At 69.8% G+C, this 115,343-nt stretch carries 94 protein-coding genes and 5 pseudogenes (1 of these 99 running past the window's edge); 59 read left to right on the forward strand and 40 right to left on the reverse strand.

Annotated elements, in window-relative coordinates:
• From IH68_RS0100005 to IH68_RS56165, 4 genes and pseudogenes are all read right to left on the reverse strand, one after another.
• Positions 1–506 (reverse strand): annotated as a pseudogene (locus IH68_RS0100005) (hypothetical protein); the annotation flags it as partial.
• A complete protein-coding gene (locus IH68_RS49365) occupies positions 503–1,453 on the reverse strand; it encodes a hypothetical protein (protein WP_234341118.1) in 951 nt (316 codons plus the stop codon). The pseudogene IH68_RS0100005 and the gene IH68_RS49365, both read right to left, overlap by 4 nt.
• Complete coding sequence (locus IH68_RS57610) at positions 1,366–2,067, reverse strand: site-specific integrase (protein WP_234341125.1); 702 nt, start codon at positions 2,065–2,067, stop codon at positions 1,366–1,368. The genes IH68_RS49365 and IH68_RS57610 overlap by 88 nt, the downstream gene beginning before the upstream one ends.
• A 25-nt stretch (positions 2,068–2,092) precedes the next feature.
• A complete protein-coding gene (locus tag IH68_RS56165) occupies positions 2,093–2,959 on the reverse strand; it encodes an isopenicillin N synthase family dioxygenase (RefSeq protein ID WP_051833003.1) in 867 nt (288 codons plus the stop codon).
• Here IH68_RS56165 and IH68_RS0100020 point away from each other — a divergent pair, their 5' ends adjacent.
• Positions 2,960–4,141 (forward strand): PucR family transcriptional regulator, encoded by a 1,182-nt coding sequence (locus IH68_RS0100020; protein ID WP_030926512.1) that lies wholly within the window; start codon positions 2,960–2,962, stop codon positions 4,139–4,141.
• Positions 4,142–4,997: 856 nt separating this feature from the next.
• Here IH68_RS0100020 and IH68_RS0100025 read toward each other — a convergent pair.
• From IH68_RS0100025 to IH68_RS0100035, 3 genes are all read right to left on the reverse strand, one after another.
• Complete coding sequence (locus tag IH68_RS0100025; RefSeq protein ID WP_030926517.1) at positions 4,998–6,374, reverse strand: glycoside hydrolase family 43 protein; 1,377 nt, start codon at positions 6,372–6,374, stop codon at positions 4,998–5,000.
• Positions 6,375–6,462: 88 nt separating this feature from the next.
• On the reverse strand, positions 6,463–8,001 hold the full coding sequence (locus IH68_RS0100030; protein WP_199931826.1) for an alpha-L-arabinofuranosidase B: 1,539 nt from the start codon (positions 7,999–8,001) through the stop codon (positions 6,463–6,465).
• Positions 8,002–8,206: 205 nt separating this feature from the next.
• Entirely contained in the window at positions 8,207–9,634 is a 1,428-nt protein-coding gene (locus IH68_RS0100035) for a glycoside hydrolase family 43 protein (RefSeq protein ID WP_030926523.1), read from the reverse strand.
• A gap of 1,412 nt (positions 9,635–11,046) precedes the next feature.
• Between IH68_RS0100035 and IH68_RS0100040 the strand changes: the two genes are divergently transcribed.
• Entirely contained in the window at positions 11,047–13,350 is a 2,304-nt protein-coding gene (locus IH68_RS0100040; RefSeq protein ID WP_030926524.1) for a beta-L-arabinofuranosidase domain-containing protein, read from the forward strand.
• 50 nt (positions 13,351–13,400) lie between these two features.
• Positions 13,401–13,523, forward strand: a pseudogene (locus IH68_RS57620) (IS630 family transposase); the annotation flags it as partial.
• A 185-nt stretch (positions 13,524–13,708) separates the two neighbouring features.
• Here the strand turns inward: IH68_RS57620 and IH68_RS0100045 are convergent.
• From IH68_RS0100045 to IH68_RS0100080, 8 genes are all read right to left on the reverse strand, one after another.
• Positions 13,709–14,761 carry a 2-aminoethylphosphonate ABC transporter substrate-binding protein gene (locus tag IH68_RS0100045; RefSeq protein WP_030926527.1) on the reverse strand — a complete coding sequence of 351 codons (1,053 nt, stop codon included), beginning with the start codon at positions 14,759–14,761 and terminating at the stop codon, positions 13,709–13,711.
• A 63-nt stretch (positions 14,762–14,824) separates the two neighbouring features.
• Positions 14,825–15,622 carry an ABC transporter permease gene (locus IH68_RS0100050; RefSeq protein WP_030926530.1) on the reverse strand — a complete coding sequence of 266 codons (798 nt, stop codon included), beginning with the start codon at positions 15,620–15,622 and terminating at the stop codon, positions 14,825–14,827.
• Positions 15,609–16,427 (reverse strand): 2-aminoethylphosphonate ABC transporter permease subunit, encoded by an 819-nt coding sequence (locus IH68_RS0100055; RefSeq protein WP_030926533.1) that lies wholly within the window; start codon positions 16,425–16,427, stop codon positions 15,609–15,611. The genes IH68_RS0100050 and IH68_RS0100055 overlap by 14 nt, the downstream gene beginning before the upstream one ends.
• Complete coding sequence (locus IH68_RS0100060) at positions 16,420–17,475, reverse strand: ABC transporter ATP-binding protein (RefSeq protein ID WP_030926535.1); 1,056 nt, start codon at positions 17,473–17,475, stop codon at positions 16,420–16,422. The genes IH68_RS0100055 and IH68_RS0100060 overlap by 8 nt, the downstream gene beginning before the upstream one ends.
• Position 17,476: 1 nt before the next feature.
• Positions 17,477–18,181 carry a phosphonatase-like hydrolase gene (locus IH68_RS0100065; RefSeq protein WP_030926537.1) on the reverse strand — a complete coding sequence of 235 codons (705 nt, stop codon included), beginning with the start codon at positions 18,179–18,181 and terminating at the stop codon, positions 17,477–17,479.
• A complete protein-coding gene (locus IH68_RS0100070; RefSeq protein WP_037884413.1) occupies positions 18,178–19,302 on the reverse strand; it encodes a TIGR03364 family FAD-dependent oxidoreductase in 1,125 nt (374 codons plus the stop codon). The genes IH68_RS0100065 and IH68_RS0100070 overlap by 4 nt, the downstream gene beginning before the upstream one ends.
• A gap of 155 nt (positions 19,303–19,457) precedes the next feature.
• A complete protein-coding gene (locus IH68_RS0100075; RefSeq protein ID WP_030926542.1) occupies positions 19,458–20,213 on the reverse strand; it encodes a GntR family transcriptional regulator in 756 nt (251 codons plus the stop codon).
• 709 nt (positions 20,214–20,922) lie between these two features.
• Complete coding sequence (locus tag IH68_RS0100080) at positions 20,923–22,143, reverse strand: metallophosphoesterase (protein ID WP_030926544.1); 1,221 nt, start codon at positions 22,141–22,143, stop codon at positions 20,923–20,925.
• A gap of 214 nt (positions 22,144–22,357) precedes the next feature.
• On the opposite strand from IH68_RS0100080, the gene IH68_RS56170 reads away from it, so the two are divergent.
• The 7 genes from IH68_RS56170 to IH68_RS0100115 all read left to right on the forward strand — a co-directional run bounded on the left by IH68_RS56170 (position 22,358) and on the right by IH68_RS0100115 (position 31,869).
• Positions 22,358–22,573 (forward strand): hypothetical protein, encoded by a 216-nt coding sequence (locus IH68_RS56170; protein WP_030926547.1) that lies wholly within the window; start codon positions 22,358–22,360, stop codon positions 22,571–22,573.
• Between the two features lie 244 nt (positions 22,574–22,817).
• Positions 22,818–24,161 (forward strand): alpha/beta hydrolase family protein, encoded by a 1,344-nt coding sequence (locus IH68_RS0100090; RefSeq protein ID WP_234341127.1) that lies wholly within the window; start codon positions 22,818–22,820, stop codon positions 24,159–24,161.
• Between the two features lie 317 nt (positions 24,162–24,478).
• The gene (locus tag IH68_RS0100095) at positions 24,479–26,722 is read left to right on the forward strand and encodes a HAMP domain-containing protein (protein ID WP_234341129.1); all 2,244 of its coding nucleotides are present in this window, start codon (positions 24,479–24,481) and stop codon (positions 26,720–26,722) included.
• Positions 26,723–26,738: 16 nt separating this feature from the next.
• Entirely contained in the window at positions 26,739–28,220 is a 1,482-nt protein-coding gene (pgsB, locus tag IH68_RS0100100) for a poly-gamma-glutamate synthase PgsB (protein ID WP_030926554.1), read from the forward strand.
• Positions 28,217–28,699 (forward strand): poly-gamma-glutamate biosynthesis protein PgsC/CapC, encoded by a 483-nt coding sequence (locus IH68_RS0100105; RefSeq protein ID WP_030926556.1) that lies wholly within the window; start codon positions 28,217–28,219, stop codon positions 28,697–28,699. Before pgsB ends, IH68_RS0100105 begins: the two co-directional genes overlap by 4 nt.
• Before the next feature lie 45 nt (positions 28,700–28,744).
• Positions 28,745–29,830: an NlpC/P60 family protein gene (locus IH68_RS0100110; protein WP_030926559.1), complete on the forward strand. Its 1,086-nt coding sequence runs from the start codon at positions 28,745–28,747 to the stop codon at positions 29,828–29,830.
• A 56-nt stretch (positions 29,831–29,886) separates the two neighbouring features.
• The gene (locus tag IH68_RS0100115) at positions 29,887–31,869 is read left to right on the forward strand and encodes an ArnT family glycosyltransferase (RefSeq protein ID WP_030926561.1); all 1,983 of its coding nucleotides are present in this window, start codon (positions 29,887–29,889) and stop codon (positions 31,867–31,869) included.
• Between the two features lie 479 nt (positions 31,870–32,348).
• Here IH68_RS0100115 and IH68_RS0100120 read toward each other — a convergent pair.
• Positions 32,349–33,161: pseudogene (locus tag IH68_RS0100120) on the reverse strand (oxidoreductase); the annotation flags it as partial.
• A 205-nt stretch (positions 33,162–33,366) separates the two neighbouring features.
• Between IH68_RS0100120 and IH68_RS0100130 the strand changes: the two are divergent.
• Together IH68_RS0100130 and IH68_RS0100135 are read left to right on the forward strand one after the other, a co-directional pair.
• Complete coding sequence (locus tag IH68_RS0100130) at positions 33,367–34,239, forward strand: helix-turn-helix transcriptional regulator (protein WP_037884414.1); 873 nt, start codon at positions 33,367–33,369, stop codon at positions 34,237–34,239.
• Between the two features lie 331 nt (positions 34,240–34,570).
• Positions 34,571–35,110 carry a DUF1707 SHOCT-like domain-containing protein gene (locus IH68_RS0100135; RefSeq protein WP_030926568.1) on the forward strand — a complete coding sequence of 180 codons (540 nt, stop codon included), beginning with the start codon at positions 34,571–34,573 and terminating at the stop codon, positions 35,108–35,110.
• 877 nt (positions 35,111–35,987) lie between these two features.
• Here IH68_RS0100135 and IH68_RS49370 read toward each other — a convergent pair.
• Positions 35,988–36,455: a hypothetical protein gene (locus IH68_RS49370; protein ID WP_037884415.1), complete on the reverse strand. Its 468-nt coding sequence runs from the start codon at positions 36,453–36,455 to the stop codon at positions 35,988–35,990.
• Positions 36,456–37,490: 1,035 nt separating this feature from the next.
• Here IH68_RS49370 and IH68_RS0100145 point away from each other — a divergent pair.
• The 21 genes from IH68_RS0100145 to IH68_RS0100245 all read left to right on the forward strand — a co-directional run bounded on the left by IH68_RS0100145 (position 37,491) and on the right by IH68_RS0100245 (position 65,044).
• On the forward strand, positions 37,491–38,969 hold the full coding sequence (locus IH68_RS0100145) for a sugar transferase (RefSeq protein WP_078912249.1): 1,479 nt from the start codon (positions 37,491–37,493) through the stop codon (positions 38,967–38,969).
• Between the two features lie 103 nt (positions 38,970–39,072).
• Entirely contained in the window at positions 39,073–40,389 is a 1,317-nt protein-coding gene (locus IH68_RS0100150) for a nucleotide sugar dehydrogenase (RefSeq protein ID WP_030926576.1), read from the forward strand.
• Complete coding sequence (locus IH68_RS0100155) at positions 40,346–41,644, forward strand: glycosyltransferase family 4 protein (protein ID WP_078912250.1); 1,299 nt, start codon at positions 40,346–40,348, stop codon at positions 41,642–41,644. The genes IH68_RS0100150 and IH68_RS0100155 overlap by 44 nt, the downstream gene beginning before the upstream one ends.
• A complete protein-coding gene (locus tag IH68_RS0100160) occupies positions 41,641–43,011 on the forward strand; it encodes a membrane-bound polysaccharide biosynthesis protein (RefSeq protein ID WP_030926580.1) in 1,371 nt (456 codons plus the stop codon). The genes IH68_RS0100155 and IH68_RS0100160 overlap by 4 nt, the downstream gene beginning before the upstream one ends.
• The gene (locus IH68_RS0100165; protein WP_030926581.1) at positions 43,008–44,522 is read left to right on the forward strand and encodes a Wzz/FepE/Etk N-terminal domain-containing protein; all 1,515 of its coding nucleotides are present in this window, start codon (positions 43,008–43,010) and stop codon (positions 44,520–44,522) included. Before IH68_RS0100160 ends, IH68_RS0100165 begins: the two co-directional genes overlap by 4 nt.
• Positions 44,523–44,525: 3 nt before the next feature.
• Positions 44,526–46,460, forward strand: a complete 1,935-nt coding sequence (gene asnB / locus IH68_RS0100170; RefSeq protein WP_030926582.1) for an asparagine synthase (glutamine-hydrolyzing) — start codon at positions 44,526–44,528, stop codon at positions 46,458–46,460.
• A gap of 19 nt (positions 46,461–46,479) precedes the next feature.
• Complete coding sequence (locus tag IH68_RS0100175; RefSeq protein ID WP_030926584.1) at positions 46,480–48,660, forward strand: bi-domain-containing oxidoreductase; 2,181 nt, start codon at positions 46,480–46,482, stop codon at positions 48,658–48,660.
• Positions 48,657–50,615, forward strand: coding sequence for an alginate lyase family protein (locus IH68_RS0100180; RefSeq protein WP_030926585.1), 1,959 nt, complete (start codon positions 48,657–48,659; stop codon positions 50,613–50,615). The genes IH68_RS0100175 and IH68_RS0100180 overlap by 4 nt, the downstream gene beginning before the upstream one ends.
• Before the next feature lie 8 nt (positions 50,616–50,623).
• Positions 50,624–52,162: a right-handed parallel beta-helix repeat-containing protein gene (locus IH68_RS0100185; RefSeq protein ID WP_030926586.1), complete on the forward strand. Its 1,539-nt coding sequence runs from the start codon at positions 50,624–50,626 to the stop codon at positions 52,160–52,162.
• 1 nt (position 52,163) lies between these two features.
• Positions 52,164–53,444 carry a membrane protein gene (locus tag IH68_RS0100190; protein ID WP_030926587.1) on the forward strand — a complete coding sequence of 427 codons (1,281 nt, stop codon included), beginning with the start codon at positions 52,164–52,166 and terminating at the stop codon, positions 53,442–53,444.
• Positions 53,445–53,446: 2 nt separating this feature from the next.
• Positions 53,447–54,691, forward strand: a complete 1,245-nt coding sequence (locus IH68_RS0100195; RefSeq protein WP_030926588.1) for a glycosyltransferase — start codon at positions 53,447–53,449, stop codon at positions 54,689–54,691.
• Positions 54,688–55,938: a class I SAM-dependent methyltransferase gene (locus IH68_RS0100200; protein WP_030926590.1), complete on the forward strand. Its 1,251-nt coding sequence runs from the start codon at positions 54,688–54,690 to the stop codon at positions 55,936–55,938. The genes IH68_RS0100195 and IH68_RS0100200 overlap by 4 nt, the downstream gene beginning before the upstream one ends.
• Positions 55,935–56,729 (forward strand): glucose-1-phosphate cytidylyltransferase, encoded by a 795-nt coding sequence (locus tag IH68_RS0100205; RefSeq protein ID WP_030926591.1) that lies wholly within the window; start codon positions 55,935–55,937, stop codon positions 56,727–56,729. The genes IH68_RS0100200 and IH68_RS0100205 overlap by 4 nt, the downstream gene beginning before the upstream one ends.
• Positions 56,726–57,373 carry a PIG-L deacetylase family protein gene (locus tag IH68_RS0100210; RefSeq protein WP_030926593.1) on the forward strand — a complete coding sequence of 216 codons (648 nt, stop codon included), beginning with the start codon at positions 56,726–56,728 and terminating at the stop codon, positions 57,371–57,373. Before IH68_RS0100205 ends, IH68_RS0100210 begins: the two co-directional genes overlap by 4 nt.
• 3 nt (positions 57,374–57,376) lie before the next feature.
• Positions 57,377–58,402, forward strand: a complete 1,026-nt coding sequence (locus IH68_RS0100215) for an NAD-dependent epimerase/dehydratase family protein (RefSeq protein WP_030926596.1) — start codon at positions 57,377–57,379, stop codon at positions 58,400–58,402.
• Positions 58,390–59,673 (forward strand): DUF4910 domain-containing protein, encoded by a 1,284-nt coding sequence (locus IH68_RS0100220; RefSeq protein WP_030926598.1) that lies wholly within the window; start codon positions 58,390–58,392, stop codon positions 59,671–59,673. The genes IH68_RS0100215 and IH68_RS0100220 overlap by 13 nt, the downstream gene beginning before the upstream one ends.
• Complete coding sequence (locus IH68_RS0100225; RefSeq protein ID WP_030926600.1) at positions 59,670–60,977, forward strand: membrane protein; 1,308 nt, start codon at positions 59,670–59,672, stop codon at positions 60,975–60,977. The genes IH68_RS0100220 and IH68_RS0100225 overlap by 4 nt, the downstream gene beginning before the upstream one ends.
• Complete coding sequence (locus IH68_RS0100230) at positions 60,974–61,921, forward strand: glycosyltransferase family 2 protein (RefSeq protein ID WP_030926603.1); 948 nt, start codon at positions 60,974–60,976, stop codon at positions 61,919–61,921. The genes IH68_RS0100225 and IH68_RS0100230 overlap by 4 nt, the downstream gene beginning before the upstream one ends.
• Complete coding sequence (locus IH68_RS0100235) at positions 61,918–63,138, forward strand: polysaccharide pyruvyl transferase family protein (protein ID WP_030926605.1); 1,221 nt, start codon at positions 61,918–61,920, stop codon at positions 63,136–63,138. Before IH68_RS0100230 ends, IH68_RS0100235 begins: the two co-directional genes overlap by 4 nt.
• Positions 63,135–63,695: a dTDP-4-dehydrorhamnose 3,5-epimerase gene (gene rfbC / locus IH68_RS0100240; protein ID WP_030926607.1), complete on the forward strand. Its 561-nt coding sequence runs from the start codon at positions 63,135–63,137 to the stop codon at positions 63,693–63,695. The genes IH68_RS0100235 and rfbC overlap by 4 nt, the downstream gene beginning before the upstream one ends.
• Entirely contained in the window at positions 63,692–65,044 is a 1,353-nt protein-coding gene (locus IH68_RS0100245) for a glutamate-1-semialdehyde 2,1-aminomutase (RefSeq protein ID WP_030926609.1), read from the forward strand. Before rfbC ends, IH68_RS0100245 begins: the two co-directional genes overlap by 4 nt.
• 2 nt (positions 65,045–65,046) lie before the next feature.
• Here IH68_RS0100245 and IH68_RS0100250 read toward each other — a convergent pair whose 3' ends face one another.
• The 4 genes from IH68_RS0100250 to IH68_RS49375 all read right to left on the reverse strand — a co-directional run bounded on the left by IH68_RS0100250 (position 65,047) and on the right by IH68_RS49375 (position 70,772).
• Entirely contained in the window at positions 65,047–65,733 is a 687-nt protein-coding gene (locus tag IH68_RS0100250; RefSeq protein WP_030926611.1) for a phosphatase PAP2 family protein, read from the reverse strand.
• Positions 65,734–65,928: 195 nt separating this feature from the next.
• The gene (locus IH68_RS0100255) at positions 65,929–68,109 is read right to left on the reverse strand and encodes an RICIN domain-containing protein (protein WP_030926613.1); all 2,181 of its coding nucleotides are present in this window, start codon (positions 68,107–68,109) and stop codon (positions 65,929–65,931) included.
• A gap of 30 nt (positions 68,110–68,139) precedes the next feature.
• On the reverse strand, positions 68,140–69,513 hold the full coding sequence (locus tag IH68_RS0100260; protein WP_030926616.1) for a chitinase: 1,374 nt from the start codon (positions 69,511–69,513) through the stop codon (positions 68,140–68,142).
• A 296-nt stretch (positions 69,514–69,809) separates the two neighbouring features.
• On the reverse strand, positions 69,810–70,772 hold the full coding sequence (locus tag IH68_RS49375; protein ID WP_234341132.1) for an SGNH/GDSL hydrolase family protein: 963 nt from the start codon (positions 70,770–70,772) through the stop codon (positions 69,810–69,812).
• Positions 70,773–70,823: 51 nt separating this feature from the next.
• Here IH68_RS49375 and IH68_RS57625 point away from each other — a divergent pair, with 51 nt between their 5' ends.
• A complete protein-coding gene (locus tag IH68_RS57625) occupies positions 70,824–71,126 on the forward strand; it encodes a hypothetical protein (RefSeq protein WP_234341134.1) in 303 nt (100 codons plus the stop codon).
• A gap of 49 nt (positions 71,127–71,175) precedes the next feature.
• On the opposite strand, the gene IH68_RS0100270 is transcribed toward IH68_RS57625, so the two are convergent.
• From IH68_RS0100270 to IH68_RS0100280, 3 genes are all read right to left on the reverse strand, one after another.
• On the reverse strand, positions 71,176–73,593 hold the full coding sequence (locus IH68_RS0100270) for a glycosyl hydrolase family 95 catalytic domain-containing protein (protein WP_030926619.1): 2,418 nt from the start codon (positions 73,591–73,593) through the stop codon (positions 71,176–71,178).
• A gap of 97 nt (positions 73,594–73,690) precedes the next feature.
• The gene (locus IH68_RS0100275; RefSeq protein ID WP_030926622.1) at positions 73,691–75,559 is read right to left on the reverse strand and encodes an alpha-galactosidase D; all 1,869 of its coding nucleotides are present in this window, start codon (positions 75,557–75,559) and stop codon (positions 73,691–73,693) included.
• 123 nt (positions 75,560–75,682) lie between these two features.
• The gene (locus tag IH68_RS0100280; protein ID WP_030926625.1) at positions 75,683–76,870 is read right to left on the reverse strand and encodes an ROK family transcriptional regulator; all 1,188 of its coding nucleotides are present in this window, start codon (positions 76,868–76,870) and stop codon (positions 75,683–75,685) included.
• Positions 76,871–77,071: 201 nt separating this feature from the next.
• Here IH68_RS0100280 and IH68_RS0100290 point away from each other — a divergent pair, with 201 nt between their 5' ends.
• On the forward strand, positions 77,072–77,620 hold the full coding sequence (locus tag IH68_RS0100290; protein WP_030926626.1) for a CGNR zinc finger domain-containing protein: 549 nt from the start codon (positions 77,072–77,074) through the stop codon (positions 77,618–77,620).
• A gap of 20 nt (positions 77,621–77,640) precedes the next feature.
• A complete protein-coding gene (locus tag IH68_RS0100295) occupies positions 77,641–78,051 on the forward strand; it encodes a hypothetical protein (protein ID WP_030926630.1) in 411 nt (136 codons plus the stop codon).
• A gap of 9 nt (positions 78,052–78,060) precedes the next feature.
• Here the strand turns inward: IH68_RS0100295 and IH68_RS0100300 are convergent, their stop codons facing one another.
• Complete coding sequence (locus IH68_RS0100300) at positions 78,061–79,092, reverse strand: alpha/beta hydrolase (protein ID WP_030926632.1); 1,032 nt, start codon at positions 79,090–79,092, stop codon at positions 78,061–78,063.
• A 214-nt stretch (positions 79,093–79,306) separates the two neighbouring features.
• On the opposite strand from IH68_RS0100300, the gene IH68_RS0100305 reads away from it, so the two are divergent.
• The 4 genes from IH68_RS0100305 (at position 79,307) to IH68_RS0100320 (ending at position 82,476) form a co-directional block, all read left to right on the forward strand.
• On the forward strand, positions 79,307–79,501 hold the full coding sequence (locus IH68_RS0100305; protein WP_030926634.1) for a hypothetical protein: 195 nt from the start codon (positions 79,307–79,309) through the stop codon (positions 79,499–79,501).
• Positions 79,502–79,529: 28 nt separating this feature from the next.
• Positions 79,530–81,107 (forward strand): tannase/feruloyl esterase family alpha/beta hydrolase, encoded by a 1,578-nt coding sequence (locus IH68_RS0100310; RefSeq protein WP_030926636.1) that lies wholly within the window; start codon positions 79,530–79,532, stop codon positions 81,105–81,107.
• A gap of 71 nt (positions 81,108–81,178) precedes the next feature.
• Positions 81,179–81,625 (forward strand): Ohr family peroxiredoxin, encoded by a 447-nt coding sequence (locus tag IH68_RS0100315; RefSeq protein WP_030926638.1) that lies wholly within the window; start codon positions 81,179–81,181, stop codon positions 81,623–81,625.
• Positions 81,622–82,476, forward strand: coding sequence for an alpha/beta fold hydrolase (locus tag IH68_RS0100320; protein ID WP_420718964.1), 855 nt, complete (start codon positions 81,622–81,624; stop codon positions 82,474–82,476). Before IH68_RS0100315 ends, IH68_RS0100320 begins: the two co-directional genes overlap by 4 nt.
• 99 nt (positions 82,477–82,575) lie before the next feature.
• On the opposite strand, the gene IH68_RS0100325 is transcribed toward IH68_RS0100320, so the two are convergent.
• Together IH68_RS0100325 and IH68_RS49380 are read right to left on the reverse strand one after the other, a co-directional pair.
• A complete protein-coding gene (locus IH68_RS0100325; RefSeq protein ID WP_030926642.1) occupies positions 82,576–83,643 on the reverse strand; it encodes a glucose-1-phosphate thymidylyltransferase in 1,068 nt (355 codons plus the stop codon).
• Positions 83,644–83,657: 14 nt separating this feature from the next.
• Positions 83,658–84,497: an alpha/beta hydrolase gene (locus tag IH68_RS49380; RefSeq protein ID WP_051833005.1), complete on the reverse strand. Its 840-nt coding sequence runs from the start codon at positions 84,495–84,497 to the stop codon at positions 83,658–83,660.
• Positions 84,498–84,824: 327 nt separating this feature from the next.
• Here IH68_RS49380 and IH68_RS0100335 point away from each other — a divergent pair, with 327 nt between their 5' ends.
• Together IH68_RS0100335 and IH68_RS0100340 are read left to right on the forward strand one after the other, a co-directional pair.
• A complete protein-coding gene (locus tag IH68_RS0100335; RefSeq protein ID WP_030926645.1) occupies positions 84,825–86,345 on the forward strand; it encodes a carboxylesterase/lipase family protein in 1,521 nt (506 codons plus the stop codon).
• A 136-nt stretch (positions 86,346–86,481) separates the two neighbouring features.
• Positions 86,482–88,152 (forward strand): hypothetical protein, encoded by a 1,671-nt coding sequence (locus IH68_RS0100340; RefSeq protein WP_159403624.1) that lies wholly within the window; start codon positions 86,482–86,484, stop codon positions 88,150–88,152.
• 15 nt (positions 88,153–88,167) lie between these two features.
• Here the strand turns inward: IH68_RS0100340 and IH68_RS0100345 are convergent, their stop codons facing one another.
• The 3 genes from IH68_RS0100345 to IH68_RS0100355 are packed head-to-tail and all read right to left on the reverse strand — an operon-like array spanning position 88,168 to position 90,521.
• Complete coding sequence (locus IH68_RS0100345) at positions 88,168–88,746, reverse strand: DUF6817 domain-containing protein (RefSeq protein ID WP_051833009.1); 579 nt, start codon at positions 88,744–88,746, stop codon at positions 88,168–88,170.
• Between the two features lie 60 nt (positions 88,747–88,806).
• Complete coding sequence (locus tag IH68_RS0100350) at positions 88,807–89,886, reverse strand: endonuclease/exonuclease/phosphatase family protein (RefSeq protein ID WP_030926652.1); 1,080 nt, start codon at positions 89,884–89,886, stop codon at positions 88,807–88,809.
• Between the two features lie 23 nt (positions 89,887–89,909).
• On the reverse strand, positions 89,910–90,521 hold the full coding sequence (locus IH68_RS0100355) for a M15 family metallopeptidase (protein ID WP_051833011.1): 612 nt from the start codon (positions 90,519–90,521) through the stop codon (positions 89,910–89,912).
• 225 nt (positions 90,522–90,746) lie between these two features.
• Between IH68_RS0100355 and IH68_RS0100360 the strand changes: the two genes are divergently transcribed.
• Positions 90,747–92,039: an MFS transporter gene (locus IH68_RS0100360; protein ID WP_030926656.1), complete on the forward strand. Its 1,293-nt coding sequence runs from the start codon at positions 90,747–90,749 to the stop codon at positions 92,037–92,039.
• Between the two features lie 94 nt (positions 92,040–92,133).
• On the opposite strand, the gene IH68_RS0100365 is transcribed toward IH68_RS0100360, so the two are convergent.
• Positions 92,134–92,541: a hypothetical protein gene (locus IH68_RS0100365; RefSeq protein ID WP_030926659.1), complete on the reverse strand. Its 408-nt coding sequence runs from the start codon at positions 92,539–92,541 to the stop codon at positions 92,134–92,136.
• A 269-nt stretch (positions 92,542–92,810) separates the two neighbouring features.
• Here IH68_RS0100365 and IH68_RS0100370 point away from each other — a divergent pair, with 269 nt between their 5' ends.
• Complete coding sequence (locus tag IH68_RS0100370) at positions 92,811–94,466, forward strand: sigma-70 family RNA polymerase sigma factor (protein ID WP_030926661.1); 1,656 nt, start codon at positions 92,811–92,813, stop codon at positions 94,464–94,466.
• A gap of 29 nt (positions 94,467–94,495) precedes the next feature.
• Here IH68_RS0100370 and IH68_RS0100375 read toward each other — a convergent pair whose 3' ends face one another.
• Positions 94,496–95,278 carry a polysaccharide deacetylase family protein gene (locus tag IH68_RS0100375; protein ID WP_030926664.1) on the reverse strand — a complete coding sequence of 261 codons (783 nt, stop codon included), beginning with the start codon at positions 95,276–95,278 and terminating at the stop codon, positions 94,496–94,498.
• Between the two features lie 364 nt (positions 95,279–95,642).
• Here IH68_RS0100375 and IH68_RS0100380 point away from each other — a divergent pair.
• Positions 95,643–95,849: pseudogene (locus tag IH68_RS0100380) on the forward strand (hypothetical protein); the annotation flags it as partial.
• A 34-nt stretch (positions 95,850–95,883) separates the two neighbouring features.
• On the opposite strand, the gene IH68_RS0100385 reads toward IH68_RS0100380, so the two are convergent.
• The 3 genes from IH68_RS0100385 to IH68_RS0100395 all read right to left on the reverse strand — a co-directional run bounded on the left by IH68_RS0100385 (position 95,884) and on the right by IH68_RS0100395 (position 99,738).
• Positions 95,884–96,591 carry a LuxR C-terminal-related transcriptional regulator gene (locus IH68_RS0100385; RefSeq protein WP_030926668.1) on the reverse strand — a complete coding sequence of 236 codons (708 nt, stop codon included), beginning with the start codon at positions 96,589–96,591 and terminating at the stop codon, positions 95,884–95,886.
• A 147-nt stretch (positions 96,592–96,738) separates the two neighbouring features.
• Positions 96,739–98,190 (reverse strand): purine-cytosine permease family protein, encoded by a 1,452-nt coding sequence (locus IH68_RS0100390; RefSeq protein WP_030926670.1) that lies wholly within the window; start codon positions 98,188–98,190, stop codon positions 96,739–96,741.
• 102 nt (positions 98,191–98,292) lie between these two features.
• Positions 98,293–99,738 (reverse strand): glyceraldehyde-3-phosphate dehydrogenase, encoded by a 1,446-nt coding sequence (locus tag IH68_RS0100395; RefSeq protein WP_030926674.1) that lies wholly within the window; start codon positions 99,736–99,738, stop codon positions 98,293–98,295.
• A gap of 196 nt (positions 99,739–99,934) precedes the next feature.
• Between IH68_RS0100395 and gndA the strand changes: the two genes are divergently transcribed.
• The gene (gene gndA, locus IH68_RS0100400; RefSeq protein ID WP_030926676.1) at positions 99,935–101,374 is read left to right on the forward strand and encodes an NADP-dependent phosphogluconate dehydrogenase; all 1,440 of its coding nucleotides are present in this window, start codon (positions 99,935–99,937) and stop codon (positions 101,372–101,374) included.
• A gap of 12 nt (positions 101,375–101,386) precedes the next feature.
• Here gndA and IH68_RS0100405 read toward each other — a convergent pair whose 3' ends face one another.
• Positions 101,387–101,641, reverse strand: coding sequence for a PLDc N-terminal domain-containing protein (locus tag IH68_RS0100405; RefSeq protein ID WP_051833014.1), 255 nt, complete (start codon positions 101,639–101,641; stop codon positions 101,387–101,389).
• Positions 101,642–101,852: 211 nt separating this feature from the next.
• Between IH68_RS0100405 and IH68_RS0100410 the strand changes: the two genes are divergently transcribed.
• From IH68_RS0100410 to IH68_RS56175, 10 genes and pseudogenes are all read left to right on the forward strand, one after another.
• A complete protein-coding gene (locus tag IH68_RS0100410) occupies positions 101,853–103,358 on the forward strand; it encodes a purine-cytosine permease family protein (protein WP_030926681.1) in 1,506 nt (501 codons plus the stop codon).
• The gene (locus IH68_RS0100415; protein WP_030926683.1) at positions 103,355–103,912 is read left to right on the forward strand and encodes a cysteine hydrolase family protein; all 558 of its coding nucleotides are present in this window, start codon (positions 103,355–103,357) and stop codon (positions 103,910–103,912) included. The genes IH68_RS0100410 and IH68_RS0100415 overlap by 4 nt, the downstream gene beginning before the upstream one ends.
• A complete protein-coding gene (locus IH68_RS0100420) occupies positions 103,909–104,631 on the forward strand; it encodes a peptidase E (RefSeq protein ID WP_051833017.1) in 723 nt (240 codons plus the stop codon). The genes IH68_RS0100415 and IH68_RS0100420 overlap by 4 nt, the downstream gene beginning before the upstream one ends.
• Before the next feature lie 108 nt (positions 104,632–104,739).
• Positions 104,740–105,981: an acyl-CoA dehydrogenase family protein gene (locus IH68_RS0100425; RefSeq protein WP_030926688.1), complete on the forward strand. Its 1,242-nt coding sequence runs from the start codon at positions 104,740–104,742 to the stop codon at positions 105,979–105,981.
• 133 nt (positions 105,982–106,114) lie between these two features.
• Positions 106,115–106,516, forward strand: a complete 402-nt coding sequence (locus IH68_RS0100430) for an SseB family protein (RefSeq protein ID WP_030926690.1) — start codon at positions 106,115–106,117, stop codon at positions 106,514–106,516.
• Between the two features lie 303 nt (positions 106,517–106,819).
• Entirely contained in the window at positions 106,820–106,993 is a 174-nt protein-coding gene (locus IH68_RS57630) for a hypothetical protein (RefSeq protein ID WP_234341136.1), read from the forward strand.
• The gene (locus IH68_RS0100435) at positions 106,972–107,406 is read left to right on the forward strand and encodes a VOC family protein (protein ID WP_030926692.1); all 435 of its coding nucleotides are present in this window, start codon (positions 106,972–106,974) and stop codon (positions 107,404–107,406) included. Before IH68_RS57630 ends, IH68_RS0100435 begins: the two co-directional genes overlap by 22 nt.
• Before the next feature lie 49 nt (positions 107,407–107,455).
• Positions 107,456–107,698: pseudogene (locus IH68_RS59635) on the forward strand (nitroreductase/quinone reductase family protein); the annotation flags it as partial.
• Between the two features lie 90 nt (positions 107,699–107,788).
• Positions 107,789–108,913 (forward strand): hypothetical protein, encoded by a 1,125-nt coding sequence (locus IH68_RS0100440; RefSeq protein ID WP_030926695.1) that lies wholly within the window; start codon positions 107,789–107,791, stop codon positions 108,911–108,913.
• Between the two features lie 36 nt (positions 108,914–108,949).
• On the forward strand, positions 108,950–109,807 hold the full coding sequence (locus IH68_RS56175) for a hypothetical protein (protein WP_159403625.1): 858 nt from the start codon (positions 108,950–108,952) through the stop codon (positions 109,805–109,807).
• Here IH68_RS56175 and IH68_RS0100450 read toward each other — a convergent pair.
• Positions 109,804–110,718 (reverse strand): oxidoreductase, encoded by a 915-nt coding sequence (locus tag IH68_RS0100450; protein ID WP_030926699.1) that lies wholly within the window; start codon positions 110,716–110,718, stop codon positions 109,804–109,806. The genes IH68_RS56175 and IH68_RS0100450 overlap by 4 nt on opposite strands.
• Positions 110,719–110,818: 100 nt before the next feature.
• On the opposite strand from IH68_RS0100450, the gene IH68_RS0100455 reads away from it, so the two are divergent.
• Complete coding sequence (locus tag IH68_RS0100455) at positions 110,819–111,418, forward strand: TetR/AcrR family transcriptional regulator (protein WP_030926701.1); 600 nt, start codon at positions 110,819–110,821, stop codon at positions 111,416–111,418.
• Positions 111,419–111,575: 157 nt separating this feature from the next.
• Positions 111,576–112,514 carry a L,D-transpeptidase gene (locus IH68_RS0100460; protein ID WP_051833088.1) on the forward strand — a complete coding sequence of 313 codons (939 nt, stop codon included), beginning with the start codon at positions 111,576–111,578 and terminating at the stop codon, positions 112,512–112,514.
• A 31-nt stretch (positions 112,515–112,545) separates the two neighbouring features.
• Here the strand turns inward: IH68_RS0100460 and IH68_RS0100465 are convergent, their stop codons facing one another.
• Positions 112,546–112,959, reverse strand: coding sequence for a MarR family winged helix-turn-helix transcriptional regulator (locus tag IH68_RS0100465; protein WP_030926705.1), 414 nt, complete (start codon positions 112,957–112,959; stop codon positions 112,546–112,548).
• A 74-nt stretch (positions 112,960–113,033) separates the two neighbouring features.
• Positions 113,034–113,384, reverse strand: coding sequence for a VOC family protein (locus tag IH68_RS0100470; protein WP_030926708.1), 351 nt, complete (start codon positions 113,382–113,384; stop codon positions 113,034–113,036).
• Positions 113,385–113,559: 175 nt separating this feature from the next.
• On the opposite strand from IH68_RS0100470, the gene IH68_RS0100475 reads away from it, so the two are divergent.
• Entirely contained in the window at positions 113,560–113,874 is a 315-nt protein-coding gene (locus IH68_RS0100475) for a hypothetical protein (RefSeq protein WP_030926710.1), read from the forward strand.
• Positions 113,875–114,505: 631 nt separating this feature from the next.
• Here the strand turns inward: IH68_RS0100475 and IH68_RS0100480 are convergent.
• Positions 114,506–115,343 carry the 3' portion of a LacI family DNA-binding transcriptional regulator gene (locus IH68_RS0100480; RefSeq protein ID WP_030926712.1) on the reverse strand. It continues 194 nt past the right edge of the window, so the window shows 838 of its 1,032 coding nt (coding positions 195–1,032); the start codon falls outside the window, past its right edge — the gene reads right to left on this strand; it ends in the stop codon at positions 114,506–114,508.

The following is a 115,343-nucleotide window of genomic DNA, read 5'->3' on the forward strand; positions in this document are numbered from 1 at the left end:
CAGCTCAACATGCCCATGCCCGCCGACCGGCCGGGATGCCGCACCGCCACACATTCAGGTGAAGACAAAACACCTATGCACTCACGTACCGCCCTCTGAAGACGCGGATCATGCTTCAGCAGCAGAGCGACCATGGTGATGAGCTTGTAACCGCCGGCCGTCTTGGGCTGGCTCGTCCGCCAGCGCTTGACCATCGCCCCCGTCAGCTCGTCCAGGTCCCGAGGCGGGTGGTCCAGGTCAGACAGGAAGTCCGTGAACCTCTGGAGCTGGCCCCAGTTCTTCTGAGAGGTGACGTGGGCGCCCCACTGCTGCGGAGTGCACCGGGCCGCGAACAGCCTGGCCAGCGACCGCTGCATCGGTTCGGCGACCGGCAGCGTCGAGAAGTCGTAGTCGGCTGCCCGGCCGTGCCGGTTGATGTGACGGACCACCAGGCCGTCGTCGACCAGCGTCTCCGGGCGAGCGTGTGTGGCCGGAGGCAACGACGCCCGGCGTCCCTGGCCACTCATGCTGCATTGCCCGCGGCCGGCACCAGACGGGAATCGATGTCCTGGATGCCCTCCGACTCCCGGGCGATTCGGGCGAAGACCGCGTCCAGTTCCGGCATCGGTGCCTCGGCCGGGTCGTCGTCGGTCGAGGCGAGCATCGCCCGCAGCTGAAGATCCGCGACCGGGGCGAGGTAGTGCTTGACCGTCGTCTCCCGCGACGAGTGCCCCAACAGGTTCTGGACCATGAACCACGGGTCGCCGTAGAGGAGACGGAAATCCCGGCGTTCCTCCGGGGTGAGGCCGAACCGCTGGTCCATCAGGTAGTTCAGGACGACCAGCATGTAGAGGGCGAAGCTGTGGCGCCCGGAGTGAACGGTCGCGTAGGGCGCGAACACCTGGTGCGGGTCCCGCCGCAGATGCTCGGGCGGGGTGAGTATTCGCTCGCAGCGCTTGTTCGCGGTGCGGAACACGTTCTCCCATGACGACGGCAGGAACGGCAGCCCCCGCTCGTTCAGCCAGAGCCACAAAGGCTCCGGTCCGTGCGGACCCTCCTCGAACAGCAGAATCCGTTCCTGCCAGGTCAGCAGGCTCAGTTCCTGTTCGCCGATCACACCGTCCTGGTCACACCAGCGGACCTTCGGCTTCAGCCCCCGCGTCACCTCGATCAGCATCCGCATCTCGGGCAGCCGGTCGTAGCGGCCTGCCTTCTGCGCCCGGCGGATCACCCAGGCCCGTGACGACGCGGCATACGACTCAACGTCCCCAACGGCGTCCGAGCTGACGTAATACGTGCGCTGCTTCTTCGACCGCGTCACCGCTGCGGCGATCTTCCCGCGGTAGTAACGGCCGCCGCCCAGGCGCCGCTTGGGAACCTCGAATGTCAGCAGTGAAGCCGCCTCCTGGAGCCGCAGGCCCGAGGAGACGACCGTCCGAACGAAGGCGACATTGCGGTCCTCCAGCCGGCCCACCCAGCTCGGCTCCACAATCCCCTCGCGGGTGTGGCCCGCAGACCGACGTCGATCCACCGACGCCAGGCCCGCGGCGTCAGCCAGTGCACATTGCTCGGCCGGGCGTCCTTCGCCCGCTGGGCGGGAGCCGTCACCACCTCACCGTTCCGCCCGAGCACCTGCTTCATGACGACCGGATTCAGCTTGAGATACCCGGCCTTCTTCGCCCACGAATACAGGCTCGCGATCGCGGCTAGTTCCCGATCCCACTTGGACCCGCCGATCCGCTGCGGATTCGACATGGCGAACCGGCGCCAGTCCTCGTAGTCCTCCAAGTCCTTCGGCGTCGCCTCCAGCCACGACTTCCCGCGGGCCCACAACGCGGTCAACAGCAGAGCGACATCCGTCGCGTAATTCCGCCTCGTCTCCTTGGTATATCCGCTGAAAGGACGCGACTGCACGTACAGCGACAACAGCGGGTCCACGCGGTAATCCGGCGACAGGAAGATCGGATCTCCCGCCCGTACTTCGACCGCGGCCTCGCGTACGGGCAGGTCTCCCCACCCCTCCAGTACGGCCGTACGTACACCGCCACGTACCGCATCCTGCGGCACCCAGAACACTCGCCAGCTCACTCTGTTCCGCCCCTGTTGATCCGCTTCAACACGCTAGATCATCAGGGAATTCGGTGACCCTGCGGCGAAAGCGAGTCGTGATGTCGAGTGCCTGTGCCCTCGTAGGGTTCACCACGCGGTGCAGGGTGGAGGGCCACCTGTCGCCGGTCCACTCGGCGAAGAGGTCGCCTGTCATGACGGCGAGCCGGCCCGGCGTCAACGGCACGGGCTCCCAGGAGCCCGCCCGCAGGACTTCGAGACCACCGGGTCGGTCCTCTGCGGTGACGACGGTGAAGGCGCCGTAGTCGGTGTGGGCGCCCGCTCGCATCTGACCGGAAAGGGGAGGCTCGGGCTGGTTCGGGTAGTGCAGGGCACGGAGCATGCTGATCGACTGATCGAACTTGTCGTCGAAGAAGTCGTCGTCCAGGGCGAACGCGTGCGCGCACAGTCTCAGCAGCGCGTTCCGGACCCGGATGAGATGCCGGTAGTACTCCTCCCAGACCACGGACATCCGGGCCGGCCAGACGTTGCGCGCGAAGTGCGGTCCCGAGCCCGGGTGCCGCTCCGGGCCTCCGCCCAGTGACTCGGGGGGACCCATGTCCATCTTCTCCTTCAGATCCCCGGGCGACTCCTCGTCCAGGGAGTACGCGATGCCCTCCCTGCCCAACCCGGACCAGCCGCGTACCTGGTCCGGTTGCGGCTGTGCGACCAGTGCCTTCTGCTCGGGGGGCAAGGCGAAGAACTCGCGGGTGACGGCGAAGAGAGATTCGATCACCGCGGCGGGGACACCGTGCCCGACGACCTCGAAGACACCGGCGTCCCGGCAGGCCCGATCGAGACGCTGCGCTTCGGTCTCGAATCTCGTGGAGTCCGCCGCTGCCGCCTCAAGGTCGATGACTGGCAGGATCTGCATATGACCAAGTATGGCGCCGGCCCCGGAGCGCCTTCGGCGGAACAGCGCGTACCGCACGTGTCCGTCACGGACATCGCCGAAGCCACCGGCATGTCGGTGGTTGTGGGGCATCCGGAGCAGACCGTGTCGCCGAGGGCGCGGGACGACCCGATCGGTGCCGTGGCCGTCCTCCCTCACGAACCGGCAGCCCGCTCGGCGGCGGTCCGGGCCTGGCGCGCCTACGAGGGGCCCGGCCTCATGGTCGTGTACGAATGGCGGCCGGTGCGCGTCGATGGTCCGCTGCCGCCGCTCATCGGCGAACTGCGACCCGTCTTCGGTCTGGTCGGCGCAGTGGCCGTCACGGTGGCCGGTACCGGGCGACGGGTGAATCCGCCGGCCGATGTGGTCGCGGTCGCGAAGGAGAGCGGGTGCCCGTTGTTGTGGGCCGATGCCGACTGCCGGACCGCGGTGATCGTGCAACGGGTCGAGTCCCTCCTGCGGCGACCGGCCGCCGAAACGATCGGACCCTCGCTCGACACCGCCCTCAGTGAGTTGATCCGCCATGGCACCGAACTGGAAGCACTCATCGCCGGTGCGGCAGGCCGCATCGGTGCGCACATCACCGTGTCTGCGGGAACGGACGTCCTGGCGGAGGAGCCCGTCGGCAGCGGGGATTCCGCGCGAGTGGTGGCGGCCCTCCACCTCGAACGCCATGGCCGCGTCGTCGCCGAACTCACGGTCCGCAGAGAGACCCCGCTCAGCAGCCGCGAGCAGGAGTACGTCGAGGACGTCGCGCGGGTTGCGGCGCTGGCGTCGTACGTCCGGTTGTCGGAGGCAGCCACCCGGGAACCCACGGAGGAACTGCTGCGGGAGATTCTGGGGGAGGATCTCACTGCCCGGGAGCGGGCGCTGCGTCGGGCCAAGCGGCCCCAGATCTTCCCGCAGCGCCGTGCGGTCATCTTGGTGCTCGAGCCGTTCGGCGTCCCCGTCTCGCGGACGGGCACCGATCTGCAGGCACTCAAGGCCTCGCACGGGAACATCACGGTGGCGGCCCGAAGGCTCTTCCTCCATCCCAACACCCTGCGCCTGCGGATCGCACGGATCGAGACCCTGATCGGCCCCTTTCTCGCGGACCCTGATCGACGCCAGACGGTCTTCGTCTCACTCGACCTCTTCCTGTTGGACCAGCCGGAGAACGAGTGACGACGGCTCCGGAGAGTCAGGCCGATGCGCGTCTTCACTGTGCGTGACGGGCATGTGGTGTGCGGTCTGCGACTGAAGAGCCCCCGCCAGACAGCCAACACCCGCCGGCGCACCTCCGACCGCCCACGACTCGGAGGGCGCCTCGCACTTCTACTACAGGCTCGGCATGGCCCACGCGCCGGCAGCCGCCTGCAGCGAACGCCCTGTTGACTTCGTGCACGTCGTCCGCGATCTCGGCAGCCTGCCACACCGGGACGAACTCCAGCAGGCCGTCTGCCGGTTGCGCCGATGCCGCCTGCACCTGTACGTGACGCGGACGAGGCCGCAGGACAGCCTGTCCGAACATCACCGCGGACGTCCGGACAGCACTCTCATCACCGGCCTCCTCACGGATCCTGCGTCCACCGACGCCCACCTGTGCGGACCACCTGGTTCATGACCGACGTGAGGGCGGCCGTAGTGGCGGCAGGCGTGCCTGCGAGCTCCATCCGGTACGACGCCTTCTACGCGCCGAGGACCGTAAACATCTCTCCTCGGCCCGCACCGCACGTGGGGCCGTTCCAGGTCACCTACCGAGTCTCAGGGGGCAGTCCTTCATCACCGGAACTGCCGCACCCCGTGACGGAGACGGCAAAGATGCCCAGCGCGGCGACCAGCAGCGAAATACGCGGCCGCTGCACGCTCCGGCAGGCCACAGCGCTGGGCCTGCCTGGTCTGCAAGTTTGCAAGCCCGGACTCTCTCGTGATCATGATTCGGGCCGGATCATCCCAGGTCACAGCAGGGATGGGCAACGGTCCAAGACCGACGTGAACCCTCTCGATGCGAACTACGGGCGGGGCAGGACAAACGCCACGCTCAGTACCAGACGGAGAACGTGGCGTCGGCTCTGCCGGTGGTGGTGGAGATCGGGTCGATGCGCAGCGCGTAGTCGTAGTGCCGGATGTAGCGGTCCGGGTAGTTGTGGGAGCGGAACGACGACCAGGACGGGTCGGCGAGCCCGGACGTCTTGTGGAAGGTGGCGTCCTCGGCGAATTTCGCGGTGCCGTCGTTGGCGTCCAGTCGCAGCTGGAAGTAGGAGTGCCGCAGGTAGCGGGTCGGGTCGGTGACGCACTGGAAGGAGACGCCGGAGGGGTCGGCCAGCCCCGGCACCAGCTTCCATTGCGAGTCGGTGTACGGATCGAACGGGTACGGGTCGATGCGGCCGAGGGAGTCGACCTGCCGCCAGTATCTGTCCGGGAAGTTGTAGGACTTCAGCCGGTTCCAGGCCGGCGTTCCCCACTTGGCGACCATGTTGTCGTACACCGTCTGGGGAATCGGCTTGATGTCGGCGTGCTTGGAGTTCAGCGGCTGGGTGTAGACGCGCCGGTCGGTGGCGGTCCAGGTGCCGGTGGAGAGGTCGCTGGTCTGCCAGGTGTAGAACAGCGCGTTGGCGTCGCCCCACAGGTACCAGGTGCCGGCGGCCTCGGCGAGGATCGGGCCCTCGATGCCTCCCTGGGGCGCCAGGCCTGAAGTGAACTGGGTGAAGCTGCCCGGATTGAGCGAGGTGGACTTCGCACCCGTGAGGCTGTTGTGGCCTTTGTAGTACAGGTAGTTGACGCCGTTCACACCCTTGGCCAGGGTGCCGTCGATGATGTCGTAGCCGGGGTCGAAGAAGACCTGCGGCGACGTCACGGTCTGGAAGTCCGTGGTGTAGTTGACCATGATCACGTTGTGGCCGCTGCTGTTCACGGCCGAGTAGATGATGGCGTACTGGCCGCGGGAGGCGTCCCAGAAGGCGTCGGGCGCCCAGGTGTGGGTGGCCATGTCGTGCAGTTTCAGCAGGCGGTAGTTGTCGAAGGAGCGCAGGTCGGCGGAGTCCCAGACGTGGATGTACGGGGTCTTCTTGGTCCAGTCGGTGCCCTTCAGGTTGGTCGCCATGACGACGTAGGTGCCGTCCTGCTTGGGCAGGATGACGGGGTCGCGCAGACCGCCGTCGCCGGCGGTCGGGGTGACGACGGGGTTGTTCTGGTTCAGCGGCATCCATTGCAGCGCGTCGGTGCTGACGGCAAGGTGCAGGCCGTAGTCCGTACCGAGGTTCCTCGGTGACTGGGTGAAGTAGGCCATGACGAACGGGGAGGTCGTCGCGGCGCTCGCGGACCGGCTGCCGAGGGTCAGCGCGCCGGTCATGGACAGCGGCACGGCCGCGGCCATGCCGAGGAACAGCCGGCGCGACGGGAGGGGGGTTGCGCTCATCTGGTGCCTCCGGGACGTAGGAAGGTGCGGGCGGATGAAGAACCCGTGGGCGGCCCCGGCCCGGAGCCGCCCACGGGTTGGTCCCTCGTCAGTTCCAGGGAGCCGCGGTGAGCCAGCTGGTGTCCTGGGCCCATGACGTCGTGGAGTCCCAGGCGTTGGAGCCGCCGTTGCCGGCGATGTAGACCGTGTAGTTGTAGTGGCGGAGGTACTTCGTCGGGAAGTTGACGGACTGGAAGGAGGTGCCGACGCCGCTGTTGCCCGCGGTGGGGCAGAAGGTGGCGTCCTTGGCGAATGCGCTGCCGCCGTCGTCGAAGTTCAGGTTGAGCTGGTAGTTGAAGTGGCGCAGGAACTGGCCGGGCTTGTCGACGGACTCGAAGGACAGACACGAGGTGTTGGCCAGTCCGGCCCGGACGATCCAGGTGGCGTCGGCCTTGTCGGTGGCCGAGCTGGCGGCGGTGATGTTGGAGATGACGACCTTGGTGTCGGCGTCGTTGTGGCGCAGGTAGTGCGAGGTGCAGCAGGGCGAGGTGGTGGCCTTGAGAGAGATCCGGGAGCCGGGGGTGAGGGTTCCGGTGCTGGTCGAGCCGCTGCTGTAGCCGGCGGCGGTGATGTTGGCTTGAACGGCGTTCTCGGTGGCGTCCGAGGGGTAGCCCGCGGTCATGACGCCCTCGTAGAAGGTGCCCTGGGCCCACTTGCTGTTGTCACCGCCGATGCCGAGGATGATCGCGCCTTCCTTGTGCATCGGGTTGTAGCCGGAGGCGGTGGGGCGTATTCCGTTGTAGAAGGTGGACAGGCCGCCAGACTGGGCGTCCCCGCCGCGCAGGGCCCACTGGTTCGCGCCGCCCTTGAGCATGGCGGTCAGGAACCGGTGGTCGACGCTGGGGTCATTGGCGTTGAATCCGCGGTTGACCCCGGAGAACAGGCCGTTCTCCAGGTCGGCCATGACCCAGGGGCCGTTGTCGCTGCCCCAGCCCCATGCCTTGCTGTTGCCGAAGTAGAGGGCCTCCATGTGGCCGTTGCCGGTGTCCAGGTTGTTGGTCTCGGCGTTGCCGTAGTCGAAGCAGCAGCCACTGTTGAAGTGCTTGCCGTTGAAGATCGCGTACATGCCCTCGGGCTGGTCACCGGTGGCGATGCCGTTGGTGTTGTCGTTGCGGTAGCCGGTGCCGGGGGCGATGTAGACGCCGTACGCCTTGTGTCCGCCGACGGTGACCGGCGCCTCGACGGCGTTGGCGAGGTTGTCCGGACCGCCGGCGGCTCCGCCTCCGGGGGCCTGGGTGAGGTTGTTGCCCTTGGGGGACTGGTCGTAGATGACGGTGTTGACGCAGGTGGTGTTGGCGCAGAAGGAGTCCTGCTGCGCGGCGTCGGCGACACCGCCGGCGCTCAGCGGGCCGATGTCCTTGGTCGTGTTGTCGGAGGCGCGCCTGACCTGGTACAGCGGGCCGTTGTACGCCCCGTACAGGGCGCGGGTGGTGCTGTGCGCGGCCACACAGGGGGTGCCGCCCGCGGCGTAGATGTCGCACGGTCCCTGGGTGGCGGCCTGCGAGGTGGTGGCCGTGGCGGTGAGCAGTCCGGCGGCGAGCGCGGCGGTGGCACCGGCCGCGAGCAGCGCGCGTCTGACGCCGCGCATCCAGAGTGGCTTGATCACGAAGAACTCCTTTTCGAGGTGGAGTGTGAGGTGAGTGTCGACGAACTCCCGGGTGCCGCCGTCACGGCGGCAGCCCGGCCCGGCCGGTGGCTCCGTGGGCCGGCTGAGGCGGCGGGCGTGGGGTCCGCCGCCGGAGCGGTGGACCCTCAGAGCGCTCAGGGTGGGGCTTGACCGTGAGACGGTGGGGTCAGCTCGTCACGCGGAAGGTGGCGTCGCCGCGCCCCGTCTCGGTCGTGATCGGGTCGAGCTTCAAGTAGTAGGCGTAGTGGCGGATGTAGCGGTCGGGGAAGTTGTACGACTGGAACGACGACCAGGTGGCGTCGGCGAGGCCGGCGACCTTCCGGAAGGTGGCGTCCGCGGCGAACTGGCTGCTGCCGTCGTTGAGGGCGAGCTGGAAGTCGAAGTTGGCGTGGCGCAGGAAGTAGCCGGGGTAGTTCACCGACTCGAAGGAGACGGTGCCGGTGCCCGCCAGGCCGGGCCTGATCCGGAACTGGGAGTCCTCGACGGGGCTGACGTTCGGGTCGATGCGCACGTCGAAGCCGATCTGGCGCACGTACCGGTCCTGGAAGTTGTACGACTGGAGCCGCTGCGCCGGGGTGTTGGGCCAGCGGGCGAGCACGCGGCTCTCCTCGGCGGCCGTGAGGGTCATGATCGCGCCGTGGCGCTTCGGGGTGCCGCCCATGTCGTAGCTGGTCGCATCCTGAAGCCGGTAGGTGCTGACGTCGAAGGGGTTGGTCGTCAGGATCGGCCGGTACTCGCGGACGCCCTGCGGGTTGTTGTAGTCGATGTAGAGGGCCCACTCATTGCGGTCCCTGAACTTCATCCAGACCGGGCCTTCGACCACATTGCCGGTGAGGCCGATGCTGGAGAGGTTGCCGAGGTTGGTCCACGTCCCCAGGATCGAGTTGCTGCCCTCGACGTTGTTCTGGCCGTCGCCGGAGACCCTCAGGTAGCGGTAGGGGCCGGTGCCGGCGGGCACCTCGGTCATCTGGGTGTCGACGACCGGGGTGCTGCCGGGCGGGTCGATCCAGATCTGCGGGGTGGTGATGGTGCGGAAGTCCTTGGTGCGGGCGGCGTAGATGCGGTACTTGAAGATGCCGTTCACCGTGGCGTTCGTCGCCCAGTACAGGACGTAGTCGTTGGTCTCGGGGTTCCAGATCGCCTCCGGTGCCCACGCGTTCTTTCCGCCGGGGATCAGTCCGGCGGCGCCGAGCAGCCACGGCTTCGACCAGGTCACCAGGTCGGTCGACTCCCACACCACGAAGTTCGGGCTGCCGTTGGTGTACGTCGAGCCGCAGTTGATGCACAGATCGGTCGCGATGATCCAGTACTTGCTGCCGTCGGGGGAGCGCACCAGTGCGGGGTCGCGCACCCCCTTCGTGCCGATCTTGGAGTTGAGGACCGGCGCTCCGCCGTTGAGGTCGTTCCAGTGCAGGCCGTCCGTGCTGTGCGCGAGGTACAGCATCTGACCGGTCGCGGAGTCGCCGGTGAAGTGCACCATCAGGTAGCCGGGGTCGGCGGCGGCCGCCCGCTGGGGTGTGATGAGGGCTTGGCCCGTGAAGAGGAGGCAGACGGCGAGCAACATCACTGTCAGCCGGGCGCGGAGCGCAGACATCGGATCTCCTGTCGGGTGCGGGTGCCACCGCCGGGCGAAGGGGGAGCGGGGTGGCGGGGGGAACTTGGTCTCGGAATGGGCGGGACAGGACACGGACACCGCGCGGGCCGGAAGGGGGGATCCGAACGACGGTGTTTCACCGCTTCGCCCAGGGCGCCGTGGTGACGGCGGGTCAGGGTGCGTGGGCAGGCGCGTCCGCCCAGGTGGGGCGGTTGCGGAGCGGGCCGGGTGTCTGTGCTTCTCGGCGCCTGTGAAGGCGCGTCAGGTGGGGGCGCTTCGGTCGGAGGCCTTCATTTTCAACTCACTGTCAGATCAGGCAGGTTGGACGATATATCGAACGCTGTTCGTGAAATCGGGCAGAGGCTAAATCCGAAAAGAGAGCGCGTCAATACATCCGACACATCCGATTAACCGAACGTACAAATGAGCGATCCGGCACTCACCCGGTCCCCTGGCCCGGCTCATACGAGACATGCCCCGTCCGCCTCGGGGAGGAGGACGGGGTCCAGTCCCGCTGACCGACCATGGCCGGCGGCGCGAACAAGGTCTCCCTGGTCGACGCCCGGCGCACCTACCGGGAACGCCGGCCGAGGGCAGGGCCGGGCAGGCCGCGGTGGCTCAAGGAGGCCACGGGCGCCCGCCTTCGCTCCCACGCATCCAGCGACATCCCCCGCCCGCACAACCCCCAGCACACCGCACCGGCAGCCGGCCCCACCCTCGATCACCAGCCACACCGCAGCGCTCAACCCCGTCGGGCAATCACCCGCACAACGTCCAACCCAGTTTCTGTTATTGCCCCGCCGTCCCCCCGTCTCCTGTACATGCATGCGACACGACAGATCCGTCGGCGCACCGTGCCCAGAGCCACGGGCGCCGCAGCCGTCGGTCTCGCCGGTGTCGCCCCCTCGGTGGCCGCGGGCGGAGCCTTCGCGCACCCCGGCCTCCTCCACGCCGGCGCCGACCTCGCCCGCATGGCCGCCAAGGTGAAGGCCGGCGCCGCGCCCTACACCGCCGGGTGCGCGAAGCCGACCGCCAACCCGCATTCGCAGAGCGGCTGCACGGCCCGCCCGCAGGCCCTCGTGTACCGGGGTGTGGAACTGCGCCTCCGCAGCACGTGGCCGCAGAGCTACGGGAGGACCCGACAGCCGGTAAGAATTTTGTGTTCACACGGCTGGACACAAGCAAGGTCCATGTCCGTTAATCCATCCCATGTGTCAGCGAAGATCCGCGTTCCATATTTCGGACGACGTTTGAAAAGTCGAACCACGTGAGGAAGGTGTCGTCGGCCTGTCGGCCGTAGGGCGCCGCGTCGGCAGCACACAGGCCCGTGACGCGCCACGCCCGGCCGTCGGACGTGTGAGCCGGCACATCAAAAGTCCAAGCAGTCGCTCTGCCGTATCGAAAGGCTCAAGATGTCTTCCTCCGTCAGCAGACGTCGTCTCCTCCAACTGGCCGGGGCCACCGTGGCTGCCTCTGCCACCGGAACCTTCCTTGGCGCGTCTCCCGCCCAAGCGGCCATCGCCCCCGCGAGGACCGACATCGGGGTCCTGGCGCACCCTTTCGAACTCGGCCAGGTCCGGCTCACCGCAAGCCGGTGGCTGGACAACCAGAACCGCACCCAGAACTACCTGCGGTTCGTGGATGTCGACCGGCTGCTGTACAACTTCCGCGCCAACCACAAGCTGTCCACCAACGGTGCGACCGCCAACGGCGGTTGGGACGCGCCGAACTTCGGCTTCCGCACCCACATCCAGGGGCACTTCCTCACGGCATGGGCACAGTCGTACGCCGTGACCGGGGACACCACCTGCCGGGACAAGGCCACCTACATGGTCGCGGAACTGGCCAAGTGCCAGGCCAACAACAGCGCTGCCGGCTTCAACCCCGGGTACCTCTCCGGCTACCCCGAGTCCAACTTCACTGCTCTCGAGCAGGGAACCAGTGGCGAGGTGCTGTACTACACGATCCACAAGACCCTCACCGGCCTGCTGGACGTATGGCGCCACATCGGCAGCACACAGGCCAGGGACGTGCTCCTCGCCCTGGCCGGATGGGTCGACTGGCGCACCGGCCGGTTGACCACCCAGCAGATGCAGACCATGCTGCGCGTCGAGTTCGGCGGCATGAACACCGTGCTGACCGATCTCTACCAACAGACAGGCGACGCACGGTGGCTCACCGTCGCCCAGCGGTTCGACCATGCCGCGGTGTTCGACCCCCTGGCGGCCAACCAGGACCAGCTGAACGGAATTCACGCCAACACCCAGGTCCCCAAGTGGATCGGGGCTGCCCGAGAGTACAAGGCCACCGGCACCACCCGCTACCGGGACATCGCCACCAACGCCTGGAACATCACCGTCAACGCGCACACGTACGCCATCGGCGGCAACAGCCAGGCGGAGCACTTCCGCGCCCCGAACGCCATCGCCGGCTACCTGACCAACGACACGTGCGAAAGCTGCAACACCATCAACATGCTCACCCTCACCCGGGAGCTGTTCACGCTCGACCCGAACCGCGTCGCACTGTTCGACTACTACGAGCGGGCGTGGCTGAACCAGATCATCGGTCAGCAGAACCCGGCCGACGACCACGGCCACGTCACCTACTTCACCCCCCTCAAGCCGGGAGGTCGACGCGGTGTCGGCCCGGCGTTGGGCGGCGGCACCTGGAGCACCGACTACGGCACCTTCTGGTGCTGCCAGGGCACCGGCCTGGAGATGCACACCAGGCTGATGGACTCCATCTACTTCCACAGTGACGACACACTGATCGTGAACATGTTCGTGCCGTCGGTGCTCACCTGGACGGAGCGCGGTATCACCGTCACCCAGACGACGACCTACCCTGTCAGCGACACGACGACCCTTCAGCTCACCGGCAGCGTCAGCGGAACGTGGGCGATGCGCATCCGTATACCCAGCTGGACCACCGGTGCCACCATCAGCGTCAACGGCGTCGCGCAGAACATCACCGCCACGCCCGGCAGTTACGCCACCCTGAACCGCTCGTGGACCTCCGGCGACACCGTCACCGTCCGCCTGCCCATGCGGATCGGCATCCGACCGGCCAACGACAACGCGAACGCCGCCGCGATCACCTACGGCCCGGTGGTCCTTGCCGGCAACTACGGTGACACCACGCTCAGTTCCCTCCCGTCGCTGAACACGTCCTCGATCAAACGGACCAGCAGCAGTTCACTCGCCTTCACCGCCACCTCCAGCGGCGCCACCGTCAACCTGGGCCCGTTCTACGACGCGCACGGCTTCAACTACACCGTCTACTGGAACACCACCGGCAACACCGTCCGTCTCGCCAACGCGAGCAGCGGTCTCCTGCTGGGCATTCAGAACATGTCCACGGCCAACGGCGGCCGCGCTCTGCAATGGACGGACAACGGAACCGCCGACCACAACTGGGAAATGATCACCGATGGAAGCGCGGTCCGCTTCCGCAACGCCAACAGCGGCAAGGTGCTCGGCGTCCTGAACATGGACACGGCAGACAGTGCCACCGTTCTGCAGTGGTCGGACAACGGCACCGCCGACCACAAGTGGACGCTGCTCGACCAGGGAGACGGGACCTACAAGATCCGCAACGTGAACAGCGGCAGGCTGCTCGCCATCGCGGGCAACTCCACCGCCGTCGGCGCGTTCGCGGTCCAGGACTCGGACGACGGCACCGCCGACAACCGCTGGCGCATCGTGCTGAACTAGCGTCCGGGCGTGGCTTCGTCGGGCAGCGACGGACGAGGAGCGGGGCCGTCGACCACCTGATGCGCACCCTTCGGCAGGGCCTCCGCCAAATCCACTACCGCAGCAACCTCATCGACGGATGTCTCGCCGAAACCGGCCTCACCTTGACGACATCACGCCGGCAAGGTCAGTAAGACCGCTGTGCGGCCGACGGCACTGCAGTTCCCCAGGGCGCGGGGAACCGCGCGACCAGCCACGACCGACCGGCAGCCCGACGACGGACCGCAGTGCACCGGCGAACGCCCTGGAGGGGAACGCGGGCATGGCAACGCCCCCGGTGGTGCCAGGGGCGTTGCTCGGTTCGGCCGGAGTCGGCCGGTCAGCTGCCGGTGGCCGACCTCCAGGCCTCGACGTACGACGTGAGGTTCTTGTTGATGTCGTTCCAGTCGGGCTCGAAGAAGTCGACGCCGTCCATCAGCTTGGTGAGGGCGATGGCGTTGGCGTCGGTGGCCTTGACGTCCTGGCGGGCCGCGAAACCGCCGCCGATCTCGCTGACCTCCTGCTGCTGCTTCTGCGCGAGCATGAAGTCGAGGAGCTTCTTGCCGTTCTCGCTGTGCGGGGCCTTGGTGACGAGGCCGGCCGCGTACGGCAGGGCGAAGGTGGTGCGCTTGCCGTTCTTGTCGGCCGGGAACCAGATGCCGAGGCCCGGCATGGTCTTGGACTGGGCGTAGTTCATCTGCACATCGCCGTTGGCGACGAGCAGTTCGCCCTTGTCCACCTTGGGGGCGAGCTTGCCCGTGGAGGCGGATGGGCCGACGTTGTTGGCCTGCAGCTTCTTCAGGTAGGCGAGGGCCTGGTCCTTGCCGCCGAAGTCGTGCATAGCCTTGATCAGAACGGCGGTGCCGTCACCGGCGACACCCGGGGTGGAGTACTGCAGTTTGTTCTTGTACTGGGCGTCGAGCAACTCGTCCCAGGCCTTGGGGGTCTGCTTCAGCTCCTTCTTGTTGTAGACGAAGCCGAAGTAGTTGTTGACGACGGAGGTCCAGGTGCCGTCCGTGGCCTTGTCGGCCCCGCTGACCTGGTCGGAGTCCTTGGGCTCGTACTTCTCCAGCAGGCCCTTGTCGCCGGCCTCCTGGATGAAGGGCGGGAGGGTGACCAGCACATCGGCCTGCGGGTTGCTCTTCTCGCGGACGGCGCGCTGCACGATCTCGCCGGAGCCTCCCTCGACGTACTTCACCTTGATGCCGGTCTGCTTGGTGAAGTCCGCGAAGACCTTGTCGTACCAGCCGTCGCCGTTCTCGCCCTTGAGACCGTCGGCGCTGTAGACGGTGACTTCCTTGGCGTCGGAGGCGGAGGAGGAGCCGCAGGCGGACAGCACGGGGGTGGCGAGGAGAGCGAGGGCTACGGCGAGCGTGATGCGGGTTCTGGGCATGGCGAGGCCAACTCCTGGTTTTTTCAAGGGGATTACAGGGGTTGCGGGGGTGCGGGGGGTGGGTCAGCGGTACGACGCCCGGGTGCGGACCCGGGAGACGGCGAACAGGACGAGCAGGGTCGCGGCCATCAGCACCACGGCGACGGCGGAGCCGGTGAACAGGGCGCCGCGGTCGGTGGCCGCGTAGATCAGGACGGGCAGCGGGGTCCAGTCGGGCGGATACAGCATCATCGTGGCGCTCAGCTCGCCCATGGACAGGGCGAAGCAGAGGCCGGCGGCGGCGGTCAGTGAGGGCAGGAGGAGGGGGAGACGGACCCGCCACAGGACGTGGGCGGGGCCGGCGCCGAGGGAGGCGGCGGCCTGTTCGTAGGCCGGGTCGAGGCGGGTGATCGCCGCCGACACGGACTGGTGGGCGAAGGCGGTGACCAGCACGGTGTGCGCGAGGATCACGATCCACCGGGTGCCGTTGAGCACCATCGGCGGCTTGGAGAACGCCACCAGGATCGACAGCCCGACCACGACCGACGGTACGGCCACCGGCAGCACGAACAGCGCGTCCATGAACCTGCGGTACCGCTTCTTCAGGGCCGCCCCGGCCAGCGCGGCCCAGGTGCCGACGGCCAGCGCGAGCAGGCTGGCCGCGGTGGCCGTGAGCAGGCTGGTGGTGAGCGCCTGCAGGGCCTCGCCGCGGGTGGTGGCGCGGTAGTTGGCCGTGGTCGGACCCGAGGGCAGGACGCTGGACCAGTGCGTGGCGAAGGAGGCGCCGAGCACGACGAGGAGGGGAAGGGCGAACAGCGGCACGAAGAGCAGCAGGAACACTCCCCATACGGCCCACTTGGCCTTGCGACTATGCACCAGCACGACGGCTCACCACCCGGTAGAGGCCGTACAGCCCCACGGAGATAAGGACGTTGACGACGGCGACCACACACGCGCCCGGATAGTCGGACTCCAGGATCGCCTTGCTGTAGACGAGCATCGGGAGGGTCGTGACCCCTTTCGCGCCGGTGAAGAGCACGATCCCGAACTCGTTGAGACAGAGGACCAGGACGAGACTTCCGCCGGCCGCGAGCGCGGGCAGCGCCTCGGGCAGGATCACCTGCCGCACGATCCGCGGCGCCCGCGCCCCGAGCGAACTGGCCGCCTCCAGCTGCGCGGTGTCCAGCTGCGAGAACGCGGCGAGCAGCGGCCGCATCACGAACGGCGTGAAGTAGGTAACCTCCGCCAGCAGCACGCCCCAGGGCGTGGTCAGGAACTGGAACGGCCCGCTCGCCGCGCCGGTCGCATCCGTCCACGCCCCGTTCGCCATGCCCACGCTGCCGTAGATGAACAGCAGCGCCAGTGTGATCAGGAAGGACGGGAAGGACAGGAACACGTCGATGAACCGCGCCACCGCCTTCGCCCCGGGAAACGGCACGAACGCGATGACCAGCGCCAGCAGAAAGCCGACGACCAGACAGCCGATGGTGGAGGCCACGGCCAGCCAGACGGTGGTCCACAGCGCGTTCCGGAAGGCTTCGGAGCCGAAGACGTCGGTGTACGGCTGGACGGAGGTCCCTCCGCTGTCGGGCTGGAAGGACTGCTGGACGACGAGGGCGAGGGGGTAGAGGAAGAAGAGGGCGAGGAGGGCCACCGGGGGCAGGGCCCACAACAGACGCCTACTCATGGGTGACTCCGGCGGGCAGCAGCACCGCGTCCTCGGGGGCGAAGTGCAGAGCCACCGGGTCCCCGAGCGAGGGCGGATCCTTGAGCTCGCGCACGTCCGCCATCACCGTGTGCCCGTCGACCTCGACGTACAGCCGGTGCGTGGCTCCCCGCCACTGGATCTCCCGTACGGCACCGACGAGTTGGTTGGGGCCCTGCCCCAGCCCGACCAGATGCGGCCGTACGCACAGGATGGCCCGTGCTCCGGCGATCACCCCGTTCGTGTCGACCTTCAGCTCCGCGCCGGCGAAGGAGACACCTGCGGAACCCACGGTCACCGGCACCAGGTTCGCGCCGCCCACGAAGGACGCGGTGAACTCGTCGGCCGGGGAACGGTACAGCTCCTTCGGCGTGCCGCAGGCCTGCAGCCGCGCCTTGTCCATGACCGCGATCCGGTCGGCCAGGGTCAGCGCCTCGACCTGGTCGTGGGTGACGTACAGCATCGAGACGTCCGGCAACTCCCGGTGCAGCCGGGCGAGTTCAGCGAGCATCCCGGACCGCAGCTGGGCGTCGAGCGCGGACAGCGGCTCGTCGAGGAGCAGGACGTCCGGCCGGATGGCGAGGGCGCGGGCGATGGCGACCCGCTGCTGCTGTCCGCCGGACAGCTCGCGCGGGTGGCGGCGGGCGTAGCCGGCCATGCCGGTCATCTCCAGCGCCTCGGCGACCCGCTGCCGTATCTCGCTCCTGGAGATCCTGGGATGCTTGCGCGCCTTGAGCCCGAAGGCCACGTTCTCGTCGACCCGCATATGCGGGAAGAGCGCGTACTGCTGTACGACCATGCCGATGCCCCGCCGGTACGGCGGCAGGTCCGTCACGTCCCGGCCGCCGAGAAGCACCCGCCCGGACTCGGGCCGGACGAACCCGGCAACCGCCCGCAGCGCGGTGGTCTTGCCGGATCCGGACGGCCCGAGCAGCGCCATGACCTCGCCGGGCTCGACGGTCAGGTCGAGGGAGGCGAGGACGACGTTGCCGTCGTAGGCGACGGTGACGGAATCGAAGCGGATGCCCATTTCAGCGCGCTCCCGAGAGCAGGGCGGGCAGGTCGGCGACGGAGTCGAGGACGTGTGTGGCACCGGCGGCGCGGAACGCGTCGTCGCCATGGGCGCCGGTACGCACCCCGGCGACCAGCCCGGCCCCGGCCCGAACGCCGCTGAGCACGTCGTACGAGGTGTCCCCGACGACGGCGACCTGGCGTACGGCGTCGGCGGCCTTGGTACGGACGAAGGCCTCCAGGACCATGTCCGGGTACGGCCGCCCGCGCCCGCCGGCGTCCGCCGGGCACAGGGTGAGCGGGACGAGGCCCTGCCAGCCGAGGGCGTCGAGGATGGCGTCCTGGGTGATACGGGCGAAGCCGGTGGTCAGCACGACGGTACGGCCGCCGGCGGCGAGTTCTTCGACGGCCTCGCGGGCGCCGGGAATCGGGGCGATCAACCCCGCGTCGACCAGGTCGCCGTACGCCTTCTCGAAGGCGGTGTTGGCGCGCTGGGCGCGGTCCTCGGCGCCGAACAGGTGCCGAAAGACGGAGATCTTGGACTCGCCCATGGTGGCGCGGACGTAGGCGAGGTGTTCGGCGTGCTCGGCCGAACCGGGTGCGACGCCCAGCTCGGCGGCGGCCGCCTCGAAGGCGCGCTCGACCAGTCCGCCGTCGGCGACGGTCGTGCCGGCCATGTCGAGGACGACGAGACGGATATCGGTCAGGGGGGTCAACGTGCTCACCAGCCCAGTTCGTTCGCGGTGGTCTCGGCTATCGCGGGGGCGCAGGTCATGCCGCGCCCGCCGGGCCCGGTGACCAGCCACACGCCGTCGCTCACCTGCCGGCGGTGGACGACCCGGCTCTTGTCGGTGCACTGCGCGTACACGCCCGCCCAGCGGCGGCGGATGCGCGGCAGCGGTCGGGCGAGCAGGGCCTCGACGACGCCGGCCAGATGCTCGTACGGCTCCTCGACGGTGTCGAAGGCGAAGGGGTGCTCGTACTCATGGGTGTCGCCGATGGTCAGGCCGCCGTCGGCGCGCTGCACCATGAGCAGCTGCATCTTGTGCTCGGCCGCAGTCTGCGGCTGCGGCCGGCCGGTGTTGAACGCGTCCAGCGCCGGGGACGCGTAGGCCGGGTAGTAGCGGAAGCTGTCGGCATCCGCGACGGAGGTCGTGAGCGTTTCACCCAGCGGGTCGGTCTGCATCATCTGCAGGCGCACGCGGCGCACGGGCAGGTCGGGCCCGGCCAGCTCGCGGACGAGTCCGCCGAGCCAGGCGCCGGTGCACAGGACGACGGCATCGGCCTCGTGCACGTCCCCGTGATCGTCTCGCACGCTTCCCGCGCCGGTCACCTCGCGCACCTCCCGTCCCGGCAGGAAGGTGTAGTTCGGCGACTTCAACAGTTCGGCGCGCAGGGCGAGTTGGGCGGTGCGCGGCTCGACGGCCGCGTCCCGCTCGCAGTACAGGGCGGCGCTGAAGTCGCCCCGCAGGGCCGGGTTGAGGGCGCGGGCCTCACCCGGGGTGAGGAGCTTGTAGCCACGGGCGGCGGCGTCCGGGCGGGCCACGGCGGCCTCGGCGACGGCCAGTTCCAGGGCGCCGCGGACGGGAGTCAGGGACCCGTTCGCCCTGAAGCCCAGCGCCGGCACACGCGCGCCGACACCCTCCCACAGCTCCCGCGCCCGCAGCGCGGTCTCCAGCTCTTCTCCACCGGCGCGGCCGCTGACCCAGATCTGCCCGAAGTTGCGCAGCGAGGCGCCGCGCGCCTCGGCCTCACGCTCGATCTGGACGACCTGGTGGCCACGTTCCACTGCATGCCAGGCGTGCATGGTGCCCACCACGCCTGCTCCGACGACTGTCACTTTCACGACGTCAACGCTCCTCGGGATCGGGTAACCGGAAGGGTCCGGCCGACAACGAGAGCGTGAACGACCCATCACGTTTGGGCTAGACCCGTTATCTTTTCGTGATGCTCACGATGGCGTACGAGAGGTTGTTTTTCAGCCGCGCGGCTGGGTGGCGGTCAGCCTTCGAGGTGGGCGGTGAAGGAGAACCGGTCGCCGCGGTACAGGGTGCGCACGCGCTCCAGCGGCCGCCCCTGCGTGTCCCGGGACACCCGGTGGATCAGCAGCATCGGCAGGGCGGGCGGGGTGCCGATGAGCAGGGCCTCCCGGGGGGTGGCCAGCACGGTCTCGATCCGCTCATCGGCGTCGCCGAAGTCGATGCCCTGGGCCTTCAGATAGGCGTAGAAGGAGGAGTCCGGGTCGAAATCGCTCTGCAGACCCGGGACGCGGTCGACGGAGACGTAGGTGCTCTCCAGCCCGATCCGCTCGTCGTCGGCGAGCAGCACCCGCTCCAGGTGCCAGACGGGTTCGCCGCGGGTGAGTCCGGTCTCGGCGGCGAGGGCCTCCGGGCAGGGGAAGCGGTCGAGGGTGACGAGTGTACGACCGGGCGTACGCCCCTGCCGCCGCACACCCTCGGTGTAGCTGGCGAGGGACAGCGGCTGGGCGAGCTTGGGCCCGGCAACGACGGTCCCGCGCCCCTTTCGCCTCAGCCGCCCCTCCAGTACCAGCTCCCGTACGGCCTGCCGCACGGTCTCGCGGGCGACGTCGTACCGCTCTGCGAGGTCCCGCTCGGTGGGGATGACGCCGTCCTCCCCCAGTTCGTCCAGCAGCGCGGCGATCCGTGCCTTCACCGCGTAGTACTTGGGGATACGCCCGTGCTCGGGAATGCCGGATCGGACGGGGGCGCCGGGGGCCTGGTCGTTCGGGTAGTCCACGCAGGGATCGTCGCAGACGGAGCGGGTGTCGGTCGTACGGCCCCTGTTCAGCGGCTTCTGCGGGCCAGCAGCGCCGTGCTGGCCCCGACCAGCGCTGCGGTGGCCGCGAGCAGCGTGGGGGGCGGGGCCGGGTCCGGTCCGAGCCGGCTCACCGGCCCGCCGCGGCGCTCCAGGACTGCTCGCCGGCCGTCAGCAGCTCGCCATCCGCGACCTGACCAACACCCTCACCTGGCGCTGGCGGCGCACACCCACGACCCCATCGAGCAGATCATCCACTTCCAGGAGATCCGCTTCGACCAGAACGGCACCCGACTCCTCCCGGTCACCCTGCGCCTGCTCCCTATCGGTTGCTGGTGTGGTTGAGGGCCGGGTGTGGGTTGCAGATCGGTGAGGCGAGCGCGGTGTGCCTGCAGCAGTTCGTCTTTGCGGCCGACATGCTGCTCGTGGACCGGAAGGTCACGCAGGATGGGGGAGCGTCGTCGGCTGGGCGGCGTAGGCGTCCCGCGCCGACCGTGTCGCGGGTGCTGGGCGGGGTGTATCCGGCCTGGGCCTTTTCTCCTATTGAAGAAGCATGGCTGGTTGGAGTTGGAGCCGTCGGCCCGGTAATGGTCCGGATCTTGGCCTCAGCGAGGCGGTCCTGGTCATCTGTGGCCGCCGCACCCCTCGGTTGTGACAGCGCCAGGCGGATGCCCTGGCCGCCTGCCCTGTGCTACGGCGCGGTGGGCAGGTGTGGGGAGCGGAGTACGAGCAGGGTGATCTCGCTGGGGGCGAAGACGCGGAACGGCGGGCCCCAGAAGCCGGTGCCGCGGCTGGTGTAGAGGAGGGTGCGGGTGCCGTGGTGGCTGAGGCCGGCGAGGGCGGGCTGGTCGATGCGGACCAGGTGGTGGAAGGGCCAGATCTGGCCGCCATGAGTGTGGCCGGAGAGTTGGAGGTCGATGCCGGCGGCTGCTGCCCGGTCGACGAATTTGGGCTGGTGTGCCAGGAGTAGGACGGGTAGGTCGGGGTCGGCGCCGTGGAGGGCTCCGGCGAGGTGGGCGCGGTGGCCTGCCAGGCCGGAGGACTCGGCGGTGACGTCGTCCACGCCGGCGACCACGAGGGTGTCGCCTCCGCGTTCGAGCAGCAGATGGCGGTTGCGCAGCGGCTCCCAGCCCAGTTCGTCCATCAGGTCGACCCAGCCCTGGGCCTCGCTGTAGTACTCGTGGTTGCCGGTGACGTAGACCCTGGCGTGGGTGGCCCGCACGGTTCCGAGTGGGACGGCCTGGGCGCGGCGGCGTTCGGCCGTGCCGTCCGCGATGTCTCCGGTGTGGCAGACCAGGTCGGCTTCCAGGGTGTTCACCGTCTCGCACACCCGTGCCGACCAGCGGGCGCGATCGAGGGGACCGTAGTGGGTGTCGGTGATGAGGGCGACGCGGGTGCCGTCCAACCCGGCGCCCAGCCGCGGGAGTTGCACGTCGAGTCGGCGCACCCGTGGCACGCGGCGGGCCTCGGCATACCCCCAGGCCAGTAGGAGGGCGGTTACGCCGAGGACGGCCCAGGTGACGATCCGGGCCCGGTCCTGGCTCTCGCCGACGTCGGCCACGGCCAGTGCGAGCCGCAAGAGGACGCCGAGCAGGACGGACCAGGTGAAGAGAACCCAGCTCGTGCCCAGCAGGGTGTCACCGACGATCGCCGCCCCGTCCTGCTGGCGTCGGCCGTGGCCGCGCATCATCGTAAGCGGCATACCGACGAGGCCGAGGACGAACAGGGCGGTGCCGACCAGCGTGACGGGCAGCGGCCAGCGCTGGCCGCTGTACAGGAGCACCCAGCAGGGCACGGTCCACAGCAGGACGGGGGCGACCAGGGGGAGGTAGCGCATCAGGCGGTGCACTCGGCTGGGCCGCGGAGCTTGCGCGTCGCTGTCGGCGGGCCGGGCGTTGCTGGTGTCGGTCACGCTTCCCCTCTTCGGCCAGGCTGCTGTCTCGCGCACTGTATCCGGTCGTCCTCGCGCTCGCGTACGCACTGCTGCGCGACTCAGGCTTGTGAACTGACGGTCGACGCAGGGCACTTGAGCGTACCCATGGTGGCCAGGGCACCACGGTCCACGAAGCGGTGCTGCGCCTCACGCCCGGGCTGTGCGCTTCAGATGTGTGTGGAAGAACGCCTCGATGCGTCGCCACGCGTCCGCGGAGGACTCCGGGGTCGGGTCCGACCCCGGCGATACGCAGCAGCGGATGCACCGGACGCGGGCCGAACTGTTCGTCGTTGAGGAAGGCGTGTCCCGCCCGCGGGTACTCCTTCAAGTCCTGGACGACGCCCAGTCGGTCGAGGGCGGACTCGAGCTTGGCCGCCGCTCCCTTGAGCCCTCGGGCGCGGCCCCGTAGCTGGCGACGACGGGACACGAAGGTGCTGAGCGGCTCGTTGAAGCCCCGCTGGATCGCGAGCGCGGACCGGACCAAGGCAGGAGCTTCCTGCGCGACGGACGACGACGCGGACGCGATCGGTTGGACATTGAACAAAGGCAGGCTGAGGCAGAGACAGTGCGCGTGAGTCCGTCCCGCGCCGTAGCGGTACGGTGTGCGGCAGTCGATCGCGCGTTCTGCGGTCGCTGACCGATCAGGGGGTTTCATGAAGCACCGCCGCCCGCGTCCACGTAGTAGAGCGATCGCCAGAGCGGTCGGTTCGGCGGGTGCGCTGGCCGTCGCGCTGGGTGTGGGGATGACACCGGCGATGGCCGCCGGGAAGACGTCCGACACGCCTACGGCCACCGGGTTCTCGCCCGACGAGCCCGAGCCGGACACGAACTGGGCGCCCGAGAACGACGAGGGCCCGCAGTCCCAGAGGCCAGTACACCCTGAGGCGTTCGCCTCCAGCCGCACGGCCGCGTCCGCTCTGCAGCTCAAGATGCCGGCGCCGACCGGGCCCAACAGCGTGGGCATGGTCGGCCTGCACCTCGTCGACTCGTCCCGTACGGATCCGTATGTGGGCGGCAAGCGCGAGCTGATGGTCACGCTCTGGTATCCGGCTACCTCCACGTCCGGGCACTATCTGGCGCCGTGGATGCCCTCGCTCTCCGGCAACCACTTCCTCGCCACGCGCGGGCTGTCGCCGCAGCAGGTGACCCTGCCGAAGACCGCGGGCCATGTCCTCGCCCCGGTGAAGACCTCGCTCGGCAAACTGCCCGTGCTGCTGTACTCGACCGGGCTGCACTCGGACCGCGCGATGGGCACCGCCCTCGCCCAGGACATGGCCAGCCGCGGCTACCTCGTCGTCACCGTCGACCACACCCACGACGCCAACGAGGTGCAGTTCCCCGGCAACCGTGTCGAGTACAACAGGATGCCGGCGGGCACCCACTCCTCCGACACGCTCAAGGTGCGCGCGGCCGACATCAAGTTCGTCATCAACGCGCTCGGCAAGATCAGCACCGGCGGCAACCCGGACTACGGCCACGCGACGCTGCCCTCCGGGCTGTCGAAGAACGTGGACATGTCCCGGATCGGGATGTTCGGCTGGTCGCTGGGCGGTGGGGCGGTCCCCACCGCTATGCAACTCGACAAGCGCATCGCCGCCGGTGCCGACCTGGACGGCCAGTTCTTCGGGACGGCGCCGAGCAAGGACCTGGACCGCCCCTTCATGCTCTTCAGTTCAGGCACCCACAACCGCAACAACGACGCGTCCTGGCGCACGATGTGGTCGCATCTGAAGGGGTACCGGGTCGACATCAAGCTCCATGGCGCCGCGCACCTGTCGTTCAGCGACCAGGAGTGGATGGTGCCGCAGGAGGCGGGCCTGCTCGGGCTCTCCCAGGCTCAGCTCCAGCAGCAGTACGGCACGATCGACCCGAACCGGGCGGTGCAGGTCCAGCGCGTCTATCTCGCCGCGTTCTTCGATCAGGCGCTGCGCCACAAGCACAGCACCCTGCTCGACGGGCCTGCCGACAAGTACCCGGAAATCTCTTTCGTCCCCTGACCGGAGAGTCGACCAATAGGTCGATCACGTGTTCGAAGGGTCGGACCTGCTCGCGGGTCCGCCCTTCGGTGTGCCCGGGTGGCGGTCCGGCAGGTGTCGCCGCCTCCCGGTGGTCCCGTGAATTCGAATTAACGCGTACGTCACATGCGGCGAACGTGTGATGGTTATGTGACAGGCGGGGGCTAGGATGTTCGTTCACTCGAACGTTTGGGCGCTCGGCGCCAGTTGAGGAAGGATCCGTTCCCCTGCCCTCCGCACCCCGGGCGCCGCGCCGCCACCGCATCCGCCGCCGCGCCGATATGCCGATGCTCGGCGGGGTGCGCCCGCCGATTGCCTCACTTGTCGTACTCCTCCTGGTGGTCGCCGCCCTGACCGTGATCGGTCTCGAAGGCATCCACACCGTGCGCATCCCGCAGGCCGTGTTGAACGGGGAGCAGCAGATCGCCGCGGACACCGCGCAGTCGCTGCGCACCGCGATCGACGCCGAGGCGAGCACCGTACGCCGTACGGCGGGCGCGTACCCGGCGACGAGCACATCGACCCCCGTGACCACGCTCAAGGCGCTGACCTCTGCCAGGAAGACGGTCCTCGGCAGTGCGCTGCTCGACCGGCACAACGGCAGACTGCTGGCGGCCGGCGGCAAGACGGTGCCGCTGGCCGGCGTGGACGCTGCCAGGACGGCCTCCGGGACGGTCCCGCCCCGGCTGGTGACGTCGGGCGGCAGTCCGCAACTGCTGTACTTCGCCAAGGTCACGCTGCCCGCACAGCAGGACGACCCCGACCAGGACTACCAGGCCCCGAACCGGCCCGAGCGGCAGTGGCTGCTGGTCGTCACCGAGGCACTCCCCGCCCTTGCGGCGTACGGCGAGGGCGGCACGGCCGAAGTGCTGGACTCGAGCGGCACGGCGCTCGCCACCGCGGTCCACGGCAAGGCGTCGCCGGGCGCCGCCGGCAGCGGCCTGTCAGCGGCGGCGGCCCGCGCGGCCAAGGGCTCGGGGGGCGACTCCGACGCCTCCGGAAGCCTGCTGGGCGCCACCACCGGCAGCCGGCGCACCGTGGCCGGCTGGGCCCAGGTCGCCTCGGCGACCGGTCCGGGCACCACCGACGACCTGGGACTGGTGGTGCTCACCTCCCGCGCGGTGCCCGCCACGACCACCACCGCCGACTACTCGCGCTTCGCGCTCCAGGCCGCCGGGGCGCTGGCCGGAGTCGCGCTGCTGCTCGGGCTGGCGCTGTACTTCTCCGTGCAGCGGCCACTGCTGCGGCTGTATCTGTCCGCGGGCCGCCTCGCGCGGGGCGCGACCGGGGACGGGCCGACCGCGTGGGCGGAGCTGTCCCGGCCGGTTCCGGTGCACGGCTTCGGGGAACTGGCCAGGATCGGGCAGGCACTGGACTCACTGCGCCGGCAACTGCTCGGCGAGAGCGGCCCGCAGGAGTTCCCGGCCCGGCGCGGACCGGGCTACCGGGCGCTGGCCGTGCTCGGCGTGGTGGTGGTGGCCTGCTGGGCGGTGCCGATGGTCTTCCTGCTGAACCGGGCGGATTCCGCGACCGCGGTTCCGGCTCCGGTCCTCGCCGACCAGCAGACGCGCACCGAGATCGTGGCGACCCGGATCCGGCAGTCCCTCGACCAGTCGTACACCGACCTGAGCGCCGCGGCCGCAAGCCTGCCGGGCCGGAGCCGGGCCGCTCAGACCGAGATTCTGCGGCACTCCCTCGCCGACCACAGGCAGTACCGCTCGCTGTATCTCCTGGACGGCTCGGGCGGCATCACGCTGAGGGTGGGCGGCACACCGCTGCGCACCCGCGTCCATGTGCCCTCCGGCGGCGGGATCACCACCGTCAACACCTCGGGCCGGATCCCGGCGATCGCCGCCTACGCCCAGGTCCGGGCCGTCAAGGGCAAGGCCAAGGCGGCCGGGGTGGTCCTGTTCGGCGAGATCGACGTGAAGGTGCTCAACTCCATCCTGCCCAGGCCGAAGCTGGGCAGCGTCTGGGTGACGGACGGCGAGGAGAAGGTGCTGGCGTCGAGCGTGGGCTACCGCGCCTTCCAGTCGCTGCCCGACCCCGGCCTGACCCGGCTCGCCCGCTCCACCCAGAGCGCCCCGGGGACCGCGGGCACCGCGACCTCGGCGGTGCACCTCACCTCCTCCGGCCCCTCGGTCGACGCCGCCGCGCCGCTGGCCCAGAGCGGCCCGACGGCCCGCCTCGGCTGGCACGTGGTGACCGCGGAGCCCGCGGCAGCGCTCCAGATCCCCGCGGTGCAGGCCGAGCAGCGCACCATGCTGGCCGGCATCCTGGGCCTCGCCATCGGCGCGGCCTGCCTGGGCTGGCTGCATGTCGTGGTGATCCGGCCGCTGCGCGCGGTCGCCGTGCTCGTCGAGCGGCTCGCCGGCGGAGACCGCCGTACCGTGCTGCATCCGGTCAACCACGACGAGATCGGCTCGGTCACCCGCAGCCTGGAGCTGATCCGCCAGGCCCTGGCGGAACGCGACCGGACGGCCAGATCCGGCCACGTCCCCGGGCCCTCCCGGTCCCTGCGTGAGAACACCCTCCAGCGGTAGTAAGGACGGAATCGGCGTGCTCTTCCTCTATGTCATCGTCCTGCTGTGCTGCGCCGTGCTGTGGATCGCCGGAATCCTGGAACAGCGGCGGCACTTCGCCTCGCTGGAGCAGATACCGACGCGGGTGCTGGTCAACGGCATCCGCGGCAAGAGTTCGATCACCCGGCTGTGCGCGGGCGCGCTGCGCGGCGGCGGCCTGGTCACGGTGGCCAAGACAACCGGCACCGCGGCCCGGTTCATCCATCCGGATGCCACCGAGGAACCGATCTACCGCAAGTTCGGCATCTCCAACATCGTCGAGCAGATCGGCATCGTACGGCGGGCGGCGACCTACCGGCCGGACGCGCTGGTCATCGAGTGCATGGCGGTGATGCCCGCGCTGCAGGAGACCAATCAGGAGAAGCTGATCCGTTCCACGATCGGCGTGCTGTGCAACGTCCGCGAGGACCATCTGGAGGAGATGGGGCCGACGCTGGACGACGTCGCCCGCTCGCTCTCCCGCTCGATGCCGGTGGGCGGGGTGTGCGTGACGGCGGAGAAGGACCGCCTGCACATCCTCCAGGAGGAGGCCGACAAGCGGAACTGCCGGCTGATCGCGGTCGATCCGGAGTCGGTGACCGACGCCGAACTGCGCGGCTTCAGCTGGTTCACCTTCAAGGAGAACGTGGCGATCGCGCTCGCCGTCGCCGGACTGCTCGGCGTGGAGCGGCAGACCGCGATGCAGGGCATGTGGGACGCGCCGCCCGACCCGGGCGTGCTGTCGGTGGAGCGCTACGTCACCCCCGAGGGCAAGAAGCTGCGGTTCGCCAATGTCTTCGCGGCCAACGATCCCGAGTCGACGCTGATGAACGTGAAACAGTTGGAGGATCTGGGCGCGATCAGGCGGCCGATCAACGTGGTCATCAACTGCCGCCCGGACCGGGTGGAGCGCAACGGCCAGATGGGCGCCATCGTCCCCGACCTCGGCGCCGAGACGGTGTTCCTGATCGGCCACCCGACTCGGAGCGCCCGCGATGCGATTCCCGCGGGCTTCACCGGGCGGGTGGTGGATCTCGGCGGTGATCGCCGAGACCCCGATGAGCTGACCGCGGCCATGCTCGCGGAACTCGGCCCGGCTTCCTCGCTGGTGGCGATCGGCAACATCCACGGTCAGGGCGAGCTGTTCCTGGAATGCCTCGCCGAGCTGCCCCTGGACGAATCCGAGGACCTGTTCGACGCCGTTCCCGACGGTGACGGCCTGGACCAGGAGACCATGCAGATCGCCCTGCCCCGGCCGCGGGTCTCGGTGGCCCGGCCGCCCGAGCCGGAGCCGTACAGCTGGGTGGCCCCGCTGGAGACGCCGACGTACGCCCTCCGCATCCCCGAACAACGTGAACTCGCCCGCCGGTTCGCCGCTCGCCACGGGCGGTCCGAGGACCAGAACACCGCAGACGACCCGCACCACTCCCACGACCGGTACCACGCCTACGATCCAACCCAGTCCCCGAGGAAACCGTGATCCCCGCCAACCTCACCGCACAGACCGCCGCACTCGGGATCGCCCTCGGGCTGGTCTTCTCGCTCGTCTGCTATCTGACCACCAACCTTTCCCCCGGGGGGATGATCACCCCGGGCTGGATCGCCCTCACGCTCGTCACCGATGTGCGGATGGCCGGGCTGATGGTCTGCGTGGCCGCGGCCACGTACTTCATGACGAAGCTGCTGCAGCGCACGGTGATTCTCTACGGCAAGCGGCTCTTCGCTGCCGTGGTGCTGTGCGCGGTGGTGATGCAGACCACCGTGATGCTCGCCCTCAGCCACGAGTTCCCGTTGCTGTACACGTCACAGACCCTTGGCTTCATCGTCCCCGGCCTGGTCTCCTACCAGATGGTCCGGCAGCCCATGGCGGCCACGGTCATCTCGACCACGGCGGTGACGCTGGCCACGTACGTGGTGCTGGTCTCCGGCCTGTTGATGGGCGCACTGCCCACGGGCTGACCTGCCCAACCCCGCTCTCACCTCACACTTCCAGGAGGATCGGCCATGCACTCCAACCCCGTCGGCAGACGCAGCAACCCGACTCGCCGCGCCGTGCTCGGAACGATCGCGGGCGTCGCGGCCGCCGGGGTGGCGGGCGGGTTCGCCTGGGACCACCTCAGGCAGGGCGGCGACGACCACGGGGGTACGGTCGCCGACGGAACGGGCACCGGCTCGAGCGCCCGGTCCACCGGGTCCCACACCTTCGAGCGGCTGTCCGCCCCCGCCCGTACCGTGGTCCGTGCCGCCGACGGCGCCACACTCGCCACTTTCACCGACGGAGCCCGTACGGCCGTACTCACCGGTCCCACCCGCACCTTCAGCGAGCCGCGGACCACCGAGGCCAAGGTGACCACGGACGCCTGGGTGCGGGTGCTGCCGCACGAGTGGCAGCGGGGCATGGAGAAGTCCGCCTCGTTCAAGAGCTGGTTCCGCAAGGCACTCGGCGACAGCAGCCCGGACGTCTTCGCGGTGGCGTTCCAGTACAGCAGCGCCGGGGCGCCCGACAAGCACAACGCCGCCGGCGTGCGTTACGCGGGCACCGCACATTTCGGCCCGCGCAATGCAGCGGTCAACAATCCGCTGGACTTCGCCTTCCACGACGAACAGTCCGACTTCTACGACTATCTGGGCCTGCCCTGGACCTTCCCGGACGGCACGCGCGTGCAGCCGGAGCAGGCCCGCTACGGCGACGCCGACTGCTCCGGCTTCCAACGGCTGGTGTGGGGCTACCGGATGGGCCTCCCCCTGCACAACACCAACACCAAGGGAGCAGGCCTGCCGCGCCGCGCGTACGCCATCGCCGCCGACGGTCCCGGCCGCCTGGTGATCCCCCACACGGGCAAGCAGCAGGCCACCGACCTGAGTGCCCTGCAACCCGGTGATCTGGTCTTCTTCGCCATCATCAAGGACCGGCCGGACTTCATCGACCACTGCGGCATGTACATGGGCCTCGACGACCGGGGCCGGCACCGCTTCTACTCCAGCCGTTCCGCCGCCAACGGCCCGACCATGGGCGACATGTCGGGTCACGCGCTGCTGGACGGCACCGACTTCTACGCCCGCGGCTTCCGCGCGGCCCGCCGCCTGTGACCACACCGCCCGTGCACCGCCGCCTCACCTGACCTGCTGATCCGAGGACCACTGCCATGACCGCCATCCCCGCCGTCCAGCCCACCGGCGCGCACCGAGGCCGCCGGTCGGCGAACCGCCGCTCCGGTCCGCCGGAAGACGCCCCGCGCTGGGAGCGCCCGGCGCTTACCGCGGTGCTGGTCGTCGCCGCGGTGCTGTACTCGTGGGGCATCGGGCACGCCGCGCTCCACCCCTTCTACGGCGCGGCTGTCCGGTCGATGGCCGAGAGCTGGCGTGCCTTCTTCTTCGGCGGGCTCGACGCGAGCGGTTCGATCACCATCGACAAGCTGCCGGGCGCCTTCTGGCCCGACGCCGTCTCCGTGTGGCTCTTCGGCCCGCACACCTGGGCGGCCGCGCTTCCGCAGGTCGTCGAGGGCGTGCTCACCGTATGGCTGCTGCACCGGATCGTACGGGCCTGGGCCGGTCCGTTCGCCGCGTTGATCGCTGCGCTGACGCTCACCCTCACCCCGGTCACCGTGGCGCTCAACCGTGCCACCATCCCGGACACCGCGCTCACGCTGCTCCTGGTGGCGGCCGCCGGCGCGCTGCAGAAGGCGGTGCGCACCGAGCGGCTGCTGCCGCTGATCACGTGCGGGATCTGGGTCGGGCTCGCCTTCCAGGCGAAGATGCTGCAGGCGTGGCTGGTGCTGCCGGTCTTCGCCGCGGTCTACCAACTCGCCGCGCCCGGAACCCGGTTGAACCGGGCGCTGCGCGTTCTGCTGGCCGGTGCGGTCGCCCTGGTGGTCTCCTGCTCCTGGGTGCTGATCGCCTGGGTGACTCCGGTCGCGAGCCGCCCGTACCTCGACGGCACGTCCGACAACAATCCCTTCGCCCTGGTCTTCGGCTACAACGGCCTGAGCCGCTTCAGCAGCGACTCCACCGCGTTCGGCGCCGTCGCGGGCACCGCCGCCAGCCGCACCACCGGCAACACCGGCTGGGACATGCTGATCAACCACACGGTGGGCCCGCAGGTCGCCTGGTTCCTGCCGCTCGCCGTGCTCGCCGCGGTCCTGGGCGTCGTGTGGCGCGCCGGGCAACCGCGAACCGACCTGCTGCGCACGGGATTTGTGATGTGGGGCGGCTGGCTGGCCGTGCACGCCCTGGTCTTCAGCGCCTCCAACGGCAACCACGCCTACTACACGGCCGTCATCGCCCCGGCGCTCGCCGCGCTGGCCGGCGGAGGGCTCGCGCTCTTCCGATCGGAGTACGAGGCGAAGTACGAGCCGAAGCTGGAGGCGCGGTACGAGCCGGAGTTGGAGGCGCGGTACGAACCGGCGCCGGAGGCGGAGCACGAGGCAGGCGACCGGCGGCACTTGGTGCTGCCGGCGGCGATCGTGCTGACGGCGGCGTGGGCGCTGGTGCTCGACTGGCCGACCCGGTTCGTCTCCTGGCTGCTGCCGGTCGCCGTGATGTTGGCACTGTGCGGCGTGGTGGGTCTGTGGAGCCGCGGGCCGCGCACCTCCCCGCGGATGGTCCACGCAGCCCTCGCTTCCGGAATCGCGGCCACCCTGGTCGTGCCGGCCGGCTGGGCCGTCTCCGGCCTCAACCCGCTCTACGCGGGCGCCGCCACCTCGCCGATGGCCGGTCCGGTCGGCAAGTCGTACTACGAGCATCCCCGCCACGCTCCGCGGAGGAGAGGGCTCGGCCGGCCCAACGCCCGCGACACCGCCCTGCTCGACTACCTCACCACGCACCGCCACGGCGAGAAGTACCTGCTCGCCACCCAGGCCGCCTACACCGCCGAGCCCCTGCTGCGCGCGAAGTCCGAGCCCATCCTCGTCATGGGCGGCTTCACCGGCAGCACACCCTTCCCCACCGCCCAGCAGCTCGGCAGCCTCGTCGCCACCCACCAACTGCGCTATGCGCTGCTCACCACCCAGCGCCCCACCACTCCCGCCACCACCTGGGTGAAGTCCCACTGCACGCGCATCCGGCCCACCGCCTACGCCCGCCACGCCGACGGCAGCTTCGGCCTCTACGACTGCAATCCTCAGCGGTGAGGCGACGCCCCGGAGCCAGGGATCGCGGTCAACGGAAGTTCTGCAACTCCACGACTTGACGGGTGCTTTCGACGGGCGACGGCTTGGTAGGGCGCACGCCAACCACCCCCCCCGGTCGCCGATCGGGAGATCGACGCCCACCCGGCGCGTCCGGTGCCGGTGCTCGTGGTGTTCACCTTTCACGAAGACGTGCCGGTCGGCCGGCCTGGTCGACGTGGACGGCAGAACGAAGGTGGCGTCCGTGGTGTTCGCTCCCGTGTCGGAGATGCGCACGTAGACCTTGCCCTGGCCCCCTTGATCGCGCTGCCGAACCTCCAGTCGCCGAGGACTGCGATGCGTCCGCCGTCGCCGCCCAGGGGGTCGGTGTCGCGGTGGAGGCGCTGGGTGGCGTGAACGGCTACGAGCAGGTCCGGCTGTGGTGGACCAAGAGGGGGCCGACCTGGTGATGACGGCCGCCTCGAGGCCCCGCGCTGGGGGCCCGACAGCTGGGCCCATGTCACCATCTCGCGCTCGAAGGCGTCGCGTCCGGCCTGGACGAGCCGAAGCGCGTCGGTGCCGAGCAGCAGGCGCGTCGGCGGCTGGTCGGCCGCCACGATCCGCAGCACCGCGGCCGCGGCCTTGTCCGGGTCGCCCGGCTGGTGCCCGCTGCCGTGGATGCGCCGGGCGCGCAGCGGCTCGAACAGTTCGTCGTAGTCTGCGATCACACGGGGTGCGCGGATCATCGAGCGGCCGGCCCAGTCGGTCCGGAAACTGCCCGGCTCGACGGCGGTGACATGGATGCCGAAACCGGCGACTTCCTTGCCGAGGGTTTCGAGGATGCCCTCCACCGCGAACTTGCTGCCGTGGTAAAAGCTGAGACCCGGCATGGTGATCAGCCCGCCCATCGAGGTGACGGCAATGATGTGGCCCGAACGGCGCTTGCGCATGTGTGGCAGCACGGCCTTGATCACCGCCACGGTTCCGTAGACGTTCACCTCGAACTGACGGCGAAGGTCATCCATCGACGACTCCTCGAAGAGGCCGTCATGGCCGTACCCGGCGTTGGCGACGAGTACGTCGACCGGGCCCAGATCGCGCTCGGTCTCGTCAACGACCGTGTCCACCGCGTCATGGTCGGTCACGTCCAGGATGCGGGCGTGCGCATCGCCGGCGAGCGCCTCGAAGGCATGTACGTCGGCGGGCGTGCGGACCGTGCCGACCACCCGGTGGCCCGCGGCCAACGCCGCACGCGCGAGTGCGCGGCCCAGACCGGTGCTGACGCCGGTGATCAGGAATGTCTTGGTGTCCGACACAGGAGTTCCCTTCGTGCGATGCGAACGGAGGCCGACCGGGGCAGTTGGGCCCGGGCCGGTCTCGACACGTTCCACTTCAGCACCGGAATCGGCCGCTGATCGGCTTCCAGGGGGTCGGCTTCGGCCCGGGGACAGCCGGACCGGGGGACTGCCAGTCCCCCTTTCGCGGGCCGTCGGGGCGAACTTGGGCCCTATCGTGAACGGCATGGACCGCAACACAGCTCTCGGTGAGTTCCTCCGCTCCCGGCGGGCACGGATCACCCCGCACCAGGCGGGCCTGTCCGACGACGGCGGCTCTCGGCGAGTGCCAGGACTGCGCCGCGAGGAGGTCGCGCAACTGGCGGGCGTGAGCGTCGACTACTACGTACGTCTGGAACGCGGACGTCGGCTGAACGTCTCCGAGACCGTGCTGGACGCCATATCCCGCGCGCTGCGCCTCGATCCCGTCGAACGCACCCATCTGTTCCAGCTCGCCAAGCCCGCCACAGGCAGGCCCCGCCGCACGGCAACGCGACCGCAGCCGGTCCGCCCGGGGCTGCGCGACCTGCTCCGTATCCTCGAGCACACCCCCGCCCTTGTACTGGGGCGGCGACTGGACGTACTTGCGTCCAACCAGATGGCACGCGCGTTGCTCACCGACTTCGACGCGCTGCCGCACCGCGAGCGGAACCTGGTGCGGTTCATGTTCTGCGACGAGACCGCCCGCTCGCTGTACAGCCACTGGGACACTCACGCCCAGGACATTGTCGCCTCGCTCCGGCGCGACGCCGGACGCCATCCCCACGATCCACTGCTGGCCGAACTCGTCGGCGAACTCTCGATCATGGACGAGGACTTCCGCCGCTGGTGGGCCGACCAGAACGTGTATCGGCACACGCATGGCAGCAAACACTTCCACCACCCGATCGTCGGCCCGCTCACCCTCAACTACGAGTCCCTCACTCTGCCCGCCGACCCGGACCAGCGGCTGAGTGTCTACACCGCCGAGGCAGGCTCCAGCTCCGAAGAGGCGCTTCGGCTCCTGGCCGCGTGGATACGGCAGCCCGAGACCTCGCACGGGCAGCACGCAGATCATTAGTCGCCCGCAGGTCCGCGAGAGCGGTCGGTCATAGTGGCCGCGTCGTATGAGCAGGGATGAGCGTTATGGAACACCGGCAGGCCTTGCGCCCCACCGCCGGTGTCCCGAAACCCTCGTCGACGGGGGAGAACCGGGATTGAGAGCAATGCGACCTGCCCATTCGTGGCACGCAGTAACTCTCAACACCTGGCCAGAGGTTGAAACTCAAGTCAGGGCGTGCCTCAAAGCGGCGTCCTCGCCTGGTGGTTCGCATTCGACCCGTCATGGCGGCCCGATTCCGCTGCGGTCACCCGCAGACCCAGCTCCACCCGGCGCTGCTGACGTGGCTGTCATGTCCAACGAGCCGCCCGGCCTGCGGGCATCGCATGAGGATCGCGACCGCGTCGTGGATGTGCTGCGGGTCGCCGCCGGTGATGGTCGGCTCAGCGCCGAGGAACTCGACAGCCGGCTGGAAAGCGCGCTGTCGGCACGGACGCTCGGCGAGTTGGCCGAACTCACCACCGACCTGCCGGTCCCGCCCGCGATGAAGGGCAAGGACCTCCTCGTGGTCGAGCAACACGGCGGCAAGTACGTACGGGAGGGACGCTGGTCGGCGCCCCCGCGCATCGACGTGCGCACGCAACTGTGCCGTGTCACCTTCGACTTCACTCACGCGGTGACCACCTCGGGCGTCCTGCGGATCGAGGCGGACATGATGCACGGCAAGCTGATTCTCGTCGCCTCACCGGACATCGTGATCGAAACCGACCGGCTCAACCTCACCTACTCCAAGGTGAAGCTCCGCTCCAAGAAATCCGCTGCCGATCCGCGCCTGCGCATCGAACTCGCCGGAACGCTCCTGCATGCGAAGGTCATCGAGAAGCGGCGGTGACGTCCTCGATGCCCTGAGCCGTTCGGCCGGCCCCGAGCCGCGTGCCCGCGTCACCTCCGGGGGCCCGACCGGTCGGGGTGACCTCGACGGCGTACGGCCCCGTGGCGAGTTGCCGACCAGATACTGACCGGCGCTGTCGCCCTGCTCGCCCCGGCCGCGGGTGTTTGACCAGGCGCTTTCACCTTTACCACCTGCCGGTCCGCCTCACGAAACACGCCCGCCATCGCCAGCTCTGCATCGAGGCCACCTGGGCCTGGGCCAACGCGTTCACCACCTGCGCGCAGCGACTCTGTGAACTTCCCGCCGTCGCCTGACAGTCCGGCGCCTCCGGGCGAAGACCGCAACGGGGATCCATCCCCGAATACTGGCACCGACAAGGGGAGCCGTCGCACCCAGGAGGCAGCAACACACGGCACCGGCCCCGAAGCCCGTTCTCCCACCGTCATCTTGAACCTGTGTCAGGGTGCGGGCATCAGTCTGCTGAACGGGAGCGCACACCTGGGCAGAGATCCGCTCTCGGCCTCGGTGCGACAACGTCGGCCGGCCGGAGCCCGCCTCCCGCAGCGGAAGCCGCCTGCGGGCCCCGGACCCGTCCTTGTGGCCGGTTCGAGTCGGGGCGTAATCCCGAGCGCCCCAAAGGTCGCAAGGACTTCCCGAGCGAGGGCCCCGCGGAGGGGGGAGAGCGCAGGCCCTCGCGCATGCGGCCGCGATTGTCGCCGGTCCAAGGTGGCGGCCGTCCTTCCCGCTCTCCCAGCCGGCACTCCGCTCGTGCCCTGTCGACCGAGCCTGGTTTTCCTCAGCCTTCTGTCATCCCCGCCAGACGCGGATGCCGGTCGTGGCACCCGACCACCGGACCGGCGAATTCTGGCCCAGGCACTCAGGAACGGGCACTGACGTCGGAACGCATTGCTGTGCGAAGGGCGTTGAGTGCCCCGTCGAGGGCTTCCATCGCTGACGGCCACCCTGGGTCTGCGCCTATGTCGGGCTCGTCGAAGCGGTCTCGTAAGTCCCGGAGGCGCATGAACGCCTGGTCGGCCGTATCGCCGAGATGCTCCGGAGCGATGATCAGCATCTGATAGCGGAGGTGGTAAGCGTTGGTGGATCCGAGGATCTCGCCTGCCTGCTCCATGCGCTCTTCCCTGGTCAGGCCATTGCTGCGCTTCAGGTCTCGCAGGCGGTGGGTGGTGAGCGAGAGCGCCCCGAGGTATTCGGCGTACAGCTGCTGCCTGACCGCGCGTTCGCGGGCTGAATGCTCCCGTTGCCAGCGCGACCGTTCGGCCAGGAGAGTAGTGCTGACGCCCAGGATGGCGCCGAGCGCAGTGCCTGCGAGAGTCCCCCAGTCCACAACTCTGATCGTAGGGGTGGGTGGCGCCATGGCCCAAGGGGTGTGCGACGGGGCAGTACAGCGATGGCAGAACGCGTGCCGCTCCGCAGTTCCGGCGCGCCGACGCAGGAAGTGGGGAACGTCTCCACGCCGCAGGGATTGCCGGCACAGATGGTCGGTCAGCTCCAAAGCCCGCAGCGTCACCGACCCCAGCCCGCTGACCGGCCCGTTCTCCGGTGCGCGGGGGAGTCGCGCGAGCTCGCGCAAGTGTCCGGATCGGCGCCCACCCCCAGGGCGCACTCATCTGCCCCGACACCGTCCCCGTCCAGACTGAAAGTGACTCTTGACTTCCCCGTGGTCCAGGGCGGCGCCGTTTGCGAGCCTCGGCGAAACTGGCTGCGTGAACAGGGCGGTGAGGTTCCGTTTTCCACGTGCCGTCTGTTGCCCCCACCTGTAGCCACTGCCCCTTGCCCACCGAGCAAGATCGGCCGGGCAGACCCTGAGTGCGCGCGGCAGCACAGGTCACAAGGCACGTCCTCCGTCGCCACGCACCCGCAGGCGGCCACCGACTCATTGGAGCCATCTTCAAATCTTGAGCACAAATTCCACACGTTCCTCTCTCCAGATGGGTTCCGATGGTCTAGATTGACCTTGCTTCGCATGCTGGGACACGAGGCGACAAATGGTGATCCATGGGTCGGCGATGCAGAGGGCCAGTAGCCGCGTTTCTGGCGCCGACGTGGGGGTGATCAATTCTTGGGGCCCGAGAGGGCCTTCGGGTGCGGGGAGCATCCGAGGTTTCGACGGGTTTCCGTGCAGCTCGAGAGTCCGGCCGGGCATGTGAGTCCGCTGCGGCCAGGACACGTTGTTCAGGTTGGGCTGCAGTAGCCGTGATGTCGTGCGCGGGAGGCGGGGGCCTGTCGCGGGAAGGGACAGCGCTGTGCGGGGGGCGGGGGCCTCCCGAGGGGAGGAAGCGTGCGGGAGGCGGGGGCCTCCCGTGGGGGGAGGGGCTGTGTTGGGCGAACACGTCGTATCACTGGGGACCGGGGGGTTTCTGTGCGGCAGGGGGGAATAGTCGATCCTTTTTCGTCGGCGCGCGGGCGTCTGGCGAAAGAGGCGATCAGCCAGCCCGCGAACGACTGGGAGCAGCGGTACCGCCGTACCGTGATCACCAGCGACACCGTGGCCACCGCCCTGGTGGTGGCGGCCATAGGCAACTTCTTCGGGGCCCGGGACGCGGCCAACTGGCATGAGAAGTGGGGGATTCTGGCATTCGGCACCGAGCTGCTGGTGCTGGGAGCGCTTGCGGTGGGCCGGGCGTGGGCTCCGGCCGTGCTCGGGCAGGGTGCCGAGGAATTCCGCCGGCTCGGACGCTCACTGTTCGCGGCGACCGTCGTACTGGCGCTCGGCGGGATAGCCCTCACCTCACGCAACATCAAGCTCTGGATCTTCGTCGCGATCCCCGCGATCGCGCTGGTCACCATGACGGCGCGGTATCTGCTCCGCCTCTGGCTGCACAAACAGCGCAAGGAAGGGCAGTGCCTGAGACCGGTGCTCGCTGCCGGAAGCCCGGCCACCGTGCGCGACCTGATCACCCGAACCCGCAAGTTCCCGCACATAGGCTGGCGGGTGGAGGCGGTGTGCACGACGGACGGTCGCGGGATCGACGGCGACCAACTGGACGGCGTGCCGGTCGTGGGCCTGTTGACGGACGTCGCCAAGCACGTCCGCCACGACGGCTACCGCGTCGTCGCGGTCACACCGGACCCGCACTGGACACCGGACCGGCTGCAGCGCCTGGCCTGGAACCTCGAAGGCAGTGATGCCGAGATGGTCGTGGCCCCGGTGCTGATGGAGGTGGCCGGCCCGCGGCTGCACGTCGACGCGGTGCTCGGGATACCGCTGCTGCGGGTCAGCATGCCGACCTTCACCGGGGGCCGCCGGGCCATCAAGGCCGTCGTCGACCGGGTGGGCGCCGCGGTCCTGCTGATGTTCTTCGCGCCGCTGATGGTGTCCGTCGCGCTGCTCGTGCTGATCGACAGCCGGGGCGGGGCCTTCTACCGCCAGCGCAGGGTCGGCAAGGACGGCCGCGAGTTCACCATCCTCAAGTTCCGCACCATGGTCTCCGGGGCTCATGGAGCACGGGCCGAGCTCGCCGAGCGCAACGAGGGCGCGGGTCTCCTGTTCAAGGTCCGCCGGGACCCGAGGGTGACCCGGGTGGGAGCAGTGCTGCGCCGGTACTCGATCGACGAACTCCCGCAGCTTTTCAACGTACTTACCGGATCGATGTCGCTCGTCGGTCCGCGGCCGCCCCTGCCGGAGGAGTGCGCCGCGTACGACCCGGACATCCGGCGGCGGCTGCTGGTCAAGCCCGGGCTCACGGGTTTGTGGCAGATCAGCGGACGCAGCGATCTGCCGTGGGAGGAGGCGGTCCGCCTCGACCTGCGGTACGTGGAGGACTGGTCGCTCGCCCTCGACACGGTGATCTTGTGGAAGACGATGCGTGCGGTGCTTCACGGGCAGGGGGCCTACTGATGCGCGGGGGGCGTCGTCCAGCCGACATGTGGACGGCAGGCCGCAAGGGCCTGACTGGGGGAACCGCAGGCCACAAGGGCCTGTGTGGGGGGAGGAACGGGTCATGAGAGTCAGCGTTTTCGGGCTCGGCTACGTGGGCTGCGTGTCGGCCGCGTGCCTGGCCAGCATGGGGCACGAGGTCGTCGGCGTGGACGTCAACCAGGTGAAGGTCGACCTGGTCAACGACGGCAAGGCCCCGGTGGTCGAGGAGCGGATCGGCGAGCTCATCGCCGACGTCGTGCGGACCGGAGCCCTGCGCGCCACCGGTGACGTCCGCGAGGCGATCATGGACAGCGAGATCTCGCTGATCTGCGTCGGCACACCGTCGGAGCCCAACGGCAGCCTGTGCACCACGTACTTGGAGCGGGTCACCGAGGAGATCGGCGCCGCGCTGGCCGAGCGGGGCGGGCGGCACACCGTCGTGTTCCGCAGCACCATGCTCCCGGGCACCTGTCTGAACCTGCTGGTGCCGATCCTGGAGAAGAACCTCGGCGGCACGGTCGGGGTGGACGTCGGGGTCGCGGTCAACCCGGAGTTCCTGCGCGAGGGCACCAGCGTGCGGGACTTCTTCGACCCGCCCAAAACCGTCGTGGGCGAGCTCGACCCGGCAAGCGGCGACGCGGTGATGGCGCTGTACGACGGCCTGCCCGGCGAGGTGTTCCGGGTGCCGGTCCCGACGGCCGAGGCGATCAAGTACGCGGACAACGCGTTCCACGGACTGAAGATCGGCTTCGCGAACGAGTTGGGTGCGGTGTGCCAGGCGCTCGGGGTGGACTCGCACCAGGTCATGGACGTGTTCCTGGCCGACCGCAAGCTGAACATCAGCCCCGCCTATCTGCGGCCCGGCTTCGCCTTCGGCGGCTCCTGCCTGCCCAAGGACCTGCGCAGCCTGGTGCACGCGGCACAGCGGGCCGACGTCTCGGTGCCCATCCTTTCCCACGTGCTGCCCTCCAACGCCGACCATCTGCAGCGCGCGGTGGACCTGGTCGAGCGCACCGGCAAGCGCCGCGTGGGAATGTTCGGGCTGTCCTTCAAACCCGGCACCGACGACCTCCGCGAGAGCCCGCTCGTCGAGCTGGCCGAGCGGCTCTTCGGCAAGGGATACGACCTCAAGATCTACGACGCCAATGTGAGCCTGTCCCGGCTGCTCGGCGCGAACCGCGAGTACATCGAGAACCGGCTGCCGCACCTCGCGCAGTTGCTCGCGGAGTCCGTCGAGGAGGTGCTCGACCATGCCGAGGTCTGCCTGGTCGGGACCAGGGATCCGGCCGTGCTGTCGGTGCTGCCCCACGGGAACGCCCCGGTGATCGTCGACCTCATCCACCTTCCCGACGCCGATGCGCGCCGGACCGAACCGGGGTACGTGGGCCTTGCTTGGTAATGCAATCAGCGGTGAGGGGTCGGGGCGACGCGCCCTGATCCTGGTGGAGAACCTGTCGGTGCCCTTCGACCGGCGGGTGTGGCAGGAGTGCACGACGCTGCGCGACGCGGGCTGGACGGTCCACGTCATCTGTCCGCAGGGCACCAAGCGCGACACGGAGCCGGAGGCCGAGATCGACGGGGTGCGGATCCACCGCTACCCGCTGCGCGCGGCCACCGGCGGACCGGCCGGTTACCTGAAGGAGTACGGAACGGCGTTGTGGCACACGGCCCGGCTGGCCCGCAAGGTCGGCCCGGTCGACGTGGTCCACGCCTGCAACCCGCCCGACCTGCTGTTCCTGCCGGCCCTGTGGCTCAAGCGGCGCGGTGCGCGGTTCGTCTTCGACCAGCACGACCTGGTGCCCGAGCTGTACCTGTCCCGGTTCGACCGCGGCAAGGACCTGCTCTACCGCGGCGTGTGCGCGCTGGAACGGCGGACCTACCGGGCCGCGGACATCGTCCTCGCCACGAACGAGAGCTACCGGGACGTCGCGATGCGCCGTGGCGGTAAGCGCCCTGAGGACGTTTTCGTGGTGCGCAGCGCGCCCGCGATCGAGCGGTTCCAGCCGGTGCCGCCCGAGCCGGAGTTGAAGCGCGGCAAGCCTCATCTGCTGTGCTATCTCGGCGTCATGGGTCCTCAGGACGGCGTCGACTACGCCCTGCGGTCCCTGGCGAAGCTGCGCGACGAGCTCGGGCGGACCGACTGGCATGCCGTGTTCGTCGGCTCCGGCGACGCCTTCGACGCCATGGTGGAGCTGTCCGAGAAGCTCGGGCTCACCGAGCAGGTGCAGTTCACCGGCCGCATCCCGGACGCCGACCTGGTGCGCTACCTGTCCACCGCTGACGTGTGCCTTTCCCCCGACCCGCGCAATCCGCTCAACGACGTGTCGACCATGAACAAGGTCCTCGAGTACATGGCGATGGGCCGGCCGATCGTCTCCTTCGACCTGAAGGAGGCGCGCGTCTCCGCCGGTGACGCCGCCGTCTACGCACCCGCCAACGACGAGGCCCGATTCGCCGACCTCATCGCGGAGTTGATGGACGATCCGGACAAGCGGGCCCGGATGGGCAAGATCGGCCAGGAGCGGATCAGCGGGCCGCTCTCCTGGCAGAACTCACAAGCGTCGCTGCTCGCCGCCTACGCGGCCGCCTGCCGTGACCACACCCCGGTGTCGGCGATCGGCCGGGTCCGGACAGGGAAGAGGCAGCGCAGTTGAGCGAGGACACGATACGCCTGGTCACCATCGGGCGGATATTCCATCGGCGCTGGCGGCTTCTCGCCGTCCTCGCCGTCGTGGGCGCGCTGGTCGGCTTCGGCGCCTCGGTCGTGGTGTTCCCACCGCGTTACACGGCCTCCGCACCGGTACTGCTGCCGGGACTGTGGGAGGAGCGCGAGCTGCTCACCCAGGTGGACCTCGCGACCAGTTCGGCGGTGGTCGACCGCGCGGCCGACACCCTGCACTGGTCCGGCGTCAGCGGCACCGATCTGCGGGACGAGGTGAGCGCCAAGGCCGCGGACGGGAACATCATCACGATCTCGGGTACGGCCGACACCCCGAAGCGCGCGCAGCAGCTCGCCGACCAGGTGGCCCAGCAATTCGTGCAGTACACCGCGCAGATCGCGGGCAGCGGTACGGACTCCGCAGCAACCACGGCAAACGACGCGTTGCGCAAGAAGGTCGAGGAGACCAACCGCCGCATCAGCGACCTGGCCAAGGCGGCCGACCCCGGTCAGACCGTGGAGAGCGTGCAGGCCCGCACCGCGCTCGAGAACCTGCGCACCTCGCTGGAGGGGGCCATGAAGAAGGTGGCCGAGGCCAACCCGGCGACGAACAAGGCAGGGATGGTCGTCATGGGGCCCGCCGCCCCGCCGACCGGCGAGGCGGCGCCGACGAGGGTGCAGCTCATCGTCGGCGGAGCGCTCCTGTTCTTCCTGCTCGCGGTCATCGGCCATCTCGTGGCCGCACGGATGAACCGCCGGCTGCGCACCGAACCGGAGATCGCCGCGGCCCTGGGTTCGACGCTCCTGGGCACCGTCGACGTAGCCGGTGAACGGCGCGCGCACCGGCCGGAAGGCGGCGGCACACGAGCCCGGATCCGCCGACTCCTCGGCGTCGACACCCCATGGGACGTCCCGGCCCTGCAGAAGTCCGGCGACGAGGCCGGCAGACGGCTCCGCTACCGGCGGGTGTGTGCTCGCCTGAGAGAGCGAGTGCCCTCTGCCCAGCGGCTGCTGGTCGTCGTACCCGACGGCGACGAGATCGCCCGCCGGGCCGCAGGACAGCTCGTCGCCGAGGCCAGGAGCGGTCCGGCGCTGCGGATGGTGGAGGTCTCGGTGGAGCGCCCGGTGGTGCCGGACCGCGACAACGAGTCCGGCGCCGTGGTGGTCCTCAGCGCGGACAGCTGGACCGCGGAGGAGCTCGCCGGTATCGCGGAGGCATGCGCGGACGGCAGGCACGAGGTCGTCGGCATCGTCGTCGCCGACCTGGTCCAGTCCCGCCCCACGCGGTCCGCCGGCCCGCTTCCTGACGACGCCACGCTGGCTCTCGCGGTGCGCGGCCACGCAACGGGAGGTTCAGCGTGACGACAAGCACGACTTCGGAGTCGTCGGCCACCCCGCTCATCGACCTGCAGGCACTGGTGGTGGCGGTGCGCAGGCGCCGCCGCCTGTGGACGGCCACGGCGCTCCTCGGCCTGCTGGCCGGCGCCGCGCTGGCGGTCCTGATGCCGCCGCCGCCCACCGCGGTCACCAAAGTGCTGGTCGCGCACGCGGAGGACCAGCCGAACGACACCGGAACGCTGATCCGCACCGACGTCCAGCTGCTGCAGACCACGCAGATCGCCGACAAGGCCCTGCAGTCCCTGAAGTCCCCGGAAAAACCTGAGGACTTCATGAAGGACTACACGGGTGCCGGTCTGACCAACAACCTGCTGCAGATCACAGTGACAGGCGACAGCGACGCACAAGCGGTGGCCCGCGCCAAGGCGCTGGCCGACTCGTTCATCGCGGACCATGTGCGGCGGATGCGGGACACCGCGCAGGCCGAGGCCAAGGCCCTGCTCGACCAGCGTGACCGCATGCGGGTCGAGCTCGCCCAGGTCAACAAGGAGATAGGAAACCGATCGCCGGACAGCGACCCGAAGGCGTCGGCGGGCATCGAGTCGCTCTTCGCCCGCCGGGCCGAACTCAACTCGCGCATCTCCGACTTCGACCAGCGTGCCGCGGACGCGCGCACCGGCACGCCCCAGGTCATCGCCGGCACGCAGATCGTGGACACACCGCGAGCGGTGCGCCACTCCCTGCCCAAGGCCCTGGTCACCGAAGCCGCGGTCGGGTTCGTCCTCGGCCTCGTCCTCGGGCTCGCGCTGGCCGCCGTCGGCACGGTGGTGGCGGACCGCCCCGTGCTGCGCCGGGACATCGCCGCAAACCTGGGCGCCTCGGTCATCGCGGAGCTGCCCCGCCGCTCGGGCAAGCTGTGGCAGCGCCGACGCACCCGGGTGACCCGCGAACGGCTCACCGCGACCCTGGCCCGCACCGCCGGTGACTTCGCAGAACCGGTGTCGCTGCTGGAACTGGGCTGCGCGCGCAGCACCGGCGCGATCGCCCTGGATCTCGCCAGGGCCATGGCGGCACAGGGGCCGGTGACCGTCGTCGACGGTCTGCCCGGCACGCAGCTCGAAGGCCGCAAAAAGCCAGGAGATCCGACCGTGGTCAGCGGCGAGCGTGCCGCGACCCTGTCGCCTCAGGAGCGCCGGATCGGCGTCGGCTCGGTGGCGCCCGGCACGGCATGGACCGACCTGCGCCACCTCGGCACCCAGACCGTGCTCGTCGTGCGGGCCGGACACGGCAGCGCCGCCTGGCTGCACACCGTGGCGCGGCAGCTCGCGGACCAGCGCATCCCGGTGATCGGTGTGGTGCTGATCGACCCCGATCCCCGCGACCGGACCGACGGCACCCTGTGGGACGGGCTGCACACCGCGCTGCGCGGCCGTGCCGAGCGGCCGCCCCGGCAGAACGGCACCAACCAGCCGCGGACGGAGCGGCAGCCGATCTGGGCCGCACGCGTCCCGGGCAACGACCAGGACGGGCGGTAGGACATGTGTGGCATCGCAGGCACTTACCGCTGGCCGGACGGAAAGGTCGTGACCGACCGGCTCACCGAGACCCTCGCCCACCGCGGTCCGGACGGGGCGGGCCGGTACGGCCACCCCGTCGGTGACGGCGAGGTGCACCTCGGGCACCGCCGCCTTTCCATCATCGACCTGACCGAGACCGGCGCCCAGCCGATGGTCTCCGACGGCCTCGCCCTGACGTACAACGGCGAGCTGTACAACGCGCCCGAGTTGCGCGCCGAGCTGGAAGCCTCCGGGGTGCGCTTCCGCGGCACCTCCGACACCGAGGTGCTCCTTGAGGCCTGGCGGCGCTGGGGCACGGACTGCCTGCCCCGGCTGCGCGGCATGTTCGCGTTCGGGATCTTCGACGAGCGCACCGGTGAACTGGTCCTGGCACGCGACCAGTTGGGCATCAAGCCACTGTTCCTGCTCCGGCGCGGCGAGGGCCTGGTGTTCGCCTCCGAGCTGAAGGCACTCGCCGCCGCGACCGGCGGCAAGCTGGAGGTGGACCACGCGGCGCTGGTGGCCTCGCTGCTGTACTACTGGGTGCCGGACTCACGGTGCGCGTTCCGCGAGGCGGAGAAGCTGCAGCCGGGCAGCTGGCTGCGGTGCCGGCCCGACGGCCGGGTGGAGCGAGGCCGGTTCTGGGACCTGAAGGACATCGCCGCCGAGGGCCGGGACCGGGCCCGTGCCGGCGAGCAGCCCGACCTGGCCGCCGTCGTCGAGGAGTCCACCCGGCGCCACCTGCTCTCCGACGTACCCGTGGCGACCTTCCTCTCCGGCGGCCTCGACTCCAGCTACCTGACCGCCCTGGCGGCCCGCCACCAGCCCGGGATCTCCGCCTACACGATCGGATTCCGCGCTGAGGACGCCAAGTTCGAGGCGATGCCCGACGACCTGCGCTATGCCCGGCAGGTGGCCCAGCGGTTCGGCGTCGACCTGCACGAGATCGAGATCGCCCCGAACGTGCTCGATCTGCTGCCGCAGATGACGTACAGCCTGGACGAGCCGATCGGCGACCCTGCCGCGATCAACACGTTCCTGATCTGTACGGCCGCCCGGGAGGCCGGGGTCAAGGTGATGCTCTCGGGGATGGGTGCCGACGAGCTGTTTGCCGGGTACCGCAAGCACCTGGCCAACCTGATCGCGCTGCGCTACCAGCGCGTCCCGCGGCCCCTGCGGCGCGGGGTGTCCGCGGCCGTGGGCCGGCTGCCGGTCGCCACGTCCCGCCGGGGGTACCGGTCGGTGCGCTTCGCGAAGCGGTTCCTCTCCTTCGCCGACCTTCCGGAGGAGACCGCCTTCCGGCGCAGCTACACCATGTACGACCAGGACGAGCTGCTCGCCCTGCTCGATCCGGACCTGGCCGGGACGGTCGACGACGTACTGACCGAACATCAGGACGTCTACCAGGACAACGACCTCGACGACTTCGTCAACCGCATGTGCCTGACCGACGCCCGGATGTTCCTGCCGGGCCTCAACCTCACGTACACCGACCGCTCCAGCATGGCCGCGTCGACCGAGGTACGGACGCCGTACGTGGACGTCGAGGTGGTCAAGGCGGCGTTCGCCTTCCCCGGCGACCGCAAGATCGCCGGACGGCAGGGCAAGGCGGTCCTGAAGGAGGCGGCCACCTCGATCCTGCCCCGGGAGATCGTGTACCGGCCCAAGGGCCTGTTCAGCGCCCCGCTGCGGGCCTGGATGAGCCGGGACCTGGCACCACTGGTGCGCGAGGTGGTCAACGACGGCGAGCTCGTCCGTTCCGGGATCCTGCGCCGCGACGCACTGAAGCGGATGGTCGCCGAGGACGCCGCCGGGCAGCAGGACTTCTCCAAGCATCTGTGGCACGTACTGACGCTCGAGTACTGGTATCGCGACGCGACCTCTGGGTCCGGCCAGAGCACTCGTTTGACGGCTTAGGAATTTCAGAGGAGTTCGGGTGAAGCAGGTAGTACAGAACTACAAGAGCGGCGAGCTGGCAGTGCTCGACGTTCCAGTGCCGGGGTGCAAGCCGGGCGGTGTGCTGGTCCGCAGCGCCTACTCGCTGATCTCCACCGGCACCGAGATGATGAAGGTGTCCGAGGCCGGCATGTCGATGCTGGGCAAGGCCCGCTCCCGCCCGGACCAGGTGGCCAAGGTCATGCAGAGCGTGGCCACCAACGGGGTGCCCGCCACCTACCGCAAGGTGATGGGCAAGCTGGACTCCTACACGCCGCTGGGCTACTCGCTGTGCGGGGTGGTCGAGCAGGTCGGCGCCGGGATCGACGACGTGAAGGTCGGCGACCTCGTGGCCTGCGCCGGCAACGAGCACGCGCTGCACGCCGAGCTCAACTGGGTGCCGAAGAACCTCTACACCCCGGTGCCGGACGGCCTCGCGCCCAGGCACGCGGCCTTCGGCACCGTCGGGTCGATCGCGATGCAGGGCGTCCGCCAGGGCGAGCCGCAGCTCGGCGAAGTGGCCCTCGTCATCGGCCTCGGGCTGATCGGGCAGCTGGTCGTGCAGCTCCTGGCCGCCGCGGGAGTCCGCGTCGTCGGCGCCGACCCCGACCCGGCGCGCTGCGAGCTCGCCGAGCGCCTGGGCGCCGCGGCATGCGGCGATCCCGCCTCCGCCGCCGTGGAGAACGCCGTCGCCGAACTCACCGACGGACACGGCGTGGACCAGGTGTACCTGGCCGCCGGCGGCGGCAGCAACCAGCCCGTCGAGCTGGCCGCCAAGTTGGCCCGGGACCGCGGCCGGGTCGTCGACATCGGCAAGTGCCGCCTCGACCTGCCGTGGAACGCGTACTACGAGAAGGAACTCGACGTCCGCTTCTCCCGGTCGTACGGCCCCGGACGCTACGACCCGGAGTACGAGCTGGAGGGCCGCGACTACCCGATCGGCCACGTCCGCTGGACCGAGCGCCGCAACCTGGCCTGCTTCCTCGACCTCGCCGCCCGCGGCAAGGTCGACGTGGAGCCCCTGATCTCCCATGTCGCCGACTTCGACGACGCCGTCGAGACCTATCAGCGCCTGAAGGACGGCGAACTGAAGGCCATCACCGCACTGTTCCGGTACCCCGAACAGGCGGGGGACGCGGAGGAAGCGAAGGCCCCGGTGGTGGCCGTGCCCACCGTGCAGGTGAAGCCGAACCCGGCCCGCGCCACCAGGACTCCGGTGAAGCTGGCCTTCGTCGGCGCCGGGAACTACGCGACGTCGATGCTGCTGCCGCACCTGGCACAGCGCGAGGGCATCGAGTTGTCGACCGTCGTCACCACGACCGCGCTGTCCGCGGCCAACGCGCAGCGGAAGTTCGGCTTCACCGAGGCGACCACCGACCTCGACGCCGTACTCGGCGACGAGTCCATCGACGCGGTGTTCGTGGTCACCCGGCACAGCTCGCACGCCGAACTGACCCGGCAGGCACTGCTGGCCGGCAAGACGGTGTTCGTGGAAAAGCCGCTGGCGCTCACCGAGGACGAACTGTCCGGCGTGCTCGCGGCGGTGGAGGAGTCCGGCAACGACCGGCTGCAGGTCGGCTTCAACCGCCGCTTCGCACCGCTGCTGCAGGAGGCCAGGAAGCAGTTCGGTGCCCGGACCGGACCGGCGAGCCTGCGCTACCTGGTCAACGCGGGCCAACTGCAGCACGGCAGCTGGTACCTCCAGCAGGGCACCGAGGGCTCGCGGTTCGCCGGCGAGGGCGGACACTTCATCGACACGGCGAGCTGGCTGCTCGACGCCGACCCGGTCTCCGTCTACGCCGTCGCCCCGTCCGGCAACGAGGACCTGCAGGTCGTCCTGCGCTACCCCGACGGGTCCACCGCCACCATCAGCTACGTCACCACCGGCGCGGCCGGCTTCCCCAAGGAGACGCTGGATCTGGTCGCCGACGGCAAGGTGCTGCGGCTCGACGACTTCGTCCGCGCCTCGGTCTACGGCCGCAAGAAGTGGGTCAGTTCACGCCTGCCCAAGGCCCGCGACAAGGGCCAGAATGCCGAACTGGCGTCGTTCATCAAGGCCGTGCGGACCGGCGGACCGATGCCGGTGTCGCTGCAGTCGCTGGTCGCCACCACGGCGGCCACCCTCGCCGTGCAGGCCGGCCTGGCCGGCGGCGCGCCGGTGACGTTGGAGAACGCACGATGACCATGAGCGCGGGCTGGTACCTGCGGCGGCTGTCCCGAATGGGACCGCAGGAGGTCGCGGGCCGGGTGGGCGACACGGTGCGCAGACGGCGGTGGCGGTCCGCGCCGCCGGCCTGCCCGAGCGTGGCCGGCGCCCGGTTCACCGCGGTACTGCCCGCCGAGGCGATCGCCGCAGTGCCGCCGGACGCCGCGAAACGCCTGACGGCCGAGGCGGACCGGCTGATGGACGGGCACGTCGAGTACTTCGGGGTGGTCCGCGACGACCTCGTCGACCCGGACTGGTGGTACGACCCGAAGACCGGGCGCCGGGCCCCGTCCGGCTACGCCTTCGACGTGCCGTACCGCAGTGAGGAAGCGGTCGGGGACATCAAGCAGATCTGGGAGCTGTCCCGGCACCACTACCTCACCCAGCTCGCCGCCGCCTATGCGATCACCGGGGACGAGCGGTACGCCGAGCGCGTGGCCGAGCACCTGCGGTCGTGGTGGGCGGCCAACCCGCCGCTGCGCGGCGTCCATTGGGTCAGCGGCATCGAGCTGGGTATCAGGCTGCTGTCCTGGGTGTGGGTGCGCCGGCTGCTCGACGGCTGGCAGGGCGCGGCCGCGCTGTTCGAGGACAACCCGGTGGCGCTGAACCAGATCTGGCACCACCAGCGCTGGCTGGCCGCCTTCCCCAGCCGGGGGTCGTCGGCGAACAACCACGTCATCGCCGAGGCCGCCGGGCAGTTCGCCGCGGCCTGCGCGTTCGGCTGGTTCCCCGCCTCGGAGCGCTGGCGGGCCGACGCCCTGCGGTCGCTGGAGCGCCATCTGCGCAGCAACACCTTCCTCTCCGGCCTCAACCGTGAGCTGGCCTCCGAGTACCACGGCCTGGTGCTGGAACTCGGCCTGGCCGCGCTGGCCGAGGCGGACGCCGCAGGCGTGCCGGTCCCCGGGACCGTGCGTCTGGTGCTGCTGCGGATGACCGACGCGCTCGCGGCCGTCGTGGACAACCGGCTGCGGCCGCCGCGCCAGGGCGACGCGGACGACGGGCACGGTCTGATCCTGGACGGCGCCGGCACCGACCGCTGGGGCTCGTTGCTTTCCACCGGGGAGGCGGTGTTCGGCCGGCTCGACTGGTGGCCGTCGGTGACCGGCACCGACGTGCGCACCCCGTTGCTGGCCGCGCTCATCCGGCCGTATCAGAAAAACGGAACCGGACCGGCCGTGTCCCGCCCGGCAGGCCGGCCGGGTCACTTCGCCGATGCGGGCATGACCATCCTGCGCGGCCCGGAGGAGATCTGGTGCCGCTGCGACGGTGGCCCGCACGGCTTCCTGTCCATCGCCGCGCACGCCCACGCGGACGCGCTGTCCGTGGAGGTCCGGCACGACGGGGTCGACGTGCTCGCCGACCCGGGGACGTACTGCTACCACGGGCAGCCGGAGTGGCGGCAGTACTTCCGCTCGACCCTCGGCCACAACACCCTCGAGCTGGACGGCGACGACCAGTCCGTCTCCGGCGGCCCGTTCCTGTGGACCCGGCATGCCGAGAGCCGCGTCCTGGTAGCGGACGCGTCCGGCGAGGGGGCGGCCCGCTGGATCGCGGAGCACGACGGTTACCAGGGCTCGGTGCACCGCCGCCAGGTGGAACTCACGGCCGAGAGCCAGGAGTTGAAGGTGGTCGACGAGGTGCGCGGCCCGGGCGGGGCCGTGCGTCTGGCCTTCCACCTCGGCCCGGCGATCACCGCGGACCTGGTGGACAACCGGGCCGAGCTCACCTGGACCCTGGACGGCGAGGACCGCCGCGCGGTGCTCGACCTGCCCGGACAGCTGTCCTGGCAGGCGCATCGCGGCGAGACCGATCCACCACTGGGCTGGTACTCCGCGGGATTCGGGCGCAAGGAACCCGCCACCACTCTGGTCGGCACCGGCTTCACCAACGGCACGGAGGGCTTCACCACCGTGCTCAGGTTCCGCGGCTAGGGGGGCACGTGGCGATCAAGAGGCGGCACTGGGCGTGGGCGGTGGCACCGTTGACACTGGCCCTGCTGGCGTTGACCGGTTGCGACGGCACACAGCCCGCCGAGGCAAAGGCGACCGCTGCGCCCACCACGTCCGGGGCGCGGTCCACGTCCGTGGCCCGGGTGTGTGCCAAGCCCGAGGCCGGTCCGGACAAGGCGCCGGCGGGCGCGGTGACGGTCGACCCCGCGAAGGTCGGTGACCTGGCGGCGAAGACCAAGAGCAGCCCCCCGAACACCACGTTCTGGCTGCGACCGGGCAAGCACAGGCTCGACGCCGACCGCTACGCCCAGGTCATCCCGAAGAAGGGCGACCGCTACCTCGGCGCGCCCGGCGCGGTGCTCGACGGGAGGAAGATCAACCAGTACGCGTTCGCCGGCACCGCTCAGGGCGTCACCATCGGCTACCTGACCGTGCAGGGTTTCGTCCCGCCGCAGAACGAGGGCGTGGTCAACCACGACTCGGCCGACGGGTGGGTGATCGAGCACGCGACGATCCAGAACAACTCCGGTGCCGGGCTGATGGCCGGTGCCCGCCAGCAGGTCCGCGGCAACTGCCTGCGCGCCAACGGCCAGTACGGCATGAACGCCTACAAGGGCAGCGGCCGCATCAGCGGCCTGGTGGTCGAGGGCAACGAGATCGTGGGCAACAACACCGGCGACTGGGAGCGGCGGCAGCAGGGCTGCGGCTGCACCGGAGGCATCAAGTTCTGGGCCGTCGACGGAGCCGACGTACGCGGCAACTGGGTGCACGACAACCGCGGAACCGGGTTGTGGGCGGACACCAACAACAATGACTTCCGCATCGAGGACAACGTGCTGGAAGCCAACGACGGCGCCGCGCTGATCTACGAGACCAGCTACAACGCGGTCATCCGCAACAACACGATCCGGAAGAACAACTGGGTCGAGGGCCGCAAGGCAGCCGGCCGCGGCGACACCTTCCCGTTCGCGACCATTTATCTGTCGGAGTCCGGCGGCGAACCACGGATCAAGGCCCGCACGAACAAGATCGAGATCTACGGCAACCTGCTGGAGAACAACTGGTCCGGGATCACCCTGTGGGAGAACGCCGACCGGTTCTGCAACAGCCCGGCCAACACCTCCTCCGGCGACTGCACGTTGCTGGTGAAGAAGACCAGCCGCTGCGGCAAGTCGGCGATCGCCAAGGCACCGCTCTACGCCGACTGCCGGTGGAAGACCCAGCGGGTGGACATCCACGACAACCGCTTCGTGCTGGACAAGGCCGTCATGAAGTGCACGACGAAGTGCGACCGCATGGCGGTGCTCTCCAACTACGGCACCTATCCGGACTGGTCGCCGTACAAGGGCGAGAAGGTGGCCGAGGCGATCACCCTCAAGCAGCACAACCGCTGGCACGACAACGTGTACGTCGGGCCGTGGGCCTTCGTCGTCCACGACCCGAGCAAGGTGCTCGACTTCCAGGGCTGGCAGGGCGCGCCGTACCGGCAGGACGCGGGCAGCACCTCCAGCGGACAGGCCGGTGGTTGAGATGAGCACACTGCCCGGCGCCGAACCGCGCCCTGCCGGCACACCCAGGGTCATCGGGATCGTGTGGGGGCTGCTGGTCCTCAACACGCTCGGCTCCGCCGGGGCGAAGACCATCGTGCCGCTGCCCCGATCCCTCATCCAGATGGTCACGATGGGCGCCTTGGTCGCCGCGTTCACCCTGGCGCTGGCGGTCAATCTCCGGCTGCGCATCCGATCCAGCGCGTACGTCTTCATGCTCACCCTGCTGCTGGTGTCGAGCGTGATCTCCAGCGCGAATCTGGAGTCCGGGTTCGGCGCGCTGTTCCGCTGCTTCCGGCTGGCTCTCTTCGTGGGCACCCTGTGGCTGCTCACCCGCTGGTGGGACGGCGGCCTCACGTTCGTCCGGCACCACATCCGGATGTACTTCGCGGTGCTCGGATCGGTGGCCGCAGGACTTGCCGTCTCACCGGGCGCGGCCCTGCCCGACCTCTACGGCGGGCGCCTGGTCGGCGCGTTGTGGCCGCTCACCCCGCCGCAGATCGGACAGTACGCCGCGGTGATCATCGGGCTCACCGTGCTGCTCCTCCTGGGCCGCCGGACCGACAAGAAGGGCGCGGCGGTGGTCATCGTGCCGTCCCTCGTCCTGCTCGCCCTGACCCATACCCGCACGGCCACGCTCGGCCTGCTCGTCGGGCTGGTGCTGGCGATCGGCTCGCTCCTGCTGACCAGCGCCGCCGCCCGCCGCTTCTTCACCTGGGCGGTGCTGTTGGCCACGGTGGCCGCGGTGGGGTTCGCCTCCATGCTCCAGTCGTGGTTCCTGCGCGGACAGAGCAAGGAGAACTTCTCCAGCCTCACCGGCCGCGCCAAGGTCTGGGACGCACTCCTGTCCGCGCCCCGGTCGACCTCGGAGCAGCTGTTCGGCGTGGGCCTGGGCGACAAGTCCTTCGGCGGGCTGCCGATCGACAACAGCTGGCTGGCCGTCTACAACGAGCAGGGGCTGATCGGCGTGACCCTGGTCGCGGTGATCATCATCGTGCTGGGCGGCGTCGCGTTGCTGCGACCGCCGTCGCTGCAGAGGGCCTGCGCGATCTTCCTCATCAGCTACTGCGCGATGGCCTCGTACACCGAGGCCGGCCTCGGCGACGCCTCGCCGTATCTGCTGCATCTGGCGCTGGCCGCCTCGCTGCTGGCGGCACCTGCCGAGGCCGCCGTCCTCTCGACGCCCGAAGTACCTCGGCTTTCGACACGCGAAGTCCCTCGACAACGCGTCCCGCGCTGGGCCCGTGGATCGGAGGTGACCTGAGCATGCACATCCTCGTGGTGCACAACCGCTACGCCTCGGCGCAGCCGAGCGGCGAGAACAAGGTCGTCGACCAGGAGGTGGAGCTGCTGCGCGCGGCCGGCCACCGGGTCGAGATGTTCGAGCGGCGCAGCGACGACATCGGCGCCATGTCCCTCCTCGCCAAGGTCGCGGTGCCGCTGCGGGTGCCGTGGAACCCGGCCGTCCGCACGGAGCTCGCCGCCAAGCTGCGCACCGAGCGGCCCGACGTGGTGCACGTCCACAACGTCTTCCCGCTCCTGTCGCCCGCGGTCCTTGCCGCGTGCGCCGACGCCGGCGTGCCCGCCGTCGCCACGCTGCACAACTACACCCAGGTCTGCCCGCCCGGCACGCTGCAGCGGGACGGCCGGCCGTGCACCGAGTGCGTCGGATCGGCGGTACCGCTGCCCGCCGTCCGGCACGGCTGCTACCGGGGCTCCCGCCTCGCCACGGTGCCGCTCGCGGTCAGCCTGTCGGCCAACCGGCGGCGCTGGTGGTCCGGCGTGGAGCGGTTCTTCTGCATCTCCGCGGCCCAGCGCGACACCCTGGTGCGGGCCGGCATGCCGGCCGAGCGGCTGGCGGTGAAGCACAACTTCGTACCCGACCCGGAGGACCGCCGAGCAGGCGACGGAGAGCATCTGCTCTACCTCGGCCGGCTCGCGGAGGCCAAGGGCGTACGACTGCTCATGGCCGCGTGGGACGAGATCGCGGCGAGCGGCGGTGTGGGCGTGCCGCTCGTCATCGCCGGCACGGGGCCACTGGAGCCGGAGGTGACCGCCTGGGCGGCCGGCCGGGACGACGTGCGCTACGTCGGGCTGTACGACACGGCGGAGTGCCGGAAGGCCATCGCGCGCTCTGTCGCCGTGGTGGCTCCGTCCACGTGGCTGGAGGCGTTCGGCCTGGTGGTCGTGGAGGCGATGGCGGCCGGGGTCCCGGTCGTCGCCGCCGGTCACGGCGCTTTCGTCGAACTCGTCGACGACGGCGTGACCGGGCTGCTGCACAAGCCGGGGGAGTCCGCCTCCCTCGCGTCCTGCATACGCCGCGTCGCGGCCGAGCCGGACCACAACCGGGAGATGGGCCGAGCGGCCCGGCTCCGGTACGAACAGGGTTTCAGCCCGGCGGTCGGCCTCGACCGCCTGGTTGATGAGTACCGCACCGCGATCGCGGAGCGGTCAGCACAGACTCGCGGCGGGGACACCCCCGCGAGCAGGGGGGATGGGGACAACAGATGACACGATGCCGACTGTGCGGCTCGGAGGCGACGGCGAGCGTCGTCGACCTCGGGGCGACGCCACCATGCGAGAGCTTTCTCGCCGCGGACCAACTCGACCAGCCGGAACCGGCGTACCCGCTGCACCTGCGGGTTTGCACCGACTGCTGGCTGGCGCAGATCCCGCCGCTGATCAAGCCGGAGGAGACGTTCACGGAGTACGCGTACTTCTCCTCGTACTCGACCTCCTGGGTGGAGCACGCGCGGACGTTCGTCGCCGACGCCGTAGAGCGCGCGGGTCTCGGTCCCGACGCCTTCGTCGTCGAGGTCGCGAGCAACGACGGGTACCTGCTGAAGCACGTGGTGGACCGGGGGATCCGCTGCCTGGGCATCGAGCCGTCGGTGAACGTCGGCGCCGCGGCACGGGACAAGGGCGTGCCCACGCTCACGGAGTTCCTGAGCCCGGACACCGGCTCGGCCGTCCGTGCAGAGCACGGCCCGGCGGACCTGGTCGTCGCCAACAACGTGTACGCGCACATCCCCGACGTGGTCGGGTTCACCCAGGGGCTGCGCGCCCTGGTCGCCGACGACGGCTGGGTCTCCATCGAGGTGCAGCACCTGCTGACCCTGATCGAGGAGAACCAGTACGACACGATCTACCACGAGCACTTCCAGTACTACACGGTCGCCTCCGCGATCCAGGCGCTGGCGAGCGGCGGACTCACGCTCGTGGACGTCGAGTTGCTGCCCACGCACGGCGGCTCCATCCGGCTGTGGGCCCGCCCGACCGAGGTGGCCGGCGAGCCGACGGAGCGGGTGGCCGACGTACTGGCCCGGGAGAAGGCCGCCGGTCTGCAGGAGCTGTCCGGGTACACCGAGTTCTCTGCCCGCGTGGCCAAGGTGCGCCGGGACCTGCTCAAGTTCCTCATCGAGGCGGCCGAGCGCGGCCAGACGGTCGTCGGCTACGGCGCCCCGGGCAAGGGCAACACCCTGCTCAACCACTGCGGCATCCGACCCGACCTGCTCGCGTACACGGTCGACCGCAACCCGTACAAGCACGGCAGGTTCACCCCGGGCACCCGCATCCCGATCCTGCCGCCCGAGCAGATCGCCGCCGACAGACCGGACTACGTCCTCGTCCTCCCGTGGAACCTGCGGGCAGAGCTGGTCGAGCAGCTGTCCTTCGTACACGACTGGGGCGGCCGGCTGGTCTTTCCCATCCCGGAACTGAGCATCGTCGACGGCGCGTCCCGAAAGGTCACAGCATGAAGGTCGTTCTGTTCTGCGGCGGTTACGGGATGCGGATGCGCAACGGAACCTCCGACGACGTGCCCAAGCCGATGGCGATGGTCGGACCGAGGCCGCTGATCTGGCACGTCATGCGCTACTACGCGCACTTCGGGCACAAGGAGTTCATCCTGTGCCTCGGCTACGGGGCCCACCACATCAAGGACTTCTTCCTCAACTACGAGGAGACGACGTCCAACGACTTCGTGCTGCGGGGCGGGAAGACCGAGCTGCTGTCCACCGACATAGCCGACTGGACGATCACGTTCGCGCAGACCGGCATCGAGTCGCCCATCGGGGAGCGGCTGCGCCGGGTGCGCCACCACCTGGACGGCGACGAGATGTTCCTCGCCAACTACGCCGACGTGCTCACCGACGCCCCGCTGCCCGAGATGATCGACAACTTCGCCCGGCGCGACGCCGGTGCGTCGATGATGGTGGTGCCGCCCCAGTCCTCGTTCCACTGCGTGGACCTGGGCGAGGACGGCCTGGTGGGGGGCATCACCGCGGTGAGCGACATGCCGCTGTGGGAGAACGGCGGCTACTTCGTGCTCCGCCAGGAGGTCTTCGACCACATCCCGGAGAACGGGGACCTGGTCGCCGACGGATGCGCCCAACTGGCCAAGGAGGGCCGCCTGGTGGCGCACCAGCACCGCGGCTTCTGGAAGCCGACCGACACCGTGAAGGAGCGGGCCGCGCTCGACGAGGCCTATGCCCGGGGCGACCGACCGTGGGCCGTGTGGGAACGGGACAACGCCGGGGTGAGCGCGTGATCCGCCTCGGCGCCGGGCGCCCGGACCGGATCGTCGCCGTGGGCGCGCACTGCGACGACATCGCCATCGGCGCCGGCGGCACACTGCTGACGCTGTGTCACGCGCGGCCGGGCCTCCGCGTCGACGTCCTGGTGCTCTCCGGCGGTGGCAGCGAGCGCGAGCAGGAGGAGCAGGCCGCGCTCGCCGCCTTCTGCCCGGGCGCCGACCTGCGGCTGACCGTGCACAAGCTGCCCGACGGCCGGCTGCCCGTGCACTGGGACGAGGCCAAGGCCGCGGTCGAGGAACTGCGCGCGCAGACCGACCCGGATCTGATCCTGGCCCCGCGCACCGACGACGCCCACCAGGACCACCGCGGCCTGGCGCAGCTGATACCCACCGCATTTCGCGACCACCTGGTCCTCGGCTACGAGATCGTCAAATGGGACGGCGACCTCGGCCGGATGGCCGCCTACCAGCCGCTGTCGCCGGAGGTCGCCGAAGAAAAGGTACGGCTGCTGCAGGAGCACTACCCCTCGCAGCGGCACCGGCCCTGGTACGACCGCGAAGCCTTCCTCGGGCTGGCACGGATCCGCGGCATCGAATGCCACGAGCGATACGCCGAGGCGTTCGCCGTCACCAAACTCACGCTCAACCTGGGGGGTTGAACCATGCGCGTACTACTGACTGGACACCAGGGATACCTGGGCACCGTGATGGCCCCGGTCCTCGCCGCCGCCGGACACGAGGTCGTCGGCCTCGACTCCGGCCTGTTCGCCGACTCCGTCCTCGGCGAGACACCCGCGGACCCGCAGGGGCACCGGGTGGACCTGCGCGACGTCACGGCCGAACACGTGGCCGGGGTGGACGCCGTGATCCATCTGGCCGCCCTGTCCAACGATCCGCTGGGCTCGCTGGCGCCGGAACTCACCTACGACATCAACCACCACGCGTCCGTACGGCTGGCCCGGCTGGCCCGCGAGGCCGGAGTGCGGCGCTTCCTGTACGCGTCGACGTGCTCGGTCTACGGCGCCGCCGGCGGCGACGACCTGGTGGGCGAGGACGCTCCGCTGCGCCCGGTGACCCCGTACGCGGAGTCCAAGGTGCGGGTGGAGGACGACCTGCACGAGCTGGCCGACGACGACTTCACCCCCGTGTACATGCGCAACGCCACCGCCTTCGGCTACTCGCCCCGGCTGCGCGCCGACATCGTGCTGAACAACCTGGTCGGTCACGCACTGCTGTCCGGCGAGGTGCTGGTGCTCTCCGACGGGACCCCCTGGCGCCCGCTGGTGCACGCCGGTGACATCGCCCGGGCCTTCACGGCCGCGCTGACCGCGCCGCGCGAAGCGGTCCACGACCGGGCGTTCAACATCGGCAGCGAGACCAACAACGTCACGGTCGCCGAGATCGCCGAGCAGGTCGCCGAGGCGGTGCCCGGCGCGAAGGTGAGGATCACCGGGGAGAACGGGGCCGACCCGCGCTCCTACCGGGTGGACTTCTCCCGGTTCCGCGCCGCGATCCCCGGCTTCGACATCGAATGGTCGGTCAAGCGCGGCGCGCTCGAACTCGCCGACGCCTACCGGAAGTTCGGACTGACCAAGGAGGACTTCGACCAGCGCTTCACCCGGCTCGCCGTGCTGCGCGCGGCGTCCGAGGCCGGCACCGTCGACGACACCCTGCGGTGGCGCCGATGACCCATTCCGGCGAAGAGATGCACGCCCTGGTGGAGCGGATGTACCCGCTGTGCCGGAGCATCACCGGCGACGGTGTCCGCGCCACCCTGGACATCGTCGGCGAGTACCTGCCGCTGCAGGTGCACGAGGTGCCGACCGGGACGCAGGTGCTCGACTGGACGGTGCCGCAGGAGTGGAACATCCGCGACGCGTACATCGCCGACAGCGCCGGGAACCGGGTCGTCGACTTCGCCGCGTCCAGCCTGCACGTGCTCGGCTACAGCGTGCCGGTGTCGGCGACCATGCCGCTGTCCGAGCTGCGCCCGCACCTGCACACCCTGCCCGAACAGCCCTCCTGGGTGCCGTACCGCACCAGCTACTACAAGCCGGAGTGGGGCTTCTGCCTGGCCCAGGACACCCTGGACGCGATGCCGGACGGCGAGTACGAGGTGGTCATCGACTCGACCCTCGCCGACGGCCACCTCACCTACGCCGAGTACGTGGTGCCCGGCCAGGTCGCCGACGAGGTGATCGTCTCCTGTCACATCTGCCACCCGGCGCTGGCCAACGACAACATGGCCGGCGTCGCGGTGGCGACGTACCTGGCCCGGGAGCTTGCGCAGCAAACGCCGTACTACACCTACCGGTTCATCTTCGCGCCCGGCACCATCGGGGCGATCACCTGGCTGGCCCGCAACGCGGAGCGGGTGGAACGGGTCAAGCACGGCGTCGTGCTGGCCTGCGCCGGCGACCGGGGCCAGTTGACGTACAAGCAGAGCAGGCGCGGTGACGCGGAGATCGACCGGGTGATGCGGCACGTGCTGACCGCATCCGAACGGCCGCACCGCGTCAACGAGTTCACTCCGTACGGCTACGACGAACGGCAGTACTGCTCGCCCGGGTTCAACCTCGGTGTCGGCTCGCTCACCCGGACCCCGTACGCGGGCTATCCCGAGTACCACACCTCGGCGGACAACCTGGACTTCGTCTCCCCGGAGGCGATGGCGGACACCCTCGCGGTCTGCCGCGAGGCGTTCGCCGTCCTGGACCGCAACCGTCAGTACGTCAACCTCAGCCCGTACGGCGAACCGCAGTTGGGACGGCGCGGGTTGTACGACGCGCTCGGCGGCCGCAGCGACACAAAGCAGGCCCAGATGGCCATGCTCTGGGTGCTCAATCTCTCCGACGGCGAGCACGACCTGCTGGACGTCGCCGAGCGGTCCGGGCTGCCGTTCGACACCGTCGCCGGGGCGGCCGGTGCCCTGCACGAGGCAGGGTTGATCAAGACATGACGTCGATGCCCGTCGAGGGGGAGAGCGCGCAGACCACTGCGCGACCGGCCGGATCCGCCAAGCGGGCCCTGGTCGGCCGGCTGTCGTGGGGACTGGCCGACCAGGCGGCCTCCAGCATCAGCAACTTCGCGGTGGGCATCTACGTGGCCCGCTCGCTCGGGGTGACCGCGTTCGGCGTGTTCAGCCTGGCCTGGGTGACCTACGGCGTGGTGCTGAACGTCTCGCGGGGCCTGTCCACCGACCCGCTCGTGGTGCGCTTCAGCGGCGTTCCGGAAGCGAACTGGCGCGGGGCGGTGGCCCGTTCGACGGGTACGGCACTCGGCGTCGGTACCGCCATAGGTGCGCTGTCCCTGGCGGCCGGACTGGTGCTCGGCGGCCGGCTGGGGCCCGCGTTCGTCTGCCTGGGCGTCATGCTGCCGGGGCTGCTGCTGCAGGATGCCTGGCGGTTCTCGTTCTTCGCCGCGGGCAACGGGCGCAAGGCCTTCCTCAACGACGTCGTGTGGTGCGTGGCACTCGTCCCGGCCATGGTGGTGGCGGCCCACGTGAGCAGCGTGGCCGCCTTCGTGCTGGCCTGGGGGGCGTCCGCCGCGGTGGCCGCCGCGTACGGCTGCTTCCAGTCCGGAATCCGGCCCCGGATGACCGAGGCGCGCGGGTGGCTTCGCGAGCAACGCGATCTCGGCTACCGGTACCTGGTCGAGAACGTCAGCCTCAGCGGCGCCAGCCAGCTGCGGGCCTACGGGCTCGGCGCGATCGTCGGGCTGGGGGCGGTGGGCGCGGTGCGGGGTGCCGAGCTGCTGATGGGCCCCTTCCTCGCCGTACTGATGGGCCTTTCGCTGGTCACCGTCCCGGAGGCGGCACGGGTGCTGCGGCAGTCCCCGCACCGCCTCGGCAAGTTCTGTCTCCTGCTGGGCGGCGGGCAGGCCACCGCCGCGCTCCTGTGGGGCGGGGCCCTGCTGCTGATGCCCAACCGGCTCGGCGCTCTCGCGCTCGGCGACGTCTGGCACTCCGCCTCTCAGCTCCTCGTGCCGATCACCTTCAGCGTTGCGGGCGCGGGCCTCGGCACCGGCGCGGCGGCCGGGCTGCGCGCGCTCGGCGCGGCCCGGCGCAGTCTGCGCTGCCAGCTGTTCGCCTCCGCCTGCTACGTCGGCGGCGGGCTCGGCGGTGCTGCCGTGGCCGGCACGGTCGGCTCGGCCTGGGGCGTCGCCGCCGCGACCGTCAGCGGCTCGGCCGTGTGGTGGCTGCAACTGCGGTCGGCCCTGCGCGAGCACCACCACGACCCTGTTCCTGAAGTGAGGACCTCATGACCGACCGACCCAGGCTGAGCATCGGCCTGCCCGTGTACAACGGTGAGGAGTACCTCGCCGAGTCGCTCGACGCCCTGCTCGGCCAGACCTATGAGGATTTCGAGCTGGTCATCTCCGACAACGCCTCGACCGACGGGACCGAGGACATCTGCCGCAAGTACGCCGCGCAGGACTCCCGCATCCGATACATCCGGCTGCTCCGGAACGTCGGCGCCACGCCGAACCACAACTACGTGTTCACCCAGTGCCGCGGCGAACTGTTCAAGTGGGCCTCGCACGACGACCTCTACGCCCGCGACCTGCTGCGGCGCTGCATCGAGGCGCTGGACGAACAGCCCGACGTCATCCTCGCGCACGCCGACCAGGCGGTCATCGACGGCGACGGCCAGGTGACGGTCCCCTACGAGTACACGCTCGCCACCGACTCCCCGCACGCGCCGGAGCGCTTCCGCAGCCTGCTGTTCGAGCCGGGCGGCGACGACTTCTACGGGGTGATGCGGGCCGACATGCTGCGCCGGGTGAAGCCGCTCGACAGCTACCACCACGCGGACCGCACGTTCGTCGCCGAGATCACCCTGCACGGGCGCTTCCACCAGGTGCCGGAACTGCTGTACTTCCGCCGTGACCACCCCAACCGCGCCGAGCGGGCGAACCCGTCCAAGCGCTCCCGGTGCGTCAACCTGGACCCGCGCCGGGCAGGCCCGCTGCACCCGACGCCCCGGCTGCTCGCCGAGTACATCTGGGGCTTCGCCGCGGCGATCCGGCGGGCGCCGTTGTCCCCGGCCGACCGACGCGCCTGCTACCGCCACATGGCCGCCTGGATGACCAGCCGGGTCCGGCCGGGCGCCGGCGAGCGGGTCGAGGACCGCGCCCCCGTCGACCCGGACCTGCTCACCGTCTCCGTCGACGCCCTCGTCGCGGGCCGCGAGGGGCGGCGGGCATGAAGACGGCAACACGTGTGGGGGTGTTCGGCCTCCTCGGCTCCGGCAACCTCGGCAACGACGGCTCGCTGGAGGCCGTCCTGGGATTTCTGCGCACCGAGCACCCGGACGCGGCCGTGGACGCCCTGTGCGGCGGACCCGAGGCCGTGACGACCCGGTTCGGGATCCCCGCCACGCGGCTGCACTGGAACCGCGCGGAGTACCGGACGGCGTCACGTGCGGGCGCGATCGCGTCGAAGGGGCTCGGCAAACTCGTCGACGTCTTCCGCACCGCCGCCTGGGTGCGCCGGCACGACGTGGTGATCGTGCCCGGCATGGGCGTCCTGGAGGCCACCCTGCCGCTGCGGCCGTGGGGCTTCCCGTACTCGCTGTTCCTGCTCTGCGCGAGCGGCCGGCTGCTCGGCACCCGGGTCGCGCTGGTCAGCGTCGGCGCCGCCGAGATCCGCAACCGGCCCACCCGGGCACTGGTGCGCTGGTCGGCGCGGCTGGCCACGTACCGGTCCTACCGGGACGCCCAGAGCCGTGACGCGATGCGGGCGATGGGCGTGGACACCGCGCGCGACGAGGTCTACCCCGACCTCGCGTTCTCCCTGCCGACGCCGCAGACGAGCGCGCCCTCGGGCTCGCCGGGCACGGTCTGCGTCGGCGTCATGGACTTCCACGGCGGAAACGACGACCGCGCCCGGGCCGACGAGATATACCGGCGCTACCTCGACGGGACGATCCGTTTCGTCCGCACGCTGGTCGAGGACGGCAGACCCGTCCGGCTGCTCACCGGCGACCAGTGCGATGTGGCGGTGGTCGACGCGATCCTCGACGCGGTCGACTCGCCGCTGGTCACCGCCGCCGAGCCGGCCTCACTGGCCGATCTGATGAAGGAGATGGCGGCTGCCGACACCGTGGTCGCGGTCCGCTACCACAACCTGATCTGCGCGCTGAAGACCGGCACCCCGGTGCTCGCCCTCAGCTATGCGGCCAAGAGCGACGCGCTCATGGAGCGGATGGGTCTCGGCGCCTTCTGCCACCCGGCGCGCGAGGTCGACGTCGACCGGCTGCTCGAACAGTTCCGGACGCTGGAGAAGCGATCGGCCGAGCTGCGCCAGACCCTCACCGAGCGGAACCAGGCGGCCGCACAACAACTCGCCGACCAGTTCACTGCGTTGACCGCAGCCGTGTTCCCGAAGACCGACCACACTCACACCCTGCGGAAGGCTCGATGAAAGCGACCGAAGTCCCGGAGATCGCCGACGCGTACCTGTTCGAACCCACACCGTACGCCGACGAACGCGGCTTCTTCTGCCGCACCTTCGACGCCGACGTGGTCCGCTCCGTGGGCCTCGACCCCAACGCCTTCGTCCAGGACAGCGTCTCCCGCTCGGTCCGGGGCGTGCTGCGCGGCCTGCACCTGCGCTCCGGCGCCGGCGAGGCCAAACTGGTGCGCTGCTCGTACGGGAAGATCTTCGACGTCGTCGTGGACCTGCGCCCGGACTCGCCGACCTACCGCAACCGGGCCTTCTTCGAGCTGTCCGGCGAGACGCAGAAGACCGTGTACATCCCGGCGGGATGCGCGCACGGCTTCCAGGCTCTTACCGAAATCGCAGATACCTCTTACCGTATCGATCGTCAGCACGATCCGTCCGAGGACGTGACGATCGCCTTCGACGACCCGGAACTCGCCATTCCCTGGCCACTGCCGGTCACGTCGATGTCCCAGCGGGACCGGGAGGCGCCGAGCCTCGCCGAGGTCCTGAAGCACAAGGAGGGTGAAGTCGGTTGACCACCGGACACACCGAACACACCGAAGAGACCGCGGAGTTCCGTCTGCCCCGGTCACGGACGGCGAACGAGCGGCTGCACGCCCTGATACCCGGGGGAGCGCACACCTACGCCAAGGGCGACGACCAGTACCCCGAGAACCTGGCCCCGGTCATCAGCCACGGCCGAGGGGCCCACGTGTGGGACATCGACGGCAACCGCTACATCGAGTACGGATCCGGCCTGCGCTCGGTCAGCCTCGGCCACGCCCACCCAGGCGTGACCGAGGCGGTACGGCGGGAGATCGACCGCGGCAGCAACTTCGTCCGGCCCTCCATCGTGGAGGTGGAAGCCGCGGAACGCTTTCTCGCCACGGTGCCGACCGCCGACATGGTGAAGTTCGCGAAGAACGGCTCCGACGCCACCACCGCCGCGGTGCGCCTCGCCCGCGCCGCCACCGGCCGCCCGAGGGTGGCCATCTGCGCCGACCATCCGTTCTTCTCCGTCGACGACTGGTTCATCGGCACCACCCCGATGTCCGCCGGCATTCCGACGGCCACCAACGAGCTCACCGTGTCCTTCCCCTACGGGAACCTGGCCGCCACGGAGGAACTGCTCACCCGGTACGAGGGCGAGGTCGCCTGCCTGATCCTCGAACCCGCCACCCACACCGAGCCGCCGCCCGGATACCTGGAGGGCCTGCGCGAACTGGCCCACCGGCACGGCTGCGTCCTGATCTTCGACGAGATGATCACCGGCTTCCGCTGGTCAGAGGCGGGAGCCCAGGGCCTGTACGGCGTGGTCCCCGACCTCTCCACCTTCGGCAAGGCGCTGGGCAACGGGTTCGCGGTCTCCGCGCTGGCCGGGCGGCGCGAGCTGATGGAGCGGGGCGGGCTGCGGCACTCCGGCGAGCGGGTCTTCCTGCTGTCCACCACGCACGGTGCGGAAACGCACTCGCTGGCCGCGGCGATGGCCGTACAGACCATCTACACCGAGGAGGGCGTCACCGCGCGGCTGCACGCGCTCGGCGAGCGGTTGGCCGCCGGTGTCCGCGAGGCCGCGGCCGGCATGGGCGTCGGCGAGCACATCGTCGTCCGGGGCCGGGCCAGCAACCTGGTCTTCGCCACCCTCGACGCGAACGGGCAGCCGTCGCAGGAGTACCGCACCCTGTTCCTGCGCCGGCTCCTCGAGGGCGGGGTGCTGGCCCCGTCGTTCGTGGTGAGCAGTGCGCTCAGCGACGCCGACATCGATCACACCGTCGATGTGGTGGCCCAGGCATGTGCGGTGTACCGGAAGGCACTGGACGCCGGTGACCCCACCCCCTGGCTGGCAGGACGACCGGTGAAGCCGGTGTTCCGCCGCTTGGCGTGACGTCAGCGATGCTCCAGCCGACCGGCGTCGGCCGTGCGAACGGCCCGCCGGTCGGCCGTACGGTCGACCAGCCATGCGGTCGCCGGTACCACCGCCAGTGCGGTGCACCAGCCGCCGAGGACATCGGTCGGGTAGTGCGCGCCCAGGGCGACCTGCGCCCACCCCATCGCGGCGCCGGCAACCAGCGCCGCGGCGAGCACGAGTGACATGCCGGCCGCCTTGCCGAGGCCGAGCCGGCCGGTCGCCGGCAGTGCCGCTGCGAGGGCGAGCGCGGTGAAGAAGGCGGTGTGCCCGCTCGGGTAGGACAGATTGTCGGCGCCGTGAATGGTGCGTCCCACCACGTGCTTGAGCAGCGTCGCCGTCCCCACGGTCACGCCGACCCCGGCCACGACGAGCACCGCCGCGCGAGGACGCCGAAGCAGCAGGCAGCCCACCACGACGGTCACGATCACCATCGCCGATCCGGCGGGCTCTCCCAAGAAGTCCAGGGTCAGAGCGACATACCGCCACGGCGGCTGCACACTGTCCGCCGTCGGTGAGATGAACCAACGGTCCACCCTGCCGGGCTCGCTGTGACCGGCGTACAGGACCCCGATCGCGGCAACCACCAGCGCGGCGAGAACCGCGATCAGCCCGAACAACGGGCGCAGCGACGAAGGCAGCACCCCGGGCGCCGGCCGGCCGGTCACACGCCCACCGCGTCCGGCCGGCCTGCGCCGACTTCCAGGCCCGCTCCTGCCAGGCGATCCAACGCGAGCCCCCCGTCGTGTCCGACTCCCCCTCCAGCGATCATAACCGCCGCGCGGACAACCGTTCTTGGCCTTTCCGACTCCGTGGGGGCTGTCAGTCCCTGCGCCGGGACAGGGGGGTGCGTACGTCCACTCCTACGGATAGCTGGTCAGGTTCGCCACGTTGGGGCTGGAGTTGGACGGGCCTCCCGTGTTGTTGATGACGTGGCTGATGGTGCCGGTGCCGCCGAGCGAGACCGTCACCATGCTGGTGAAGCGGACGTTGGGGTTGTTCGGCGCTTCGATGGCGTGCGCGGCCACGACAGCGGGGTTGACGTTGAAGTAGCAGTAGCTGCCGAGGCCGTACGCCTGGTGGCTGGTGACCGAGTCGGCGACCTTGTAGGCCGCGTAGCCCTGGGTGGAGCCGTTCATCCATGCCGCCTGGTTCGGCGGGTCGTAGGGCATCTCGTTCTGGAAGAAGTACGTGCGGCCGCCGTTGCCGTTCCAGACGGTCTGGTACTTCTGGAAGTGCTCGACGAACAGGCCGTACATCGTCACGTTGTCACCGTTGACGATCATGCCGGTGTCCGCGGTGTTGCTGGTCCAGCCGACGCCGCTGCCGTGGTCGGCGCGCCAGATCCACATGTGGTCGCCGATGACGTTGTCGCTGTTGACGACGAGGCCGGTGGTCACCTTGCCGACGCCCGCACCGCCGACGCGGAAGTAGACGTCGTGCAGGGAGGTCGGGTCGGCCGTGTGGGAGGCGGAGGAGCCGCTCGGCCCGACCTCCAGCAGGGAGGGCGAGTCTGTCGTGCCGGCGTCGAACAGCAGGCCCGCGATCTTCACCCCGTCGACGTCGGCGACCTTCATGGCCGTGATGCCGTTGTCGGGGACGAAGGTGGCCAGGCCCAGGCCGAGGACGACCGTGTCGGCGCGGTTGATCTGCAGGGTCTGGTCGAGGTGGTAGAGGCCAGGGGTGACCAACAGGTTCTTGCCCGCCGCGAGGGCGGAGTTGATCTGCGAGGCGGTGGCGCCCGGCTTGACGATGTAGAAGGAGTCCAGCGAGAGCGAGGAGCCCGAGGTGCCGCTCGACCAGCTGGTGCCCGAGGAGTTGGACCGCAGGGACGGCACGAACACCTGGTAGGTGCCGGATCCGTCGACGTACAGGAACGGCTTCTCGCGGGAGACCGGGCTCTGTGCGACGGTGGTGTCCGGCGGGCTGGGGAAACTGGTGGCGGGGACTCCCGTGCTGCCGGTGAAGACCATGTTCCAGTTGGAGCCGGTCCAGCTGCCCAGCTGGGAGTTGCGGGTCAGCCACTGCTGCTGGCTGCCCGAGTCGACCTGGCCGTCGATCTTGCTGTCGGCGATGAGACCGCCGCTGGACCAGCCGCCGTCGTCGAGGGCGAGGTTGCCGCGCAGGTGCATCCGACGGTACGGCGCCGCCTGTGAGACCGCCCAGCGATCGCTGCCGCCGACCGGGTTGACCGACAGGTTCTCCGCGCCGCGCCAGAAGTTCTGGGTGGCGTTGCCCTGAAACCAGTCGGCCTCGGCGTGCACCGCACCGTTGATCGTCACCGCGTCGGGCGACAGGCCGAGGCCCAGCACCTGAGTGTAGAAGCCGACGTTGACGTCGGCGCTGTAGGCGCCCGGCTTGAACAGCACGGCGTAGCGCTGGGAGCCGAACTGGTTGGTCTCCTGCTGCTGGAAGATCGTGTCCAGCTTGCTCTGGATCGTCGAGGACGACATCGTCGGGTCGAAGACGACGACGTTCGGGCCCAGGTCCGGGTTGGCGGCCGACTGGGTCACGGGTACGACCTGGAAGCGCTGGGCCGCGGTGCCGTTGCAGGTGTACTGCACGAACTGCACACTGTCGGCGGTCGAGGCCGCGGGGTCGTCGAGGCACTTGCCGCTGTTGCGGTTGACGAAGTGGTACGCGCCTCCGCCCTCGTCCACCGGCAGCCACTGCTGGTTGGCACCGCCGCCGTACGTCCACAGGTGGACCAGGGCGTTGTCGGCCGTGGAGACGTCGGCGACGTCCGCGACCTGGTTGGTGTCGTTGGCATTGTTGATCCGGACATATCCGTCGCTCGTGGCGGTGAAGCTCCACCGCTGCGCCGTGGTGCCGTTGCACGAGTACTGCTGCACGACGGTGCCGTTCGCGGTGGCGGCCGCCCTGGCGTCGAGGCACCGGCCGCTCGCGGCGTTCATGACGGTCGCGAAGCCTGTGGGCAGGGCGGTGGCCGCGGCGTGCGCGGGCGCTCCGGTGAGCAGGGACGCGGCGGCCGTGGCCACCACTGCGGCCGCGGCGGATCTGCCGCGCCATGGGAGGGAAAGCATCGGTTGTTCTCCTGGTCTCGTGCGGGGAAGTCAGCCGGTGTATCCGGCGAAGACGCGGGTGTAGTCCCAGGCGGACTGGCTCACGCCGGAGCAGCTGTCGGCCGAGCCGCCGGTGCAGGGCCGGTCGCGGTTGGCGGACCAGAACGTGAGCCGGGCCAGATGGTGCTGCTGGGCGTAGCCGAGGATGGTCCGGAAGTCGGCCACCGTGACGGTCTCGTTGTTGTCGGTGATGCCGTTCATCGACGAGATGCCCATGTCCCGGTAGGCGGTGTCGTCGCTGTAGCCGTACGCGTTCTTCAGCGCGTTCTTGAGCCCCTCGGCGGCCTGGGTGGTGAGGTTGCCCATGTTCTGCCCGGCCCCGCCGAAGTCGAACGGCATGATGGCCCAGGCGTCGACGGTCAGCCCTGAGGACGCGGCCCGGTTGATGAGGCTCGTGTCCGGACCGCTCTGGCCGGTGCCGATGGTGATGTACACCTTCAGGCCGGGGTTGTCGGCCTTCACGGTCTTCAGGGCGTCCACGGTCCGCTGCTGCACGGTTCCGTTGCTGTAGGCGTCGGCCTCCAGGTCGATGTCGATGGCCTTGAGGCCGCCGTAGGCGCCTATGACCTTCTGGTACGCCGCCGCCAGCTCGCTCGCGCTGGAGCAGGAGCTCTCCAGCTTGTTGCCGCTGTAGCCGCCGAAGGACGGGATGACGTCGCCGCCGTTGCCGCGCACGGTGTTGATCGTCTGCTGGTCGACACCGCCGGTCAGGGCCCGGCTGCCGTCCCACTGCGGGTTGCAGTAGCCGTTGCTGAGGACGAAGGCGAGCGTGTAGTTCTTCACGCCGGTCGCGTTGGTGATCGTGGTCGGGCTCGGCGGGTCGCCCCAGCCGTTGTAGAGGTACGGCGCCACGGCCATCGGCGCGGACGGGGTGGTGCCGTCACCGGCCGCGGGCGCGGTCCACTTCTGGTTGGCGGCGCCCGTGCAGGACCAGATCTGGGCGCGGGCACCGTTGGCCGAGGAGTTGTCGGTGACGTCCAGGCACTTGTTCGCCTGCGGGTTGACGATGTCGTGGGCGGCGGTGACGGTCCACTGCTGGTTGGCGCCGCCGGAACAGGTCCACAGCTGGACCTTGGCGCCGTCGGCGGTCGAATTGCCGGTCACGTCAAGGCACTTGCCTAGGGCGCGGACGGTGCCGTCGGAGCCCACGGTCCACTGCTGGGCGGCGGTGCCGTTGCAGTCGTAGAGCTGGACGGCCGTACCGTCCGCGGAGTTGGCGCCGGCGACGTCGAGGCACTTGCCGGCCGTCCCGGTGATCGTGCCGGTGGCGGCCTGGGCGGGGGACGCGGCGAGCAGGCCGGTGGACAGGGTGAGAGCGATGACCGACAGGGCGGCGGATGCGGGGAGTGGCCTGGGTCTGGGCATGGCGGGGCGCCCTTTCGTGGGGGGTGGGGCACTCGGGCCGCGTTCACCTTGTGAACGGGCCATTGCACGCACGGGGTTGGGGCTGCCGGTGAACCTAAAGGTACGGACCACTTTCGTCAAGGTATGAAGTAAGAGTTGATGGAAGGGGGTTCGCCGACGGGGACACCTCGTGCCTCCCCGAAAGATCGAGGCGAGCAACAACTGGTGCGCGGTCGTCCACCCCGGCACCGTCGATCCACCGACGACCCCCCTTCGACCGCAACCAGGACATGCCCGTCGTGTCGAGTGGCGGGGCGTCAGCTGCGCAGGAGCCGAAGGTCGACCGCGTCCGCCATGGCCTTCATTCCCTCGTCGTTGGGGTGTATGTGATCGCCCGAGTCGTACGCCGGGTTGAGGGCGGCCGGGTTCGCGGGGTCACGCATGGTCCGGTCGAAGTCGATGACGCCGCCGAAGGCGCCGCTGGTGCGGATCCACCGGTTGACGCTCTGGCGAATGGCCTCGGCGGCGGGCGTGTAGTAGCCGTTGCCCTCGTCGGGCATCAGGGTCGCGCCGATCACGTCGACGTGGGCGGCGTGCGCCTGGCCGATCAGGGCGCGGTAGCCGTCGATGAGGTCCTGGGAGGTGAGCGGCCGGCCCTCGGGGCCGGCGTTGTTGCCGATGTCGTTGATGCCCTCGAAGAGGATGACGTCCTTGACGCCCGGCCGGCCGAGGGCGTCGTGGCCGAAGCGCTTGAGGGCGCTGACACCCTGCCACAGGTTCGGGACGTCGGTGAGGACGCGGTTGCCGCCGATGCCGGCGTCGACGACGCTCAGCCGCTGCGGGCCCGGTCCGGCGCCGAGCCGGCGTCCGAGGAAGTCGGGCCACCGGGTGTAGGCACCGGTCGAGGAGTGGTAGCCGTCCGTGATGGAGTCGCCGAAGGCAACGACGGTGCCTCTGGCGGTCGATGACAGAACGTCAAGGCCCGCCAGGTAGTACCACGAGGTCGTGGTCGTGCCGAACGCGGCGGCGCTGTCGTCACCCGTGTGGTTGCCGGAGGCGATGTAGGTGGTGTCGAAGGCGTCGGAATGCCACGTCGACATGCCTGTCGCACCGGGGACGTAGAGGCTGACGAGCAGGTTCTCGCCGGCACCGACCGGAATCGGGACGACATCGCTGACCGCCTCTTCGCCCGCCGAGATCGTGAGGTGGCGGGAGCCGGCGAAGGTGACGTTGCGGATGGTCCCGCGTGTCGCTTCGCCGCCGCTCGCCTGGACGGCCACGTCCACCTCGCCGACATCGAGCGGGGCGCTGCTGTACCGGTTGGACGAGTGATGCGGGCACCCGAGCCCGCCACGCTGCTGTGCGCCACCATCCGGATGGTCTGGTTCTCGAAGGACGGGCCGCCGGTCGTCATGCTGGGCGACCAGGCACTGACCCTGGTGGCCTTGCCCTGCGCCGAGGACGTGGCGGTGCTCGCCGCGTTCGCCGTGCTCAGCGGAACCACCGTGAGAGCCATCCCGGTCAGCGCTGCACACATGCTCAGCAAGGATCTGCGACGCGGCCGGCGAACTGCCGCCGTTCTTCCCTTCTTTGGAGACATCGTCGTTCCCTCCACCCTTCTCGTCGGCTCATAGGGGGGTGGGGCCGGACCGACCGCCCGGCCCCATGTGCGCCGGACCGGACTCAGCCGAGGTTGCTCAGCGTGACGGACGCCCCGGGCTTGAGGCTGATCTTCCGAGCGGTGCTGCCCGCAAAGACGGTCGTGTCGCGGCCGCCGACACTCTTCAGCGTCAGCTGTGTGACCTTGCCGCCTCGCCACTTGAGGTCGGCGACGAAGCCGCCGCGGACACCGACACCGGACACCGAGCCGGATGCCGCCCACGCGGCGGGCAGGGCGGGCAGCAACTCGACGTGACCCGGCCGCGAGTAGACCAGCATCTCGATCATCGCGGAGGGAGTGCCGAAGTTCGCGTCGATCTGGAAGATGCCGCGGCCCTGCCCCATGTCCATGATGTCGAAGAGATTGGACGCGCTGCCGTTGCTGCCGTTCACCGACGGCTTCAGGTTGTTGACGACCAGCTGGTAGGCCTTCTCCGCGTTCTTCAGCCGCGCCCAGCACAGGCTGCGCCAGGCGTTGGACCAGCCGTAGCTGTTCATGCCGCGGGCGGTCAGCAGGGCCGTCGCCCCGGCGAGGATGTCCTTCGGCGTGGAGTCGTCCGGGCGGATCCGGTCTCCGGGGAAGAGGCCGAACAGCGGGGAGAGATGACGGTGCGTGGTCTCGCCGAGGTTGTCGGGCGACATCCACTCCTCCAGCCAGCCGGTCGTCGGGCTGACCACGGGGAGGTACAGGCGCTCACGCAGGCCGTCGACGGTCGCTCCGTAGGAGAGGTCCTTGCCGAGTACGCGGGTTGCGGTGAGGTAGTTGCCGAAGAGGTTCCACACCGCTTCCTGGGCGTAGGTGATGCCCTTGGCGTCCTGCGGGCCCTGCTCGGGCGACCAGTCGCTGTCGTCGATGAGGACTTCGCGTGAGGCTCCCGAGGCGTCGGTGACGGTCGTCGTGATGAGGCGGGCCTCCCAGAACTCCACTGCGCCCCTGAGGAGGGGATAGATCCTTTCGAGGTAGGCGCGGTTCTGGGTGAACTCGTAGTGCTCGAACAGGTTCTGGCAGAGCCAGGCGTTGCCCGCAGGGTGCCACCACCAACCGCTGCCGCCGTAGGGGTTGGTGGAGAAGGCCACGGCCCAACCGGCGACCCTTCCGCTGGAGTTGCGGTATCTGTTGGTCGAGGTGTTGAACAGCCGCTGTGTGACGTCCGTCCATGAGGGCAGTTGTGTGAGGCAGTAGTCCGCGAAGGCGTTGAAGCAATCGGACAGGCCCGTCCGGTCGGCCATCCAGTAGTTCATCTGGACGTTGATGTCGGTGTGGTAGTCGCCCATCCAGTCCGGGTCGTTGCCGTCCAGCCACGGGCCCTGCAGGCCCATCGGCAGGCTGCCCCGCGACCCGGAGATCATCAGATAGCGGCCGAACTGCAGGTACGCCGCCTCGAGTTCGGGGTCGGGGACGTCGTCCCGGTAGCGCGCCTGTATCCGCTGCCAGGTGTCCAGCTTGCGCTGTGCGGTGGACGACGTGCCCAGGTTGATGTCCTGCTGCTCGAACACCGGGCGGAAGTCGGCGACATGGGTGGACAGCAGTGTGCTCGCGGAGTGGCCGGCGGCGGCCAGGACCTTGGTCCGCGCCAGGAGCTCAGGGTCCACGGACGGGTCGCGGAACCCGGCCGCCGCGTCAGGGGCGTAGTTGGTGCCCCCGCTGACCACGACGGTCAGGTCCTTGCAGTTGCGGAACGAGATCGCCGTACCGTCGACAGCGACCGTGCCGGCGGTGCTGCAGGCCGTGACGGCGGCGCCGTACTTCAACCCGTTGGCGAAGGAAGCACCGAACGATGCATGGCGCCCCGTGCGGTTCGCGGTGGTGGTCTCGCCGTGGGTGCCAATGAGGGAGACGGTACCGGTGTAACTGCCGCCGCCCTGCTGGGAGAAGTACAGGACGATGACGTCGTCCGGGCGGCTGGCGAAGACCTGCCGCTGGTAGGTGACGCCGGACAGGTCGTACGAGGCGCTGACGAAGCCCTGGGCCAGGTCGAGGGTACGACGGTAGTTGTCGACCGAGCCCAGGTCGTGTGCGGGGATGTCGACCGTGAGCTCGGCCAGCAGGGTCAGGGAGCCGAAGTCGTCACGGCCGTAGGGGAACTGGCCGTCGCTCTGCAGGGTGTCGTTGAGGCCGCCGGTCCACAGGGTGGCGTCGGTGATCGTCAGCAGTTCGGCTGCGGGGTCGTTGCTCGTGAGCGCTCCGAGGCGCCCGTTTCCGACCGGCAGGCCCTGCTGGATCATCGAGGTGGGGGAACCGGGAGCCCGCCACCACAACCGGTTCTTCGCGGCGGCGGTCGCGGACAGCAAGGGGGAGGAAGCCGGCCGGCGGGGGGCCGCCGAGGCGGTGAAGGTGGGCAGACCGCCGAGGGCGGCGACCGCGCCGGCCGTGGCGGCGAGGGTCAGAAAGCGTCTGCGGCTCGGGTGGTCGTCGGGTGATTCGGTGTGCTGGGTGTCCACGGTGTGCACTCCAGATCCGGGGGAACGGCGCATGCGGGAACGACGGATACGGGCCGTCGGAGGCGGCCTGATCAGGCAGGCTGATCAGCCGGATTGATCAGGCGGACTTGGGTACGTCGATCCGGTCGATGTCGGGTGAGTAGTCCCAGCCACTGTCGAAGGTGATCGTGTTGGAGCCCGCCTTGAGGGCCAACTGGACGCTGACGGTCTCGGCCGTGCTCCAGTCGCCGGTGGAGGGGAACTTCAGGCTGGAGCCGTGGCCGCTGTTGGAGTAGACGGTCACCGAGCGGGGATCGCCGCTGACGTAACCGACATTGACGGTGTAGATGCCGTCCTTCTTCACCGTGATGTCGTTGAACTGCAGCTTGCTGTCGAGGTAGAGGTTGCCGACCTTCTTCCCGCCGGAACAGGCATTACAGGAGGCGACGGAGGCGTTCCCGGTCAGCGTGTTGTTCGCGGACTCGGCCTCGTAGCGGGTGGTGGCCGGCGGGGTGCCGCCGGGCTTGACGGTGAACAGCCGTGAGCCGTGTGCGGGCAGCGTCGAGGTGATCCGGTTCTTGTACGTGCCGAGGTTCTGGTGGTTCCACAGGTCGCGCACGGTGGCCGCGCCGGTGAAGCCGAAGGATGCCCAGTCCGCCGTGACGGAGGCCGACGAGGCGCCGAGGTTGAACAGGGCGACTGTGTAACTGCCGTCGGGGTTCTTGGTTCCCCAGACCTGCTGGTCGCCCATCGGGGTGACCGGACGTGCGACGGGCGAGGTGTTCTGGTCGACCGCTATGACTTCCTGGTCGGTGAGCAGGGAGAGGCCGTAGCTGTCGAGCTGGGTGATGTCGTCACCGGTGAACAAGGGCGACTTGTTGATGGCCCACAGCGTCATGTAGCTCTGCCGTTCGGCCTTGGTGAGGCCGTCCATCGCGCCGTTGCCGACGTCGATCGCGTCGAGGTCGTTCCAGCCGCCGGGTCCTGCCTTGCCGCTCCACGCGGGGGCGTCGTTCCACCGGTCGTTGACCGAGTTCTCCCAGGTGACCAGGGTGTTGCAGTAGCACTCCACGTCGGTGTCGATGCGCCAGCCGTTGGAGTACTTCTTCCAGTCCGCGGCGTGGGAGATGTCGAGCGACCAGGACAGCTCGAGGTGGATCGGCCGCCCGGCGTCGGCGATGGACTGGTGCCAGGCGGCCACGTCCGCGACGTTGTTGTAGTTGTCACCGGACTTGGACGAACCGGGGCCCACACCGTCGAGCTTGAGGAAGTCGTAGCCCCAACCCGCGAGCAGCTGCGCCTGCGAGTCGATGTACTTCTGCGCGCAGGGGTTGTCGAAGTTCAGCTTGTAGGCGCTGTCCCAGCCGTTGGTGGTCCGCAGGTCCGGGTAGACGACGTCCGCGGTGGTGCAGCTCGGGGCGTCGTGGATCGGCACCTTGCCGTCGCCGTACGCGCCCTTCTCCAGGCCCACGGGCAGGTAGATGCCGGCCTTGAGGCCCTTGGCGTGGATGTGGTCGGCGACCGACTTCATGCCGTGCGGGAAGCGCACCGGGTCGGGTGTCTGCCGGCCGTACTGGTCGAACTCGGAAGTCCAGTTCTTGTCCATCCACCAGCCGGCGTCGATGTTGACGTGGTCGTAGCCGTACTTCTTCAGGGTGGTGGCCAGCGCGTCGGTCTGCTTCAGTACGTTGGCCTCGGTGAGGTAGCTGTAGTTGCCGTCCGGGTTGAGGCCCGGGTACTGGGAGGACTGCATGCTCCAGCTGGACCAGCCCATGTACGGCTTGGCCGCCGGGCCGGAGGCGGTGGCGTCCGCCGCGGCCGCAGCCGAACTGGCCGCTGCGGTCGCGGACTTGGAGGCGACGGGCCCGGCCTGAGTGGCGGAGGCCGGGACCGCTGTGCCGAGTCCGGCCGTGACGGCCAGGACCAGCACGGTTCTGAGGGGACGGCGCACGAATCCGGGGAGGGCTCTGGAGGGGGATGAGGGCATGGGTCGCCTCCTGGTGGGTGAATGGGGTTGTGCGAACGGCACCCGGTGGGGGCGGGTATCGGTGAGGTCCGGGCTAGAACAGGACGGCGACTGCGGCGGACCGCGGGCTGCGGCTCTGCAGCGTCATGGCTGCTCCTCGTACGTGTCTGACCCCATGAAGGACTGGATCGCGGTGGCCGCGGCCCCACGAGCCCACTCCTCGAAGGGCAGCGGACGTGTCATCACGTCGCACTGCGAAGCGGTACCGAAGGCGGACGCGGCGAACGCATCCCGGATGCCCTCGGCGAAAAGGTCGTATGCGGCCAGGCCCTCCCCGGAGATGACCACCCGCTCGGGGCCGAGGAGGTTCACCAGGGAGGCAATGGCTCTGCCGATGGCTTCGCCGGCCCGCGCATAGACCGCCCGGACACCGGGGTCTCCGCCGTGGGCCAGGTCCAACGCCTCGGCCGCATCGGTCAGTTGTCTGCCCGTGGCCGCGCTCACCGCGCGGAGGATCGCGGGGTCCGCCGCGATCGCCTCCACGCAGCCGCGGTTGCCGCAGTGGCAGAGCGGGCCCCTCGGGTCGAGGGACAGATGCCCGATCTCGCCCGCCACGCCGTGCGCGCCCGACACCACCCGGCCGTGCACCACCAGGCCACAGCCGATGCCGGCGCCCACGGTCACCAGGGCGAAGTCCGAGAGCCCGACTCCGGCCCCGAACCAGTGCTCGGCGACCGTGAGCGCCCGCACATCGTTGTCGACCGTGACCGGCAGCCCGGTCGCGGTAGCGGCGAGCTCGGCGAGCGGTACGTCGCGCCACTCCAGAAAGGGGGAGTAGCGGACCAGACCCTCCGCGCGGTCCACGTCCCCCGAGATCGCGATGCCCAGCCCCCGTACCTGCACACCGAATCCGACGGCCTCCGTGAGCAACTCCTGTACCAGCGCGGTGATGGCGGTGAGCACGGCCTGCGGTTCGCGGCCCGTGAGGGCTACGTGCCGGGACACCCGGATTCGGCAACACAGGTCGGCCAGCACGGCGATGATCTCGTCGCCTGTCACCTTGACGCCGATGAACAGGGCCCTTCCCGCGTCCACCGACACCAGGGTGGCCGGACGTCCCACCGCGGGCCGCGCCTCTTCGTCCGCGCCCTCGACGAGATAGCCGAGCTCCATCAGCGGACGGACCGCCTTGGTGACCGCGGCCGGAGAGAGCTTGGTGCGGCGCCCCACCTCGGCCCGGGTCAGCGGGCCGTGAGAGAGGAGCGTGGTGAAGACCAGGGAAGCGGCCGGAGTCATCGTGGGAACCGAGTCGCGAGCGAAGGTCGGGCGCATGGCCGGAAACCTAAGGTCGGATCTTTTCCGCTGTCAATGAAAAAACCATTCTTGTTCCGATGCCAGGTGAGGGCAGCGCTGTGCTGACGGAAGCATGGCTGACATCGCGCAACGGCACGGGATCGAAGGTCTGGATCGCGGGCGCACCGCGCCGATGAGCCGGATGTTGCACATCCGTATGTCACCCGTCAGTATGGTTACGTGAATCATGCATTTCCCTGCGGGACGCTTCCTCTGGACTTCGTCGGTACGTTGCGCGCGCGACGCAACGGCGAGCCGCTGGAGAAGCTCGCCTCCCCCGAACTGCTCGACGACTGGTTCCTGGAATCAGGGATGCTCGATCTGGCACCCGGGGCGAGCGAGGCCGACCTCTCCCTCGCGGTGGACCTGCGTGAGGCGGTCTACTCCCTGGTGGCGGCCCGGATCGAACGGCGGCCGCTGCCTGCCGAAGCGGTCGCCGAGGTGAACCTGCAGGCGTCGGGTCTCCCCGTGACCGTGCGGCTCGGTCCCGACGGTGCGACCCGTACCGGCACGGTCGTCCAAGGACTCGCCGCCCTCGCCCGTGAGGCCGTCGAGATCATCGGCGGTGAAGAGGCCGCGCTGTTGCGTGAGTGTTCCCGTCCCGAGTGCACCCAGGTCTATCTCGACCGCTCGCGCGGCCACCGACGGGAGTGGTGCGCCATGCGAACCTGCGGCAACCGGGTCAAGGCCGCCGCCTACCGGGCACGCCAGCACAGCGCGAAGAGCTGACGCCGGGGGAGTGAACGGTTGTGACCGGTCCATCAGCCGACTCTCTCCGGGCGCGGTACGTCGAACAAGCCGAGTCCGATCTGACGGAGAACCGCCGCCGACAGCGCGAACTGGCCGAGAAGCTCAAGATGTTGAAGCAGGAGGAAGCCCTCCTGACGGACATCCTCAGGCTCGCCGCACGGAACGAGCAGGCGAACCCTTCTCCCACGCGGCTGCTCAGAGACGTCCTGGTCGAACTCCTCGGCACCCACGACCAGCCGCGGTCGGCGAAGGCTCTGTGTGACGAGCTGAAGGAGCGGCACCCGGACCGTTCGCCCACCCCGCAGGTCGTGCGCAGCGCCCTCGAATCACTCGTCGCGAAGGGGCGGGTCCGCCGCCACAAGCGGGAGCGGGCGGTGTCGTACTCCCTCGCGGAGCGTGCCACGGACTGACCTCCCCTGTCAGAGCCGGTCCGCGTCGACGACGGCCTGGGCGAAGGCCGTCGGTGCCTCCTGCGGCAGGTTGTGTCCGATGCCGGTCAGCGTCCGGTGTTCGTACTTGCCGGTGAACTTGTCGCGGTACATGGAACCGTTGCCGGGCAGGGTGAAGGGGTCCTTCTCGGGGTCGAGGGTGATGGCCGGCACCACGATGGGCGGTGCCGTGGCCAGCTTCTCCTCGTAGCGGTCGTAGCGGGGTTCGCCCTCGGCGACGCTGAGCCGCCAGCGGTAGTTGTGGATGACGACCGCGGCGTAGTCGGGGTTGTCGAAGGCGGCCGCGGTGCGCGCGAAGGTGGCGTCGCCGAAGTTCCAGGTCGGGGAGACGAGGTCCCAGACGAGCCGGGTCAACTGGAGGCGGTGGTCATGGTCCTCCATGGCCTTCTTGCCCCGCTCGGTGGCGAAGTAGAACTGGTACCACCACGTGTGCTCCGCTGCCGCCGGGAGCGGTTCGAGCTGGCCCTTGCGGTCGGTGACGAGGTAACCGCTCACCGAGACCAGGGCCTTGACGCGCTCGGGCCACAGCGCCGCGAGGATGTCGCCGGTGCGTGAGCCCCAGTCGAAGCCGGCGATCACCGCCTTGTGGATCTTGAGGGCGTCCATCAGCGCGATGATGTCCAGGGCGATCGCCGACTGCTGCCCGTTGCGGAAGGTGCGGGAGGACAGGAACCGAGTGGTGCCGTGTCCGCGGAGGTAGGGCACGATCACGCGATAGCCCTCGGCCGCCAGTAGGGGAGCGACGTCGACATAGCTGTGGATGTCGTACGGCCAGCCGTGCAGACAGATGACCACCGGGCCATGGGCGGGGCCCAGTTCGGCGTAACCGACCTCCAGCAGACCGGCCTTGACCTGTTTCAGCGAGGGGAACGAGGTGTGGGCGCCCGGAGCGGTCGAGAGGGCCGGCGCGGCGCTCGAAACCCCCTGCAGGCCGGCCAGTGAGGCGGCGGCCGCTCCCGTGCTCAGACCCATGGCTGCGTTGAAGGTACGCCTGCTGATCATCTGAAGCCTCCCGTGTATTGGAACAAGTTCCGTACGGCTGCCGCGAGTTCGACGGCAGGGCGACTCTGGCACAGCGTGTGTCACCTGTCAAAGCGGTTACGTAGTGAACTTGCTAACCGATTAGAGAGGTGATGTCTCTTGTGATCCCCTGCGTCACCTGTCAGAGTGGTTACGTGATCGAGGGCATCGACCGACGAAGAAGTGGAGTTCGGCCATGAACAAGGAACTGATGACGGACCCGGCCGCGTCGGCACGGCACGCGCGGTACGGCACGCTTCCCGAGCGCATCCGCTTCGAGGACATGACCGAAGAGGTGGAAGCCGGCCACGGCGGTGGGGCGGCTGCCTCGTACAACCTCGAGGGCTCCTGGAAGTACTACTCGTGCCTCGCCCTGGACCTCGGGCTGTAGGGGTCCGTTCGCCATGACAGGAAAACCAATGAGACGACTTCTGATCCTTCTCGCGGCCGGAGTACCGCTGGCGGCGGCTTTGTGCCTGCCGGCCGGCGCTTCCGCGGACCCCCGAGGCTCCGCCGCCGCCCCCTTCAACTGCTCGACTGCCTCCGTGCAGGCCCCGGCGGGCACCGAGGTGGAGTCCGTGACGGTGACCCGCCAGGCCGGCGGCACCGTGAACGGGACCGGGATTCTGGGCGGTTCGGTCTCCGGCGTACCGGCCTACTGCGAGGTGACCGTCACCCTCACCCATCCCGGCGACGGCGACCACGCCAAGGTGCGCACGTGGCTGCCCGTGCAGGGCTGGAACGGCCGTTTCCAGGCGCTCGGCGGGAGTGCCTACGCCGCCGGGGACAACGGCGTGGGCCTGGGAACGGCGGTCAAGAACGGCTATGCCGCCGCCACCACCGACGCGGGCGTGGGCGACGTCCTGGACACCGGCTGGGCGCTGACCAGCAAGGGACAGGTCGACACCGCGCTGCTGAAGAACTTCGCCGACCGCTCCCAGCACGAGATGGCGCTCGTCGGCAAGCAGGTCGTCGACGAGGTCTACGGCAAGGCCGCCTCCTACTCCTACTGGAACGGCTGCTCCACCGGCGGACGCCAGGGCTACATGGAGGCCCAGCGCCACCCGGACGACTTCGACGGCATTCTCGCCGACGCACCTGCTGTCAACTGGGACGAGTTCGAGGTCGCCACACTGTGGCCGCAGGTGGTGATGAACGAGGCGAAGACCCGCCCGGGCCTCTGTAAGCTCAACGCCTTCAACCAGGCAGCCCTCAAGGCCTGCGACAAGCTCGACGGCATCAACGACGGTCTGGTCTCCGACGCGGAGCGCTGCACCTACGATCCCCGCAGCCTGATCGGCACCAAGGTCGTGTGCGCAGGCAAGGAGGAGACCGTCACGGCAGCCGACGCAGCCGTGGTGCGCAAGATCTGGGACGGCCCGCGGACCACGTCGGGCAAGAGGCTGTGGTACGGACTCCCCATCGGCGCCGACTTCACGTATCTCGCGGGCGACGCCCCGTTCTCCGTCCCGGCCGCCTGGGTCGCGTCGTGGGTGAAGAAGCAGCCCTCCTTCGACACCTCGAAGCTGACGTACGACCAGTTCACCCAGGTGTTCAGGCAGTCCCAGGACGAGTACGGCAAGGTCATCGGCACGGACGACCCGGACCTGTCCGCGTTCCGTGACGCCGGAGGAAAGCTCCTCACCTACCACGGTCAGGCGGACCAGCTGATCCCCACTCAGGGCACCGTCGACTACCGCGAGCGCGCCGAACGGAAGCTGGGCGGCTCACACCGGGTCGACGACTTCTACCGGCTCTTCCTCGCTCCGGGCACCGCACACTGTGCACTCAAGGGTTCGGTGGACGACCTGGCGGCTCTGACCAAGTGGGTCGAGCAGGGCAAGGCACCCGCAACACTCACCGCCTCCCTCACCAACGCCTCCGGCCAGACGCTCACCCGCGACCTGTGCCGCTACCCCCTGATCTCCCACTACAAGGGTCAGGGCGACCCTGCCGACGCCGACAGCTTCCGCTGCGTCCCGCCGCACCGGCGCTGACCGGCGTAAGGCGTCTCGACCACTTTCCCAGCACATCCCGACACATCCCGACCCAAGATGAGGGACCCGTCATGGCAGTCAGCTACACAGCCGTCGTCAACGTCACCGGGGAGGGCCGCAACGGCGGCACCGTCCGCTCGGAGGACGGCCTCCTGGACCACAACCTGGCCATACCCAAGGAACTCGGCGGCGCGGGCAACGCCACCAACCCGGAACAACTCTTCGCCGCCGGCTGGGCGGCCTGCTTCCTCGGCGCCCTGCGCCGCGCGGCCGCCACTCGCAGGATCAAGCTCACCAGCACCGCCATCACCTCCGAGATCACGCTTACGCACGGCGACGACGGCGAGTTCACCCTCTCCGCCACGCTCAACCCCGTCCTCGGCGGCGTCGACGACTACACCGCCCGCGAACTCGCCGAGGCCGCCCACCAGATCTGCCCGTACTCCAAGGCCACCCGCGACAACATCCCCGTGACGATCAACGTGGCCACGACCTCCGAGAAGGGTGACGTGCAGTGAAGACCGACAAGGGTAAGAAGCGGGTGCCCGGACGGCGGTTCGCGACGGTTGCCGCCGCGACGGTCCTGGCGGGTGCCGTGGTCGGTCCCCTCGCCGTCACCGCGAACGGCGCATCCCGGCCTGCTGCGGAGGGCCGGCACGCCAGGCCGACCATCGTCCTGGAACACGGCGCCTTCGCCGACGGCTCCAGCTGGAACGGCGTGATGGAAAGGCTACAGGCCGACGGTTACCCGGTCGTCGCGGCAGCCAACCCGCTGCGCGGTCCGCACAGCGACGCGGCCGCCCTGCGCACCGTCCTCGACCACATCAAGGGCCCCAAGGTCCTCGTCGGCCACTCCTACGGCGGCTCGGTGACCAGCGAGGCCGCCGCCGGCGATCCCCAGGTGAAGGCACTGGTCTACGTCGCGGCCTTCCTCCCGGCGCCTGGCGAGAATGCCCTCGGTCTCACGAACAAGTACCCGGGCTCCACTCTCCCCGACGCCCTCGACCCCGTTCCCTCCACGAACGCCGACGGCACCACCGGAACCGACCTGTACATCAAGCAGGACAAGTTCCGACACCAGTTCGCCGCCGACGTCCCCGCGGACCAGGCCGCCCTGATGGCCGCCGCCCAACGGCCCATCGCCCAGGCCGCGCTGGAGGAGAAGGCCACCGTCGCCGCCTGGAAGGACAGGCCCGCCTGGGACATCGTCACCACCCAGGACCTCAACATCCCTGTCGCCGTGCAGCGCTTCATGGCCCGGCGCGCCCACGCCCACACCATCGAAGTCGCCGCTTCGCACTCGGTGGCCGTCTCACATCCCCGTCTCGTCGCCGATGTCATCGAAAAGGCGGCACGGGTCACGCGCTGAGGCCTTCGCTGCCGACGCGAGCACGCGGTTGCTCCGCCGGCCCTCTCGGCGGGCGGAGCAACCGGCAGGTCCCGTAGGCCCGTCCCCACATAGTGGTTGTCACGGCGCAATCTGCACCTTGCTGTGGTCGCCGAGGACGAATCGGTGGGAGGCGGGCTTGCGCGGCGCGGGAGTGACCTCGACGTTGCGGCCGATGAGGGAGGCTTCCACTCGCCGGACGCCGCTCACCGAGGAGTTGCGCAGCAGGATGGAGTACTCGATCTCACTGTCCTCGATCCGGCAGTCGCCGGCGATGGAGGTGAAGGGACCGACGTACGAGTCGGTGATCACGGTGTTCGCGCCGACGACGGCCGGGCCCACGATCCGGCTGCCGGTCACCTTCGCCCCCGGCTCGATCCGCACCCGGCCGATGATCTCGCTGTCGGCGTCGACCGTGCCGTCGATCCGGCGCTCCAGGGTCTCCAGCACGGAGCGGTTGACCTCAAGCATGTCGGTGACGTTCCCGGTGTCCTTCCAGTACCCGGAGATCGTCGTGGAGCGCACCTCACGTCCGGCGTCGATCAGCCACTGGACGGCATCCGTGATCTCCAGCTCGCCGCGAGGGGACGGCTTGATCGACCGTACGGCCTCATGGATCGCCGGGGTGAACAGATAGACGCCCACCAGGGCCAGCTCGCTCTTGGGATGCGCGGGCTTCTCCTCAAGGCCGGTCACCTGGCCCGACGCGTCCAGCTCGGCCACCCCGAACGCGGTCGGGTTCGGCACCTTCGTCAACAGGATCTGCGCCTCCGGCCGGTCCGCGCGGAAGGCGTCCACCAGATCTGTGATGCCACCGACGACGAAGTTGTCGCCGAGGTACATCACGAAGTCGTCCTCGCCGAGGAACTCACGGGCGATCAGCACCGCATGGGCCAGTCCCAGCGGCGCCGCCTGCGGGATGTAGGTGACGTCGATGCCGAACGCGGAACCGTCGCCGACCGCCTCCCGGATCTCCTCCGCGGTGTCCCCGACGACGATCCCGACCTGGGTGATGCCCGCCTCGGCGATCGCCTCCAGGCCGTAGAACAGCACCGGCTTGTTGGCGACCGGTACGAGTTGCTTTGCCGACGTATAGGTTATGGGGCGCAAACGGGTACCTGAACCACCGGATAACAAAAGTGCCTTCATAGGGGTGACCCTACTTACGCCGAACTCCCTGACGGGCGGTTTCGGTTGAGGACAGGCGCTGTTCGAGGAAGGAGACCACGGTCTGCCATGCGGGGGCCGGGGGGGTGTCCGGCGTGTGCGGTCTCCTCGTAGGCGCCCTCACGGGTTGCGTCGTCGCTGAGCATCGCGAAGTCCGTGCCGTGTCCGGCCTTCGGGAAGGACATCAGGCGGGCGTCGTCGCCCGCGGCCGCCAACTTGTCGTGGAGCAGGCGGCTTTGGTGGTGCGGCACGATGACGTCCTGCTCGCCGTGCAGGATCAGGAAGGGCGGGGTGCGCCCGATGCCGGTGTAGGTGAGCGGGTTGGCGGCGGCGACCTTGTCCGGACAGGCCGTGATGGGGCAGCCGAGCAGCCCGGACTCGGGGGACTGGGCGTCGGAGTGGCAGCCCGTCAGCCCGAAGCCCTCGTTGAACGCCTTGCCGTGGTCCGGCACGTGCGCGTCCATCTGCAGGAAGTCGGTCGGCGGGTAGAACGCCACGGCCGCCTGGACGGCGCTCGACGGGCCGCGCACACCGACGTCGCCCTCCAGTGCCGGAATGTCCCCGGTGACGGCGGCCATCGCCGTGGTCCAGCCGCCTGAGGAGTCACCCATGATCGCGACCCGGTCCGGGTCCAGGTGGTACGTCTTCGCGTTCGCGCGCAGCCGGCGGATGGCGCCCTTGATGTCGTACGGCTGGGCCGGGAACCGCGCCTGGCCGCTGGATCGGACGGCCACTCCCGCGACCGCGAAGTCGTGCGGGTTGAGCTGTGCGGCCACCTTGTCGGCGCCTCTGCGTCCGCTGTCCGCGAGCCAGCCCGAGCCGCGGGTGAAGATCACCAGCGGTGCCGGGTGCTCGGACCGGGGACGTAGAGGTCCAGCAGGTGGCCCTGGGTGCCGGGTGGTCGGGCGGGTGCGTAGGCGAGGTTCGTGGTGATCTGCACGGGCGTGTCCGTCCGGGCGGGGGAGGCCCGGTTCTTCCTTCTGTTCGTCTGGTGAATTGTGGTTCACTTGAGGCTGGCATGAGTCTCGGGTCGCACCCAGCGGGTGTCAATGGCGCGGAGCAGGGAATCCCCGGGCCCTTGATCTTGCGGCGACTAATTGATACTTCAAGTACATCTGGGTACGGAACGGAGACCGCCGAGCGGCGGCGCCTGAGGAGCCATCATGAGCAGTGCGGAGTTTCCAGAGGCCGACACCACGGCGGGCTCGGTGCGCGGCCGTCGCGAGGAGGGCCTTGCGGTCTTCCGCGGCATCCCGTATGCGCAGCCGCCGGTGGGCGAGGCCCGCTTCGCGGCGCCGCGACCGGCGGAGCGCTGGGACGGCGTCCGGGAGGCGTTCGCGTTCGGGCCGCCGCCTCCGCAGGAGCCGCTCGGACCCGACGCCGAGCCCGTCCGCGCCGTCCCTGCCGGTGACGACTGGCTGACGGTCAACGTCTGGACGCCGGAAGCGGACCCGGCGGCGCGACGGCCGGTGATGGTGTGGATCTACGGCGGCGCCTACAAGTTCGGCTCCGCCGACGACCCCGCCTACGACGCCGGTCGGCTCTCCCGGGACGGCGAGCTGGTCGTGGTGACCTTCAACTACCGCGTCGGCATGGAGGGGTTCGCACGGATCGAGGGGGCCCCGGCCAACCGGGGACTGCTCGACCAGGTGGCCGCACTGGAGTGGGTGCGCGACAACATCACCGCCTTCGGCGGCGACCCCGACCAGGTCACCGTCTTCGGCGAATCGGCCGGCGCTGGATCCATCGCCTCGCTGATGGCCATGCCACGCGCCCGGGGCCTGTTCCGGCGGGCCATCGCGCAGAGCGTGCCCGGCACGTTCTTCTCGGAGGCGCTGGCCGCGGACATCGCCCAGGCCGTCGCGGGTGAGCTGGGGCTGCGCCCGACGGTGGCCGACCTGTCCGGTGTGGAACCGCACAAACTGACCGAGGCGGGGGCCGCGTTGAGCGCCCGGATGCGCGAGTACCTGCACCGCTGGGGACCGGTCGCCCTCACCCCGACCCCGTATTCGCCCGTCGTCGACGGCGAGGTCCTCCCCACCACCCCATGGGAGGCGCTCGCGGGCGGATCCGCACGGGACATCGAGCTGATCACCGGGCACAACCGGGACGAGTTCCGGCTCTTTCTGCTGCTCGGCGGGCTGCTCGGCAGGGTGGACGACAACCTCGCATCGATGGCGCTGGGGCTGTTCGGTCCGACGCCGGACGCCGGGCAGGCCTACCGGGCCGCCTTCCCGGAGGCCTCCGCGGAGTCCCTGTTCGAACTCGTCCAGTCCGACTGGCTGTTCCGCATGCCCACGCTGCACCTCGCTCAGGCACAGGTGACGGGCGGCGGCCGGGCGCACCTGTACGAACTCACCTGGCCCGCCCCGGCGAACGGCGGCGCCCTGGGTGCCTGCCACGGCCTGGACGTGCCCCTGACCTTCGGCGTGTACGGCGGCCTGGGAGCCATGCTGATCGGACCCACCCCCGCACCCGGGACCGAGGAACTCTCCGCCCGTTTCCGCTCGGCCTGGACCACCTTCGCCACCACCGGCGACCCGGGCTGGCCCGCCTACGACAGCGAACGGCGCCTCGTCCAACTCCTCGATGCCGAACCCACGGTGGCCGCCTATCCCGAGGAAGCCTCCCGTCGGCTCTGGGAGCAGCACACGTTTGCTCCGCTGGGCCTGGCAACGCCGTGACGACGCCTTGAACTGACCGGGCTCGGACGAACCACCTCAACTCTCCTACTGAGGAGCGGAGTTCATGCACACTTATGGGTGCGTCTGAGCTTGGTTGTCGTCAGCGGGATCAGCGGCCGGAGGTTGTCCAGTGGCCATGGAAGACCCGAGCGATGCCTCATGGGCGCAGGTCCATGAGGGCATCGAGGCCGTGATCGCGCGCTGGGACGAGGCGCTGGCCCGCATCTCCGACGAGACGGCGGCACAGCGCACCGTCCGCGACCATCTCGTGGACTACGTGTTTCCGCAGGCCGGTGGCTCCCTCCAGGACGCCGCAGAGTTCCTGTTCCTGATCGTGCAGCGGTTGGCAGAACTGGAGCGGGCCGGTGACGCCCTCACCGTCCTCGAGTGGATCGCGGAGTTGTACGCCGGTCATGGCGATGCCGATGTGGCCGTGCCCGCGCTCATGGCTCTGACCGACGCGGCTGTGGCACTGGCAGAGCACGACAAGGGCCCAGGGCATGCCGTCGCGGTCCTGAACCGGGCGGCTGACCAGGTTGCCCCACAGGCGCACCTGGCGATTCAGCGAGCAGCGTGCCGAGCGCTCGCCCATGGAGCCCTCCTCATCGGCACGGCCCACGCTGCCGACGGGGACCGGGGTATCAGGGAGCAAGCCGAGCCGTGGCGCACGATCCTCGACCGCTGGTCGGGCAGCGGGGACGTGATTCTGCGCTGGCGGCTTGCCCAGGCCCACTTCCATATCGGTCTGTTCCACCTGCTGTTGGGAGAGGACACGTCGGCCGACGCCGGCTTCGCCGGCGCGGCAGCACAGGCGAACGGCCTCGCCGTCGACCCCGCCGTCGCCGGGGAGCTCGACACGGAGTACTTCGCCCGCGGCGAGTACGCCCGCCGTGTCCTTCGCGCCGTCGAACTCCCGGGCCATGCGGCGAACCTGACCGCAGAGCGGCTGATGAGGCCTGCCGCAAACCGGTGGGAGAGGGGACGCGAGCGGCATCAGGCGAAGGAACTCGTCCGCGCCGCGCAGCACAGGCACAGAAGGTCGGTCGGCGAAGTCAAGGCCTGGTGCTGTTGCGGACAGCCCTTTGCGCTGCTTCTGCGCAATTTCGGCCTGCTGGAGTGGACGGTCCGGCAGCCCGGGGCGGACTACGCGGGTGGACAAGGCTTCCACCAGGTTCAGACGTTCACCTATCAGCGTCGTGGCGATCACGTGGTGCGAGAGCTGGGGCACGAGGTCCCCATCGTGCAGGTGGCCGCCTCGAAATCGGCAGGACTCGAACTCGACTCCTGGCGATTCCACGGCGAGCCTCTGACCCAGGCCCAGCTGTACCTCTCGAACGACAGCTGGTTCGAGACGGTGACTCACCTGATCACCCTTGCGGAAACCATCATCATCTGGGCCGAGGGCATGACACCCGCACTCGCACAGGAGATGGCTGCCGTACGAGCCCAAGGACGCACCCAGGACGCGGTCGTCCTCATCGAGAAGCTGGACGACGACCCCGCCCAGCGGGCCCCGATCGCCTTCGCCCTGGCGCAGCAGATCGTCGGGGAGGACAGTGACAACTATGACGCGGTCCGGTCCTTGGCGGACGATCTGATGACACAGGTCAGAACGTCACGGGAGCAACTCACTCCTGAGTCCCCGGCCCTTGCCGCATTCCCGCATGTGGTGGACCTCCGCCAGGCCCCTGAGCCGGACAGCGCACAACACCCCGCCGTCCTGGCCAGGCGGCGGCATCACCAGGGGCTCGCGGAGCTTCCTTGGGACGAACGGAAGGCGCGTCTGTCGAGGCGACTCGGCATCTGACGGCGACTGTGGAGCCTACGGCAGTTGGGCGAGTTGCCGGTCGACGGCGTCCTGCGCGGCCGGGGACAGCAACGAGCCGGCCCGTTTGAGGAAGCCGTACAGCCCGGGGCCGTGCTGCGCGGCCAGTTCCGCGTTGTGTGCCAGTACGTCGAGTTCGTTGGCGGCCGTGATCTCGAGGAACGCTCTCAGGCGGGCAGGGGAGGGGTGGTGCTCGCGGCCGGTGAAGCGGTCGCGGAAGGCGACTGCCGCGGTGCCGTCGATCCGTGGGTAGACGGTGGCGCGGTCGCAGCCGGCGTACAGGTACACCAGCGCCTCCGCCGACTCACCGATCAGGGCGACGAGCGTCGCCCGTTCGGTGAGGGGGAGCAGTGTCGTGGCGAAGCCGTCGGTTCCGTACGTCGCGTGACAGAGTCCCGCCGTCTGCAGGGCGGGACCTGCTCCCCATTCGGCCAGCAACCGCTGAACCCGCAGCAGATGCTCCAGCAGCGTGCCGCCCGGATGAGGCAATTGGTCGGCTCCGTGGGCGCGCAGGAATTCCTCGATCGCTGCCTGAGTATTTCCCCCACTCGGGGGCTGTTGCCGGGCCCGTGGCATGGTCGGACGTCCTCTCACCAGTGGTGATCTCGCAACGAGGACCAGCCTATGGCCCGGTGTTCACCAGCTGATTCCGGCCGCCACCGGCAGGTGGTCGCTGCCGGTGGCCGGCAGCACCCACGAGCTCTGCGGCTTCACGCCGCGGACCAGGATCTGGTCGATCCGCGCCACCGGGAACTCCGCCGGCCAGCTGAAGCCGAAACCGTCCCCGGCCACCTCCTGCACTGAGCGCAACTGCGAGGTGAGGCCGGCGAACGCACGGTCGTCCGTGGTGCCGTTGAGATCGCCGAGCAGCACCACCCGCTTGCTCTTCTCCGCGGCGACGGCCTTGCCGAGAGCCTGCGCATTCCTGTCCCGCGAATCCGTCGCGAAGCCCGCTCGGGGATTCACCCGCGCGGATCCCAGGTGGGCCACATACACCGCCAGCGGACCGTGATGCGTGGCCACCGTGGTGCGCAGCGCCCGGTTGTAAGTCAGCTTCACGGCGGCCGGCTTGGTGGCCGCCAGCGGCCCGTAGTCCATCCCGATGTCGACCGGCCGGGTTTCCGAGATCGGCAGTTTGCTCCACAGCCCGACCGTGCCCAGCACCGTGTGGTACGGGTAGGCCTTCGCCAGCCCCTTCTCGTAGGCGCCCTGGGCCTGCGGGGTGATCTCCTCCAGCGCCAGCACGTCCGCGCCGGATGCGACGAGGTCGCGGGCCGTGCCGGCCGGGTCCGGGTTGTCGGCGCCGACGTTGTGGCCGGCCACGGTGAGGTAGCCGCCCGCGTGGGACTTGTCGCTGAGCATCCCGCCGAAGAGGTACAGCCACACGGTCCCCGGCAGCAGCAGCGCGGCCACCGCGGAGGCGGAGCGGCGCCAGAACGCCCCGACCAGCAGCGCCGGGATGAACACGCCGAACCACGGCAGGAAGGTCTCCACCAGGCTGCCGAGGTTCCCGACCCGGTTCGGGATCTCGGCGTGCAGCAGCATGAGCAGGCCGAGCAGCAGCGCCGACGCCGCGAGGACCGGGCCGCGCTTCCAGGGCTCGGGCCGGGACGCTCTACGGATCGCCTGCCGGATGGGCGGGCGCCAGGTGCCGGAGCCGGTGGTCCGGCGGCCGGCGCCGTCCTGCCCGGTCTCCGCCGCGTCCACCTGCGTCATCGTCTGTCCTCGCTCACTGCCGGTCACTGCTGCATCCTCGGGTCCTCGGTGGGGTCGGCATACATCCGCGGGCAGCCACGTTCGATCGCACTGGTCCGCAGCTCGTAATGCCAGGTTTCGTTCCGGTAGATCTGGCACAGCCCGTACTCGGCGCCGTGCCGGGCCAGCCACGCCGTCGCATCCGAACGCCCGAGGTCGACGGCGTCTCCCGTAACGTGCGGAGAGGACGCCGCGGTGGCCACCCATCGGGCGGCCTCGTTCTCGGATCCGTACTTGGCGACCGCCTGGCGAAGCAGCTGATTCTGGTACGCCGTTGAACGCCAGCCGCTGTTGACGTAGAACTCGACTCCGTCGTGCGCGGCAGCCGACGCCGCCCGGCGCAGTGCCTTGAGCAGATCCGGATCGAGCCTGGCCACAGCCGGAATCGTGTCGTTGAAGACCGTCACACCGTCGGGCACGATCCCGTCGGCCTCGCCCAGCGCACCACTGTGCTCACCGCGATGAGCATCCGAAGGTAATGCGGCCGACGGAGGCGAAAGCGACGAGGAGGACGAGGTCTTCGGCACCTGGTAGCCGAGAACTGTGGTGATCACCGCTATGACGACGATCAGGCCGACGACAAGCAGGCCGCGCATCCGGCGGTTCGTTGCGGGTGCCGATGGTGGGATCCGAGTCATACCACCAGTCAAGGCAGCAGGGTGTTGCCGGCACGTATGCGGTTTTCGATATACCGGCGATATGCGCCGACCCGAAGCGTAAATGACGTGCGGGTGCGGGCTGTTGAGGACGAACCTTGTCCGGCAGAAGCCATCGGGCAGGCACAGCGAACCTTCCCGCCTTCGGCCGTACGAGAGGTCCCTGTGCCGTTCTCTTCCGCCGCCGCATCCGATTCCGGTCGACGTGCTCCGTCAAGCCTGTGGCGGGACGGCGACTTCCGCCGGCTCTGGGTGGGTCAGACGGCCTCCCAACTGGGCGAGCAGGCAAGCCTGGTGGTCCTGCCGCTCTTCGCCGTGCTGACGCTCAACGCCGGCGCCGGCCAGTTGGGCGCGTTGCGCGCGGCGGGGCAGGCGCCGATCCTGCTGCTGTCGCTGTTCGTCGGGGCGTGGGTGGACAGGTGGCGGATCCGCACGGTGATGGTGCTGACGGACGCCGGTCGGGCCCTGGCACTGGGCGCCGCCGCCGTGGCGGCTCTCCTGGGATGGCTAGGCCTGTCGGCGCTGCTTGTGGTGGCCTTCGCCGTCGGAGCTCTGTCCGTTTTCTTCGACATGGCATACCAGGCGTCTTTGGTACGGCTGGTGGAACGCGATCAGTTGGTGCGGGGCAACAGCGCACTCGAAGGCAGCCGGTCCGCGGCGCAGATCGGCGGCCCCGCCCTCGGCGGCGCGCTGGTGTCCGCGCTGTCGGCGCCGGTCGCCGCCGCCTCCAGCGCAGTGTTCTTCGCCCTGTCGTTCCTGTCGATCCGACGGATGGGGCGCCGCGAATCGGTCCCGGAACGCTCGGAAGGCCCTCCTCGGCTCTGGCGGCGCATCCAGGAGGGTCTGCGCTTTGTCGCCGGAGAGGCCTTGCTGCGAACCGTGTGCCTCGCATCAGCCGCCTTCCAGTTCTTCTTCGCGGCGGCGATGACCGTCTATCTGCTGTTCCTGCCACGGGACCTGCACCTGTCGGGCGCCGCCGTCGGGCTCGTCCTCGCGGCGACCGGGCCGGGCGCGCTCCTGGGCTCGCTGCTGGCCGCCCGTCTACCGGGCCGCTTCGGATACGGCGCCGTGCTCGTGTCCGCGGCAGCGCTCGGCGACGGCGTGTTCCTGTTCGTGCCCGCGCTGCACGGGTCCTCGGTGGTGACGGTTGCCGCGCTCGTCGCGGTCAACCTCGTCTTCGGGACCTTCAGTCAGCTGGTGAATGTCACGGTCATGGCCGTCCGGCAGAGCGTCACTCCGGACGGGATGCAGGGCCGGGCGGCCGCGACGATCAACTTTGTCGGCATGGGGATGACCCCGCTCGGCTCACTGCTCGGCGGCTTTCTCGCGGAAGTGTGGGGCACGCACACCAGCCTTCTGGTGACCGCCGCAGGCATGCTGCTCTCGCCGGCCCTGATGGCCCTGTCGCCACTGGCCCGCCTGGGAGCGCCGGGCGCTCATGTCGTGGATGACGCTTGAGGACGACGTGGAGGGCGGAGAGGGATCAGCCGTCTCCGCCCTTCCGCCCGGCGGTGCGAGGCCTGCACGTCATGCCCACATGGCCGGTCGCGGACTACGCATGCCCGAACCAACTGCCGCCCCACACCGCCCGGGTTCCCGCAGGGCAGGTCAGACGGAAGTCCCACCGGCCGGAGTAGGAGCGCCGGAACTCATGGCGGCCGTCGGTGCAGTCCACATACACCGGGTACGTGTGGCTGTCGCAGGTCAGGTAGATGTTTCGGTTGCCGTCGGTGCGCCCATTGAAGCAAGCCACCCCGAGCTCGCTCTCCTCCGGAGACGAGGCGCGCTGCACGAAGTCGAGCAGCGAGTGCTCCAGTGGGGCGCTCTCCTGGATGGTTCGCCCGTCGACGTTGGTGGCCCGGGCCTGGGCATCGCCGGACGTGCCTGCAGCGCCGGCCGGCACGGACGCGCCGGCCAGCGCAGTGACAGCGATCGCCACGGTGGCTGCAACGTTCCTCATGGACGTCAAGTTCTCCTCCACAGAAGGGACAATGGGCTACAGATGCAACGGAAGGTAGCGAATTACTCCCGGCACCTCCAGCGAGACATCCACTGGAACGTCACTGGTTGACGCGCCCACACGCATCGTGTGGTTGACAGCGTGGTTCTTGTCCCGGTGATGTGGACGCTTTGTGGAGCGTGTGTCCGAAGAACTGTTATCCGAGACCCATCGACCGGTCTCCCAGATATCGGGCAGGAACGTTCGGCGTCGAGGACGGGACAGTTTTCATGGGTACACAGCGCACGGTGGAGCCGGCGGCACTGGTGGCCGCCGCCCGAGGGGGCGACCCGGAAGCTCAGGATGCCCTGGTCAGTGCGTACCTCCCGCTGGTCTACAACATCGTGGGGCGGGCGCTGAACGGCTCGGTCGACGTCGACGACGTGGTGCAGGAGACCATGCTGCGTGCCCTGGACGGGCTGGGCGGTCTGCGCACCCCCGAGAGTTTCCGTTCCTGGCTCGTGGCGATCACGATGAACGAGATCCGCAAGCACTGGCAGGACCGGCAGGTCGCCCCGGGGACCGTGGAGGAAGCCGAGGAACTCGCAGATCCGGGCGCCGACTTCGTGGACCTGACCCTCGTCCAGCTTCAGCTCTCCGGCCAGCGTCAGGAGACCGCGCGCGCCACTCGCTGGCTGGAGCCGGACGACCGGGGACTGCTGTCGCTGTGGTGGCTGGAGTGCGCCGGGGAGCTGACCCGGGCCGAGGTGGCTGCCGCCCTTGAGCTGTCACCGCAGCACACCGCGGTACGGGTGCAGCGGATGAAGGCGCAGCTGGAGGCGGCCCGCGTGGTGGTGCGGGCGCTCGACGCGCAGCCGCCGTGCCTGGAACTGGGCGGCATGCTGGGCACCTGGGACGGGCGGCCCTCGGCACTGTGGCGCAAACGAATAGCCCGGCACGCCCGTGGCTGCGGGCGGTGCTCCGGCCTGTGGAGCGGGCTGATGCCCGTGGAGGGTCTGCTGGCAGGGCTGGCACTGGTTGCCGCGGCGCCCTCGCTGCTCGCGGGCGTGCGCGCCGCCGACGGAGGGATGGCCGGGACCGGGATGACCGTGCCCGGCGCGGGACCCCGGCCCTCCGGCGGCTCCGTCAGCCGTACCGGATCGGGCCCGGGAGCCGGACACCGTGCCGCCCGCGGCCGGACGGGATCCCGAAGCGAGGTGCGCCGACGCCGGCGCAACCGGCGCCGGGCCGTCGGCGGTGCGGTCGTGGCGGCCTGTGTGGCGGGCGGCGGCCTCTGGTACTTCGGCACGGACCCCGGGCCCGGCAGTGAACGGGCGAGCGCCGAGCGGACCGCGGGCGCCCCCGTCGCCGACCTGTCGGAATCCGGTGCCGTCGAGACCTCTCCGTCAGCCTCCACGTCGCCGTCTCCGTCCGCGTCACCGAAGAAGAAGGCGAGCGCCTCCAAGAGCCCGCGGCCCGCGAAGAAGGACGCGCCGGCTCCCCGCCCGTCCGCTCGCCCCTCGCGGACGGCGACCAGCGCACCCGATGCGTCGCCGGCGCCGTCGGACACCGTCGCGCAGGTGGTCGCGCTGGTGAACAAGGAACGGGCGGCCAACGGCTGCGGCGCGCTCACCGAGGACCCCCAACTGGAGAAGGCCGCGCAGGGCCACTCCGACGACATGGCCGCCCGCAACTTCTTCGACCACACCAATCCGGACGGCGCCGACCCCGGCCAGCGCATCACCGCCGCGGGCTACAAGTGGTCCACGTACGGGGAGAACATCGCCCAGGGCCAGCAGACGCCGCAGGCGGTGATGGAGTCCTGGATGAACAGCCCCGGCCACCGCGCCAACATCCTCAACTGCTCGTTCAAGGACATCGGCGTGGGCGTCCACAAGGGGTCGGGCGGGCCGTGGTGGACCCAGGACTTCGGCGCCAAGCTCTGACGTGGGAGAGGCCGTTGCCCGGCCGGTGCTCAGCGCACCGGGAAGCCGAAGGAGTACCCCTGCTGCTTCAGCCAGGGCAGGATTTCGCGCAGGGCGGCCACCGTCTGGGAACGGTCTCCGCCGGCGTCGTGGAAGAGGATCGTCGGGCCGTTGGACAGCTCGTTCTTGACGGTGGTGATGATGGCGGTGGTGCCGGGGCGTTCGAAGTCCTTGGAGTCCACGTTCCAGCCCAGTGGCCGCATCCCCTGCGAGGCGGCGAGGTGCCTGCTGTAGGGGGTGAAGGCACCGCCCGGGGCCCGGTAGTACAGCGGCCGGACGCCCCCGGAGGCCTTGGTGATCATGCCGGCTGCGTCCAGGATCTCCTGGGACTGATAGGAGTCGGGCTTCTTGTCCATGGTGGTGTCGTGCGACACCGTGTGGTCGCACAGCCGGTGCCCGGCCGCCACCACCGCCTTGACCAGGTCGGGGTGCGCCTGGGCCTGAGTGCCGACCATGCAGAAGGTGGCCTTCACACCGTTGTCCTTCAGCACCTGAAGGACCTGCGGTGTCCAGACCGGGTCCGGCCCGTCGTCAATGGTGATGTTGACACCCCGGGCGCCCGCGTCCGAGGCATGGACGATGCTCACCGCCACCGGGGTCGTCCGTCCGGCGCCGGCCGCCGCCGAGGAGGGGTGCGCCGAGGCGCCCGAGTGCTGCCCGCTGAAGGGGCCGGCCTGCGCGGTCCACACCGAGGTGGCCGCCGCCACCGCCGTCACCCCGACCGCCGCCGCGAATACCCGGCCGTACCATCCCCGCCCGCCATGCCGCGCCATGTCTGCCCCGCCCTTGTCATCCCAGTGGTTCTTGTGCACCTGTCAGGACGGCGAAAGGTTGCTCCGGGATCCGTCTGTTACTGATCACGGACAATTCCGCGGGAGTTCCGGGACGCACGACCCGCACTTAGGCGCGGAACAGGGGCGACGCCTCCGCCGGACAGCCGGTTCTTCAACACCCGGGCGGAGCCGGCTCGGCCGATCGGCCGATGCCGCGGGCGACAGCTGCGACTGCGTCGGGGCAGGCCTGATGTCCGGTCGGGCCGTCCCATCCCTGAACGGAGTCGTGACTCCCATGACCGCTGCTGTCGAACTCCGGTGGGCCGTGGGCTTCGTGGTGCTGCCGGACGCCGAACTCGACCGTGCCGAACTCGAGGTGCGGATGTCGAAGCGCGGCTCGGTGAGTGTGAAGGTGGACTACTCGCCGTGGCTGCGCGCCGAAGGCGGCTGTCTGCGAAAGCAGGGCGAGTTCACCCGGCTCACCGTCAACGAGTCGGGTGTGTACCGGATTTCCTCCGAATACCTGGCCGCAGTCGACAGCGCCGAACCGTCCTCGCCTCGCCTCCGCTGACGGCCAATGGTGACCGCCGCTGTAGAACGCTCCCTCAGGCGGCCGGCCGTATCAGCCCGGACTCGTAGGCGAAGGCCACCGCCTGGACGCGGGCGCGGGCGCCGATCTTGGCGAGGATGTGGCTGACGTGGGATTTGACGGTGGTGGGGGCGATGGACAGCCGTACGGCGATCTCGGTGTTGGACCAGCCGGAGGCGACGGCCGTCAGGACGTCGCGTTCGCGTTCGGTGAGGGTGTTCAGTCCGGACTCCCGCCCGGCGGGGCGGTCGGCCGGCTGTTCGCGGACCGCGTCGATGAGCGCACGGGTCAGGGCCGGGGTGATCGCCGCGTCTCCGGCGGCCACCACGCGGATGGCCGCGGTCAGTTCGTCCGGGGCGGCGTCCGTGAGGAGGAATCCGGCTGCCCCGGCGCGCAGGGCCGCGTAGGCATGCCTCTCGTGCGGGGTCGAGGTCAGGACCAGGACGCGGGGAGGGGGCCCGCCGGCCGTTGCGGCCTCGGGGGCCGGGAGGAACCGCGGGAGGTGCGCGGGGCGTGCGATGCGCCGGATGGCTTCGATGTCGTCCGTACCGGCGAGGCGGCTGTCCAACAGGACGACGTCCGGACGGAGCGCGGAACACATGCCGACCGCCCGGGCTGCGCTCGCCGCTTCGCCGACCACGGTCAGGTCGGGCTCTGCAGCCAGGAGCATGCGCAGTCCGACGCGTTGCAGGGACTGGTCGTTGACGATGAGTACGGAGACCATGTCTGTCCTTCCCGCCTCTAAACGAAACGGTTTCGTTCACTTGGAGATCAGAGTAGCTCTCTCGGCTAGCGAAACGGCATCGTTCTCCTTATGGTCTGGGTCACATCTCTCGACCGTCGTGGACGGACGTTGCTTCCCGGGGAACGGTCAGGGTTCGCGGTGCTCGTGCGCCGCCTGTTCCAGCGCCTCCGCCTCGGCCTCGGCCAGCCGCTGCTCGGCCGCCACGTCGATCGAACGGGTCAGCAGCCAGTAGAGCGCCGCGGCGACCGGCAGGCCGATGAACAGCGAGATGTCGGCTCCGTCGAGCGCGTCGGCGACGGGGCCCGTATAGAGGGTGCCGACGGAGAAGAAGGGGATCATCACGGCGAAGCCCACCAGGTAGGCGATGATGCCGTGCCAGCCCCAACGTCCGTAGATTCCACGGGGGTTGAAGATCTCGGCGATGGCGTAGTGGCCGCGGCGCACCACGTAGTAGTCCATCAGGTTGACCGCGGTCCACGGGATGAACAGATAGAGCACCAGCAGCAGGAAGTTGTTGAAGTTCTCGAGGAAGTTGGAGGTCGCGGCCAGCGCGCCGACCAGGGAGAGCGCCGCGGTCAGCCCGATGGTCACCAGCCGCACGCCGAGCGTCGGCCGCACCCGCCGGATCGAGTCGATGGCGCTGATCAGGGTCAGCGAGCCGCCGTACATGTTCAGCGCGGTCACGGAGACCAGACCCAGGACGGCGAAGAGCAGCACGATCGCGCCGAACCCGCTGAAGACCTTGTCGCCGGCCGCGTTGATCGACCTGATCGTCTCGAAGTCCTTGCCCGCCCACGCGGCGAGCAGCGCCCCGAGGACCATCAGCCAGATGCCGCCCAGCGCCGAACCGAAGTAGGTCCAGTAGAAGGTCTTGCGGACGGTCACGCCCGGCGGGAGGTAGCGCGAGTAGTCCGAGACATAGATGGCCCAGCTGATCTGGTAGCCGGCTACCACCCCGAACTGCGCGAGGAACGGCGTGGCCTTGAAGGCGCCGAGGTCGAAGGAGCCCGCCGGGTAGTGCAGCGTGACCAGGACACCCACGGTGAAGATCCCGAAGACGACCAGGAAGGAGTACGTCAGGAACTGCTCGGCCTTGTGGATGACGTCGTAGCCCACGAGCGCGATCACCAGGGCGACGGCGGTGACCACGACCACCCACAGCTTGACGCCGCCGTGCACCGTGGTGTGCATCGCCTCACCGGCGAGGATGGTGTTGAAGACGTTGAAGCCCGCGTACTGCACATAGGCGAACAGCCACACCAGCAGGGCGCCCACATAGCCGAACTGGGGCCGCGACTGGATCATCTGCGGGAGGCCCAGCTGCGGGCCCTGGGCCGAGTGGAAGGCCATGAAGAAGGTACCGAGGACGGTGCCCGCCACGATCGCGATCAGCGACCAGATGAGGTTGCCGCCCTCGGTGATGCTGATCAGACCCACCGCGAGCGTGGCGATCTGCGCGTTCGACATGAACCACAGAGGGCCCAGATGCCACAGCTTGCCGTGGCGCTCGTCCAGCGGGACGTAGTCGATGGAGCGGATCTCCAGGCCTGACACCCGCGGTTCCGACGAAGTGGTCACGGCGCCTCCAGAGTGATGATCCGCCCCTGTGGCCGGATTCATTCCCCGGAGGCGTCCGGTCAAGCGGTCATTGCCGACCCTTGACCGGACGGTTCACCGAGGTCAGGCCGCCGGGCTCGGGAAGGTCGGGTACTCCACCCCGGAGACGTGCTGGACGACACGGATGACCTGGCAGGAGTAGCCGAACTCGTTGTCGTACCAGAGGTAGAGGATGGCGTTGTCGCCGTCCACCTTGGTGGCGCCCGCATCGATGATCGAGGCGTGGCGCGAGCCGATGAAGTCGCTGGAGACCGCGTCGGGAGCGGTGGTGAAGTCGATCTGGCGCCTCAGCGGCGAGGTCAGCGACACATTGCGCAGGTGGTCGAGGACCTCCTCGCGGTCGGTCTCGCGGCCGAGCCGCAGGCTGAGGATCGCGATCGAGACGTCCGGCACCGGGACGCGGATCGAGCTGCCGGTGATGGGCGCCTTGAGGTCCGGCAGCGCCTTCGCTACGGCGGAGGCGGCACCGGTCTCGGTGATCACCATGTTCAGCGGCGCGGAACGGCCGCGGCGGTCGGCCTTGTGGTAATTGTCCAGCAGGTTCTGGTCGTTGGTGAACGAGTGGACGGTCTCCACATGGCCGCGCAGCACACCGAACTCGTCGTCCATCGCCTTCAGCGGCGGCACGATCGCGTTGGTGGTGCAGGACGCGCAGGACAGGATCTGCTCGTCCGGCTTGATCGTGTCGTGGTTGACGCCGTGCACGATGTTCGGGACGTCGCCCTTGCCCGGCGCGGTCAGCACGACCTTGTCGATGCCGGGGCGCAGGTGCTCGGAGAGGCCCTCGCGGTCGCGCCACTTGCCGGTGTTGTCGATCAGGATGGCGTTGCTGATGCCGTACGCCGTGTAGTCGACCTCGGACGGGTCGTTCGCGTAGATCACCTTGATCGCGTTGCCGTTGGCGAAGATCGTGCTGCTCGCCTCGTCCACGGTGATCGTGCCCTGGAACTGGCCATGGATGGAGTCCCGGCGCAGCAGCGAGGCCCGCTTGACGATGTCCTGCTCGCCGCCGCCGCGCACGACGATCGCGCGCAGCCTGAGACCGTTGCCGGAGCCCGCCTTCTCGATCAGCAGACGGGCCACCAGACGGCCGATGCGGCCGAAGCCGTACAGGACGACGTCACGGCCCTCGCCGCGCTCGATCTTGTTGGCGCCCGTGGCACCCGCGACGGCCTCGGCGGTGAAAGCCTCCACGGACAGACCGCGGTCGTCGCTCTTGTACGTCGCCGCCAGCATGCCGATGTCGATCTGCGAGGGACCGAGGTCGAGCGCGGTGAGCGCCTCCAGGAACGGCAGTGTCTCGGTGACCGAGAGCTCCTCGCCGGCGATCTGCCGGGCGAACCGGTGCGTCTTCAGGATGCTGACCACCGACTTGTTCACCAAGGAGCGGCTGTGCAGCAGGACCGTCACGTCCCGCTCGCGGTGCAGCTTCCCGATGATCGGGATCATCGACTCCGCGATCTCCTCGCGGGTCTTCCAGTTGGTGAACGAGTCGTCGTTGACAGTCACAGATCCATCTTTCGAGCTAGGCGGCGCTCATATGTTAATCCCTGTTTGATCGATCGTTTGAGCGGGGTTCGTCACACCGTCCCTCGCACCCGTCCGTGCCCCGGAATCGAGACGATCCGGCCGCCCGTCCGTACCTGACGGATATGGGGCACGCCCGCCCCGCAACCGCCACCGGACCGACCGAGGGACGTACACCATGAACGCAACCGCAGCCATCGGCGTGACCGGCCTGGGCGTGATGGGCCGCAACCTGGCGCGGAACTTCGCCCGCAACGGCTACACCGTCGCCGTCCACAACCGCTCGGCGGGCCGCACCCGCGCGCTCATGGAGGTGTACGGCGACGAGGGCGCGTTCGTCCCCGCCGAGACGCCCGCGGACTTCGTGGCCGCCCTGGAACGCCCCCGCCGCCTGATGATCATGGTGCAGGCGGGGGAGGCCACCGACGCGGTCATCGACGAGTTCGCCCCGCTGCTGGAGCCCGGCGACATGATCATCGACGGTGGCAACGCCCACTTCGCCGACACCCGCCGCCGCGAGGCCACTCTGCGCGAACGCGGCATCCACTTCGTCGGCACCGGCGTCTCCGGCGGCGAGGAGGGAGCCCTCGAAGGCCCGTCGATCATGGTCGGCGGCTCGGCGGAGGCGTACGACGTCCTCGGCCCGATGTTCGAGACCATCAGTGCCAAGGTCGGCGGCGAACCGTGTGCCGCGCACATCGGCAGCGACGGCGCCGGGCACTTCGTCAAGATGGTCCACAACGGCATCGAGTACGCCGACATGCAGCTCATCGCGGAGGCCTACGACCTGCTGCGTCAGGTCGCCGGCTACACCCCGGCCGAGATCGCCGACGTCTTCCGCCGCTGGAACCAGGGCCGGCTCGGCTCCTACCTGATCGAGATCACCGCCGAGGTGCTGGCCCATGCCGACCCGGTCACCGGCGCCCCGTTCGTCGATGTCGTCGCGGACGCCGCAGGCCAGAAGGGCACCGGCCGCTGGACCGTGCAGACCGCGCTCGACCTGGGCTCGCCGGTCACCGCCATCGCCCAGGCCACCTTCGCCCGCGCCGCCTCCGGCCAGCGCGACCTGCGCGCCGCCTACTCGGGCCTGCCCGGCGGCACCCGCTCCCCGCTCAGCCGCACCGAGGCCGAACGCTTCACCTCACAGGTCGAGCACGCCCTGTACGCGTCGAAGGTCATCGCCTACGACCAGGGCTGGAAGATGATCCAGGACGCGGCCGCCGAGTACGGCTGGAAGATCGACCTCGGCACCGTCGCCCGGATCTGGCGCGGCGGCTGCATCATCCGCGCCTCCTTCCTCGACCGCATCCGCGCCGCCTACGCCTTCGACCGCGACCTGGTCAGCCTGCTCGGCGAGATGGAGTTCGCCATGGAGATCACCGACGCGCAGGTCCCCTGGCGGGAGATCATCGCCTCGGCGGCCCGCCGCGGCATCCCCGTCCCCGCCTTCTCCGCCGCCCTCGCCCACTACGACACCCTGCGCGCCGACCGTCTGCCCGCCGCCCTCCTGCAGGGCCAGCGCGACTACTTCGGCGCCCACACCTACCGCCGCACGGACTGCCCCGGCACCTTCCACACCCACTGGACGGCGCCGGAGCGTACCGAAACGACGGCCTGACCAGCCGGGCAACTACACCTGCGCCAACGTCTGCCCGCCGCAGTCCCGGGTGTGCTGAGCCGGCTGCGGGGAGGGCTGGGCGGGCCCCTTGCCCAGATTGCGCCAGGCGATCCCGCCCAACACCGGTGCCATGAACATCAGCAGCAGCCAGATCGCCTTGGGCAGGTGGCGGACCCGTGAGTCCGGTGTCCTGACGCAGTCCACGAAGGCGTGCAGGCACAGCACGACCACCACGGCGTACAAGGCAAAGGCGACAAAGGCGGTCATCGATCCGGTTCCTTCCTGAGGGTCCCGGTGCCCGAACGGGTACCGGGATCTTGCCTGTTCGCCGCTTCATCGGGCGAGGCCGTCCTTGCGGTTCACGGAATCGCGCCCTTCTGCGCAATGCTGTCCGGCACGCCCGTCCTGTGCCGCCTTGACGCCCCGACCTGCGCCGACAAGGCTTCGGGCAACACACGCCCGGACAGGTAGGACGACGATGGCAGACTCCCCGGACACTCCCGACAACAGAGCCGTGGGCCGACAGCTCCAGGTGGAGACGCATGGCCTCGACGTCATCGCCGACGCCGAGCGCAAGGGCACCCCGCGGACCCTGTTCTGGCCCTGGTTCGGCGCCAACGTCTCCATCCTGGGGCTGAGTTACGGCGCCTTCGCGCTGGGCTTCCGGATCTCCTTCTGGCAGGCGCTGACCGCGGGCGTCATCGGCATCGTCTTCTCGTTCCTGCTCTGCGGTTTCATCGCAGTGGCCGGCAAACGCGGGTCGGCGCCCACCATGGTCCTCAGCCGCGCCGCGTACGGGGTGCGCGGCAACCGCCTGCCCTCGGTGATCTCCTGGGTGCTCACCGTCGGCTGGGAGACCGTGCTGTGCGCGCTTGCCACCATGGCCACCGCGACCGTGTTCGGACGGCTCGGCTGGGGAGGCGGCACGGAGACCAAGGTGGTCGCTCTCGTCCTGGTCGGCGCGCTGACCGTCATAGGCGGCGTGATGGGCTTCGACCTGATCATGCGGCTGCAGACCGTGATCACGGTCGTCACCGGCGTCCTGACCATCGTGTACATCGTGCTGGTCGCCGACCACATCCACTGGAGCACCGTCAGCGCGATCCCGGCGGGCTCCGCCCAGGAGTTCATCGGCGCGCTGGTGTTCATGATGACCGGCTTCGGCCTCGGCTGGGTCAATGCCGCCGCCGACTACTCCCGCTATCTGCCGCGCAGTTCGTCCAGCCGGGGCGTGATCGGCTGGACGACGTTCGGCGCGTCCGTGGCCCCGCTGCTCCTGTTGGTCTTCGGCCTGCTGTTGGCCGGCTCCTCCACCCCGCTCTTCGCGGGCGTCGCCGCCGACCCCATCGGCGCCCTGACGAGCATCCTGCCCACCTGGTTCCTGGTCCCGTTCGCCGTGGTCGCCGTGCTCGGACTGGTCGGCGGCGCAGTCCTCGACATCTACTCCTCCGGCCTCGCCCTGCTGTCGGCAGGCCTCAGGATCCCCCGCTACCTGGCCGCCTTCGTCGACGGCGTCCTGATGATCGCCGGTGCGATCTACATCGTCTTCTTCGCCGACGACTTCCTCGGCCAGTTCATGGGCTTCCTGACCACCCTCGGCGTCCCCATCGCCGCCTGGTGCGGCATCATGCTCGCCGACCTGGCTCTGCGCCGCCGCGACTACGACGAGCGCGACCTCTACCGCCCCGCCGGCCGCTACGGCGACGTACCGCCCGCCCCACTGCTCCTCACCCTCGCCGCCACCGCCGTCGGCTGGGGACTGGTCACCAACTCGGCCGCGAGCTGGCTGACTTGGCAGGGCTACCTCCTCGAACCGTTCGGCCTCGGCGGCAAGTCCGGCGCCTGGGCCTCCGCCAACCTCGGCGTCCTCGCCGCCCTCGCGCCGGCCTTCCTCGGCACCCTGGCCCTGGGGCGCGCCCGCGTCCGTGCCCAGGAGGCAGAGGCGCCCAGCCCGGCGACGGGGGAGGAGGTGCCGATCGCATGACCTCGTCCGCCACCGGACTGCTCGCCGTCATCGACATGCAGCGCGTCTTCGCCGACCCCGAAAGTCCCTGGGCCGCCCCCCGCTTCACCGAGGCGGCGGCGGGAGTACGACGCCTGCTGCCGGCCTACGGCGACCGGGTCGCCTTCACCCGCTTCCTGGCCCCCGCCGAACCCGAGGGTGCCTGGCAGACGTACTACGAACAGTGGCCCTTCGCCCTCCAACCGCCGAACGCCCAACTCTGGGAACTGGCCGACGAGTTCACCCCTCACGCACGGCATGTCGTCGACGCCGCCACCTTCGGCAAGTGGACCCCGGAACTCGCCCGGCACATCGGCCCCGAGGGGCGCCTGGTCCTGGCCGGTGTCAGCACCGACTGCTGCGTCCTGTCCACCGCGCTCGCCGCCGCCGACGTCGGTGTGGAGGTGCTGGTCGCCGCCGACGCCTGCGCCGGCGCGGACGACGACTCGCACGCCAAGGCGCTGCACGTCATGGACCTGTACCGCCCGCTGATCCGCGTGACCACCGTCGCCGACCTCCTCGGGGAGGCGGGGTGAGCGAATCCCCGCTCAAGCAGCGCCGTCTGGCCCTCCTCGGCGGCGGCTTCAGCCTCGACGACGACGGCCTTCTGGACGACTGGCTGCTGAGCCACGCGCGCACCACCCGCCCCCGTGTGTGCTTCGTGCCCACCGCCAGCGGGGACGCCGCCGCGTATGTCGAACGGTTCTACGACGTGTTCCGGTCACGCCACACCGGTGAGCCGTCCGTACTGCCGTTGTTCCGGCGGGAGTTGGACGACGCAGCCCTGCGGGCGTTCATCCTGGCGCAGGACGTCGTGTACGTGGGCGGCGGCAACACCGCGAACATGCTGGCCGTGTGGCGCACACACGGCGTGGACCGGCTGTTGCGCGAGGCCTACGACCGGGGCACCCTGCTGTGCGGCATCAGCGCCGGCGCCAACTGCTGGGCCGAGGGATCGCACACCGACTCCTTCGGCCCCCTCACCTTCCTCCCGGACGGACTGGGCCTGCTGACCGGCTCGGTCTGCCCGCACTACGACAGCGAGCCGGGCCGCCGTCCCTCGTACCGTGCTGCGGTCGCCGACGGCTCGCTGCCCGCCGGATGGGCACTGGACGACGGGGTGGGCGCACTGTTCCTGGACGGGCAGCTGACGGAGACGGTGACGCGGGTGCCGGGCGCCCAGGTGTACCGGGTGGAGCCGGACGGGCGGGGCGGCGCCGACGAGCGGGCGCTCCCGTGGCGCCTGCTCACCTGAGTGTCGGGCGACCTTGGCCTTATCCGGTCGGTACCCGCAAGGCACTTGCCGGGTTCAATCACCTCTATCGCGTCACGTAACCGACGGCCCCACCCGTCAGGAGGCACCGTGCTCGCCGCTCCCGAACCCGACCTCACCGAACACGACATCATCGAGCGCGCCGTTGCGCTCAGGCCCGTCCTGCTCGAACGTCAGCCGGAGACCGAGCGGTTGACGCACTACCCCAAGGACACCCACGAGGACTTCCTCAGGGCCGGCTTCTACCGGATGCTCCAGCCACGGCGCTACGGCGGCTACGAGTTCGGCCTGCCGGTCTTCTACCGCGTGGTCACCGAGATCGCGCGCGGCTGCCCCTCCACAGGGTGGGCGCTCTCGCTGACCGCCGCCCATGTGCTCCAGGTCGCCACCCTCTTCGACGAGCAGGCACAGGACGAGATCTTCGGCGCCGACGGAGACTTCCGGGCCGCGTCCACCGTCGTACCCGTCGGGGTCGCACAGCCCGACGGCAACGGCCATGTCGTCCTGGACGGCATCTGGCCGTACTCTTCCGGCGCCCCCTATTCGACGCACTACGTCGGCCAGACCCTGCGCGCCCCGGCCGCACCTGGCGAGACGCCGGGGCCGCCCGTGCTGTTCGTCGCGCCGCGCTCGGTGTGGACGGTGCTCGACGACTGGCACGGCGTCCTCGGCCTGCGCGGCAGCGGCTCCAACAGCATCCACATGGAGCAGGCCCGCATCCCGGCCCACCTCACCCGCGAGGCCTTCCTGCTCGACCTGCCGGTCGAGGGCGGCAGCGTCGGCTCGACACTGCACGGCAATCCGATGTACGCCGGGCGGGCGCCGAGCTTCTTCCACGGGGAGTTGGCCGCCATCATGATCGGCACCGCGTACGCGGCCGCCGACGAGTACGCCCGGGTCGTGGCCGCCCGCCCCCTCACCCTGGAACCGGACCGCACCCGGGCCGACCTGCACGACTACCAGCGTCACCTCGGCGAGGCGCTCGGCATCATCGACATGGCCGAGGCGGCGCTGCGGCAGACCGCGCAGGACTGGATGGAGACCTGCCGACGCAACGTCACTGGGGAGGCCCCCTTCACCGTCGTCGAGGACAACCGGCTCGCGCTGATGTTCCTGAACGCCGGGCGCGCCGCCTGGGACGTGCTGCAGGGCATCCTCTTCCGCACGGCCGGCTCCCGGCACGCCCGCGACGGCGAGCGGATGCAGCGCTACTTCCGGGACGCGGCCACGTACTGGACGCATGTGGGAGCCGGCATGGCGGAGCCGCTGACCCGCCGGGTCGGCTGCGACCGACTGGGACTGCCCTCGCAGGACATACCACTGATTCCCTGAGGCAACCACCCGTGGTGATTTCCTGGGGAACGGATGAATGGGCTGGTTGGGATCGGGTACGCGAGCAGGACCGTGCCGGGGGCCGATCTTGTCCCGGGCGGGCCGTACGACCGCCGCTACCAGGGGATCTGCCATGGAGATACCTGCCAACGACCACACCACCACACCGGCCCGGCAGGCGCTGGACGCGCTGGCCGTGAACACCGAGGACACGGCGGCGCTGGACACGCTCGCCGGCAGCGAGGTGCTGGTGCCCGTGCCCGATGACGCGAGCCAGGAGGATGCAGTGGATCCGAGCGCGGTGGCGCTGCCGGTCCTGGAGCAGCCGGGCGGCGACCCGGTGGTGCCCGTGTTCACCTCGGAAGGGGAGATGGCCGGGCTGCTGCCGTTCGTCTCCCGCTACCGCCTGGTGCCGCTCGGTGCGCTGGCCTCGCAGTGGCCTGCCGACGATCTGTCGCTCACCATCGACGCCGGGTCCGAGCACCCGCTGACGCTCACCTCCGAGGGTGTACGGACCCTGCTGGTCCGGCCCTGACGGCCCTGGGGGCGGCGCCGGGCCCGGGAGATGAACGGCGCCGACCCCGCTCATGCCCGGGCGCCCGCGTCGCCGCGCCAGACGATACGACTGCCTCGCCCGCCGCGCCGCTCCCGGACGCGCCGCGACTGCCCGCAGAACACGGCGGTTCGTGGCATTTCATCGCGGGTCGAACACGTCCTTGAGCCGCCGCTGCAACGTGTGGGTGACGGGTCCGCGTCGGCGGCCTCCCGCTGCCCGGGCACGCCGTCCCCGGGCGCCAGGCCGTGCCGCTCCGATGCAGCTGGTCGCCGTCGAGGACCCGTGCGCGATCCGCCGCCGCGCGATCAGGACGCCCGCCGCACACGGCGTGCCTGCCCCGGCGCCGACCCGGCGACGGCCGAGGTCGCCTTCGCCGCCGTACCGGATCTGCTGCGGCAGAAGTGGGACGCATGCGGCCGCAGTAACGTGATCGCATGGAACAGCGCATCACATTGATCACGCTGGGAGTGTCCGATCTCGCCCGCGCCAAGCGCTTCTACGAGGCGCTGGGCTGGCGGGGCCAGGAAGTCGAGGAGACCGTCTTCTTCCAGGCGGGCGGTCTGGGGCTGGTCCTGTGGAGCCGCGAGAAACTCGCCCGTGACTGCGGCCTGGAGCCGGGAGTTGCCGGGGGTTTCGGCGGGATGGCCCTCGCGCACAACGTCCGCTCCGAGGCGGAGGTCGACGCACTGCTCGCCGCCGTCCAGCGGGCAGGCGGCACCATCACCAAGCCCGCCGCCACCAACGCCATCGGGTTCTACTCGAGCGCCTTCGTCGACCCGGACGGCCACGCCTGGGAGATCGCCCACAACCCCGGGTTTCCCCTGGCCGAGGACGGGTCGGTCACGCTTCCCGATTTCGGCGCCGCATAGGGCCTGGTGAACCGTCCGTCATTCCGGCTCTCGGTATTGCGGCCGGCACAGCGGGCGCCGGCAGACGGTGCCCGGCGCCGTCCTGGAGCACGAGGGCGAGCGCTACCTCGTCTCCTACCGTGGCCTGAGCGACTGGGCAGTGAACCTGCGCGGCTCGCCCGACTGCCGGCTGATCGTCCGCGGCCGCACCAAGGACCTCACCGCGCAGGAAGTGCCCGAGGCGAACTGTCCGCCCCTGACGGGGCCCACCGCGAGAAGTACGGCAGCATGCCCAAGGTGTCCGCGGTCCTGACCGCCCTGCCCGACCCCGCAGACCACCCGGTCTTTCCGCCTCCGCGGCCGTAACTGATCACCGCATGCCGCAGCGGTCCACAATGGCCGCATGACGTGGATCTCCGGCGTGGCCGGCGGGCTGCTGCTGGCGGTCACGGTCGCCAGCGTGCTGCGGACCCTGGTGGTGCCGCGAGGGCTCTACTCGATGCTGGTGTACCGGCTGTGGTGGGTGTTGCGCCGCCTGCTGGGGCTGGCGGCGATACGCGGCGGCTACGGCGCTGTCGACCGCGCGCAGACCTGGCTCGCTCCGCTGATCCTGATCGGCATGCTCGCGACCTGGCTGGGCGGAGCGCTGACCGGCTTCGGGCTGCTGCTGCACGCCGTGTCCGGGCTGTCCTGGAGCAGTTCCTTCCGGGAGGCGGGCTCCAGCCTGCTCACCCTCGGTTTCGCCAGCGGCGACCGGCTGCGGCTTTCCGCGCTCGACTTCGTCGCGGCGGCCACGGGCCCGGTCCTGATCGCCCTGCAGATCGCCTACCTGCCCACGCTCTACGCCGCCTACAACCGGCGCGAACTGGAGGTGACCCTGCTGCAGTCCCGGGCCGGCGAGCCCGCCTGGGGTCCGGAGATCCTGGCCCGGCAGTGGCTGGTCGACACCGAGACCGCACTGCCGGAGCTGTACCGGGCCTGGGAGCGGCTGGCCTCCGACATCGGCGAGAGCCACTCCACGTACCCGGTCCTGATGGCGTTCCGCTCGCCCCGGCCCTACCGGCACTGGCTGGTGGGTCTGGTCGCCGTGATGGATGCGGCGGCCGTACAGCTGGCGCTCACCCCGCGCAGCGCCCCGCCGGAGGCCCGTCTGGTGCTGCGGGCCGGCTTCACCGCCCTGCGTGACATCGCCCGTGTCCAGCGCTTCCCCTTCGACCCGGATCCCGCTCCGGACGCCGCCCTGCGTCTGACCTACGTCGAGTTCGAGGCCGCGGTCGCGATGCTGGAAGCGGCGGGCTTCAGTGCCGAACGCAGCGTCGCCGACGCCTGGCCGCACTTCCACGGATGGCGGGTCAACTACGAGGCGATCGCCTACGAGATGTGCCGCCGCTGTGATGCCGTACCCGCGCTGTGGACGGGGCCGCGCGCCTTCGCGTCGACGCCGATCCCGCCCCGCAGACCGGCGGATCGCAGGCCCGGCGAGAACCGGCCGGGGCAGCCGGGCCAGGCCGGCGGAAGCGCTCCCTGATCACGGGCCGTCCGGGGTGCTTGCCGGCATACGGCCGTGCCCACAGAGATCATCCGGCTCGTCGACGAACTCGTCGCGCAGATGAGGTCCCGCTCCGGCCCCGGTCACCGCCAGACCATGGGCCGGCTCGCCGAGGCCGCCCGCGTCGGTGGCGCCGAGAGCGCGACCGCGGTGATCGAGGCGCTCGCTCCGTGGCTGCGCGACCTTCAGGGCGACTACGCCGCCACGGCCGTGCCGGCGGGGGCCTGCGTGGAGTGGGGTGGCTCGCCCAGCCCTGGTCGACGTCCTGCCACAACGGGCCTCGGAAGCCATGATGCTCAATGCGGCGGTGCCGGAGCTCTGGGCCGAGGCGACCCGGCGGAGACCGCTGCCGGAGCCGGTGAGCGCGAGCAATGGCCGACTGGTCAAGACCCTCGGCAAGCCGACGAGCCGCTGCTCGTCCTGGATCCCCGCACCCGCATGGGGTACGCCCTGACGATGGGCGCCATCGGGGACATCTTCCAGCTGCACACCCTCCTCGCGGAACGGCTGATCGGCGATCCCGAGCAGGGATTGGTCGCGGGGGAGCGCCGCGCGCACTCATGGGTGGAGGCGGCCACCGACGGCGACTCGAACCTGGGAACGAGCGATCCCGCGATATGCCGCTTCCGCCTCTTCGACAGGCACGGCGGCCATGTGTACCCCGACGGCGTCCCGGCCGACATCGAGCCGCTCGACGGCACCCGGGTGCTCGTCCTGCATCCGCCCAACGGCACCTTCGGCATGGGGGTCGGCCGCGTCTTCGAGCACATGACGCCCACCCTCCGACTCGACCGGATACTCCAACGGACCGAGACCCAGGCCTGGTTCGACCAGATGGCGCCCGCCGTCGAGAACGATCTGACGGCGGGCTAGGCCGGGAGCGAAGCCGACTGGGGGAAGGTCACCCCGGTGAGCTCCTCTGAGACCGTCCACAGGCGGCGGGCGGTGGCCGGGTCGCTGGCTGCCGGTGAGCGGCCGACCAGGGTCGGGGCGCCGCGCATCTCGCCGAGGCCGTCCGGGCCGACATAGCTCGCACCGGGCAGGTCCTGCACGGCGGCGTACAGCGTCGGCAGGGCGCCGGCCTCGCTGTCCTGGGCCATGAAACGGTTGCCGACCCGCATGAGGGCCCGTCGCAGTGCACTGCCGTCATGGCTCTGGAGGTTTGTCGCCGCGTAGCCGGGGTGGGCGGCAAGGGCACGTACGGACGAGCCCGACTCGGCAAGGCGGCGCTGCAGTTCGAGGGTGAAGAGCAGATTGGCCAGCTTGGACTGGCTGTACGCCGTGATGGGCGCGTACTCGCCGGTGAGGTTGAGGTTGTCGAAGTGGATGCGGGGGCTGCCCGGCATCTTGTGCGCACCGGAGGACACGGTCACCACCCGGTCGGTGATGTGCGGCAGCAGCAGGTTCGTCAGGGCGAAGTGCCCCAGGTGATTGGTGCCGAACTGCATCTCGAAGCCGTCCTTGGTGGCGGACTCCGGGATGTTCATGACACCGGCGTTGTTGACGAGCAGATCAAGGCCGCCCTGCCAGCCGGCGGCGAACTCGCGCACCGAGGTGAGATCGGCGAGGTCGAGCCGGCGCACCTCCACGCTCCCTCGCACGCCTGCGGCAGCGGCCTCGCCGCGCTTCACGTCCCGCACGGCGAGCACCACATGCGCGCCCGCACCGGCCAGCGCCTCGACGGTGGCGATGCCGAGCCCGCTGTTGGCGCCGGTCACGACGGCGGTGCGGCCGGTCTGGTCGGGGATGTCGGTGACGTTCCACTTGCTGGGTTGAGTAGTCATGCCCGCCAATGTAGGCGGTGTCAACAATGCTGTCAATGACAACAATGGTGACGCCGACAACAATGTAGGCGCCACAAACATGACCGATACACTGACGCCCATGCACACCCGCAATCGCCGCTACCACCACGGAGACCTCCGCGCCGCCCTGCTGACCCGTGCCGAGGAGACGCTCCGCGAGAAGGGGCCGGCCGCGTTGTCCCTGCGCGAACTCGCCCGGGACCTCGGCGTCAGCCATGCCGCGCCGAGCCGCCACTTCAAGGACAAGCAGGCACTCCTTGACGCGCTCGCGCTGACCGGATTCGAGCGGCTGACCGCCGTCCTCGGGGCCTCGCAGGACGGCGTGGGGGAGGCGTTCGCCAAGCGGCTCGACGCGATGGTCCGTGCGTATGTGGGTTTCGCACGGGACAACGCCGAGCTGCTCGACCTGATGTACTCGATCAAGCACGACCCGGAGGCCTCCGACGCGCTGCGCGAGGCCGAGCAGCGCTGGTCGACCCTGGTCGTCCGGCTGATCGGCGAGGGTCAGGCCCAGGGTGAGGTGCGGGAGGGCCCGATGGAGCGCGTCGGCCTCCCGGTGTTCGCGGCCCTGCACGGCTACGCCGACCTCGCGGTGACCGGCATGCTGCCGCCGGAGGCGGACGAGCACGGGCTGGACGACGTGATCGCGTTCATGCTCCAGGGATGCGCTCCGGCGTGACATGGATCACTAAAGATCTACCCGCCTGATGCAACTGCCGCCCATGCCGTAACTGTCTGACAGGAAGGCGGGTCCTTCGGGGCCGAGGAGCGAGAGAGTGGGGCAGGTCGTGGGACGGCGCAAGGGCAGCATAGGGATCGCACTCGTCACGGTGGCGATGCTGGCGGCCACGAGTGCCTGCGGCGGTGCGGGCAGCAGCAAGGCGAGCGCGGACGACGGAAAGGCGGGCGGCAAGGCGGGTGCGAGCGCCTCGCCGTCACCGACGAAGCCCGCGGGCCCGCCGATGCTGCTGGAGACGATCACCCCGCAGACGGGAACCACGGTCGGCGTGGCCATGCCGATCTCGGTGATCTTCACGAACCCGGTGGCGGCCAAGGCACGGGCCACCGTCGAGAAGCACATGAAGGTCAGCGCCTCGCAGTCGGTGGCCGGCGCCTGGCACTGGATGGGCGACAGGCGCGCCGACTGGCGGCCGAAGACGTACTGGCCCTCCGGCACGAAGGTGAAGATCGACGCCGACCTGAAGGGCGTCAGCAACGGCAACGGACGCTACGGCGTGCACGGTTACACGCACACCTTCACCATCGGCGACGACGTGCGCGCGGATGTCTCGGTGACCGGCCACACCATGAAGGTGACCCGCAACGGCAAGCTGGTGCGCACCCTGTCGATCAATGCGGGAAGCGCCCAGTACCCGACGTGGGACGGCACGATGGCCGTCATCGACAAGCAGGAGAAGGTCCACATGACCTCCTGCAGCGTCGGCATCAGCTGTGACAAGGGCAGCCCCAACTTCTACGACCTGACGCTGCCCTGGGACGTCCACCTGACCCAGTCCGGCACGTACGTCCACTACTCGACCGGCGACCCCAACCCGGGAAGCGGCAGTGCCCGCGGCTCGCACGGCTGCGTCCATCTGTCCATGTCGGACGCCAAGTGGTTCTACGGCCAGGTCAAGCAGGGCGACCCGGTCACCGTCACCGGCTCGCCCCGTGGCAAGGCCCCGGCCGACAACGGCTACGCCTCGTTCAACCTGAGCTGGTCCCAGTGGCTCGCAGGCAGCGCGGCCGGGGAGCAGACGACCGCACAGCTGTGACGCCGAGCATGCAGCGAGCTCACCCCGAGCTCTAGGAAGAACCGTGGGCCGCGGCCCGGCTGCCCAGCAGCCGGGCCAGCACCGCACGCTGCAGCGGCAGCACCTCGGTGTGCAGGTCGCGGCCCTTGCCGGTCAGGGCGACATACACCCCGCGCCGGTCCTCCGAGCAGACAGAACGCTCCACCAGGCCGTCCTTCTCCAGCCGGCCGATCAGCCGTGAGAGCGCGCTCTGGCTGAGATGGACCCGTCCCGCGAGGTTCTGCACCCGGCACTGGTCGCCCTCGCCGGGTGCCTCGGACGCGAGGATGTCGAGCACCTCGAAATCGCTCGCGCCCAGACCGTGCGGGTGCAGGACCCGGTCGATCTCGCACATCGTGCGGGCGTGCACGGAGAGGATGTCCCGCCATCTCTCCTCGAGCCCGGACTCGGCCGTCTTCACTGCCATACCTGCACGGTAACACCGAATCAGCCATTAGTTGACTGTGCAATGAATGCGGGTGCATGCAGCCCGGCGGGTCGTCAGGCGGGCGGGTCCTGGAGCAGCCCGACCAGATTGCCGTCGGCGTCCTTCAGTGAAGCGATCAGCCTGCCGTTGCCGACGTCCTGAACGTCCTGGACCACCTCCGCCCCGGCGTCCACCAGAGCGGCGAGCCGCCCCCGGATGTCGTCGACGTGCCAGTACGGCACCGGCCCGGTGAGGCCCTTCGCGTGTCCGTTCGGGTCGAGGCCGACGTCCTGCCCGGCGTCCTTGAAGCCGACGTAGTACGGCGCATCCGCGTACGGCTCCACTTGCAGCAGGGCGCTGAACAGGGCCTTCGCCCGGGCAATGTCCTTGACGGGGTAGATGATCGTCTTGAGGCCCGCGGTCATGATGGCTCCTCCGTATGGGGTGGCCCGACGGAATTCGTCGGTGATTCCACGCTAGGGCGGAGGGTGGTCCGGCGGCTTCTCCAATCCTGACCGGTCCGCTACCGCCGAAACACTGCGTGAGGGGGGCCTCACGGAGTGTCGCGCGTGCGCGCGGGGGGACTGGGGGGAACCAGAGATGCACGAAATGACCTTCGACTTCGAAGGCCTCATCCGGATGATCGCGAACAACCTCTACAGCGAGAAGAAGGTGTTCATTCGCGAACTCATCCAGAACGCCCATGACGGCACCCGCCGACGGGCCGCGGAGCACGGCGTGGTCGGCAGGATCGAGGACCAGCAGGACGTCCTGCCCCAGTGGGCCCGCTTCGTCAACGGCGTCATCAACACCCGGGACCTCACGCCCACCGCGGCGCGGGACAACTTCCTGCGCGACGACAACTGGGGAGCTCTGCGAGACGCTCTCGGTGGCTCTGAAATTGGGCAGGCGTGAAGAAGCGCAACGGTGGTCGGAGTTGAGCGCCCTCCATGTGCACTTGGTGTGGGAGCGCTGCTGGGTTCCGGCGTTGCAGGTGTCCCTCGCTTTGTTCGACAATGACGCTCCAGCCGCGCGAGCCGCGTCGCGGGCGGGAGACGCGATCGTGCCGCCTCAACGGCCCGTCTACCGTGCCGTTGCCGCCATGGAAGCGGTCCACACTCTCCTGATCGACGAGGCGCAGGGAGATCCCGCCCATCCCGCACACCTGGCCCGTCTGCGGCCGAAGCAGCTGCGCGATGAGAGCGTCCAGGCATTCGTCGTCCGCTACCGCTGGCACCGCATGCTCATCTGTCTCGAACTCGCCAGCCTCCGCTACGCGGCCGGCATACCTCCACGCGATGACGCCTACTACAGGCCCCGACGCGATCCCGGGCCCCGACCGGATCCGTCTACCCCACGAGATCGACAAGCGGCTGGAGGCACTCCGCGAGGCCTGTGACGCCGCACTCAGCCACGCCCGCGAGGCGGACACCCGCTTCCACTGCTCCTGGCGGCAGCAAGAGACGCCGACCTGCGCGACCGCGGCGAACGCATGGCCCAAGCCCTCTGGCGCCGGGTCCGTCCCCACTGACCGGCCCCGGCCACCTCACGTCGACTCCCGCTTCACCAGCTCCGTCGGCAGAATCACCGCCGCCGGGTCCTCGCCGCCGATCTGTGCCAGCAGCACCCGTACCATCTCGGAGCTGATTCGGTCGTAGGGCTGGCGGATCGTGGTGAGGGCGGGGGTGGCCTCCGTCGCCGCGATGGAGTCGTCGAAGCCGCCCACGGACACGTCCTCGGGCACCCGGCGGTCTGCTCGGCGCAGTGCCGCCAGGGCACCCTGTGCCATCAGGTCGGAGGCCACGAACACGGCGTCCATGTCCGGGGCCTGCGCCAGCAGCCGTTCGCAGCCCGCATCGCCGCTCGCCCGGCTGTAGTCGCCGGAGACGATGAGCCGTTCGTCGATCTCGACGCCCGCCTCTGTGAGCACCTCCTTGTAGCCGGCGAGGCGATCGACGCCGCCCGGGGTGTCCAGCGGGCCGCTCACCATGCCGATCCGGCGGCGCCCTCGCGAGAGCAGGTGGCGCACCATGTCACGGGCGCCGTCCCGGTCGTCCGCCGCCACGTAGCTCACCTTGGAGCCGAGCCCCATGGGCTTGCCGCACTGGACGAGGGGCACCCCCGCCTCGCGCAGCTGCTCCGCTACCGGGTCCCCGGAGTGGCTGGAGACGAGCAGCACCCCGTCGACGTGCCCGGCGGTGATGTACCGGGTTATGCGCCGCCGTTCGTCCTCGGTGCCCGCCAGCATCAGCAGCAGCGGGATGTCGTGCGCGGCCAGCGCCTGGGTGCAGGCGCTCAGCAGGACGTTGAAGTTGGGGTCCTCGAAGAACCGCTCCTGAGGCTCCGTCAGCAGGAAGCCGACCGAGTCCGAACGTCCGGTGATC

Source organism: Streptomyces sp. NRRL S-646, from assembly GCF_000720765.1.
In the GTDB taxonomy this organism is placed as follows: Bacteria; Actinomycetota; Actinomycetes; order Streptomycetales; family Streptomycetaceae; genus Streptomyces.

What these genes read in the sequence shown, in the direction of transcription:
- IH68_RS0100155 (WP_078912250.1), top strand. Translation starts at nt 40,346, where the DNA reads ATGCGCGCCGGACCGAACCGGGGTACGTGGGCCTTGCTTGGTAATGCA.
- IH68_RS0100275 (WP_030926622.1), bottom strand. Translation starts at nt 75,559, where the DNA reads ATGCCCTCATCCCCCTCCAGAGCCCTCCCCGGATTCGTGCGCCGTCCC.
- IH68_RS0100030 (WP_199931826.1), bottom strand. Translation starts at nt 8,001, where the DNA reads ATGCGCGGCGTCAGACGCGCGCTGCTCGCGGCCGGTGCCACCGCCGCG.
- IH68_RS0100045 (WP_030926527.1), bottom strand. Translation starts at nt 14,761, where the DNA reads ATGCCCAGAACCCGCATCACGCTCGCCGTAGCCCTCGCTCTCCTCGCC.
- IH68_RS0100470 (WP_030926708.1), bottom strand. Translation starts at nt 113,384, where the DNA reads ATGACCGCGGGCCTCAAGACGATCATCTACCCCGTCAAGGACATTGCC.
- asnB (WP_030926582.1), top strand. Translation starts at nt 44,526, where the DNA reads ATGTGTGGCATCGCAGGCACTTACCGCTGGCCGGACGGAAAGGTCGTG.
- IH68_RS56170 (WP_030926547.1), top strand. Translation starts at nt 22,358, where the DNA reads ATGCGTCGCCACGCGTCCGCGGAGGACTCCGGGGTCGGGTCCGACCCC.
- IH68_RS0100405 (WP_051833014.1), bottom strand. Translation starts at nt 101,641, where the DNA reads ATGACCGCCTTTGTCGCCTTTGCCTTGTACGCCGTGGTGGTCGTGCTG.
- IH68_RS0100435 (WP_030926692.1), top strand. Translation starts at nt 106,972, where the DNA reads ATGGAACAGCGCATCACATTGATCACGCTGGGAGTGTCCGATCTCGCC.
- IH68_RS0100335 (WP_030926645.1), top strand. Translation starts at nt 84,825, where the DNA reads ATGAGCAGTGCGGAGTTTCCAGAGGCCGACACCACGGCGGGCTCGGTG.
- IH68_RS0100150 (WP_030926576.1), top strand. Translation starts at nt 39,073, where the DNA reads ATGAGAGTCAGCGTTTTCGGGCTCGGCTACGTGGGCTGCGTGTCGGCC.
- IH68_RS0100310 (WP_030926636.1), top strand. Translation starts at nt 79,530, where the DNA reads ATGAGACGACTTCTGATCCTTCTCGCGGCCGGAGTACCGCTGGCGGCG.
- IH68_RS0100025 (WP_030926517.1), bottom strand. Translation starts at nt 6,374, where the DNA reads ATGAGCGCAACCCCCCTCCCGTCGCGCCGGCTGTTCCTCGGCATGGCC.
- IH68_RS0100280 (WP_030926625.1), bottom strand. Translation starts at nt 76,870, where the DNA reads ATGCGCCCGACCTTCGCTCGCGACTCGGTTCCCACGATGACTCCGGCC.
- IH68_RS0100305 (WP_030926634.1), top strand. Translation starts at nt 79,307, where the DNA reads ATGAACAAGGAACTGATGACGGACCCGGCCGCGTCGGCACGGCACGCG.
- IH68_RS0100340 (WP_159403624.1), top strand. Translation starts at nt 86,482, where the DNA reads ATGGAAGACCCGAGCGATGCCTCATGGGCGCAGGTCCATGAGGGCATC.
- IH68_RS0100325 (WP_030926642.1), bottom strand. Translation starts at nt 83,643, where the DNA reads ATGAAGGCACTTTTGTTATCCGGTGGTTCAGGTACCCGTTTGCGCCCC.
- IH68_RS0100460 (WP_051833088.1), top strand. Translation starts at nt 111,576, where the DNA reads ATGCTGGCGGCCACGAGTGCCTGCGGCGGTGCGGGCAGCAGCAAGGCG.
- IH68_RS56165 (WP_051833003.1), bottom strand. Translation starts at nt 2,959, where the DNA reads ATGCAGATCCTGCCAGTCATCGACCTTGAGGCGGCAGCGGCGGACTCC.
- IH68_RS0100410 (WP_030926681.1), top strand. Translation starts at nt 101,853, where the DNA reads ATGGCAGACTCCCCGGACACTCCCGACAACAGAGCCGTGGGCCGACAG.
- IH68_RS0100205 (WP_030926591.1), top strand. Translation starts at nt 55,935, where the DNA reads ATGAAGGTCGTTCTGTTCTGCGGCGGTTACGGGATGCGGATGCGCAAC.
- IH68_RS0100195 (WP_030926588.1), top strand. Translation starts at nt 53,447, where the DNA reads ATGCACATCCTCGTGGTGCACAACCGCTACGCCTCGGCGCAGCCGAGC.
- IH68_RS0100200 (WP_030926590.1), top strand. Translation starts at nt 54,688, where the DNA reads ATGACACGATGCCGACTGTGCGGCTCGGAGGCGACGGCGAGCGTCGTC.
- IH68_RS0100090 (WP_234341127.1), top strand. Translation starts at nt 22,818, where the DNA reads ATGAAGCACCGCCGCCCGCGTCCACGTAGTAGAGCGATCGCCAGAGCG.
- IH68_RS0100225 (WP_030926600.1), top strand. Translation starts at nt 59,670, where the DNA reads ATGACGTCGATGCCCGTCGAGGGGGAGAGCGCGCAGACCACTGCGCGA.
- IH68_RS0100110 (WP_030926559.1), top strand. Translation starts at nt 28,745, where the DNA reads ATGCACTCCAACCCCGTCGGCAGACGCAGCAACCCGACTCGCCGCGCC.
- IH68_RS0100300 (WP_030926632.1), bottom strand. Translation starts at nt 79,092, where the DNA reads ATGATCAGCAGGCGTACCTTCAACGCAGCCATGGGTCTGAGCACGGGA.
- IH68_RS0100255 (WP_030926613.1), bottom strand. Translation starts at nt 68,109, where the DNA reads ATGCTTTCCCTCCCATGGCGCGGCAGATCCGCCGCGGCCGCAGTGGTG.
- IH68_RS0100365 (WP_030926659.1), bottom strand. Translation starts at nt 92,541, where the DNA reads ATGAGGAACGTTGCAGCCACCGTGGCGATCGCTGTCACTGCGCTGGCC.
- gndA (WP_030926676.1), top strand. Translation starts at nt 99,935, where the DNA reads ATGAACGCAACCGCAGCCATCGGCGTGACCGGCCTGGGCGTGATGGGC.
- IH68_RS0100370 (WP_030926661.1), top strand. Translation starts at nt 92,811, where the DNA reads ATGGGTACACAGCGCACGGTGGAGCCGGCGGCACTGGTGGCCGCCGCC.
- IH68_RS0100115 (WP_030926561.1), top strand. Translation starts at nt 29,887, where the DNA reads ATGACCGCCATCCCCGCCGTCCAGCCCACCGGCGCGCACCGAGGCCGC.
- IH68_RS0100350 (WP_030926652.1), bottom strand. Translation starts at nt 89,886, where the DNA reads ATGACGCAGGTGGACGCGGCGGAGACCGGGCAGGACGGCGCCGGCCGC.
- IH68_RS0100020 (WP_030926512.1), top strand. Translation starts at nt 2,960, where the DNA reads ATGACCAAGTATGGCGCCGGCCCCGGAGCGCCTTCGGCGGAACAGCGC.
- IH68_RS0100465 (WP_030926705.1), bottom strand. Translation starts at nt 112,959, where the DNA reads ATGGCAGTGAAGACGGCCGAGTCCGGGCTCGAGGAGAGATGGCGGGAC.
- IH68_RS0100215 (WP_030926596.1), top strand. Translation starts at nt 57,377, where the DNA reads ATGCGCGTACTACTGACTGGACACCAGGGATACCTGGGCACCGTGATG.
- IH68_RS57625 (WP_234341134.1), top strand. Translation starts at nt 70,824, where the DNA reads ATGCGGGCACCCGAGCCCGCCACGCTGCTGTGCGCCACCATCCGGATG.
- IH68_RS0100440 (WP_030926695.1), top strand. Translation starts at nt 107,789, where the DNA reads ATGACGTGGATCTCCGGCGTGGCCGGCGGGCTGCTGCTGGCGGTCACG.
- IH68_RS0100415 (WP_030926683.1), top strand. Translation starts at nt 103,355, where the DNA reads ATGACCTCGTCCGCCACCGGACTGCTCGCCGTCATCGACATGCAGCGC.
- IH68_RS0100315 (WP_030926638.1), top strand. Translation starts at nt 81,179, where the DNA reads ATGGCAGTCAGCTACACAGCCGTCGTCAACGTCACCGGGGAGGGCCGC.
- IH68_RS0100430 (WP_030926690.1), top strand. Translation starts at nt 106,115, where the DNA reads ATGGAGATACCTGCCAACGACCACACCACCACACCGGCCCGGCAGGCG.
- IH68_RS0100235 (WP_030926605.1), top strand. Translation starts at nt 61,918, where the DNA reads ATGAAGACGGCAACACGTGTGGGGGTGTTCGGCCTCCTCGGCTCCGGC.
- IH68_RS0100135 (WP_030926568.1), top strand. Translation starts at nt 34,571, where the DNA reads ATGTCCAACGAGCCGCCCGGCCTGCGGGCATCGCATGAGGATCGCGAC.
- rfbC (WP_030926607.1), top strand. Translation starts at nt 63,135, where the DNA reads ATGAAAGCGACCGAAGTCCCGGAGATCGCCGACGCGTACCTGTTCGAA.
- IH68_RS0100040 (WP_030926524.1), top strand. Translation starts at nt 11,047, where the DNA reads ATGTCTTCCTCCGTCAGCAGACGTCGTCTCCTCCAACTGGCCGGGGCC.
- IH68_RS0100180 (WP_030926585.1), top strand. Translation starts at nt 48,657, where the DNA reads ATGACCATGAGCGCGGGCTGGTACCTGCGGCGGCTGTCCCGAATGGGA.
- IH68_RS0100230 (WP_030926603.1), top strand. Translation starts at nt 60,974, where the DNA reads ATGACCGACCGACCCAGGCTGAGCATCGGCCTGCCCGTGTACAACGGT.
- IH68_RS0100450 (WP_030926699.1), bottom strand. Translation starts at nt 110,718, where the DNA reads ATGACTACTCAACCCAGCAAGTGGAACGTCACCGACATCCCCGACCAG.
- IH68_RS0100475 (WP_030926710.1), top strand. Translation starts at nt 113,560, where the DNA reads ATGCACGAAATGACCTTCGACTTCGAAGGCCTCATCCGGATGATCGCG.
- IH68_RS0100190 (WP_030926587.1), top strand. Translation starts at nt 52,164, where the DNA reads ATGAGCACACTGCCCGGCGCCGAACCGCGCCCTGCCGGCACACCCAGG.
- IH68_RS0100355 (WP_051833011.1), bottom strand. Translation starts at nt 90,521, where the DNA reads ATGCGCGGCCTGCTTGTCGTCGGCCTGATCGTCGTCATAGCGGTGATC.
- IH68_RS0100130 (WP_037884414.1), top strand. Translation starts at nt 33,367, where the DNA reads ATGGACCGCAACACAGCTCTCGGTGAGTTCCTCCGCTCCCGGCGGGCA.
- IH68_RS0100455 (WP_030926701.1), top strand. Translation starts at nt 110,819, where the DNA reads ATGCACACCCGCAATCGCCGCTACCACCACGGAGACCTCCGCGCCGCC.
- IH68_RS0100060 (WP_030926535.1), bottom strand. Translation starts at nt 17,475, where the DNA reads ATGGGCATCCGCTTCGATTCCGTCACCGTCGCCTACGACGGCAACGTC.
- IH68_RS0100055 (WP_030926533.1), bottom strand. Translation starts at nt 16,427, where the DNA reads ATGAGTAGGCGTCTGTTGTGGGCCCTGCCCCCGGTGGCCCTCCTCGCC.
- IH68_RS0100345 (WP_051833009.1), bottom strand. Translation starts at nt 88,746, where the DNA reads ATGCCACGGGCCCGGCAACAGCCCCCGAGTGGGGGAAATACTCAGGCA.
- IH68_RS0100385 (WP_030926668.1), bottom strand. Translation starts at nt 96,591, where the DNA reads ATGGTCTCCGTACTCATCGTCAACGACCAGTCCCTGCAACGCGTCGGA.
- IH68_RS0100375 (WP_030926664.1), bottom strand. Translation starts at nt 95,278, where the DNA reads ATGGCGCGGCATGGCGGGCGGGGATGGTACGGCCGGGTATTCGCGGCG.
- IH68_RS0100260 (WP_030926616.1), bottom strand. Translation starts at nt 69,513, where the DNA reads ATGCCCAGACCCAGGCCACTCCCCGCATCCGCCGCCCTGTCGGTCATC.
- IH68_RS0100035 (WP_030926523.1), bottom strand. Translation starts at nt 9,634, where the DNA reads ATGTCTGCGCTCCGCGCCCGGCTGACAGTGATGTTGCTCGCCGTCTGC.